Below are 92,840 nucleotides of genomic sequence, written 5' to 3' on the forward strand. Positions count from 1 at the left end.
GCTTGAGGGCGGGGGCGTCGTTCACGCCGTCGCCAGTCATGGCGACGATCGCGCCCCGGGCCTGCAGCAGGGTGACCAGGCGCAGCTTGTGCTCGGGGCTGACCCGGGCGTAGACGTCCACCTCCCCGACCCGCCGGGCCAGCGCCTCGTCGTCCATGCGCTCGAGCTGCTGCCCGGTGATCACCTCGTCGGCGTTGGCCAGCTCGAGCTGGGCGGCGATGGCCCGGGCGGTACCGGCGTGGTCGCCGGTGATCATCTTGACGCGGATCCCCGCCGCCCGGCAGTCGGCGACGGCGCGGATGGCCTCCTCCCGAGGCGGGTCGATCAGGCCCAGCAGGCCGAGCAACACCAGGTCGGATTCCACGTCGGCGAAGTCCACCTCCTGGGCATGGGACGGCATGGCCTTGCAGGCCACCGCCAGCACGCGCTGGCCGTCCGCCGCCAGGGCCTCGATCCGGCCTTCCCAGGCCTCGGGGTCCAGCGCCTCCTCGCCCTGCTCGCCCCACACGGCCCGGCAGGCGTGAAGCACCGCCTCCGGCGCGCCCTTGACGTAGACGAAGGCCTCCCCCCGGTGGTCGTGGTGCAGGGTGGCCATGAACCTGTGCTCGGCATCGAAGGGGATGAGGTCGGTGCGCGGATTGGCGGCGCGCTCGTCGTCGGCCTCCAGGCCGCCCTTCAGGGCGGCGGCGATCAGCGCCCCCTCCATGGGGTCGCCATGCACCCGCCAGTCGCCGTCCGCGCCTTCCAGGGTGGCGTCGTTGCAGAGCAGGCCCGCCCGCAGCAGCCGCGTCAGCCCGGGGTGCTCTGCCGGATCCAGGGGCGCGTCGCCGCGCCGGAAGCCGCCGCGCGGGAGATAGCCCTCGCCCTCCACCGTGCAGTGGCCCGCGGGCGTGACCAGGCTGCGAACCATCATCTCGTTGCGGGTCAGGGTGCCGGTCTTGTCGGAGCAGATCACGCCGAGCGAGCCGAGCGTCTCCACCACCGGCAGGCGGCGGATGATCGCCTGGCGGCCGGCCAGTCGCTGGACGCCGATGGCCAGGGTCACGGTGAGGATGGCCGGCAGGCCCTCGGGGATGGCCGCGACGGCCAGGCCCACCACCGTCATGAAGGTCTCGCCGGGGGCCATGCCGCGCCACAGGGTGCCGAACCCGAAGATCAGGGCGGCCAGCCCCAGGACGGCGCCGGTCAGCCAGCGGGAGAAGGTCGCCATCTGGCGCAGCAGGGGCGTGGTGAGGGTCTCGACCCGGGACACCAGGCGGCTGATGCGGCCGATCTCGGTGTCCGCCCCCGTCCCGACCACGATGCCGGTGCCCTGGCCGTGAGTCACCAGGGTGCCGGAGTAGGCCATGCCCAGGCGATCGCCGAGCACCGCCTCGCCGGCGACCGGGTCGGTCGACTTCTCCTGGGCCACCGACTCGCCGGTCAGCGCCGCCTCCTCGATCTGGAGGCCCCGGGCGTGCCACAGCCGCATGTCGGCCGGCACCCGGTCGCCGGCCTGCAGCAGCACGATGTCGCCGGGCACCAGTGCCTCCGCCGGCAGGGTGAACTGGCGGCCGTCTCGGAGCACCATGGCTCGGGCGGAGAGCATGTCGCGGATGGCGCGCAGGGCGTCCTCGGCCTTGCCCTCCTGGACGAAGCCGATGACCGCGTTGACCAGCACCACCCCCAGGATCACCACCGTGTCCACCCAGTGGCCGAGCAGGGCCGTGATCAGGGCCGCGCCGAGCAGCACGTAGATCAGCAGGTTGCGGAACTGGGCCAGGAAGCGGCTCAGCGCACTGCGGGGCTTAGCCTCGGGCAGGCGGTTGGGGCCATGGCGCTCGCGGCGGCGGGCCACCTCCGCTTCGTCCAGCCCCGTCTCCGGCGCGACGGCCCAGTGCTCCGCCACGGCCTCCGCCGGCCGGGCATGCCAGTCCGGCGTGGCCGCCCCCGTTTGCTCCCGCCATGCCTCGTTCATCGCCTCCCCTCCCGCCGGTGCCCAGGAGATCGACGCCGACCGACGGGCGGCGTCCTTGCGTCAATCTACGCCAGGGGTTGCCGGGGTTTCGCGACCTGGATCAAGGTTCGGTGGCGTCGCCCGGGCCGGGGCAGGGTGGATGCGCTAGCGCTTATCCACCCGGCCCATCGCCTGGTGACGCCGGCCGCTTCCCGGTGCAAGGCGATGCCCCCGAAATGACGGCTCGGCGTTCCCGGGCCCCCTGCGCCGCCAGAGTCGCCCGTCGATGGCGGACAGGCCCAGCGCGATCAGCGCCATGCCCAGGAAGTGGGCCGCCTCCAGGGTCTCGTCGAGGAACACCGAGCCGAGCAGTATCGCCGAGACGGGCACCAGCAAGGTGACCAGCAGCAGGTTGGTGGCGCCTGCCGATGCCAACAGCTTGAAATAGAGCACATAGGCGATGGCCGTCGAAAGCACCGCCAGCCCCAGGATGGCGCCCCATGTGCCCGTGCTGGGCGCCGACACGTCGAGCGGGCCGTCCACGGCCAGGGTGATCGGCGCCAGCACCAGGGCCGAGGCCGTGACCTGGCCGGCCGCCGTCATCATGGGATTGATCGCCATCGCCTTGAATCGTCGTCCATACACCCCCGCACAGGCATAGGACAGGGTCGCGGCAATCACCGCCGCCTGAGCGATCAGGCTGCCGTCGCCCTCCAGCGCGGGCAGCCCAATCATCACCACGACCCCGATGAAGCCCACCATGACACCCGTCAGTTTCAGCGGTGTGGCACGCTCGTCCGGCAATAGCAGGCCCGCGACGACGACGGTGAAGATGGGCGTCGCGGCGTTCAGGATCGACGCCAGCCCGGAGGCGATCTGCGTTTGCCCCCAGACGATGAGCCCGAAGGGAATCACATTGTTCAAAAGCCCCATGCCCAGGAAGGCCGCCCAGACGCCCAGGCGCCTTGGCGGGCGCTGCCCCAGTGCCAGCACGATGCCCCATAACGCCAGCGCCGCCAGCCCGACCCGGAGCGTCACGATGGTCAATGGCGGCAGCTCCGCCACGGCCACCCCGATGAAGAAGAACGACCCGCCCCACAGCACCGACAAGGCGATCAGCATGGCCCATGCCCGCGCATCCATGGAGGCATTGATTGTGGGTTTCATCATGATCACCGCTCCCGCGTCGCTAGGTGTGGAGAACACGCTAGCGGGCGATCACGACCCGGCCCATCCGATGCTTGCACTCTAATTGAAGTTTATCTTGTGAACGGGCCGCCTCAAGCGACGCTGGGGGGCACGCGACACCGGGATCGGGGGGCGAACGGCGTGGCGGGGCGTGGCAACGCATGTTTCAACCACGGATACTGGCGCTGGTGATGCCTCGGCAAGAAGCGGATGGAGGCGTCTCGCGAAGTCAGCTTTGCTAACCGGTGTCACGGTCGAAGGACGGGTCATGCCATGTCGATGCCATCCGAACGGGAAATGCGGGACGCGATAGCGACGAGGGACGCGTCCCGTGACGGGCAGTTCTTCTACGGCGTCATCACGACGGGCGTCTTCTGTCGGCCGTCCTGCTCCGCACGCCCGGCCCGGCCCGAGAACCTGCGCTTCTTCCCGACGGTGGAAAGCGCCATGTCGTCAGGCTTCCGGCCCTGCAAGCGCTGCCGGCCCACCGAAGGCGCACCACAGGTGGCGCGACTGGTGGAGATCGCGCGGCATATCGAGGCGCATGCCGATGAACGGCTGACCCTGGCCGACCTGGCCGGGATCGCCGGGCTGTCTCCTTCGAGGCTGCAACGAACCTTCAAGGCGGCGTTCGGCATCTCGCCGAAAGCCTATCAGGACGCGGTTCGCATGCGTCACTTCAAGCGATCCCTGAAGGAGAGCGACAGCGTGACCGATGCGATCTTCGCCTCGGGGTTCGGCTCCATGAGCCGGGTCTACGGCGAGGCGTCCCGCAATATCGGCATGACGCCCAAGGCCTACCGAGCGGGTGGCGCCGGCGAGGTCATCGCCTACGCCTGCCGAACCACGGCGCTTGGCCTGATGGCCATGGCCGCGACGGCCAGGGGCGTCTGCTTCGTGCAGTTCGGCGACGATGAGGCGTCGCTGCTCGAGACCCTGCAAGCGGAGTTTCCCCATGCCGAGCTGCGCGTTTCCCCGGCCCTGGACGCCCCCGAGCTCGATGCCTGGATGGCGGCGCTGGATCGGCATATCAGCCAGGGAGCTCCCAGGCCCGACTTGCCCCTCGACATGCGCGGCACGGCGTTTCAGATGCAGGTATGGCAGTTCCTGCTGAGCATCCGCGAGGGCGACGTGCTCAGCTATGGCGAGGTGGCCGCGAAAATCGACAGGCCCAGCGCCGTACGGGCCGTCGCCTCCGCCTGTGCGAACAACCGTATCGGCGTGCTGATCCCCTGCCATCGCGTCTTGCGAGGAGACGGCAGCCTCGGCGGATACCGCTGGGGATTGGAGCGTAAGCGAGCCCTGCTGGACGCGGAGAGAGAGCGTCTTCTCGATTAGTCACCGCCCGCCGGCTCGATGGGGAGCGCCCCCTTGCTTCCCTCGACGCCCGGGGTGGCAGCAGGCTCGTGCCCCGGGTGAGGGGCAGCGCCCTCGCCCGGAGGGGTCACGCCAGGGTGACCGGGGAGACGAACCCCGGCGGCTTCAGCGCCAGCACCGAGCACTGCAGCTGGTAGAGCATCGCCTCGGCGGTGTTGCCGATGATGAAGCCGGGAATCCCGGTCCGGCCCACCGTGCCCATCACCACCAGGTCCGCCTTGAGCGATTCGACCAGCCGGGGGATCTGCTTGCGCGCCTGGCCCATGGGCAGATGGATGCGTGGCGCCAGGTAGTCGTAGGCCTCCTCGCCGATCCGCTCGACCAGGCGGTGCGTCAGCCGGTCCATGCCGATCTTGTGCCGGGAATGCTCGCTCTCGACGATGTGCTGCTCGGTGGCCTCCGGGTCGTCGGCCCAGAGGCTGACGAAGCCGGCCTCCGGGGCGTCCCAGGCATGCACCAGGTGCAGCTCGGCGAGCTCGGCCAGCGCCAGGGCGCCGGCGACCTCCAGGATGTCGTCGTTGAGCGCCGCCTGCCCCGGGGCCGCGCGGTGGACATCGATATCCAGGGCGGCGACGATGCGCCGGTAGCGGGGCGTCTCCCTGGGGGTCATCAGCCAGACCGGGCATGGGCACTTGCGCATCAGGTGCATGTCGTCGCTGCCGAACAGCAGATGGCTCCACTCCGGATCCTCCGCCGTCTTGATCGCCAGGTCGTGGCCGTCGCGCAGCACGGCGCGGATGACCTCGATGAAGCGGATGCCGATGCGCACCTCGATGCGGCAGGCGACCCGCTCGGCATGCGGGCGGATCCTCGCCTCGATGTCCGCCCGGCGCCGGGCGATCGCCGCCTCCCGGACCCGCTCGGCCGGGGTGCCCGGGGGCGCCAGGGAGAGGTCCAGCATCTCCTCGGGAATGACGTCGATCAGGGTCAGGGTGGCCTGGTTGCTCTCCGCCAGGGAGACCGCCCGGACCAGCCCCGCCTCCCCGGCGGCCGCGGGATCGATGACGTACAGGATGTGCGCGAAGGCTTTCATGGGCGCTCCCCTCCTCGAGGTGCTTGCGACGATGCGGCGGCCATCAGCCGGATGGCCGCCTCCCGGGCGGCGTCCGCGTAGGGCACCAGCACCAGGTCCACGCCATCCTGCTCCAGGCGGCGGGCCTCGTGCGGGTGGGAGACGGCGATCGCCACCTTGCCCGTGAAGCCCTGCTGGCGAAGGCCGTGCCGGAGCAGGCGATTGATCGCGGGATCCCGCAGGGTGCTGACCACCCAGCGCGCCTGGTTCAGCGGCAGGGTCGCCAGGAACTCGGGATCCTCGGCATCCCCGTAGCACACCCGGTAGCGGTCGCGGGCATGCTGCTGGACGGCGGCCGGATCGAAGTCCACCGCCAGCAACCGACAGCCGCGTGCCCGCAGGTCCGCCGCCAGGGCCGCGCCGTAGCGCCCCAGCCCGATCAGCAGGACATCCACCTCATTGTGGGCCGCATCCAGGCGATCGAGTTCCCGGTGGGGCACCCGGCGCTCGAAGAGCGACAGCCGCGGTGCCAGGCGCTCGTAGATGGCATGCGAGTAGAGGATCATGTAGGTGGACACGCTGATGGTGATCAGCCCGACCAGGGTGATCAGGCCCAGCGTCTGCTCCTCCAGGTGGCCCAGCGCCAGGCCCATGGCCGCCAGGATCAGCGAGAACTCGCTGATCTGGGCCACGGTGAGGCCGGCCAGGAAGCCGGTGCGCTTGCGATAGCCCATGTAGCCCATGATCGCCATGACGATCAGCGGGTTGCCGATCAGCACGAACAGCGACAGCACCGCCGAGGCGCCGAGCTGGGCGCCCAGCATGCCGAGGTTCAGGGTCGCGCCCAGCTCGATGAAGAAGAACAGCAGCAGGAAGTCGCGCAGGCTCACCAGCCGCGAGGCCACCTGCTCGCGGTAGGGGGTCGAGGCGATGGACACTCCGGCCAGGAAGGCGCCGACCTCCTTGCTGAAGCCCAGGGCCTCGCCGCCCACGGCGCCGATGACCGCCCAGGCGATGGCGAACAGCATCAGCAGCTCCGAGGAGTGCGCCAGCCGATGCAGCAGCCTGGGCAGCACGTAGCGCATCAGCAGCGCCAGCCCCGCCAGCATGGCGCCGCCGGTCAGCAGCACCCGCAGCGCCTCGCGGCCCATGTGCACGTCGCCGTCGGCCTGGCCGTAGGCGGTCAGGCCGATCATCACCAGCACCACCACGATGTCCTGGACGATCAGGAAGCCCACCGCGATGCGCCCGTGCAGGGCGTCCACCTCGCGCTTGTCGGAGAGCAGCTTGACGATGATGATGGTGCTGGAGAAGGTCAGGGCCACGGCCACGTAGAGCGCGGTGACCGGCGACATGCCGAGCCCCAGGGCGATGACATAGCCCACCGCCGAGGTGAAGGCCACCTGGCCCAGGCCCGAGGCCAGCGCCACCGGGCCCACGGTGCGGATGATGTGCAGGTCGAGCTTGAGCCCCACCACGAACAGCAGCAGGGCGATGCCCAGCCGGGCGAACAGCTCGATCTCGGTGCGTTGCTCGACCAGGCCGAGCCCCGAGGGCCCGAGCAGGATGCCCACGGCGATGAAGGCGACGATCAGCGGCTGGCGCAGCCACTGCGCCAGCACCCCGCCCAGCACGGCGAGGCCGAGGACCATCCCGATCTGGGCGAACACGCTCTCGAGCATCCGGGTCGCCTGTGCAGTAGCAGGGGGCGGTGGGCCGATCGCGCCGGCCGCCGGGGCCAGAGCAGGATTCGAGTCCCGTCATATACTGTAGCCCGCCGGACGAGGGCTGCACGGCCCCGCCGAGCCGGGCGAGGCCCCGGGGCGCGATGCGGAAGCAGCGCCCTATCGCCCGGCGGTCGCTGCCGGGGGCGTCCCTCGGCTAGACTCGAGGCTTTGTGCCTCAGGGAAGCTCGCCATGTCCGCCGCCCTCGAACAACGCGCCTTGAAAGTCTCCATCGCCATGACGCTGGTCGTGGCGGGCCTCGGCGTGGCCTTCGGCCTGCTCGCCGGGTCGCGCTCGATCCTCTTCGACGGGGTCTTCTCCAGCATCGATGCGGCGATGGCGGGGCTCGCCCTGGTGGTATCGCGTCTGGTGGTGCGCGAGGCCAGCCGGCGTTTCCAGCATGGCTACTGGCACCTGGAGCCGCTGGTGGCGGCACTGAACGGCGCCATCCTGCTGCTGCTGTGCTTCTATGCCTTCCTGAACGCCGTCCAGGGCCTGATCGACGGCGGCCATGACTTCGCCTTCGACCTCGCCCTCCTCTACGCCCTGGTCGTCACCCTGGTCTGCACCGCCATGACGTTCCATCAGCGCCGGCTCAACCGCCGGGTGGACTCGGAGCTGGTGCGCATCGACATGCACGGCTGGCTGATGGCCGCCCTGATCACCGGCGCCCTGCTGGTCGCCTTCACCATCGCCCTGTGGCTCCAGCAGACGGCCTATGCCCATCTCACGCCCTACGTGGACTCGCTGCTGCTGGCGGTGCTGACCCTGGCCTTCATGCCGGTGCCGATCGGCATCGTGCGCCGGGCGATGAAGGAAGTCTTCCTGATCGCGCCGAGCGCCATCGATCGCCAGGTGCACGCCGCCATGGCGCCGGTGATGGCCCGGGACGGCCTGCTCGAGTACAGCAGCCACGTGGCCAAGGCCGGACGCGGCCACTTCATCGAGATCCATGTGATCACTCGCCCGGACTTCGCCGCCGAGCGCGGGGTGGCCGCCCTGGACGAGGTCCGCGAGCAGATCGCCGCCGGGCTGAGCATCCCGGCCGAGCACCGCTGGTTCACGGTGGCCTTCACCGCCGACAGGCGCTGGCAGTAAGGCCCGGGAACCCGGGTCGCGGCGCGCCTGTCGCAGCCGGTGAACATCCCGGATTCCAGGAGGCGGCATGCCGAGCTTCCACAACGACGCCACCCTGCCCCACCCCGGCTTCCCCGGCAGCCATCTCGCCGTGGACGAGGACTATGTGCACCTCTCGGGGCTGACCGCCGCGGACATCCAGGGCAGCGAGGCCGTGCTCGGCGATGTCGGCGAGGAGACCCGCTGGATCATGCGCCGCCTGGTCCACCTGCTGGCCTCGGTGGACTGCACCCTGGCCGACGCGGTGCGCGTCACCGTGCACCTCACCGACCTGGACGAGGCGGAGGCCATGGACGCCGCCTACGCCGACTTCTTCACCCCGCCGAACTTCCCGGCGCGCACCTGCGTCGAGGTGCGCCGGCTGCTGGGCGGGGCCAGCATCGAGATCACCCTCACCGCCCGGCGGCCCACCAAGGACAAGGCCCCTCGGTAGCCGGACGCCGGGAGGACGAGGACCTGGACGGGGACGCCACCGATCGCGGCCGCGACCCGGCCGATGACTGACCCTCGCGCCGCGTCGCTCGGGGCCTCGGCCGGTCACTGCAGGCGCAGCCGCATGCTGCGGAAGCGGCGACGGTACTGGCTGGGCGTCAGGCCCACCCGGCGGCCGAACAGCCGACGGAAGAAGCTCGGGTCGGCGTAGCCCACCTCCTCGGCCACTTCGTCGATGGGCGCGTCACCGCTCTCCAGCACCTGCTTGGCCTCCTCGAGGCGCAGGGTGTGCACATAGTCCATCGGCGTCATCCCCGTGGCCGCCTTGAAGCGCCGCTTGAAGGAGCGCTCGGTCAGGCCGCTGACCGCCACCATGCCGGCCACCGGCGAGTGAGTGTCGTAGTGCTCGGCCACCCACAGCTGGCAGCGGGCGATGCAGGCATCCTCTACCTGGCGCGAACTGGACAGGGCGGCATAGGGCTGCTGGCCTTCGTTGTGCCAGTCGATCAGGTTGAGCCGTGCCAGGTGCATCGCCTCGTCCACGCCCACCAGCCGCGCCACCAGGAACAGCGCCAGGTCCTGCCAGGTGGTGCCGCCGCCGGCCATGATCAGCCGCTGCGCCTCGCCGCTGACCACCAGGCTGCGATGGGCGTGCACCCGCACCCGGGGAAAGCGTTGCGCCAGGGCCTCGCAGTAGGCCCAGTGGGTGGTGGCGTCCTGGTCGTCGAGCAGCCCCGCCTCGGCGAACAGCAGCGCGCCGGTGCAGGCCGCCGCCATCAGGGCCCCGGCCGCCTGGCAGTCCTGGAGCCAGGCCATCTCGGGGGCATAGCTCGCCAGGCTGGCGCCGGGGGCGATCATCAGGTCCGGCACGCATGCCGCCAGCGGCGCGGGGCACTCGGCCAGGGCCATGTCCGGGGCGATCCAGGCGCCATTGGCGGTGCGAAAGCCCCGGCCGTCCCGGGAGACGATCACCGGCTCGAGCAGCGACTCGCCCGGGCGGCCGTGCATCAGCAGCTCCCAGTCGCGGCCCGCCGAGCCGAAGATGTCGTACATGCCGAAGAGGGTCGAGGCGGTCACGTCGGGACCGGCCAGCAGCGCGATGGTCGCCTTGTCTCGTGTCTCGGGCTCACCCATGGCACAAACCCCTCGTTTGCGGCGCGATGCGCCTGAGTGTCGGCGACTTCCCGGCCGTATCGTGAACCTGGCCCCAACGCCAACACGACAACGACCGGAGGAGCCCACTCATGTGCGATATCGACATCCCGACACGCCCGACGCCCCGGACAACTCACGCCGACGACTTCGAGTCACGGCTGGTTCAGGCGCTCAACCACGGCGGCCTGCTGCTGCTGACCTCGATCGGCTACCGCACCGGGCTGCTGGAGGCGCTGGCCGGCCAGCCGCCGCTCACCAGCGAGGCCCTGGCCGAGCGCACTGGCCTCCAGGAGCGCTACGTGCGCGAGTGGCTCGGCGGCATGGTGGCGGCCGAGGTGGTCGAGACCGACCCGGCGAACGCCACCTACTGGCTGCCGGAGGAACGCGCCGCCCTGCTCACCGACCAGGGCGAGGCGAACCTGGCCGTCTATGCCCAGTTCATTCCCTTGCTGGGCAGCGTAGAGGACGACGTCGTGCGCTGCTTCCGGGAAGGCGGCGGCGTGCCCTACTCCCGCTACCCGCGCTTCCAGGAGATCATGGCCAGCGACAGCGGCCAGACGGTGCTGCCGGCGCTGTTCGACGCCATCCTGCCGCTCGCCCCGGGGCTCACCGAGCGCCTGGAGGCCGGCATCCGGGTGCTGGACTGCGCCTGCGGTCGCGGCCGGGCCCTGCTGGCCCTGGCCGAGCGCTTCCCCGCCAGCCGCTTCACCGGCTATGACCTCTCCGAGGAGGCCATCGGCTGGGCCCGCGACCAGGCCGAGCGGGCCGGGCTGACCAACCTGAGCTTCGAGGTGCGCGACCTCGGCGACTTCGACGCCACCGCCGAGCCCGGCGCCTTCGAGCTGGTCACCAGCTTCGACGGCATCCACGACCAGGGCCAGCCGCGCCGGCTGCTGGCGGGCATCCACCGCAGCCTGACCGCGGACGGCGTCTACCTGGTGCAGGACATCCACGCCTCGAGCCACCATCACCTGGACCGCGAGCACCCGCTGGGCACGATGCTCTATGCCGTCTCGCTCAGCCACTGCATGACGGTCTCGCTGGCCCAGGGCGGCGAGGGGCTGGGCACCATGTGGGGCCGCGAGCGGGCCCTGGCCTACCTGGAAGACGCCGGCTTCCGCGACATCCGGGTCCACCAGCTCGAGCACGACATCCAGAACGACTACTTCGTCTGCCGGCCCTGAGGTCAGGCCGGGGCGGCCTCTACTGCAGGAGACCGCCCCGGCACCGTGGGAGCGATCGACCACTCGGCATCGCCATCGCGCAGCAGACGACGACCCCCAAACCCCGTGGGAGCGATCTTTAGATCGCGATAGAGGATGGCCGAAACTCGGCACCGCTGAGAGGCACCCCCATCGTGCAGTGGAGCTGCGCTCCCCCAACAGGCGACACCCCCCAAGCCCTGTGGGAGCGATCTTTAGATCGCGATAGAGGATGGCCGAAACTCGGCACCGCTGAGAGGCATCGCCATCGCGCAGTGGAGCTGCGCTCCCCCAACAGGCGACACCCCCAAGCCCTGTGAGAGCGATCTTTAGATCGCGATAGAGGATGGCCGAACCCGGCACCGCTGAGAGGCACCGCCATCGCGCAGCGGAGCTGCGCTCCCACGGCTATCCCGCATGAGACACTGGTCGTTCGGTCGACCGCCCTGCCCTCACCCGCCATCCGCGGCGCGCTCCAGGTCGGCGATGACGAGCTTTTCCATCTGCATCATCGCCTCCATGGCCCGCCGGGCCCGGGCCGGGTCGGGGTCGTTCAACAGCTCGTGCATGCGGGTGGGCACCACCTGCCAGTGGAGCCCCCAGCGGTCCTGGAGCCAGCCGCACTGGATCTTGCGGCCGCCCTCGCTCAGCATCTCCCAGTAGCGATCGACCTCGGCCTGGTCGGCGCAGTCGATGTGCAGCGACACCGCCTCGGTGAAGGGGACCCCGGGGCCGCCGTTCAGGCCCACGTAGCCTGTCCCGGCCAAGGTGAACTCCACCAGGATCACCGAACCGGCCGGCACGCTCGGCGTGTCGGCCGGCGACGGCACCACCCGGTCGATGCGCGAGTCGGGAAACAGGGAGACGTAGAAGCGGGCCGCCTCCTCCGCCTGGCCATCGAACCACAGGAAGGGCGTGATCTTCTGCATGGGAAATCCTCCCGGCAGGAGGCACCTCCTGCCGTCGAATGGAACGGCGTGGCCGACTATTCGTCGACCACCGTCTCGAAGCCGCCGTAGATCAGCCGCTGGCCGTCGAAGGGCATGGGATTGACCTCCGGCGACAGGCGCGGGTCCTCCATGATCCGCGGCATGGCCCGGTCGCGCACCTCACGGGACGGCCAGACCAGCCAGGAGAAGACCACGGTCTCTTCGGGCTGGCACTGCACCGCCAGGGGGAAGGAGGTCAGCTCGCCCTCCGGCACGTCGTCCCCCCAGCACTCGATCACCTTCAGGGCGCCGTGCTCCTTGAAGACCGCCGCCGCCTGGCGGGCGTGGTCGATGAAGGCCTGCCGATTGGCGGTGGGCACGGCGGCCACGAAGCCATCCACGTAGCTCATGACGTCTCTCCTCTATCGTCTCTGGGGGGCAGGTCCCGCACGGGGCGCACCTCGATGGTGCCGAATCGCGCGGGGGGAATGCGGCCGGCCAGCCGCAGGGCCTCGTTCAGGTCTCGGGCATCGAGCAGGTAGAAGCCGGCCAGCTGTTCCTTGGTCTCGGCGAAGGGCCCGTCCGACAGCAGGACATCGCCGTCCCGCACCTGCACGCAGGTGGCGCTCTCCACCGGCTGCAGGGCCTGGCCGGCCAGGAAGTGGCCCTGCTCGGTCAGGCGCTCCACCCCGGCGACGCACTCCTGGTTGAGGGCCTGCCAGTCCCGCTCGGTCATGGCGTCGATCAACCGCTCCTGGTAGTACACCAAGGCCACGTACTTCATGGTTTCCTCCTCCTTGTGGTTCACGGGCATTCATCGCTCGGGCAGGCGACCATCCACTGCACGCCGAAGCGGTCGGTGGCCATGCCGAAGCCCTTGGCCCAGAAGGTGGACGCGAAGGGCATGATCACCCGGCCGCCCTCGGCCAGGCGCCGGAAGGCCTCCGCCGCCTGCTCGGGGTCCGCGTAGTCCAGGAACACCTGGGCGCCCTGGGGCGCCTGGTAGCAGTCGCCCATCATGTCGGCGCCCATCACCCGGTGCCCGCGGATGTTGAGCGAGGCGTGGATGATGCGGTCGTGCCACTCGGGCGGCACCTCCTCGGCGGCGGGGGTCTCGCCGAACCGATACATGGCCTCCAGATGGCCGCCGGTGACCTCGGCGTAGAAGTCCATCGCCTCCCGGCAGGTCCCCGGGAAGGCCAGGTGCACCTGCACCGCCCGGGGCATCCGGGTCTGGGCGAGGTGCTTGTCCAGCCCGGCGCCGGGCTCGAAGTCCTCCATGGCGAAATAGCGCCGCAGCTCCAGGGTGACGTTGCCCCCGGCGTCCTCCCGCGGCCACTGCCTGGCCCACTCGATGGCCTCCTCCAGGGAATCCACCTCGAGCACGGTGTAGCCCGCCAGCAGCTCCTCGGTCGCGGGGAAGGGCCCCTCGATCACCCGGGGCTCGCCGTTGCGGAAGTCGATCCGGCAGCCCTCCCGGCTGGGCCGCAGGCCGTCGCCGGTGGCGAAGACCCCGGCCCGGATCATCCGCTCGTTGTAGTCCGCCATGGCCTGCAAGACCTCCTGGCTGGGCAGCACGCCCGCCTCGGTCTCGGCATCGGCCTTGCGCATCAGCATGTATCGCATGACGTCACTCTCCTTGGTGGGTGGGTACCCGGGAGTCGCACGACGCCGCCGCGAATCGACAGGGCGAGACGACTTTTTTCAGTCGGCGACTTCCAGCGCCGCCAGGCGGCGGGCCAGGAAGCGCCGCTCCGGCCCCTGGGCGGTCAGCGCCAGGGCCCGCTCGTAGGCCTGCCGGGCCGCCTCGAGGTGGCCGGCGCGCCGGTGCAGGTCGGCCCGGGCGGCATGGAAGAGGCGGTAGTTGACGATCTGCCTGTGCCCGGCGAGCCCCTCGAGCAGCGCCAGGCCCGCCTCGGGCGAGTCGCGCATGGCCACGGCGACCGCCCGGTTCAGGGCGATCACCGGCGAGGGCTGGCGACGGTAGAGGGCCTCGTAGAGGCGCACGATGCGCTGCCAATCCGTGGCCTCGGCGCGTTCCGCCCGGGCGTGCACGGCGGCGATGGAGGCCTGCAGGGTGTAGGGCCCCGTGGGGGTCCGCGCCAGGGCGCGCTCGAGCCAGGCGAGGCCGGCCTCGATCTGCGCCCGGTCCCAGAGGCGGCGATCCTGCTCCTCCAGGGGGATCAGTTCCCCCGCCGTGTCCTGGCGCGCCGTGCGGCGGGCGTCGTGGAGCAGCATCAGCGCCAGCAGGCCGAACGCCTCGCCCCTGGGCAGCAGGTCGGCCAGGGCCCGGGCCAGGCGGATGGCCTCGTCGGCCAGCCGGACGTCCACCACCGCCTCGCCGTCGCTGCGGGAATAGCCCTCGTTGAAGATCAGGTAGATCACCGCCAGCACCCCCGGCAGCCGTGCCGGCAGCTCGGCGTCGTCGGGCACCTCGTAGGGAATGCCCGCGTCGCGGATCCGGCGCTTGGCGCGGACGATGCGCTGGGCCAGCGACGCCGGCCTCTGCAGCAGCGCGCTGGCCACCTGCTCGGTGGTCAGGCCGGCCATCTCGCGCAGGGTCAGGGCGAGCCGGTCGGGCATGGCCAGGGCGGGATGGCAGCAGGTGAACAGCAGCCGCAGGAGATCGTCCTGGATGCCCCGCGCCTGCGAGGCGTCGCCTTCCTCGGGGACGAGCAGATAGGCGTGCTGGCGGGCGGTCTGCCGGCGGCGGATCTGGTCGATGCCACGGCGGTGGCCGACCCGGATCAGCCAGGCCACGGGCTCCTCGGGGACGCCCTCGGCGGGCCAGCGGGCCACCGCCGCGGCGAAGGCCTCGTGCATCGCCTCCTCGGCCGGGTCGAAGTCGCCGAGGCGGCGGATCAGGGTCGCCAGCACGCGGGGCGCGTGCCGGCGATAGAGCGATTCGATGTCGGTGTGGATCTGCATGGCGATGGCGCTCCCGGGCCCCTTCCCTGGCGGGGGTGCGCCCTCCAGCATAGTCGCTGCGGCGGTCCGCGTTCAGGCGGCGAAGCCGATATCGGCCACCTTGACGACGTCGTCGCTGCCCCGCACGTCCACCGGCTCCGCGGCTGCGATGACCAGGGCCAGCTCGATGCGGCTCGGCCGGCCCACGAAACGCCCCGGGGCCGCCCATCGAAGCCAGCCGGCGCGCATGGTGAAAGGCGGCCGCCCAGGGGCGGCAGGACAATGGGCCGCGGCCGCGGGGCTCCGGGCGCCGATGACCTCGCCAGGGCGCCGGCCCTTGCCACACCACGGATGCGACCGATCGGCGCAGGCGGCGGCTTTCGCTTGCCCGGCGCGACGCGGCGACGCACCATCTGGGCCCCGGCCGGAGCGCCGGGCGCGGCAATCCGGTTGAGGGAGCGACCCGACATGCAAGACATCCTCGTCTATACCCTGATCTATCTGGGCGTGGTCCTGGCCATCTATCAGGTCTACAGCATCTATTCCGAGCAGATCTTCGGCGATCGCGAGCGCCACTACGACGCCGCGCTGCGCGAGCTGGCCGCCGGGGCCGACGGTGCCCGCCCCGCATCGGCGGCCTTCCGCCAGGCCGTGGCGGAACGCTTCGGCCCCGAGCTCGATCCGCGCCTGGCCCAGGCCGCCGTCACCGGCGACCGGGCCGCGGCCACCACCGGGCCGCTGCGCCGCCGGGCGTCGCGCCTGCGGTGCCGCAACGGCCTGCGGGTCCGCCATCCGCTGGGTTGGCAGACCCGGCTGCCCTCGCGGAACCCACGGGGCGTGCTGCTGGCCGTGATCATCGTCAACTGCCTGGCGGCGATCTTCCTGGGCGGGCTCAGCGTCTACACCCTCGGCTACGAGGTCTCGGCGCCGTCGCTTGCCTGGATGAACCGGGAGGCGGTGCTGATGCTGCTGATCTACGCCATCGTCCTGATCACCCAGCTGGTCGCCCGGCTGGACGGCTACCTGCACGACCTCTACCAGATCGGCCGCCTCGCCCCCCACCTGTCGGATGCGGGCTGAGGCGCCTCGCCCTCGTCGAGACACGCCAACTCCGCCAGCCGCCGCGCCAGGTAGCGGCGCTGGTCGCCCCGATCGGCCAGCGCCAGGGCCATCGCATAGGCATGCCGCGCCTCGTCGCGCCGGCCCAGGCGCCGATAGCGCTCGGCCCGCCGAGCCTGAAAGCGGGGGTCGGCATCGAGCCGACGATAGGAGGTGTCGATGGCGGCCTGGATCCGCATGGTGTTCCGCTCCCTGCACCGTGGTTGGGCATGACGCGTCCGGCGACAGCCTCAGCATAGCCGCTCCCGGCGCAGGCGGGACTCAGCCCAGGATGAAGATTACGCAAGCCGCGGTGAGCGCGCCCATGGTGCCGTTGAACACCCGCCAGGCGCGGGGCCCCTTGATCCAGCGGCCGATGGCCGTGCCGAAGCCCGCCCACAGCGAGATGCAGGGCAGCGCCACCAGCTCGGCGAAGGCGGCCAGCAGCAGCGCATTGACCAGGGTGTTGCCGCCCTCGGGCAGGAAGCTCGCCATCAGCGTCAGCCCCATCACCCAGGCCTTGGGATTGGCGAACTGGAAGGCCGCGGCCTGCCAGAAGCTCAGCGGCCGCCCGTCGGCCCCGTCCAGCGCCGGCGGGGGCGCGGTGGCGATGCGCCAGGCCAGGTACAGCAGGTAGCCGCTGCCGATGATGCGCAGCAGGGTCTGCACCAGCGGGAAGCGCTCGAAGACCAGGCCCAGCCCCAGGGCCACGGCGGCGAACAGCAAGAAGCAGCCGCCCATGATGCCCAGCAGGTGCGGCAGGGTCCGGCGGAAGCCGTAGTTGGCCCCGGAGGCGGTAAGCATCACGTTGTTGGGGCCGGGGGTGATGGTCATGGAGATCATGAACAGGGACGCGGGTCCCAGGGTGGCCAGGGTGTCCATTGAATTGTATCCCTACAATTTTGTTGAATTGACTTCTTTTTCGCGACAATTCTGAGCATAATGGGCCCGAATATGGCGTCAAAGGTTTTATTGTCACCATGACAATCTGGACACCCGAGCTCGCCGAGGGCGGCCCGCGCTACCGCCGCATCGCCGAGGCCCTGGGCGAGGCCGTCGCCCGGGGCGAGCTGGCCCCGGGGGAGAAGCTGCCGCCCCAGCGCCGCCTCGCCGATCGCCTGGGCGTCACCGTGGGCACCGTCACCCGGGCCTACACCGAGGCCCAGCGACAGGGCTGGGTCGAGTCCCGGGTGGGCAGCGGCACCTTCGTGCGCCGCCCCGCCGCGGAGGACACCGCCACCTTCCGCGCCGCCCCGCCCCGGGAGGACGGCGTCCTCGACCTGGGCATGAGCCTGCCGCCGCCCCACCCGCTGCGCGCCCGGGGCCTGCAGCAGGCGCTGCACGGGATCGCCGCCGACCCCGAGGCCATCCAGGCCGCCACCGACTACCAGCCGGAGGGCGGCACTCCCACCCAGCGCGCGCGCATCGCCGCCTGGCAGGGCACGCTGGGGCTGCCCGACGATCCCGAACGGCTGCTGATCACCCAGGGCGGCCAGCACGGCATCCACCTGGCGCTGCGCACCCTCACCCAGCCCGGGGAACTGGTCGCCGGCGACGCCCTCACCTACCCCGGCTTCATCTGCGCCGCCCAGCACGCCCACCTGCGCCTGGCGGCGGTGCCCATGGACGCCGACGGCATGGACGTCGAGGCCCTGGCCCGGTTATGCGCCCGCCAGCCGCCCCGGCTGCTCTACCTCACCCCGGACCTGAACAACCCCACCGGGGCGCGGCTCTCCGAGGCGCGCCGGGCGCGCCTGGTGGCGCTGGCTCGGGCTCACGACATCTGGCTGGTGGAGGACGCGGTGCAGTACCTGCCGGTCGAGCGCCGCGGGACGCCGCTAGTCGAGCTGGCCCCGGAACGCACCCTTCACATCTTCAGCACCTCCAAGGTGCTGGCCGGCGGGCTGCGCATCGGCAGCCTCACGGTGCCGCCGCGCTGGCTGGAGCGCCTGGGCTCGGCGTTGCGCTCGCAGAGCTGGATGGTGCCGCCGCTGATGGTGGAGGCGGCCTGTCGCTGGATGGAGGACCCGGCCAGCCGCGAGCTGCTCGCCTGGCAGCTGGAGGAACTGGCCGCCCGGCGGACGATGGCCCTGGCGCGACTGGCGCCCCATGAGCCCCACAGCGCCGAGGGGTCGTCGCTGGTCTGGCTGCCCCTGCCCGCGGGCCGCCGGGGCAGCGAGGTCCAGGCGCGGCTCGCCCGGCGCGGCGTCCAGGTCACCACCCCCGAGCCCTTCTGCGTGGGCAGCGAGCCGGCGCCCCAGGCGTTGCGGCTTTGCCTGGGCCCGCCGGAGAGTCGCGAGGTCCTGGCGCGGGCGCTGGATATCGTCGACGAGGTGCTGGGCGCCCCGGCCGCCTCCCCCTGGCAGACGCTCTAGCCCGTTCACCTCGAACGTGCATCCCGCCGCCGATCGGCACCACATCGGTGCACGCGAGCCCGCCGCACGGCGCCTCGCCCCATGACGGTGCTCGCAAGGCCCGCTTGTGCGGGCTAGTGCGCCAAGTTGGAACGCCTCTTGCTTCTTCCTGATGCGCTGTCATCCCCTTGCCTCAGGAGAACCTGTTCCGTGGATATTCCGAGTGCCGTCGCGTCCCTGACTCAGGGCGCCAACACCCTCTTCCTGCTGCTCGGCGCCATCATGGTGCTGGCCATGCACGCCGGCTTCGCCTTCCTCGAGGTGGGCACGGTGCGCCACAAGAACCAGGTGAATGCCCTGGTCAAGATCATGACCGACTTCGGCGTCTCCGCCGTGGTCTACTTCTTCGTCGGCTACTTCATCGCCTACGACACCCACTTCCTGCAGGGGGCCGAGGCGCTGACCGCCGACCGGGGCTACGCCCTGGTCAAGTTCTTCTTCCTGATGACCTTCGCCGCGGCCATCCCGGCGATCGTCTCCGGCGGCATCGCCGAGCGCGCCCGCTTCTACCCCATGCTGATCGCCGCCGGCGCCATCGTCGGCCTGGTCTACCCCTTCTTCGAGGGCATCGTCTGGAACGGCAACTACGGCCTGCAGGCCTGGCTGGCCGCGACCTTCGGCGCCGGCTTCCACGACTTCGCCGGCTCGGTGGTGGTGCATGCCTTCGGCGGCTGGGTGGCACTGGTGGCCCTGCTGCTGCTGGGCGCCCGCCAGGGCCGCTACCGCAACGGCCGGGTCGTGGCCTTCGCGCCCTCCAACATCCCCTTCCTGTCGCTGGGCGCCTGGATCCTGACCATCGGCTGGTTCGGCTTCAACGTCATGTCCGCCCAGACCCTGGAGGCCATCAGCGGCCTGGTGGCGGTGAACAGCCTGATGGCCATGGTCGGCGGCATCCTGGTGGCCATGGTGCTGGGCAAGCAGGATCCGGGCTTCATCCACAACGGGCCGCTGGCCGGCCTGGTGGCCGTGTGCGCCGGCTCGGACCTGATGCACCCCGTCGGGGCGCTGATCACCGGCGGCGTGGCCGGCGCAATCTTCGTGGTGCTCTTCGAGTGGGCCCAGGAGCGCGTCGAGCGCCTCGACGACGTGCTGGGCGTCTGGCCCCTGCACGGGGTGTGCGGCGTCTGGGGCGGCATCGCCGCGGGGATCTTCGGCCAGCAGGGCCTGGGCGGCCTGGGCGGCGTCAGTCTGGCGTCCCAGCTGATCGGCTCGCTGGCCGGCGTGGCGATCGCGGTGATCGGCGGCCTGGTGGTCTATGGCCTGGTGGCCCGGGTCGCCGGCCTGCGCCTCGGCGAGGAGGAGGAGTTCAACGGCGCCGACCTCAGCATCCACCGCATCGGCGCCACCTCGATGGATTGAAGCGCATCGAGCCAATACGGCGCGGGGCCCCATCGGGCCCCGCACTCTACACCTGACGCCTTTCCCCTCACCCCGTTCTGCTTACACCATTCTCCTCCCCTGTTCCCTTTCCCTCGCCCCTTGTCCCTTTCACCCCGCTCCTCACTCCTCCAACGTCTCTCCCGAACCGCCAAGCTCCGCCGGAACGTCCTTCATCTTGGGCAGGCCGTCGGGAATGCGCAGCACCGATTCCTGGTAATGCACATGCAGCGCGGGCTCGAAGGTCAGGTCGGGCAGCAGCGCCGCATAGACGTCGACCAGCCCCATACCCGGGTGCTCGGTCAGCACGTGACCGCCGCAGCGCCGACACCAGCGGCGCCGGCTGGCGGATGTCTTCTGGTAGCTCTCCAACTCCTCTTGCCCCCGGGTGATCCGTACCGCGTCGGGCTTCCAGAGGGTGAAGGCATTCACCGGGCCGGCCGACCAATGCCGGCAGGATTCACAGTGGCAATAGCCCATGGCCTCCGGCTTGCCCTCGACTTCGACCTGGACGGCGCCACAGAAGCAGCCGCCGCGATAGGCGTGGCTCATCGTTCATCTCCATCGTCACCATCGTATCCCGTTCAGTGTAGCCGCCGAGGTGGACCAGCCGTCGCCCAACGCCTACACCTTGTTACATGACCAAGCCGGATACAGGGAAAGTCGAGGGCCGCGGGGCACGGGGCGTGCTGCGTTTTCTGGGACTAGTGGCGCTTGGCGGCATAACCGGTGGCCTGGCGGCGCTGGCCGCCGTGGGCTTCGTGGCGGCCGTGCTGTGGCTCAACGACCTGCTGCTGGTCTCGCCCCGGGGGCGCATGATGTTCGCCCACCCCGAGTGGCTGGCCGTGGCCACGGTGCTGGTGCCGGTCGCCGGCGGCCTGGTGGTGGGCCAGCTGCACCGCGCCATCCCCGAGCGCCGCCCCCATACCCCCGCCGACGTCATCGCCGCCGTGCAGACCCGGCGCGGCCGCCTGCCGCCCAAGGCCGGGGCGCTCTCGGCGCTCTCGGGCCTGGTGTCGCTGGGCGCCGGCGCCTCGGTGGGCCAGTACGGCCCCCTGGTGCACATGGGCGCGAGCCTGGGCTCGGCGGGGGCCCGGCTGCTGCGCCTGGGCCGCTCCGAGGACAACATCACCATCGCCTGCGGCGTCGCCGCGGCCATCGCCACCGCCTTCAACGCCCCCCTGGCCGGCATCGTCTTCGCCCACGAGGTGGTGCTGCGCCACTACGCCCTGCGCGCCTTCGCTCCGGTGGCCGCCGCCGCCCTGGTGGGCCACGTGATCGCCACCAACGTCCTGGCCCGGGGCGCGCTCTTCCACGTGGCCGACCCCGCCCTGCCCCGGCCCTGGGAGTTCGCCGCCTTCCTGGCCATCGGCGGGCTGGGCGCCCTGGTCGCGGGGGCCTACATGCGCGCCATCCTGGGCGTGGGCCGGCTGGCCAGGCGCCTGCCGGTGGCCGCCCCCTGGCGACCGGCGATCGCCGGGGCACTGCTCGGCGTGGTCGCCCTCTGGGTGCCCGACATCCTGGGCATGGGCCAGGAGACCCTGCGCTTCGCCACCATCGCCGGGGCCTTCGGCAGCGTGGAACTGGTGGTGGTGCTGGCACTCAAGCTCGCCGCCACGGCGCTGTGCCTGGGGATGGGCTTCGGCGGCGGGGTGTTCAGCCCGGCGCTGGTGATCGGCACCCTGTTCGGCGCCCTGTGCGGCACCCTGGTGGCTCACCTCAGCGGCGCCCAGGACACCTTCGTCTTCTACGCCATCTGCGGCATGGTGGCGGTCACCGCCCCGGTGATCGGCGCGCCCCTGACCAGCCTGCTGATCGTCTTCGAGCTCACCGGCAGCTACGCCCTGACCACCGCCGCCCTGGCCAGCGTCACCCTGGCGAGCCCCATCGCCGCGCAGCTGTTCGGTCGCTCGCTGTTCGACATCCAGCTCGCCGGCCGGGGACTGGACCTTTCCTCGGGCCGCGGTCGGGCGGTGCTCGAGGACGCCCGGCTGGCGGACCTGATGAGCCGGGAGGGCGTGACCCTGCGCCCCGAGACCCCGGTGGAGGAGGCCGTGATCACCCTGGGCCAGGCGGGCCACGGCGAGGCCTACGTGGTGGACGCCGATGGCCGCTACCGGGCCAGCGTGACCCTGGCTGACCTGGAGGTGCTGCGCGAGGAGGGCCAGGGCGACCACCCGGTGTCCGACTGCCCGCGCACGCCGCGCCCGGTGCTGGGGCCCAACGCCTCGGTGTGGGAGGCCATGCGCCATCTGCAGGAGGTCACAGGCGAGGCCATCGCCGTGGTGGACGAGGACGACGTCTTCCTGGGCGTGGTGTTCGAGGCCACCATCGCCCAGGCCTTCCTGCGCTACAGCGACGAGCTCAGGCGGGAGGAACATGGCACGGGGTAAGCGAGGACTGGGCCGGCTGGTCCTGGCGCTGGGCCTGGCCCTCGGCGCGGCGGGGCCTGGCGCGGCGCAACCCGAGCCGGCGGGGGACCCGCTGACGGTGCTGAGCTGGGGCGGCGCCTACGAGCGCGCCCAGATGCGGGCCCTCTTCGCGCCCTTCACCGAGGCCACCGGCATCCCCGTGCGGGTCGCGCGCTACGACGGCGGGCTCTCGGCCCTGCGCGCCGCCGTGGCCGAGCGGGAAGTGCCCTGGGACGTCATGGACATGACCCGCAGCCAGGCCATGGCGGCCTGCGACGAGGGCCTGCTCGAGCCGCTCCCGGCCGACATCGCCGCCCCGGCCCCGGACGGCACCCCGGCCGAGGAGGACTTCATCGACGAGGCCTTCGGCCCCTGCAGCCTCACCCACTCGGTGTTCGCCACCGTGGTGGCCTATCGCACCGATGCCTTCCCCGGCCGGCGACCGACCCGGATCGGCGACCTCTTCGACCAGCGGCGCTTCCCCGGGCCCCGGGCGCTGCAGCGCACGCCGTCGGTGAACCTGGAGTGGGCGCTGCTCTCCTACGGCGTACCCCGCCAGGAGCTCTACCGCCTGCTCAGCACCCGCCGCGGCCTGTCGCTGGCCCTGGAGCGCCTGGCCGGGCTCGAGGACCTGCGCTGGTGGGAGACCGGCAGCACCCCGCCGGAGCTGCTGGCCGAGGGCGAGGTGGTGATGGCTTCCGGCTACAACGGCCGCTTCTTCGACGCCATGGTCAACCGCGACGCTCCCATCGCCATCCTCTGGGACGGCCAGGTCCAGGAGCACGAGACCTGGGCCATCCCCCGCCACGCCCCCCACCCCGAGGCGGCCCGCGCCTTCATCCGCTTCGCCACCGCCACCGAACGCCAGGCGGCGCTGACCCGCTATATTCCCTACGGGCCCTCGCGGCACAGCGCGGCGCGCCGGGTCACCACCCACGCGGACACCGGCCTCGACATGCGCCTGCACATCCCCACCCACCCGCTCAATGCCGAGCGGGCGGTGACCAAGGACGAGGCCTGGTATGCCCGGACCCGGGAGCGCATCGGCGACTACTTCCGCGCGGCGCTGTTTCCCGGGGGCGCCGAGCCCCCATCCGACTGACGCGACCCGGGAGGTGCCATGCTCGATCACGCCACCCTGCAAGCGGTCGGCAACCGGCTGCACGAGCGATTGCCGATCACCCCGCTGGTGCCGGACCATGCCCTGAGCGACCGCCTCGGCCGACGGGTCTGGCTGAAGCTGGAATCCCTGCAGCGCACCGGCTCCTTCAAGGCCCGGGGCGCGCTGAACTGGCTGCTCACCGCCTCCGCCGAGGAGCTGGCCGGGGGCCTGGGCGCCGTCTCCGCCGGCAACCATGCCCTGGCGCTGGCGTGGGCGGCCGGCCGGGACGGAGTGCCGGTGACCATCGTCATGCCCGAGGATGCCAGCGCCTACAAGGTGGCGGGCTGCCGCGCCCTGGGCGCCGAGGTGATCCTCCACGGCGACATCAACGCCGCCTGGGAACTGATGCACCGCCTGGTGGAGGAGCGCGGGCTCACCCTGGTGCATCCCTACGACGACGAGCGCATCATCGCCGGCCAGGGCAGCGTCGGCCTGGAGCTGCTCGACCAGGCTCCCGAGGCGACGGCGGTGCTCTGCCCCATCGGCGGCGGCGGGCTGATCTCCGGCATCGGCCTGGCCACGGCGCCGCGCCGCGAGCGGCTCGCCCTCATCGGGGTGGAGCCGATCGGTGCGGCCAGCATGGCCCACGCCTGGGCCCAGGGCGGCCCGGCCCGGCTCGAGCGGCTCGACACCCTCGCCAAGAGCCTGGCCGCGGCGATCGTCGGCGAGCACACCTATTCGCTGTGCCGGGCCCAGGTGAGCGCGCTCGCCCAGGTCAGCGAGCACGACCTGGAGCGCGCCATGCACCACCTGCTCTATGACGCCAAGCTGATGGCCGAACCCGGCGCCGCCGTTGGCATCGCCGCCCTGCTCGCCAGGCATGGCCCCGCGCTGCCGCCGGAGGGCGATGTCGTGGTGGTGGTCAGCGGCGCCAACCTGGGGCCGGAGGAACTGCGCGACTACACCTGAGCGCCGGGGCTCGCGTATCCTGGCCGGCGTCACGCCAAGGGAGACCGTCATCATGTGGGACCAGCAGGAGATCCGCCTCGCCCCGCGCGAGCGGGGCTTTCACCTGATCACCGACGAGGTCGTACGCGCCCTGCCCCGGCTCGCCGACTGCCGGGTCGGGCTGCTGCACCTGCAGCTGCTGCACACCTCGGCCTCGCTGACCCTCAACGAGAACGCCGACCCGGACGTGCGCCACGACCTGGACGCCTTCCTGCGCGACCTGGTGCCCGGCGACCTGCCCTACTTCCGCCACACCCTGGAGGGCCCGGACGTACGGGTTATATAAGGCGCTCATTACGGATATGGACATATAGTGGTATATGGACACCATCATTTGGGTGTCACTCAATCAGTTTGTCCCATCCTTGTCTTCTTCTTGGGGAGCTTGAAAGGGATCTCTGCCATGTCCACGTTTAAGAAGCCGATTGCCATGGTAGCGGTATGCTTCCTCTAGCCACTGCTCGTCCAATTCCGGGGCATCGTCTTCGTCCCACCAAGTGCTAGCGGAATCATTATCATCTTTAGCCACAAACCCTCCTTTTTTAAACGCTTTCACCAAGATACTTTCAACTCCAGAATTCACTACACAGCAAACCGAAAATTCAAGGAAATAAGTCAAATAGCTTTTCAATAATAACTATTTAGAATCATTGTGCTTCCTAGCTTGATCTTCATTATCCCATAAAACAAAATACCCACCCTTAGGCAAATCTTCATACGACTCAGTTCCCTGCGCACCAACCAGGGCACCCATAGAATGAATCGGATAAACCTGCTGCCATAGATTGTCTAGCTTTACAAACGTCATCCCTAACGCGTCCTCGTACATTGACCGCGTTCTTTTGTGATTAGGAAAAACCCACCAAACATATGGATAACAGATCTCGCTCGAATACTTGCCTGCGAGCATTTCCTCAAGAAGATCTCGCAAACTTAAATCCTGATGCTCACTAATTATCTTTTCAGCTATTTTCAAAGCATGAGGGTTTCCCCATCCATCATGGACTGTGATGTTAGACATCATCTTGACAGGTAACACTGGGCTGGGGACGCCTTTAACCCAAGGCACAGAGCTTTTAAATCGAGATGGCAGCCTGAGCTTATGCTCATTCTTTACAAAGCCTGCTGAATTCAAAAAATCTGTCCATTTTTTCTCAGCGCCTGATAACATCTTTTTTTTCATATTCCCATCCTGCATTGGGCTATTATTCTATAGCTTTCCGAAAAACACTACGCAATAAGCTCATGGAGTGTTTTCTCAAATCCACCATCATCAGTCCCTAACACCACATTGAATATGATGCGGCTCAGGGAAGACTGAGGAAGATTATAGTTCCTGTTAAACAGCTTCACATCCCAGCCATTGGCCAAAGCCCGCTCCATGTTCCGTGAGATGTTTCCTACGACCGAGTTAGCTGCCTGCCTTTTGCTGATAGAACTTCTCATATAATAGGCGGCTGCGTCCTTAGCGGCTCGCCAAATGAAGTTGTAGACCTGGGCCACACTGAACTTCTCTAAGCACTGGCTTAGAACCTGCCGAGTTTTCTCCCCCGGCGACAGGTACAGCTGATGATCCTCAAGAATAACCTTCAAAAAACCGAGGCATTCATTCAGTTGGACCTCCTTGCATAGCGTTATGAATTCCGGCGCCTGTCGGAAGCTTTGTGCGGTTTCCTCATCAAAAAACTCATTGATCAGCGCCGTGATCTGATCAGCGTCTAAAGCAATGTTAAACGCGCACTCACCAAGATCGATACTGAACCGATCATCTTCCTGAAGTTCGACCGCTTCAAGACGCGTATCCAGGCAGATTAACAGTAGGTGGTCGTCAATCAAGTGCCGAAGGACTTTGTGGTCATAGACAAAATCTGGCGACAGGGTACAAGCGGGATAATCATCTAGCGGCTCAATGATACTGAAGTTTTCATCGCCTAGCGCCTGAATCGCAGCTAACAGATAGATTTTGCTGGTCAGGCCCAGCGTTTTTAGATCTGGCATGTTGTTTTCCGCCGACTGCCGCATTTTCAGGATCAAGTCCCTCTTCTTGTCGGCGATGGCTTGGCGCTCAGCGTCCATACATGCTTTGCAGACCCGATTCTGAAGCCAGCGACGCTCCTGGTATTGACTGCGCGTGCCAAAGCGGTACGGCTGTTTGCAACGCCCACAGCAGATGTCTTCCCGCCATACGAAGGCGTACTGCTCGACGTACTTGCTGACCACATGGGGCTTCATCCCATGAGTGGACGCAATCTCGCGTATCTTGAACGCAAACTCGCCTTCCTCAGTCTGTCGCCAGTAGTCCGCGCAAATGCGAGCGTTCTGCTCGTCATCAGTGAGAATCTCCAACTGCATCCAGGCCACTCCAAATGGGAATCATAGTCCGTGGAATTGTATGCAGTGGGCCGTGATAGTTCCATCCTTTGGATGGAGCGAAATAGATGCGGGACGAGAAGCTGGTGGCATTCGGCCAAAGAGTCCGAGAGCTTCGAAAAAACAAAGGGTTATCTCAAGAGGCCATGGCGGCACTGGCCGGGGTGGATCGTAGTTATATGGGCCACATCGAGCGCGGTGAGAAGAACATCACCCTGACCAAGATCTACCAGATCAGCGAAGCCCTCGGCATCGAGGTAGCCGACCTCTTCCCCCGCACCGTAACCCCTAGCGTGTCTTCTTCGGATTGACGAGCCCTCGTCGCTTCTTCCTGAGCTGCGCTTTCATCCAGTGGCCCGCCTCACGCATCTCATCACGGAGATCCTGAAGCTCCTGCGCGCTGAGACGCCGAAACTGACCGTGCTCCCCGGCATCCGGCTCACCCGATCCGTGCGCCATACCTGCCTCCCTCAATCGATCAATCGACTTGCCATGTCATCCAGCCTGGCCTTGATGCCCTCCCACTGCGGCATCACCTGCCCCATCAGGCGATAGAAGCGCTCGCTATGGTTATGCTCCGCAATGTGACACAGCTCATGCAGGATGACGTAATCTACGCATTCCCGCGGCGCCTTCACCAGGTGTGGATTCAGCGTCAGACGCCCTTGAGGCGAGCAGCTTCCCCAGCGCGTTTGCATGGCCTGCACCCGCATCGGTGGCCGCTCAGAGACCCAGAGCGCCTGTTCCAGCATGGCGTCGAGACGCCGCCCAAACACCTCACCCGCACGCTCCCGATACCAGCGTGCCAGTAGCTGTTTGACCTTGTCAGGCCGCTTATGGCGAATGCGCACCTCCAGCCGACCGCGTAGCAGCTTGACACCTTGCCGCTCCGTCAGCGTCTCGATCACTTTCAGAAGGTGCTGCCTGCCCAGGTAGTAATGGCTTTCGCCACTCACATAGCGGCGCGGGATCACGTATTCATTCTGAGCGCGAAACTGGCGCAGCTGTTGATAGATCCACCGCGCCCGCTGCCGGACTGCATCGAGCACCTCATCGTCACTGGCTTCCCGTGGGGCCAAGGCTTCGACCCGGGTATCTGGATGGACCTTGATCAGTACCCGATTGATGCCTTGGGACCGGGCAAGGCGCCGGATGGTGATACATTCGTCGCCATAACGTAAAAACAGCTCGCGACCATAGGGTGCGGCATTAGAGATCATCACGCTCATTACGTTGCCAACCCTACTCGGGTGATCTGAACAATGCTCTCCACGATCTGCTTAGCTTGATCCATGCCCGCGCCCACAGACTTGCACTGCCTGAATACCACCGGTAACAGTTGCTTGCGTATTGCGGCTTCGATGTTCTGCGGATTGATGGAGTGAACGGCTACCGCGTCGTCGACCACCTCACAGGCCTCGAATGCCAGGTTGATCCAGAGTTGCTGAACCTGGGAATCGTCACTGGACAGCACCTTGGGCAAGGCCTGCTTGAAGACACCATACACCGCCTGCGCATGCCGATTACCCTGAAAAGCATCAGGCAGTTCATCTAGTCGGCGCTCGCTGACCTGCTGCTCGAACTCCTTGAAAAGAAGATATTGTTTCAAGGGGTGGTCGAACAGCTTCTCAGCCTCCTCGATGGCCTGGCGCAGAAGCGCCGAGAAGGCTTCCTGGGCGTAAGGGTCATCCTTGAGGTCCTGCTCGATCATCTTGGTGACCCGAGTCTTGATGATATCCGTCTCGTTGCGGGTCTTGTCCTCGCTCCACTCTTCTGGCGCCTGCTGTGCTCCCATACGACTAACTTCGTAGGCCCCGTCCGCTTCCTGGATATCGACACCTACCACATGGCGATCCAGCAGCTTCTTGACCTGCTCCACGTAGTCGTCGTAGTCCACGGACTCGCCTGCGTCCTGCTTGACCAGCTGGCGAAGGCTGGAGAACTGCTTGAGAGTGTCCTTGTAATGACGACGATCGTCGTCGGTGAAACTCGAATCCTCGAAGAAAGTGGATGATTGCAGGGCGACCTTCAGGCAGCTGGCAAAGGCCGTCAGCGCCTCATAGAAGTCTTCACGCACCTTCTGGTGCACATCGACCAGCTCAGGCTTAGCGCCCGGCAAAGCCGACTCCAGAGTCTCCATGCGCGGTACCAGTACTTGGCGTAGCTGTTCGATGTCCTGCTTGTTCTTCACGCCATCGAAGATCGCCCATAACTGCGTATAGAGCTGCGGCAGCCGCTTGTACTCCGTACCCATGGAGTGATAAAGCCCCTCGATATCGTTGATATCGAAGCCTCCCTGAGTGCGTGAAGCCAGGTCCTGATACTGGGCGATGGTGGTATCCAACTCGGCCAGAATGCCGCGATAGTCAATCAGGAAGCCAAAACGCTTCTTGTCATGCAGGCGGTTCACACGAGCAATAGCCTGGATCAGGTTATGGGACTTAAGCGGCTTGTCGATGTAGAGCACTGCATTCTTCGGCTCATCGAAGCCAGTCAGCAGCTTGTCGACCACAATCAACAGCTTGAGGTCATCATCCTTGTTGAAACGCTCTATCAGGCTGCGGGTGTAAACCTGTTCCTCCTGGTTGCCGACATTGTCCTTCCACCACTGCTGCACCTCCGGCAAGGTGGTTTCATCCACCTCGGTGTTACCTTCACGGGTGTCCGGTGGGCTCATCACCACCGCCGACTCGAACAATCCAGCTTCGTCCAGGTACTTCTTGTACTTGATGGCTGAGCTCTTGCTGTCGCATGCCAGTTGGCCCTTGAGGCCCTCCGGCACATGCTTGACGAAGTGGTTGGCGATATCGAGTGCAATCAGACGAATACGGTCATCGGCGCTGTAGATCTGCCCCTTCCTGGCCAGCTTGCGTTTGAGGTCGGTCTTCTGAGCGTCTTCCAGCCCTTCGGTGATCCGCTCGAACCAGGCATCGATGGCCCGCTCGTTCACATCCAGATCGGGAATACGCTCCTCATAGAGCAACGGGGAAACCGTCTTATCCTCTACAGCACGCTGCATGGTGTAGGCGTGAACGATGGGGCCGAATTTGTTAGTGGTTCGGTCCTCCTTCAGCAGGGGGGTGCCCGTAAAGGCCACAAAGGCGGCATTGGGCAACGCCTGTTTCATGCGGATATGGTTCTCGCCGCCTTGGCTACGGTGCCCCTCATCGATCAAGACGATGATGTCCGAGCTTTCGTTGTGGCACTCCGGCAGCTTGGTCGCGGAGTTGAACTTCTGGATCAGCGAGAAGACGATGCGCTCGTTGCCCTTGCCAATCTGTTCGGCCAGGCGTGTGCCAGAGGTTGCCATGGCCGCAGCCTTGTCCTTCTTGGTGGCCAGCTCGCCACCGGACGTGAAGGTGGCACTCAACTGGCTCTCAAGATCGATCCGGTCGGTGACGATGACCAAGCGGCACTGCTTGAGCGACTCGTGCAGGATCAGTGCCTTGCTGAGAAACACCATGGTGAAGGACTTGCCGGAGCCTGTGGTATGCCAGATGACACCACCTTCTCGTCCACCATCCGGACGTCTGGTGTTGATTCGCTCGATCAGCCGCTTGATACCAAACACCTGCTGATAGCGAGCAACGATCTTCCCGGCCTTCTTATCGAACAGGGTGAAGAAGCGCGTCATCTCCAGCAGACGCCCCGGTGAAAGCAGACTGATAAGGAGCCTGTCCTGGCCGGTCACGGCCAGTTCGCCGCCCTGCAGGCGCTGTTCGTACCATTCGCGGTCTGCTGGTGGACGATGACTGAAGAGCGCATCAAGTTGCTGCGCCGAGAGCGGGGCATTCTTGAGCGCATGCATCTCGGCTTCCGAAATGTCTTCCTCACTCCAGGTCGCCCAGAATTTCTCTGGTGTATGGCAGGTGCCATAGCGACCCTCATGCCCATTGATCGAGAACAGAAGCTGGCTGTATGCGAAGAGTTGGGGAATCTCGTCATAGCGCTGGTTACGTAAGCACTGAGAAATGCCCTCGTGCAGAGTTGGCCCCTTGTGAGACTGGCCGTCGGGCCGTTTGGCCTCAATCACCGCCAGGGGGATACCATTTACGAAGCAGACGATATCCGGCCGGCGCGTATCCACGCCTCCCGAGCGAGCAACGCTGAACTCCTCTGTGAAGTGAAAGATGTTATTCTCTGGGTTATCCCAGTCAATTAGCGCTACAGTCGGGCTGGCCTTACGGCCATCTACGAACTCGGTTACCGAGATACCGTAAAGCAGGTGATTATAGAGTTTCTCGTTAGCGGAAAGAAGCCCCTCATTCAATGCGGGCGTACACACCTCAGCAACCAAATTGTCGACCGAATTTTGGGAAAGAGCATGCGTTGCACCGCCAAAGACAAAGCGACGTTTCCCAAGCTCTTCACGCAAAATATTTTTCAATACTACTTCATCATATTGGCCACCGCGAGCAGCCAAGGCAAATTCGGGAGAAAGAAAGCCCCACCCTTGCTGTAACAATAATGTTAGCGCGGGGAGTTTAGCGCTGAACTCTTCTTGAAACCTTGGAGAATCCATTTTCATCCCCACCCCTGCATATAAAGTTATTTAAAATGGAAGCTATAACAAGCACACGAGAAAAGCTAACGACAAACATAGCTTATAAGGTCAGAGAAATAAATCCCAGATAAAAAAATAACAACCAAGACAAATAGCAAGAATGAGAGCGGAACTTTGTCTCTAAAAAAACGGAATCTTCTCTGCTCAGCAACCCAGTCAATCTGGAGCTCCCAGAAAAACTTATAATGAGCGTACCAATTGCTGAACATTATCTGCTTGCTTATACTGAGCGAATAAAACTCCTCTTCAATTTCAGAAAGTTCCTTTTGATAACCAGAACCATCCTCTGACTCATCCATGGCTTTGACATTAAAATAGAGAGCTTTTAACCTATAGTAAAGCTTAGTTATACCAACTCCGGCTTCAGCATACTCCTTCTTCTTACTATCATTCAAAGAAACATAGAGACCCACAACGCCTAAAATTATAAAAACAGAGGAAACAAGCTTGTTTGATATATCATCAATTGCAAGAGCGATAATACCAAAGGCCAACGAAATAAAACTAATGAACCCCGGCGTCTTTTCGACTATATCATAGGTGGCAAAATGCTTTTTTGCCCCAAAACCAACATCATAACCTTTTTCTGCAATGCTTCTTAACAAATCATTTTTTTTCACCATTAACTCCTACTGGATAGGCACATCAATTTTTGATTTCGCAACAACCACTCCGTCTTTAACAGCATAGCATTCGACTAGGTGCTCTCCTTTAAAATCAGTAGATTCAGTTTTTTTCATAGAGCCGTCGTCATCTTCTATCTGCCCCCTGATGCAATCTCTTTTTTGTGCTTCTTCACCTCGATTCAAGACCTTCCATTTTAATGAAAATGGGTGTGGGACATCATGAGAAACCACTTTAAAGTTAAGTCTCTTCTGCCGCCGAAGGGGCAGCCCTTTCATAATAATATTAATTAGCGAATTCTCTCTAAAGCCATTTTGAGAAACGTCACAGTCCAAAGAAACAGTAAACTTAATGTCTTCGGGATACGTATCTTCAATAAATTCTTCAGTGTTTCGCCACCCCCTTCCTGCTTTGGCCACAGCTTCTTGAACGCCCTGCTTAGCAGGAAAGCTTCTTCCGTACACTTTCTTCCACTTATTATTTTCAGATTCAGTTCCCCTTGCATCTATCGCTTTTAAGCACAAGTTGTAGGCTTGCCTTGCTTTCTTCTGGAATTTTTTCTTTACTTTTACATTCTGATTACTACCTGGAGCCTTATAAATATCCTGACAAGGTTGCTCGGCCAAGTAGTTAAAAAAGTCTCTACTCAAATAGTCAAAATAAAGAAAACTTTTATTATCATAGAATGACGTTGACTTCATAAAGTTATAAGCAAGCGTGTCAATTAGAAGCCCTCCCATCGCTACGCCATGCTTGTTTTTCCAAGCACGACCCATCTTACACAATAAACGCAAATTCCTATTTTTTTGCTCGTTTAATTTTTTTATTTCCCGCATTTCCTGTCGGGGCTTAGTAATTTTCCAGCTTCCACCATTGTAAGTGTCTGGATACTTGAAAAAGCTGCCTCCATCATCAAAATTCTCAAAGACAGGCTGAACCTCAACGTGGAAGTCTTTATATGTGACTGTAACAACCAAGCGATCAACTCTAATATTTGTACTCGGATACCTAGCTTTAATTGCATCCTTAACATCAGTCAACAGCTGGGTCTGCTGCCCATTCTTATAGGTATCCCATGCTCCTTTTGGCATTATATAAAGCATATCAAGATCTGAGATGCCTTTGATGCCGGTATAACGCCCATATGAACCAACTCTCAGTGAGTTTGCCTCTTTGGACTCGGAGTCTCTAAACTTCTTATTTAGGCTAGCAGTGATTTCACCATAGCGACTACTAATCCGCTCGGCGTTATCAACCTTTAGATTGTCTAAAAAATCTTTAAACATATCAGAAACTGACATTCACACCTCGCCAACTTTTTCACATTGAAAATCACCAGAATCCACTCTCCGCTTACCTGTCAAAAGCTGCTGCATTAAAGCATTTCTTTCATGTTTGATGCACTCAACCTTTTTCTTGACAACTTCAATCTCTTGATTGGCGACAGAGAGCGCGGTAGCAATTTTTTCCTGTTCTTCAAGACAAGGAATCGCAAACCTGAATTCACATAAATTTCTAAAATACAGTCGAGTTCTTGTACCGCCTTGCTTTTGCTGAATCGCAAACCTTTTAAAGGCATCGCCATGATTTAATTGAGCTTCTAGAAAATCCTTATCAACCCCACTTGCGGAGAAGACAGGATACTCTTTGCTAATAGCCCCCTTTTCCCACTCTCGATTCAAGTTGAACTTAAAAATTAAATCATCACTCATATGCCTATATGTAAAATAGCCAAAAGGTATGACACCATACTTCCCTTCATTTATAACTGAGCGCTCTTGCTCATAGAGACCGTCCCTAGAAGAAGTCAGTATCGGCAATTTTGTTGAAGCAGGCACATATTCTTTATGTAATCTCAAAAAATTACCGACTTTCTCTTCCTTCCAAGCCGGAAACCCTCTTCCAGACTCAGAATTAAATCTACGCTTTCCGTTAAGCAGCTGTTGTAGTAACCCCCTCTTCTGCTGGCGACTATTAGAGAGAAGCCTTTCGCAAGTACGGACAGCTTCATCCCATGTGTAGATGACTTGAGCGATTTTCTTTTGCTCATCAAGCGGGGGAACAAGAACAACCTGCTCGGTCACATCACTTTTTTGCACATGAACAAGGGTAGACTTAAAACCATGTGCTTTCTCTTCAACACGCTTGGTAACTGATAGCATGGCAAAGTAAAGCCAAGTATGATCAACTTTTAATTTAGGCTCAACACGAAAAATGTGTTGATTAAGGACACCTTTTGGCCCTTTCCAAAGCTTGGCGCCAAATGAAACTCCTTTAGTCCCAGCCCAAGCAAAAAGTATATCACCTGGATTCACAAGCCACTGCTTTTTTATGGCACCATCATAAAAATTAAAACTCTCGGAACCGTTTAAATTTTGAATGCGAATTATCGGCAGCCCACAATCAGACCAATCTTGGGATTTAAACCCATGCCCATTGATGAAAGTGCATATGTCTCCAACGCTTTTAACATGCCACCCCTCAGGCACCATAGCCCAGCTCCTCTAAATACTGCTCCATTCTACCTTCAAGATCAGTAAGCTGAGACTGTAGCTTCTTTCGTTCGTTACGCACGGCCATCAGGTCAATTTCTTCCTCTTCCTCAAAGGTATCTACGTAGCGCGGAATATTGAGATTGTAGTCATTTTCTTGGATCTCCTCGTGGGTTGCCAGATGCGCATACGTATCTACGCTGACTCGCTCACGGTAGGTAGCAACAATCTTCTGAATATTGCTTTTCGTCAGAACATTCTGATTCTTGCCGGGTTTAAACTCACGACTAGCATCAATAAAAAGAACAGAATCATCTTTTTTATTCTTTTTAAAGATTAGAATCGCAGCTGGAATACCTGTGCCGTAAAACAATTTCTCTGGCAAGCCAATTACGGCATACAATAGATTCTCTTCGATTAACTTCTTACGGATCCTCCCTTCGCTTGAGCCACGAAAAAGTACGCCATGGGGGACTACCACTCCCATACGACCAGAGGCAGGTTGCAATGTCTCAATCATATGCTGGATGAATGCGTAATCACCCTTGGTCTTTGGGGGGACTCCACGACGGAAACGGCTGAATTTGTCGTGAACAGCCTCGTCATGACCCCACTTATCGAGACTAAACGGAGGATTAGCAGTAACTATATCGAATAACTTTAGCTCACCATTATTATCTAGCAAAAGTGGGTTCTGTATTGTATCGCCCCACTCAACCTTGTGGTTGTCTTCGCCATGCAAGAACATGTTCATCTTGCATAGCGCCCATGTGGAGTTAATCGACTCTTGACCGTAAAGGGCATATTCACGGCTTCCGTAATTTTCTACAACCTTGCGTCCACATTTCATTAGCAGCGAACCGGAGCCACAAGCAGGGTCACAGATGGTATCACCCGGTTGAGGGTTCAATAGCTCAGCAATCAAATCCGACACTTCTGGTGGCGTATAGAACTCACCAGCCTTCTGGCCACCGTAGGCAGCGAAGTTCTTGATCAGGTACTCATAAGCGTTACCGATCACATCCAAAGAGCCAACACGGCTCGGCTTCAGATTGAGCTCAGGTTTGGCAAAATCTTCAAGAAGATGGCGCAGAGTCGTATTCTTCTGCTTTTCTCCACCAAGCTTGTCGGTATTGAAGGAGATATCCTGGAATACGCTTTTGCTTGCGTCCTTGAGCTTGGTGCCATTCGCTTCCTCGATGGCGTGCAGGGCGCGGTCGATCCGCTCGCCATTGCCTGGCTCGTGTCGGTGCTCCCAAAGTGTGTAGAAACTGGCATCACGTGGCAGGACGAAACGCTCGTTCTTCATCAACTCCTCGATCAGCTCCGGCTCATCACCATAGTCGGCTTGGTAGCTATCGTAGTGGTCCTGCCATACATCCGAGATGTACTTCAGAAACAGCATCGTGAGGATGAAATCTTTATAGGTGTCCGCGCTGATGGTGCCGCGAAACGTATCGCAGGCCGCCCACAGGGCCTTGTTGATACTGTCCTGGTTGATTTGCTCGCTCATTGAGTCATGTCCTGTCATGGGTTGCGTTCATCCTGATGGCCCAGCAGATCAGCGGCCAGTGCCGACTGCAATGCCGAATTAGCGGCCAGTTGTTCATGCAGCAGCCTGCGCTCCTGCGACAGCGTATCGATCAGCCCGACCCACTGGTGCTGCCGCTTGAGCGGAGGAACGGTAATGGGCAGCGATTCCAGTACACGACGCCGGATGCTTTTGGTCAGACTGCCTTCGGCGTTCTGCTCCAGGAAGCGCTGGCAAGGGCGCTGGTTGATCAGCCAACAAAGGTATCGGGGGAGAATCCGCTCCATCTGGGCTTTCACCACGTAGAAGTGCGGCGCCGCCACGCAGTGATCCTCGGCCTGAGAGTCCACCTCGATTGCGTAGTAGTGGCTGCCTCGCGCAGCCACAAGCAGGTCGCCCGGCTTGAGCCAATTCGGCGCTCGCTTGCCGGTGAGTGCAGTGCGGGTGCAAGAGGCCCAATCGATGCCGCCATCCGCGATGTCTCGCATCTGCACCACCAGAGCCTCCCCTTCCGGCAAGTCGGCAATCTTGCCCCGGAACGGGTAGCCCGCTTGGATACTTGCTAGGTCGCCCAGCTGCATATCGATCTCGTTTCATCGTCAATGATGCAGAATACTGGTTTGCCTTCTCACTCCTGTCAAGCTATTTTCGTCTCATCGCCATTGATGCAATAAAAAGGTGCATGGTAGTGAAGGCTTCACCGACACAGGTGCGCGTTGAGGTACTGCGCAAGCTGGACTGTTACCAGCCGTCCGTCTCCCAAAGTCCCAGCCCAGAGGCATGGCGGTGCTCCCCCCGTGATGGACGGCCCTTCTGGGCGGAGCGCCTTCAGAGCCATTTCCGGGACAATTGCTACCACTACCCGGTGGTGCTGGATCCGGACGGTAGCCCCTGGCAAGAAGCCAACCGCTACCTCTTAAGCCGGCTAGCTGACATCTCGCCGATCAGCCATCGCACCCTGGAGTCTATCGCTGGCGACCTCGCTCACTTTCGCCAGTGGCAGCTCGATGACGATATCGATTTCCTCAACGTCCCCGGACGCCCTCGTGCTCGCCCGACCTATCGCTACTGCGCTTTCCTGCATGACCTCGTGGGCTTTCACACCATCAAAGCCAGCACGGCCAAACGCCGCATGAGTACAGTGCAGAATTTTTATCGCTGGCTGGAGCATGATGGTGTTCGTTTCCCCCACCCCCTATGGGTCGAGAGTGACACGCGCCTCAGCTTCAAGGATGCGAAAGGCCTCCAGCACCAGAGGCAAGTCAAGAGCACTGACTTGACCCGATCGTTCCGCACAGCGCGACAAAGTCACGATTTCAGCGAATACCTGGAAGACGGCGGCAAACTGCGGCCACTGCCGAAAGACGAGCAGATAGCCTTAGTCGAGGCACTCCAGCGCATTGGCAATACCGAGATGACGCTGGCGTTCCTGCTCGCCTTGACGACAGGTGCCCGACTACAAACCATCTTCACGCTTCGCTCGAAGCATGTGGCCTCACCACCACGTGACGGCACCGTATCGAAGCGAATCAAGGTCGGGCATGGCACATTGATCAACACCAAGTATGGCAAGCAAATGACGCTACTTGTGCCAGTCTGGCTCTACACCAGGCTCCAGATCTACAGCCAATCACCGCGCAGATTGCAACGGGTGGCGAAAAGTCAGCACACCTATCCGGAGGTTGATGAGCAGTATCTCTTTCTGACCCGAGCAGGTCAGCCTTATTACATGGCCACAAGCGACCCTTTTGCGTTTCTATATCGCTCTCCGCCACGCGGTAATGCTGTGACTCAGTTCATTCATCAACAACTGATGCCAAACCTGAATCAGCATGGACATGATTTCACCTTTCGATTCCACGACCTCCGTGCCAGTTTTGGCATGAATCTTGTGGAGAGCCTGCTTGACCAACATAGCGAAAGACACGCTACCGATGAACAGCGGCCCGAGTTCTTTCAGACATTGATGTACGTGCGGGAGCGAATGGGGCATAGCCAACTCAGCACAACTGAGGGCTATTTGAATTACCGGAAGAAATTCAAGATCGCTAGCCACCTGCAAAGCGAGTTTGAATCCTTCTTGGAACAAATTGTTAAGGAAGAGTGACTCTATGGCCTGGATGGAGCGCAAAACTACAGTATATAAACTTTCGGACCTCCCCTTCGATACGCAAGGCAAGCTTACCCTGATTGCCCCGCACTTGGTTCGTGTCTATATTCCCGGTTACAAGTTCCCTATGGACGTTGGCTCCTGGTGTTATTCAGTCCGCAGGCGCAAAAGTGGCGATAACACAAGGGAGGAAAGTGTTATCAACCTAGTGGATACGGACAGTTACCGTACGGGTCGCAAGACATTTATCACTAACTACCTTGACTATCTCAGCCAGCATATTCGACTAGGCAAATCACCAGCCAGCCTCAAAACATCAGTCGGTCAATTTCAACGCTTTGTTAACTGGTGTGACGATAGCTACGTGCAAGGCTTAGACTCCCAACAGCATTATATCGATGCAGTTGGAGAATTCACCGAATATTTAATTGACCTTGTACGAAAGAGTCAGATGAATATCAATACCGCTGCCACTCTTCAGCTAGTGCTCTTCACTGCTGGTAGAAACATCTACTCTGATCGTTATGGTGATCTTTTCAGAGGTGTTAGAAAAATCAGTCGCTCATTTAGGGCGGTTAACATCACTGAAACACCTGAGCAGGAACAAGCACGATCGGCACTAAAGTTCTACACATCGTTATTCCACCAACTGTGTGACTTTGTCATTGACTTTGAGCGCTTCCCTAAGAGACTAGACTTTGAACATGGCTACTATTGGTTTTTCCCTACTCAGATGCCATTTGCGGGTCCCTCAAATATCGAGAAAAAAACTCAGAATGGGAAAAACTATAAAGCTTACGACTATATCAATGGAACGATATTCGGTGCTGAAGAAATAGCACAAAAAATGACACAGCACCGCTCCCAAGCACAAAATGCAAAGGTTGCTCGAAATAGAGCATTAACAAGAATCGATCAAGCCAATAATGATAAATACAGTATCCATAGGATGAGGGCCGCATCAATGGCCTTTCAGGCTTTCATGATGCTATTTTCTTCCAGCACGGGTATGAGCCTCGGGCAGTTCGCCTCCTTAGAGTGGTCAGACGACTACCAGGTCGGCATCGACCGGCAGGGATTTCGATCAATCAAGTATAGGGCAGGCGGAAGACCGGTTGAATTCTACATTGAGGCTAGGTTTCTCAACCTTTTCAGGAAAGCATTAAGGTTGCGTGACCACTTAATCAAAGGAACCGGAAGGGAAAGCTTTAACTATCTTTTCTTCTCCTTCAACGGGAAAGATATCTACCCTCTATCCATGAACCTATCAACGGACTTCCATCGAAGGCTTGAAATATGCTTCGACTTCAAAACCAAAATCACAACGCGTATGTGGCGAGCCCACAAGAGCAACTGGCTACTTGAAAAATCTGACTTAAACACCACCGCCACGCTATTACAGAACACACCGGAGACGGTGATAAAGCATTATTCTGAAGGCTCTGACGATCAAGCCAGCAAGGAGCTGACGAACTTTTTCACCAAGTTTAAAAGCGATATCATAATCTCCAATGAAAAGCCTACCAACTCTATCGCCACAGGGCAGTGTGTCGAACTTCACTCACCCACCCCCTCTTCAAGCTCACATATCCAGCCAGACTGTAAAACACCGGAAGGGTGTTTATTCTGCAAAAACTTCCGCGTTCACGCAGACACTATGGATTACAGAAAAATCTTAAGCCTCAAATACATACTTGAGCAGTCAAAGCATTTAGCTTTTAATGGTCATCACTTCGAGGAAGTTGTTCAACCGGCCGTAGATGCCATCAACAGCATAGCTTCACAGATAGAGGCATCGGGTAAGCTCTCCGAAGTTGATGCAAAAAAAATACAAAGCTCAATAAAAGACGAAGAGTTGTTGTCCAAATACTGGGCCAAGAAGCTTCAACTTATGGATGACCTAGAGTTAATATAATGAAAGCACAGGCCTACTACCCAAACTTTTCATCACTGGCCCAGGACATCGCCAGTGCGCCTGCCCCATTTACTCCAAATGAAGTGGGCCAACGTCCTCTTCCTGATTTTGTTGTATCAAAGACTCTTGAGGGCAAAACACTATCTATCTATTCAGATGACGTATGGGATTTTAGACCCTATCGCCTGAGTGGAAATACTGGCAATGCCAGATTCAATTTCAAAGTCTTCAGCAACAGTACAAAAGAAGAAGTCAAATGGCTGATGTTCCTCTTGTTATTTATGGTAGATTCTGGGCGAGCATCGGGTATCAGCATCAGCACCACGATGACATATTTCAAAGCAGTCAGAAGTCTGGCCAAATACTGCGAGAACCATGGGCTAACTATTAAAGAAGTGCTTCAGGCGGAAGACGAACTAACCAAATTTGTGGGCAAGATTACGACGAGAAGCCTTCTTACTGGTCTATCTTCCGTGTTATCTCATCTAATCACGCTACCAAGCGAAGCTTCGGAGTATAAAATATTATACAATTTCAAGTTCGAGACAGTAAAAAGAAGACTACACAGCTTGGGTGAAGACAACCAACATCCGGTGGTCCCCAACAGAATTTACTCAGAACTGATACAGCAGCTGGATGATTTCTTTGAAGATCTCCATGAGATCAAAGACCAGCTGCAAAGGTTCATTGAGTCAATCCTTGACTGTGACCGTTATGCACGCTCTCCAGCTTTACAAACAAAGATTGGCTATCGCACAAAAGATTTCAAACCTTTTTTCAAGGAAGCTGCGCAGGAACACGGCATCTGGGAGTACCTAGCCAAGTACAAAGTTAACAACATGCCTTCTCTGTCAACTTTTCTTACGCGAATTCAACATGGGGCTCGCATTATTTTACATATCTACACTGGTATGCGCAGCTCTGAATCGCTGAGCCTTCTAACTAACTCGCTAAAAGTATCTAATGGCACTTACAAACTTTTAGGGACAACCAGTAAGTTTGTGGGTCAAAAAAAGGGGGTTAGCTGGATCACCAGCCAAGAAGTAGAAAGAGCTTACGAGATTGCCGGCATGCTTGCCAAACTCGTTTCACGGAAGATCAAACTACCGTATCACGAAACCCCGCTATTCATATCAACAGGATATCTTTCACTTTTCACTCGGGTTGACTATGATGCTGTCAATATAATCATGGGTGATGCTTCAAGCAAATCTCATGAAATTTACAATTTTCTGGATCAAGATGCATTTAGGGTTACAGGAGACGATCTTAATGAACTTGAAAAAATAAACCCTTTTCGTGCCTGGGAAAGTGAGAAAGCCTTTTCAGTGGGCAGCATATGGCGATTCACGATCCACCAGTTCAGACGTTCGCTTTCATTCTATGTCGCTCAATCGGCTTTAGTTTCCCTACCCTCGCTAAAAAGACAGCTAAAGCACGTCAGTCGAGAAATGACCGTCTACTACTCCCAATCCAGCAGCCAAAGCTATGACGCCACTGCCCAAGAGCACATTTCTCAGCTTATCAAACGGGATAAACCAGAAGCAGACGCCATTGCCTACATTAGTGATGTTCTGAGTTCTGGGGAGCCTCTGTATGGGGCTCATGGCACCTTTATCGATCGAAAAAAACCTAGCAGCAACAAACAACTGGTCTTTTCGGATAGCAGGGAGGAGCTAATAAAACAGTTCAAAAAGGGTGAAATCGCGTATGTTCAAACACCATTGGGTGCCTGCACTACGGTTGCTCCCTGTGACCAGAAGCTGCTTCGTTCGATGACCTCCTGCCTAACGTGCTCTAGGTCAGTAATCAAACAGAGCAAGCTTGATCGTGTCATAGCCAGGCAACAATTGTTTGTTGACGAGCTTGAAGACACCGTTCCTGATAGCGTGGAGTTTCGCACAGAAAAGGAGGAACTTCGCCATCTCCTCGAATACAAAGAGCGCGTCATGAGCAAGGCAGGTGAACAATGAGTGCATTGAATGATTATTGGGAAGCGTTAAGTAGACTGCGTTCCAATACGCCGGTCAGGGTTCCCAAGAGCAGCCCCATCAACAAAGATACTGTAGCGCTTGAGGCTGGCCGAAAGCGGGGATCCATCAAGAAATCTCGTACTTCTTTTTCTGAGCTGATCGAAGCTATTGACAATGCTGCTGCTAACATCAATCACTCATACCAATCGATTGACAATCGGCTGAAAGCTGAGCAAAGTGCAAAGAACAACTACCGGGAACTCTACCACCAAGCTCTTAACCGTGAGCTGATGCTTATGGAAAGACTTGCTCAGCTTGAGAAAGAGATTGAAAGCCTAAAGAAAGTTGTTCCACTTCGAAAATAGGAGAACAATTGTGTGGATACAGAAAGAAATTACTTTGAAGCCCCGTTCTCGTGGCTTTCACCTGATCACCGATGACGTTGCACAGGCTATCGGCGACATAAAGAATATAAAAACAGGCTTACTGAGTGTTTTTATAAAGCATACTTCAGCTTCATTGACCATCAACGAAAATGCAGACCCGACTGTACGAAACGACTTTGAAAGCTTCTTTAATCGTGCAGTGCCTGAAGATGTACCTTATTACCAACACATATTTGAAGGGAGTGACGACCTTCCCGCACACTTAAAAAGCAGCCTCCTAGGACCCAGTGTACAGATTCCTATCTCTGATGGACGAATGAACATGGGCACCTGGCAAGGTATCTATCTATGCGAGCATCGCAATCATGGCGGTCCCAGAGAATTAGTAATCACCATACAGGGAGAGTAAGGAATGAAATCAAAGAAAAACCCCATAATTTACATTGGTGGCCCAGGCTATAGTTACGAACATTTTGAGCCAATGATCGAGAGTGTGAACACACACTTCCAAGAGATTCTTTCTTCACTGCATTTTGAAAACCAAGAAGGTGTTCGCACAAACATAGACTTATCTCTGGATGTTTTTAACCCGGAAAAGATTCGAGCTTATGCATGCCCAGTAGATACGAAAAACGGTTTTTACAAGATAGAAATGACAGCGGGGCTATCTTACCATATCTGGCTAGCCTCTCGTATTTTTGAGTCCAGCTTTAATTTCTTCCCTTGGCTGAAAGAATTGAAAATCATCGACAAGGAAAAAAGAAAGTCGGGAAGAAGAAAGCTGCTCGCAGATTTTTCTTACTACACCTGCAGCTACGCGATAATCTTACACGAGATTTCACACATTGTTCTTGGCCATACAGATTATCTTGAAGAAGTTACTGGCTATGGTGAGCTACATGAATTTGGCGAGAGCGGTTCAGCCATCTCAGAAGACGACTTCGAGATACGCCATGCCTTCGAAGCTGAGGCGGACCGTCAGTCCATAGAATTCTTGATGGTCTTTCTAGATGAAGCTCTCGGGCCTGATGGATTAGGTCGCCATATTCGTTTTCCAAATCGTCTTGCTGTGTATGAATTTTTGGTCTATTCATTAACCTCGCTGTCTACTTTACTACAGCAGCTAACTGGCGGAGCCCGTTCTGTCCATCCTATGCCTAATGAGAGGCAGTATATATTCCACTCTTCAATAACCTCTTACTTGCAGAGAACCAATCTCGTATCGGCTGAAAAAATATCTGACAGGATGCCTTTTTGGGCAATGCAGGCCGGGGAAAAACTTGGCCTTCGTGACTCTTCAGATGCTTTAAAGGCCATAGAGGTGGCTTTCAGTCTCAGCAGGGTAGATGATGTATTGAAAAATATAGATATAAAACGCTTCCAACATATAGCGCGCAACTAATAACGAAAAATCTTCTCTCGCTAAAGGAATGGTCATGAGTTTTAAAAAAAATCTCCCGAATATCGAACTCCCCAAAAAGTCATCTACAGCTTGGGTGGCTATAGCATTAGAAGAAATTTCCGAAGCCATTGATTTTATAGATCTTGGAGACGACTCCATGACTCCGATTCAAAAAATAATATGGGAGCGATATAAAAGGAGCACTGTGCAGTTCGCTCATGACATGATGTTAGCTGAAAAAAATATAAATGAGATTAAAAACAGACTCGGGGTCAAACCATGATTGTTCATAATAATGGCTAACACCATAGTGAACACACCGCATTACCTTTATCCTACCGAGGTTGAAAGAAATATGGACAGAAGTCAGTTAGCTAAGTCCATACGCCAAGACATCGATGTGGACATCCAGAAAATCTGCTTTCCAAGCAACCATGGGAGGTACAGGCGTCCATATGGCGTCCATCTCAGCCGTATGCGTGACATGCCCGCCCACGTGGCGGCGAGCCTGCTCGGCACCCAGCTGACCCTGGCGGTGCGCGACGGCCGCCTGGCGCTCGGCACCTGGCAGGGCATCTGGCTCGGCGAGCATCGCGACCGGGGCGGCGGCCGGCGGATGATCGCCACCCTGAACGGGCAGTAGGCGTCAGGTCCCGCGCCCCAGGCAGGCGATGAACCGTTCCGGCGACGCCTGTCCGCGAGGGTGCGGTGCTCCCTTCCTGGGGCGCCATTTCGCCTCTCCGGCGCTCCTCTCGTCTGGCATCCCGAGAAGGCTCCATGAGCGCGACGCCCCGCGCTCGGCGGGGCGTCTTGGAGGGGGGCGGGTCGATCAGCCCTGCCAGGCGTGGCCGGCGAAGGCCTCGTCCAGTTCCGGCTGGTTGAGATGGTTGGAGTAGTTGCTGAGCGTCTTCACGGCGAGCGCCAGCACCACCTGCAGCATGTGCCGCTCCGTGAAGCCGGCGTCCAGGAAGGCCTGGGCCTCGCCTTGCGACGGGCGGCCACGGCTCTCGAACATCGCCCGGGTGAAGCGGCTCAGCGCCGCCAGGCGGGCATCGGGGATCTCGCGGTCCTCGCGCAGGGCCCGGAGGGCGGCGTCCGGCACCTCGGAGACCTGGTCGGCCAGCATGCTGTGGGCCGACATGCAGTACTCGCAGCCGTTGAGCCGGCTGATGGTCAGGAAGACCACCTCCTGCTCGGCCGGCGAGAAGCCCGAGTCCTCGCGGAACAGCTGGTAGCCGTGGAGGTAGGTGTCGAGCACCCCCGGGGCCTTGGCCATGGACTCGTACATCCTGGGCACGAAGCCCAGGGCCTGCCTGGCCTGCTCGAGCAGCGGACGGGCCTTGCCGTCGGCGTCGTCGAGGGTCTGGGGAGCCTGCTGGATGCGATACTCGGTGCTCATCGTCTTGCCTCCTCGATGGGTGCGCCATTTTTGTATCGTTCGTTCCAGAAAAGGCGCAGGAAAACGTCAATCCAGGCCCTCGAGGACCAGCGCCGCCGCCTGGCGGGCCTCCTCGGGGGCGGTGCCGCTCTTGATCAGGGTGCGCAGCCCGGCCATGCCCAGGGTCAGGTAGCGGGCCAGGGCGTCGGGCTCGCGCCCCGGGGCGATGCTGCCCTCGGCCTGCCCTCGCTCGACGGCGCGGCGGAAGACCGCGGTGATCGCCGCCACGCTATCGCGCGCCTCCCGAGCCGGGGCGTCGTCGCGGCGCCCGAGCTCGGTGGCCGAGTTGAAGATCAGGCAGCCCAGGGCGGCCTGCTCGCCGGACGCCTCCCCGGCGGTTTCGAAAAACAGCGCCTCGAGGAAATGACGCGCCGTGGGAGCGGCCGCCAGGCGCCGCTCGAGGCGCGCCATCAGCGTCTCCCGGTAGCAACGCAGCGCGGCGAGAAACAGCTGCTCCTTGTTGCCGAAGGCCTGATAGAGGCTGCTGCGGGAAAGCTGCATGGCGTCGAGCAGCCGCCGGGTCGAGGCGGCCTCGTAGCCGCTGGCCCAGAACACCCGTAAGGCGGCGGCCAGGGCGTCGTCGGGGCTGTAGGCGATGGGGCGTCCGCGTGTCATGCGCAGACTTTAGGACCAACCGTTCCATTATTCAAGCAATAGACGCGGCCAGGCTCCATTTCGGTCGCCGACGCACCAGGAATATTCACGGCATAACAGCAACCTATGGGCTGCACAGGGCTTTCAGGAACGGCCCGCCCCTTGATGCAGGTCAACGGCCTCCGGGAGAGAGTCGCATAGGCTGGAGGAAGGTGAGCCTCGCCGGTGGCAGGCTCGCGTGTCGATCCAGCGCCGCGGGCCTCGCCCGCCAGGAGAGCCTCATGAAACGCCGCAGACCTCCCCGTGCCCTCGGTCTCGTCCTCGCCACCGCCTTGCTCTCGAGCCCCGCCGTCTTCGGCCACGGCGGGGGCGGCATGGGGCATCACGGCATGATGGGCGGCTACGGGCCGGGCACGGGCCCCGGCATGATGGGTGGCTACGGGCCGGGCATGGACCCCGGCATGATGGGCGGCTACGGGCCGGGCATGGGCCCCGGCATGATGGGCGGCTACCGGCCGGGCATGGGCCCCGGCATGATGGGCGGCTACCGGCCGGGCATGGGCCCCGGCATGATGGACGGCTACCGGCCGGGCATGGGCCCCGGCATGATGGGCGGCTACGGGCCGGGCATGGGCCCCGGCATGATGGGCGGCTACGGGCCGGGCATGGCCCCCGGCATGATGGGCGGCTACCGGCCGGGCATGGGCCCCGGCATGATGGGCGGCTATGGCCCTGGCACGGACAACGGCTTCTGGTCAGTGCTGAACGACGACCAGCGCGAGCAGGCCCGCACCCTGATACAGGACTTTCATGCCGGCCAGCATGAGCGGGCTGGCGAGATGATGGTCCTTCAACAGCAACTGATGGCACTCCTCCATGCCGAGGGGGACATCGATACCGACGCGGTGACCGATACCCAGGCCCGCCTAGCCGAATTCCAGCGTCAAACTTGGCTGGAGCACCGCCGCCTCCATCGGTCCCTATTCGAGCTGCTCGATGAGGAGCAGCGTCGGCGACTCTCCCCCCAGACCGAGGAATGACGCCACGGCCGGCAGGGGCTCTCCCGGGGACTGGATCGCCTCGAGCCGGCCAAGAGCCGTCCCTGCCCGGAGCGACCGATCCGCCGCTCGCAGACGGGAGGAAGGCACCCGATACAGCGCGCCACAGTCGGACTATTCTGATAGCAGGATGAGACACATGCCACGCAGGGAGGCACGGTAACCTGTTGGTTCGGCCCCTGGGCCGAAGGAGTAAGCGTCATGGCCATGCCGATGACGATTCGGGAGTACCTCCGCGCCTGTGACGTCGACTACGAGGAACTCCCCCATCCCCACGAGGTGAGCAGCAGCCGCATCGCCCAGCAGTCGCATATCGGCGGCGACCAGCTCGCCAAGGCGATCATGCTGCACGCCGATCAGGGCTACCGCGTCGCCGTGGTGCCCAGCACCCGGGACGCAGACCTGGCGGCCCTGTCGCGGCTGTTCGAGGAACGGCTGGAGCTGGCCAGCGAGGACGAGATCCGGCAGACGTTCGGCGACTGCGACCCCGGCGCGACCACCGCCGTGGGCCAGGCCTACGGGCTGGAGGTCTACCTGGACGACCAGCTGCGCCACCAGCCGGATGTCTACTTCGACGCCGGCGATCACGAGACCCTGGTGCACATGAGCGGCCGCGAGTTCGATCGCCTGATGGCCGACAGCCGCCACGGGGCCTTCAGCCGCCCCCACTGAGCCCGCCAGGCGCCACCGCGCGGCCGCGCCCGGGGCGTGGCCGCGTCAGGCCGCAGGCGTCGCCGCGATCAACAGGTTGCGGGGGGTTAGGTCGCGCTCGCAGAAGGTGCCCAGGCGTACCCGGTGGCCGGCCTCCTCCAGCCGGCAGACCCGATCCAGGGCCAGCCAGACCTCCAGGGGCCGCCGGTACAGGTGGCGCACCAGCTCCAGCCGCGAGACCTCGGCCAGCCGTCGCCAGCCCTCGGCCTCAAGGCCCGCCCAGTCCGGCGCCGGCGGCAAGGTGACCCCCTTGCGCTCGGCCGCCCAGCGGCAGAAGCCTTCGAAGTCCTCCGGCAGCCGGCCATAGGCCAGGCTGGGCACCGGCAGGTAGTCGTCCCGGCCGCGGGCCTCGCGCTGCAGCCGATCGAAGCCCAGCCGCCAGGCGTTGGCCCGGGCCCGGTGGCGGCGCACGCCGCGGGGCGCGGTGACCGTCTCCTGCACCGCCATGGCCAGGTCCTCCCGGGACAGCGCCAGCCCGTGCTCGGCCATCAGCGCCCGGCCCCGACGGGACAGCGCCCGATAGCGCTCCGCGGCGGTACGGTGATAGCAGCACGGCGCCAGGGTCAGCGCCGCGCCGTGGGCGGCGGCGCCCTCGAGCAGCCGGGCATGCAGGTCCCCGCAGGCGTGCAGGGCCGCCACGTGGCGGCCCGGGGCGAGCCAGGCCGCGGCCCGCTCGTCCATCACGTCCTGGCGAGCCAGCCGCACCGCCAGGCCCTGCCGCTCGGCCAGGGCATGGCCGGCCTCGCACAGCGCCGGATCATGCTCCAGGCCGGTGACCGGCCCTCCGTGCAGGCGCGCCAGGGTGCGCGAGAGATGCCCCTTGCCGGCGCACCACTCCACCAGGCTGGCGTCCGGGCCGGGGCTGACGCAGCGGGCGAAGGCCTGGATCTGGCGCCACTTGCGCGCGCCGATGCCCTCGCCCCAGGCCGGAGGCAGCGCGGCGGCCGTCTCCGCCGGCTCCGGCAGGGCGACGGCCTCGGCCAGCGCCGCCACCGGAAGGCGACCGGTCAGCGGCGAGGCGTCGAAGGGGGTGGCCTGCAGGCGCTCGACCTCGGCGTCGCGCAGCGCCAGCAGGGTCTCGGCGAGCCCGGGGGCGGCGTCGCCCCAGGGAATGCCCGGGTGCCGGAACGGCAGCGGCTGCCACAGCGGCCGCCCCTCGGCCAGCAGGCGCGTCAGCGTCGCCAGCCGGTCGGCGGCCTCAGATGGCATTGCGCAGGCCCAGCTCGTAGGGGTGGGGATCCAGGTAGGACTGCTGGCGGATGTAGTCGGAGCCGTGGCGCTGCAGGTAGTGGTTGAGCAGGCGCATGGGCACCGCCAGGGGCACCTGCGCCAGGCGATATTCCTCCACCGCGGCGAGCAGGTCGCGGCGGGTCTCGCCGTCCAGGGCCTGCTTCAGGTAGCCCAGCACGTGCATCAGGGCATTGGTGTGGCTCTTGCGAGTCGCCGGCCGCGACAGCGCCTCCATGAAGGCCCGCAGGTAGTGGGCCATGGCCTCCTCGACCGGCAGCCGGTGGGCCTCGGCCAGGTAGCGCCCGAGCTCCCGGTAGGTCTCCACCCGATGCGCCATGAGCAGGAACTTCTGCCGGCTGTGGAACTGCAGCAGGGCATGCAGGCCGGGCTCGGCCTCGACGTGACGCTTCCAGTCGTCCATGGCGTAGATGCGGGTGATGAAGTTCTCGCGCAGCACCGGATCGTTCATGCGCGCCTCCTCCTCCAACGGCAGTTCGGGGAAGTGGGCGCGCAGGGTGCGCACGAAGACGCCGGCATCGGAGTGACTGGGCATGCCGTTCTCGTGGTAGACCTTGACCCTTTCCAGGCCGCAGCTCGGCGAGCCCTTCATCAGGATGAAGCCGCGCAGGTGCCGGTGGGCCTCGACGAAGCGACGCCCCACCTCCTCCAGGCGATCGGTGACGTCCATGTCGGTGGTCACCGTGCCCTTGACCCGGGGCGTCTCGCCGAGCCGCCCCACCAGGCGGATCGGCTCGCGGGGCACCCCCAGGCCGGCCGCCAGCTCCGGGCAGAAGGGCTCCAGGCGGAAGCGCTCCGCCAGTACCTGAAGGCAGTAGCGCGACCGCTTGTGGCCGCCGTTGTAGCGAACCTCCTCGCCCGTCAGGCAGGCACTGATGCCGACCGGGATACCCGCATTCGGGGGCTGCTGCATACCGCGCTCCTCGATGACTCGCTGGACTCGGACAGGATAGCGTTCCCGCCCGCCGCTCGCGAGGGCCCGCGGGACGCTTTGCGCGCCGCCGGGCGCCGGGTAGGCTGGTGGACTCGCCCCCGATTCGGAGCTCCCTCATGTCGCGTCGTCTCGCCACCTCCCTGTCCGGCCTGGCCCTGGCCGCCGCCCTCGCCCTGCCATCGACCGCCGGGGCCGACGAGTGTCCCGCCCCCGGCCAGTGGCTCGCCGGCGACGGCAGCCCGGTGGCGGCCGACCGGCTGCTGCGCGCCATGGCCGACCGCGAGGTGCTGCTGCTGGGCGAGCGCCACGATCGCGCCGACCACCACCGCTGGCAGCTGCATACCCTGGCCGGGCTGCACGCCCTGCGCCCCGAGCTGGTGATCGGCCTGGAGATGCTGCCGCGGGAGGCCCAGCCGGCGCTCGACGCCTGGGTCGCCGGGGAGCTCAGCGAGGCCGAGTTCCTGGCGGCCAGCGACTGGTACGCGCACTGGCGGCTGGACCCGGACCTCTACCTGCCCATCCTGCACTTCGCGCGCCTGCACGGGGTGCCGCTCAAGGCCCTCAACGTCACCGCCGAGCTGCGCCGGCGGCTGGCCAGCGAGGGCTGGGAGGGCTGGGAGGCGGTGCCGACGACCGAGCACTACGGCATCACCCCGCCCGCCACGCCCGCGCCGGCCTACCGCGAGACGCTGGCCGAGAGCTTCGCCGAGCATGACCTCGAGCCGGCCGCCATCGACCGCTTCGTGGCCGCCCAGCTGGTCTGGGACCGGGCCATGGCCAGCGCCCTGGCCGAGGCCGCCGGGGAGGAGGCCCTGGTGGTCGGCCTGATGGGCTGGCGACACCTGGCGCACGGCCAGGGCGTGCCCCACCAGCTAGCCGACCTGGGCATCGAGGATCAGCGCGCCCTGATGCCGCGGCCGGCGACGGAGGCCTGCACCCCGCCGGCGGCCGGGCTGGCCGACGGCTTCTTCGTGATCGACGAGACCGCCGACACCGGCGCGCCGGCGGCACCGCGGCTGGGCGTGCTGATCGGGCCGGGGGAGGACGGCGTGACCATCGAGTCGGTGGAAACCGGCTCGGTGGCGGAGGCGGCGGGACTGCGCGAGGGCGACCTGCTGCTCTCCGCCGCGGGGCGGCCGCTGGCCTCCCCCGGCGAGCTCTCGGCGCTGATCCATGACCTGCTGCCGGGCACCCTGCTCCCCCTGGAGGTGCGCCGGGACGACGCGACCCGGGAGCTGCTGGCCCGCTTTCCGCCAAGCCGGTGAGGCGCCCCCTCGGTCGAGCTCGGGCGGGAAGCCGCAGGAGGCCACCACCCGATTCCAGCCGCTGATGCCCCCCCGGCCGCGGCGACGCCGTGTCCAGCCCCTCGATGACCAGGGAGACTCCGCCGCCGGGGTACAGACGGTCGCCGGCCCGGGGCCGCCGTGCCGGGCCCTGGACGAACCAGTCGTGATCCCGCCGGGTGCACAGCGCCCTGGCCTCGCCCGTCATGTCTCTCGTGCCCTCCCCATGATGACGCCTCGCCGGCGGGTGTCGTGCCTTGCCCCTGCGCCGCGCGTCGAGCCGGCAAGGGGTCGACCGGGCGTAACGATAAGTTTACGGCCTTCGGCATCCGATGACGCGAATTCATAACTTGCACGACAAGACCAAATAGTCTTTACCCCTACCTTGGTGTAATATTTAGCGCGCTTTCAAACCCCTCCCCTCTCTGCTTTTCAGGATGCTCACGCCATGCTGACTCGTCGCTCGCAACCCTGGCGCCGGCAATGCGACCGGTGGCCGGGCATTCTCGTGTTCGCCGCTCTGCTGCTGTTCAGCCCCCAGGTCCTCGCCGCCGCCGCCGGCGAGCTGGACCTGACCTACACCTTGAGCGGCTTCACCGCCGTGACGCTGTTCCTGGCCGCCTACGGCCTGGTGATGGCCGAGGAACAGCTGCACATGCGCAAGTCGAAGCCCGTGCTCGTCGCGGCGGGCCTTATCTGGACGTTGATCGGCTGGGTCTACGTCCAGGAAGGCCTGCCGGACGCCGCCGAGCACGCCTTCAAGGAAACCCTGCTGGAATACACCGAGCTGCTGCTCTTCCTGCTGGTGGCCATGACCTACGTGAACGCCATGGAGGAACGCCGCGTCTTCGACAAGCTGCGCGCCTGGATGGTGGAAAAGGGCTTCAGCTACCGCTCGCTGTTCTGGATCACCGGGATCCTGGCCTTCTGGATCTCGACCGTCGCCAACAACCTGACCACCGCCATGCTGATGTGTGCCGTGGTGCTCAAGGTGGCCGAGGGCGACAAGCGCTTCATCAACCTGGCCTGCGTCAATATCGTGATCGCCTCCAACGCCGGGGGCGCCTTCAGCCCCTTCGGCGATATCACCACCCTGATGGTCTGGCAGGCCAAGCTGGTGGAATTCCAGGAGTTCTTCGTGCTGCTGGGGCCGTCGCTGGTCAACTACCTGCTGCCGGCCATCGTCATGAGCCTGTTCATCAAGAACCGCAAGCCCGGCTCCCTGGAGGAGCACATCTGGCTCAAGCGCGGGGCGCGGCGCATCGTGGCGCTGTTCCTGCTGACCGTGGTGATCTCGGTGCTGTGCCACACCGTGCTGCACCTGCCGCCGGCGCTGGGCATGATGACCGGGCTCGGCTTCCTGCAGTTCTTCGGCTATTACCTGCGCCGCAGCCTGCCCCGCTCCCTGGAGCGCAAGCGCACCCGCTACAGCCAGCGCGGCGACTGGCGCAAGCTCGAGGCGCTGGGCAGCGTGGTGCCCTTCGACGTCTTCACCCGGATCGCGCGCTCGGAGTGGGACACCCTGCTGTTCTTCTATGGCGTGGTGGTGTGCGTCGGCGGGCTGGGCTTCATGGGCTACCTGAGCCTGCTCTCCGAGACCCTCTACGCCGGCTGGGATCCCACCTGGGCCAACGTGGTGCTGGGCATGATCTCGGCGGTGGTCGACAACATCCCGGTGATGTTCGCGGTGATCTCCATGGACCCGGACATGTCGCTGGGCAACTGGCTGCTGATCACCCTCACCGCGGGCGTCGGCGGCAGCCTGCTGTCGGTGGGCTCCGCCGCCGGGGTGGCGCTGATGGGCCAGGCCCGCGGCATCTACACCTTCGTCGGGCACATGCGCTGGGCGCCGCTGATCGCGCTGGGCTACGTGGCCAGCGTGCTGACCCACCTGTGGCTCAACCAGGCGTCCTTCGCCGTCTTCCACTGAGCCGCCGGCCCTTCGATGCAACGCAAGCGGCGGGCCCTCGGGCCCGCCGCTTGCGTTGGGAGACGACGCCCGCCGCGGCTAGAAGGCCTCCCACTCCTCCTCGAGCGCCTGCCGCGCGTCCCCGGCCACCGGGACCGGCGGGGCGGCATGCGCCGGCGCCGCCGACGGCTCGCCCAGCGAGAAGGCGCCGATCAGGCCGTTGAGCCGCTCGGCCTGGCGGCGCATCTGGGCCGCCGTGCCGGCGCTCTGCTCGACCATGGCGGCATTCTCCTGGGTCATGGTGTCGAGCTGGTTGACGGCCGCGTTGACCTCGCCGACGCCCGCGCTCTGCTCCCGGGAACCGGCGGTGATCTCGGCGATCACGGCGGTGACCTGCCCCACGCTGTCGTAGATGCCACGCATGGTCTCGCCGGCCCGCTGGACGATCTCGGTGCCGTGGCGCGAGTGCTCGGTGGAGGTCGCGATCAGCCCGGTGATCTCCTTGGCGGCATCCGCGGAGTCCTGGGCCAGGCGGCGCACCTCCTGGGCCACCACGGCGAAGCCTCGCCCGTGCTCGCCCGCCCGGGCCGCCTCCACCGAGGCGTTCAGCGCCAGGATGTTGGTCTGGAAGGCGATGGAGTCGATCATGGTGACGATCTGGCCGATGCGCTCCGAGGAGTCGTTGATGTCCTGCATCGTCTTCTCCACCTGCCCCATGGCCGCCTGCCCCTCCTGGGCGACCTCGGCGGTGGCCTTCACCAGCCGGTCGGCCTGCTGGGTGTGCTCGGCGTTGTGCTCCACGGTGGCGGTGATCTCCTCCATGGCTGAGGAGGTCTGCTGCAGGTTGGCCGCGGCCTGATCGGTGCGGGTCGCCAGCGCCTCGCTGCCCTGGGCGATATCCTCGGCGGCGACGTGCACCTCCCGGGCGCCGCGCTGGACATCGAGCAGGGTCGCCTGCATGCGCTCGAGGAAGCCGTTGAACTGCCGGCCCAGCTCGCTGACCTCGTCGTGGCCCGCCACCTCGAGGCGCCGCGTCAGGTCGCCCCGGCCGGCGGCGATGTCGCTGGCGATGTCGCCGATGGCGGTGGCGGTGCCGCGCAGCCGGCGGATGGTGCGACGCGCCAGCCATATCGCCACGCCGGTGATGGACAGGTTGATCACCGAGCCGATCAGGAACAGCCGCAGCAGGGTGGCGAGCAGCGCCTCCCGGGCGGCCGCCTCGATATCGGCCATGGCGGCCTCGATGTCCTCGACGTAGACGCCGCTGCCGATGACCCAGCCCCACTCGGGGACGGCCGCGGCGTAGGAGTACTTGGGCGCGGGCTCGCCGGTCTCGGGGTGGGGCCACTGGTAGCGATAGAAGCCGCCCCCTTCCCGGGCCAGCTCGGCCATGTCGTGGATCATCCGATTGCCGTCGGCATCGGTGGCGTCGAGCATGTTGCGGCCCACGCTCTCGGGGGCCGCGGGCTGGACCAGCATGGTGCCGTCGTAGCGGTAGGCGAAGACATAGTTGTCGCCGTCGAAGCGCATGCTCTCGAGGCGCGCGATGGCGCGGCGCTTGGCCGCGGCCGGGTCGGTGGCGTCCTCGGCGAGCGACTGGACCATCGAGCGCGCCAGCTCGACGTGGCCGCGCACCGCCTCCTGGCGGGAAGCCAGCAGTTGCTCGCGCTGCTGGGCGATCTGGGCGCGATTGGAGGCCAGCTGCTCGTAGGCCTCCAGGCCCAGCATGGCCGCGGACGAGATGACCAGCGGCGTCAGCACCAGCAGCAGGATCTTGATCTGCAGGCTGTCGGTCACCAGGGACAGCCACCGCCGCCGGCGCGGGGGGGCGTCATCGTGGGGCGTCGTCATGGGGTCCTCCTTGATGGGCGTGCGATGAGCGCCGAACCGCGTGGCCGCTTCCATGGCGTGCCATCACGCTCGGCAGGGGCTCATATCACCACAAGCCGATGCAAGGAGACCTTGTCCCATATCAAGGGAATGGCCATATGGCGATGCCCCGTCATCGCCCCTACCGCGTCAGGCCGAGCCGCCGGTGCCACTCGGCGAGACTCTCATCGGGATAGCCGGCAAAGCAGCGATCGCCCTCCCGGGCCTCGAGCTCCACCCAGGCGGGCTTGCCGTCCAGCATCAGGTGCACCCGTTCCGGGGGCACCGGCAGCTCGGTGTCGATGGCCGAGGCGAAGGGATGCACCAGCGCCGGCCAACGCGGGTCATGGACCCAGAGCGCACTACCGCAGCGCGAGCAGAAGTGGCGCTCGCCCGGGCTGGTCTGGCCATCGATCACGGCATGGTAGACCGTCGTATGCTCTTCGCCCTCGACCGTCAGGGACTCGGCCAGGGCGCCCAGGTTGATCGCATAGCCGCCTCCGCCGGCGGTCTTGCGGCAGATCGAGCAATAGCAGCGATTGAAGGGAAAGGGGTGCGGCGCCTCGACCCGGAAGCGCACGGCCCCGCAGTGACAGGAACCGTCGAGTCGCATGGGAAGGTCTCCATCGAGGATCACGCCTGCAGCCTGGCTCAACGATGTCGAGGACGCCAACGTCTGCATCTATACCGACGAGCCGGCCGACGTCGACGCCCCCAGCGGAAAAAGCCCGGCCGACCCCGCAGGCCGCCGCCTCCGCGCCGGGCGGCGGCCCTATGATCGATGGTCCACTCGGGTCACCCTCGCAGGTCCGGGCATTCAGTGCGCCAGCATGTCCCGCACGATGCCCTCGCCCTCCAGGTGGGCGGGATAGTAGGTCGGCCAGTTCGTGACCTCCTCCAGCAACGCCTCCCGATCGTCCCCCCAGTAGAGGTGGAAGTGGTCCGCGTCGGTCGGATGGATGGCATGGTCGCTGAACTGGATGTAGCGCGGCAGCGCCTCGCCGCCGTCTTCGCGCTCGAAGACGTAGCGCACGCCGCGGTTGCCGGCCTCGTACGTCAGGATCTCGTAGCCATCGTAGACGTACTCCCCCGAGCGCTTGTCGCCATTCTCATAGAAGGCGACGGTTCGATCCTCGATCTCGATGCGCTCGACGTCCGTCCGATAGCCCGTGTCGTAGTACTGCTCGATCTCTTCGGCCGATCTCTCGGCGTCCTGCGCTGCCTTGTGGGCAAACACCTCATCGAGGGTCCCGTCCTGAAGGTAGGGGTAGACCGACTGCCAGTCGCCCGCCCAGTCGGAAAGCGACCGATCCTCGACCTGGCGGTCCTCGAAATCCCCGGCGTAGATGTCCTCATCATGGTCGTGAGCGTGGCCATGGTCGTGGCTGTGATCACCGCTGTGGTCGCTGGGCGCTGCCTCGTTGGCGGCGCAGCGCGTCACGCCCTCGGCCAGCCCACGCAGCAGCTGCGGATAGAGGTCGGCCCCGAGCGGCAGGTCGACCCCCAGGGGGTCGATGACGATCGAGGTCTCGACGCCGGTGCCCTCGAACACGCTCTCGATCAGCGCCGGGTTGAACTGCGGCTCGCGGAACACGCATTGAATGCTCAGCTCGGCGACGCGTTCCCGGATCTCGCGGATGCGTGCCGGGCTCGGTTCCGAGGCATCGCCCAGGGAGATCGCTCCGGCCGCCGGCACGTCGAAGCGGTTCTCGAAGTACTGGTAGGCATCGTGGAAGACGATGAAACGCGTTCCGCGGGCATCCGCCAGGCGCGCCTCCAGTTCCTCGACCAGGGCCGCCAGCTCGGCCTGTCCCTCGGCCGCATTCCGGCGATAGACGTCGGCGTTGTCGGGATCGAGGTCGGCCAGCGACTCGGCGATGGCCTCGAGCCAGGCCTGGGCATTCACCGGATCGAGCCAGCCATGGGGGTCCCCGCCGGCATGGGCATGATCGTGCCCGTGGTCGTCGTGGTCGCCGTGGCCGTGGCCATCGTGCCCATGGTCGTGAGCCTCGAACGTGGCGCCTTGGCGGTACGCTAGGCGACGAGTGTCCGGCGTCTGCATCAGCTCCACCTTCAGCGCCTCGTCGGCCAACGAGTCTTGCGCCCGAGCCAGCCAGGGCGTCAGGTCGTCGCTGATCCAGAAGACGACATCGGCACTCGCCAGCGCCTCGGCCTCCGAGGGCCGCATGGAGTAGCCGTGCGGGGAGGCGCCCGGCTGGATCACCAGGTCCGGCGAGCCCAGTTCCCCCATCACCCGGTCGACCAGCGAGTGGACCGGGGGGATGTCCACGGCCACATCGGGCACCTCGGCGGCCGCGACCGCGGGCGCCAGCAGCCAGGGCAGGCAAAGGGGACGTAGCGGCTTGTTCATCATCATTGCTCTCCAGGGGTTGTGCAGCCCATTAGCGGGGCAATTGCGGAATGAAATGTTATATTATAACATTTGCGGCCGCATCAACTTCGCCCGGCCTCAATGACGTCGAACACCGGGACGACCATACCGGAGGGGCATCATGCCGCTGCTATCGATCGACGACCTTCACGTCGCCCTCGGCGGGCGCACCGTTCTCGAGGGCATCGAGCTGCATCTCGACCGCGGCGAAATCGTCACCCTGGTCGGTCCCAACGGCTCCGGCAAGTCGACCCTGCTGCGCGCCATCATCGGTGCCGTGCGGCCCGCCGGCGGCCGGCTCGTGCGCCAGCCGGGCCTCACCATCGGCTACGTGCCCCAGCGGCTGGCCATCGACCCCACCCTGCCGATGACGGTCACCCGCTTCCTGAATCTGCCGCGTCGCCACCCGGTTCAGACGTTGCGCCAGGCCCTGGAGCGGGCCGGTGTTCCCGGGCTGGGCCGACAGCAGGTGACGGCCCTCTCCGGCGGGCAGTTCCAGCGCATCCTGCTCGCTCGTGCCCTGCTGGAGCAGCCCGACCTGCTGCTGCTCGACGAGGCCACCCAGGGCCTCGACCACCGCGGCACGGCCGACTTCTATCGCCAGATCGCAAACGTGCGACGCGAACTGGGCTGCGCGGTGCTGATGGTCAGCCATGAGCTGCACGTAGTGATGCGCGCCTCGGACCGCGTGGTGTGCCTGAACCGCCATGTCTGCTGCCAGGGCACGCCCGAGCGGGTGCTGGCGTCGCCGGCCTATCGGGCGCTGTTCGGCCCCGATACCGTGGATGCCCTGGCGTTCTATCGCCATGCCCACGATCACGCCCATCACGACCACCCTGCCGGCACGCCCGCGCCGGCGCCGACCGCCACCGCTCCCCTGGAGGCCAGCCGCTGATGCTCGACGACTTCCTGGTGCGCGCCGCCCTGGCCGGCCTCGGCGTGGCGCTTGCCGCCGCGCCGCTGGGCTGCTTCGTGGTGTGGCGACGCATGGCCTACTTCGGCGATGCCACCGCCCATGCCGCCATCCTCGGCGTGGCGCTGTCGCTGCTGCTCTCCACCTCCATCTTCGCCGGCGTGCTGGTGGTGTCGCTGATGATGGCCACCCTGGTCTCGCTGCTCAGCGGGCGGGGCTACGCCATGGATACCCTGCTCGGCGTCATGGCGCACTCGGCGCTGGCATTCGGGTTGGTGGCCGTGTCCTTCCTCTCCGGGGTGCGCATCGACCTGATGGCCTACCTGTTCGGCGACATCCTGGCCGTCGGCAAGGGCGACCTGGCGCTCATCGGGGGCGGGGCGCTGCTGGTGGTATGCCTGGTCGGATGGCGCTGGTCGGCGCTGCTCACCGCCACTTTGGACGGCGACCTCGCCCGGGCCAGCGGCATCGACCCCGGGCGCGAGCAGCTGGTGCTGACGCTCTCCCTGGCGGTGGTCGTCGCCGTGGCGCTGAAGGTGGTGGGGGTGCTGCTGATCGCCGCCCTGCTGATCATTCCTGCCGCCGCGGCCCGGCCCTTCTGCCGCACCCCGGAAATCATGGCGCTGCTGGCCGCGGTGATCGGGGCCGCCTCGACCACCGGCGGCCTGCAGGCCGCCTACTGGCTCGACACCCCCACCGGCCCCACCATCGTCAGCCTGGCCGCGATCCTGTTTGCCCTGTCGAGCCTGGCCGGCCAGCTCAAGCGCCGGATGTCGCGCGCCGAGCCGTCTTCCGCCGCGCCCCCCTTGAGCGCGGCGGGAACAGAGCAACCTACCCCAGGTCGTTGCCGAGCGCCTTGAGCTGCTCGGGGCTCAGGGCCAGGTCGTCGTTACGGTTGACGCCGATACCCTGCTCGATGATGCCCCGGGCGATCTCCTGCGCCTCCTCCAGAGAGTGCATCTGGTAGGTGCCGCACTGATGCTCGTTGAGCTCCGGAATCTCCTCCATGCGCTGGACGTTCAGCACATCGTGCATGGCGGCCTCCCAGGCGGCGGCGACGCTCTGCTCGCTCGGGCTGCCCAGCAGGCTCATGTAGAAGCCGGTGCGACAGCCCATGGGGGAGATATCGATGATCTCGACGCCGTCGCCGTTCAGGTGCTGGCGCATGAAGCCGGCAAACAGGTGCTCGAGAGTATGAACGCCCTTTTCGCCCATCATGTCCTCGTTGGGCTTGTTGAAGCGCAGGTCGAAGACGGTGATGGTGTCGCCCGAGGGGGAGCGCATGGTCTTGGCGACGCGCACCGCGGGGGCGCTCATGATGGTGTGGTCCACGGTAAAGCTGTCGAGTAGCGGCATGTCGGCTCCTGCAGATGAATGGGGAAAGGGCGCGGCAACACGGGCCGCCCCGCTGCGAGCATGGTATCTCGCCGCGCCGTCGGTTCGCCAACGCCAGGCGCTTGATGAACGCCCGGTGGGGATTCACCTATTAACCTGGCAATCAAATAGATCATCCTGATCTCTTTGATTGTCGCCCGCGCCATACTGGCGCAGAGGCGTGGATCTGCTGGTGTGGCGCGGGCTCGCGCCGGCCTGACCGCCGGCGGCGACACATCCCTGTGCCGCGATTAACCCGACATAAAACCTTGCCGGGTTAATAACGTGGACTCGTGCTCCCTGGCGTTGGGGGCAGGTCCGTCAGGGGCTCGGCGGCGCGGTGATGACCTCCACCGTATCGTCGCGGATGGCGTTGTAGAAGCAGTTGGGTCGTCCCGTATGGCAGGCCGGCCCCTGCTGGTCGACCCGCAGCAGCACGGCATCGCCGTCGCAATCCAGCCTGGCCTCGATGAGTCGCTGCCGATGGCCCGAGCTCTCGCCCTTGCGCCACAGGGCCTGCCGGGAGCGCGACCAGTAACAGACTCGCCCGGTGTCCAGGGTCTCCCGCAGCGCCTGGCGATTCATCCAGGCGAGCATCAGCACCTCGCCGCTGTCGTGCTGCTGGGCGATGGCGGTGATCAGGCCGTCGGCGTTCCAGGGGATGGCCTCGAGCACCGTCGCGAGCGGCCGGCGTTCGCCGCGCTCGGCATTTTCCAGCTGCATCCAGATGTCCATCAGCCCTCCTGCCAGTTCCACTGGCTGCGCGCCACGGCGTCATGGGCATGCAGGCTCTCGGCGTGGACCACCCGCAGGGAGAAGCCCTCGATCCCGGGCTGATCGCGCAGGGCGCGATCCAGCCGGCGGGCGGCGTCCTCGCAGAACATCAGGTTCTGGCCGTTGGCCAGGGCGAAGGCCTGCTCGTCGACCCGCTTGACCGCGGTCTGCAGGGCGGTGCCCAGGGCCGTCTCCACCCGGTCGACGACCTCGACCAGGGGCAGGGTCTCGGCCTCGGGCGCCAGGCGCAGCGCCAGATGCGCCTGGCTGCGCTGGCTGTGCGGCGTGGCGACGATGCCCTGCTCGCCGCCCAGCCAGTCGCGCATGGCCCGGGAATCGACGGTGTCTTGCTCGGCGAAATCGCGGTCGAAGCGCTCCTGGATGAGCTGGCGGGCCAGGGCCGCGGAACAGGGACAGGTCGAGGAGTAGCCGATGGACAGCTCCAGCCGCGCCTCGAAGCCCGCGGGGGTGAGGCGGCTACGGATGGCCATCGGATAGGCCTTCCAGCCCGCCAGGGGGCTGATCAGGGCGGGCCGGCGCAGCAGGGCCTCGCCCTGCAGATCGAGGAAGGCGCCCTGCGAGAGCCCGTGGTGACTGTCCAGGAAATGCGCCAGCACCTCCCGCAGCCGCGCCGGGGTCAGGTCCTGGTCGGCCAGCCGCTCGAGGGCCAGGTAGAGCCGCGACATGTGGATGCCCCGCGCCTCGGGATCGTCCAGGCTGACGCCCGCGTCGGCCTTTCCGGCCATGGGCTGCCCCGCCAGCCGCAGCGGCAGGTCGATGCCTTCCATGCCGACCCAGGCCAGGCGCGGGACACTGCCGGCGGCCTCGCTCACGATATCGACCAGCCTGTCTTCGTTCATCGCTCGATCACCTCGTCCGGAAGGTAAGGGACGCAGCGGATGGCGCTCCCTCGCAAGGTGCGTTACGTTATAACATCTCAATTCTGCACGCCACCCTCGGGTGGCGCATCGGGAGACCACGACCATGCCGATCACCGCCGGTTCCTCGGCCGACCGCCCTGCCCCCGAGCCCCTGCCGCATTGGGTGGCAGGCGGCGATATCGAGGTGCTGCCGCGCATCTTCGAGGACGCCATCACCCTCGCCGTGCTGCGCCGCCCCCTGTCCCACGACCTGCTGGCCGGGGCCCTGGCGCAGGCAAGGGCCGAGCGCCCGCTGGCCTTCAGCTGGCGCGGTGCGCCGGGCGACGACCTGCGCACCGCCCTGCTGGAAACCCTGCACTGCCCCGGGGCGTCCGGCCCCCTGGTGGAGGACGTCGTGACCCTGGCCGAGGCCATGGCTTGCCTGTTCGACACCGACGAGGTGGGCCTGCGGTTGCGTCGACTGGACGCGCCCATGTGCCCGCGCTTCCATTGCGACAACCTGCCGGTGCGACTGGTGACGACCTACCTGGGGCCGGGCAGCGAGTGGCTGCCCGAGGAGGCGGTGAATCGCGCCGGGCTGGGGGCGCCGACGCCCGGCAAGCCGGACATCGTGCGCGAGGAAGGCGCCATCCGCCGGCTGGAGGCCGGCGACGTGGCCCTGCTCAAGGGCAGCGGCTGGGTGGGCAACGAGGCCCGGGGGCTGGTGCATCGCAGCCCGGCGGTGGGGGCCGGCCAGCAGCGGCTGCTGCTGACCCTCGACCCCGCCTGAGGCCGGACGGCAGGCCTACTCGAACATCCAGTGCGCCACCAGGCGCACCACCCGGGGCATGACCACATAGACCACCAGGGCCACCACGGTGGCGGCGATGAGGCCGTGGCGCAGGCCCCAGGTGTCGAGCAGCGGGAAGAGGGAGAAGAGCGGCTGCCAGAGCAGCGGCACCAGCAAGGTGAGCGGCCAGATGACCGCCGTGGTGACCAGCCATTGCTTCCAGCGCACGGGCTGCTTGCTGGTGGCGGTCGGCGGCGTGAACCAGTAGTCGATGCCGGAGAGGATCTCGACCGCCTCGTCCTGCTCAAGGGCGTCGCGGATGTCGTCCATCAGTTCGCGGCGGTCGTCGGAGGAACGCCAGCGCTCCGCGTCGGCCTCGGAGGCGAAGCGCACCGCGATCTCGTAGTCCTGGCCGCCCGCCTGGGGCCTCAGGATATGCACGCCCTGGTGGCCGGCGTAGCGGCCGGCGGCCTCGATGATCTGGCGCAACCAGGTCTCGTAGCGATCCCGGGCCTCGGGGCGGACCCGGTGATGGATGCGGATGGTCACGCCCCCCTCTTGCGAGTGGCGTGACGCGGCTTGGGGCTGGGTCATGTGCTGTCCTTTGCCTTAGGGGTCCCGGGAGTATCGCTATGCCTGCCAGGGCAGCGGCGGCGGCGTCAGGGGCTCGCCGTCGTAGTCGGGAATGCGGCCGAAGCGCTCGCTGCCGGCCTCCCAGTCGCGCTGGGCCTCGGCGATCTCGGCCTTGCTGTGGCCGACGAAGTTCCACCAGATGAGGATCTCCTCGTCCAGCGGCTCGCCGCCGACCAGGATGACCCGGGCGCCTGCCGGCAGGCTCAGGGTGACGCTCTCGCGCCCACGACCCAGGTAGGCCAGCTCGTTGGGCGGGAAGGTCTCGCCCTCGATGTCCAGCTCGCCCTCCAGGGGCAGCAGGCCGTACTCGAAGTCCTCGCGCAGCGCCAGCTCGACGGTGCTCGCTTCCCGGGCGACGAGCTCCAGGCCCACCAGCGGCGAGAAGGCCAGGGTCGGTGCCCGGCGACCGGCGAACTCGCCGATGAGCAGCGTGAAGGCGACGTCCTGTTCTTCCCATGACGGCAGGTCGGGGTAGTGGTCGAAGCGCGGGTCGGTGCGCCGATCGGCCTCGGGCAGGGCGATCCACAGCTGGGCGGCATGCAGGTGGCGCTCGCCGGGCACCGACTCCTCGGTGTGGCTGATGCCGCGGCCAGCGGTCATCAGGTTGACCTGGCCGGGACGGATCACCTGCTCGTTGCCCAGGCTGTCGCGGTGCAGCACCTCGCCGGCGATCATCCAGGTGAAGGTCTGCAGGCCGATGTGCGGGTGGGGGCCCACGCGCAGGCCGCGGGAGTCGCCCTTGAAGACGGCCGGCCCGGCATGGTCGAGGAAGCACCAGGCGCCCACCAGGCGGCGGTGGCGGGAGGGCAGCACCCGGTTGACGGGGATGCCGCCGACATCGGCGGTGCGCGGCGCCACGTGCTGGACCTGGCGCTTGCCCTCGACGACCGGGCAGTCCCGGGACGAGGCCAGGTCGCGATCATCGACGAGAGTACTCATGGGCTCACTCCTTGCGAATCGTGTCGGACAGGGGCTCGGCCCCGGGGCATTGCCTGTCACCTGACATTCCCCGGGGCCGGGCCGATCGCGCCTAGCCTTGAGCTTGCTGGCTATAGCTCTGCATCAGGTTGGCGTAGGCGGGCAGGTGGCCGGCCAGCAGGCCGCCGAAGCCCTCGATGTCGTTGCGCCAGTCACGGTGCAGTTCGCAGCCGACGCCGAACCAGGTCATCAGCTGGGCGCCGGCCTGGGACATGCGATCCCAGGCGGCGTCCCGGGTGGTCTGGTTGAAGGTGCCGGAGGCGTCGGTGACCACGAAGACCTCATAGCCTTCCTCCAGGGCAGACAGCACCGGGAAGGCCACGCAGACCTCGGTGACCACGCCGGCGATCAGCAGCTGCTTCTTGCCGGTGGCCTTGACGGCGGCGACGAAGTCCTCGTTGTCCCAGGCGTTGATCTGGCCCGGACGGGCGAAGTACGGCGCCTGGGGGAAGGTCTCCTTGAGCTCCGGCACGATGGGCCCGTTGGGTCCGGTCTCGAAGCTGGTGGTGAGGATGGTGGGGATGTCGAAGAACTTGGCGATGTCCGCCAGCGCCAGGACATTGTTCTTGAAGTCGTCCGGGCTGTAGTCGCGCACCAGGGACAGCAGGCCGGCCTGATGGTCGACCATCAGCAGGGCCACGTCGTCCTTGTCCAGGCGGTTGTAAGTGAAGGACATGATCGCTCTCCTATTGCATCAGGGAAAAACCCGGCGGCCGTGCCGCCGGGGACAAACGCCAGCGGATTCCCCCCGCTAGCCGTTCAGGGCACCGTACTTCCCGCGCTGGAAGTCGGCGAAGGCTTGGTGGATCTCCTCCACGCTGTTCATCACGAAGGGCCCGTGGCCGACGACCGGCTCCTCGATGGGCTCGCCGCTGAGCAGCAGCAGCTTGGCATCGTTGTTGGCCTCCAGGTACAGCTCCTCGCCACGACGCTCGAAGCTCACCACGGCCTCGTCACGCACCACGGTGTCGCCGTTGACCTGGACGGTGCCCTCCAGCACCACCAGCAGGGTGTTGTGGTCCTCCGGCACCGGCAGGGTGGCATGCCGCCCCGCGGCCAGCCGCAGGTCCCACATGTTGATCGGCGTGAAGGTACTGGCCGGGCCCTCATGTCCAAGATAGCTGCCCGCCACCACGCGTACCCGGCCGGCCTCGTCGTCCAGCGGCACGCTGGGAATGTCGGCGTCGAGCAGCGTCTGGTAGGCTGCCGGGGTGTCCTTGTCCCGGGCCGGCAGGTTGACCCACAGCTGCACCATCTCCAGCCGGCCGCCACGCTCGGTGAAGGCCCGGGAATGGAACTCCTCGTGGACGATGCCGGCACCGGCGGTCATCCACTGCACGTCCCCCTCGCCGATCTTGCCGCCGCTGCCGGTGGAATCGCGGTGCTCCAGTTCCCCTTCGTAGACCAGGGTCACCGTCTCGAAACCGCGGTGGGGGTGCTGCCCCACGCCGCGAGGCCGCCTGGCCGGCTTGAAGGTGTGGGGGCCGGCATGGTCCAGCATCAGGAAGGGGCTGATGTGCTCGGCGCCCATGCGGTCATAGGTGAACAGGGAACGCACGGGGAAGCCGTCGCCGACCCAGTGGCCGTGGGGGGCGCCGTATACCGCTTGGATCTTCTTCATCGTCGGGCTCCAGAGTGTGGTGAGGAGGCATGTGGCCTCGATGACAAGAAGCCTATTAAATGAACGATGAACCCACTAGACGGCACATACGGCACTGACCGTTGCAATAATAGGACAATCGAATGCAGGACCTCAACGACCTCTTTTACTTCGTGCAGGTCGTGGATCACGGGGGGTTCGCGCCCGCCGGTCGCGCCCTGGGCATCCCCAAATCGAAGCTGAGCCGGCGCATCGCCCAGCTGGAGGAGCGCCTGGAGACCCGGCTGGTGAATCGCTCGACGCGCCATTTCTCGGTGACCGACCTCGGCCAGGCCTACTATCGGCATTGCGTGGCGATGCTGGTGGAGGCCGAGGCGGCGGACGAGCTGATCCTGCGCAATCGCGCCGAGCCCCGGGGCATGGTGCGGCTGAGCTGCTCGCCGAGCGTGCTGCATTACCTGATCACCCCGCTGCTGGTCCGCTTCATGACGGAGTTCCCCAAGGTCGATGTCCAGGTGGAGGCCACCAGCCGGCGGGTGGACGTGGTCAAGGAGGGCTTCGACCTGGCCCTTCGCGTGCGCTTTCCGCCGCTGGAGGACAGCGACCTGACCATGAAGGTGCTCGCCCAGAGTCCCCAGCGGCTGATGGCCGCCCCCGCGCTGTTCGAGCGCCATCCGCGGCCGAGCGTGCCTGCCGACCTGCCCCGCCTGCCGAGCCTGGACTTCGAACAGCACGCGGGGCAACACTGCTGGGACCTGGTCGGGCCGGACGGCGCGACCGCCCGAATCCAGCATCGGCCGCGCCTGGTCACCGACAGCGCCGAGACGCTGCACGAGGCGGCCCTGGCCGGGATGGGCGTGGTCAAGCTGGCGCTGCTGGTCGGCGGGTGCGATCTGGCCGCCGGGCGGCTCATCGACGTGCTACCGGGCTGGGCGCCGCGGGGCGGCATCCTGCATGCGGTCTTCCCCTCGCGGCGCGGGCTGCTGCCGTCGGTGAGGGCCCTGCTGGACTTCCTCGACGCCAATATCGCGGCGGAGGACGTGGCGAATCGATTCCCCGAGCTGAACGATGAGCGGCAGGGCCGAGCGCGCTGACCCGAACGTCATCGGCTCAGTGAAAGGAACGAATGTGCGCGGCCAGTTCGGCCAGCGCGGCATCGTCGGCGCGGCGGTAGTCGTGGGAGGAGAGATACCCCTCGTAGCGGTCGAAGTACTTGTCGACCCGGGACTCCACGGGCTGGAACGCCGAATCGCTGCCGGTGCCGTGCATGGGGAACAGCTTGGCGTGGAGGTGATCGACGCCGTAGCCCTCGAAGAACATGCCGGTGCGGGCGACGCCCTCGAGGGAGGCATCCAGCAGGCGCGCCACCCGCTTGGTGGCGAGCACCAGCCCGGTCAGCACCGCGTCGGGCTGGTCGAAGGCGTAGCTGGCATGGTGGGCCTTGGGGATGACCACCGAGAACCCCGGCGTATTGGGTAAGATGGACAGGAACGCCAGGTGCGCCTCGTCCTCCCAGATGACATGGCTCGGCACCCGGCCGGCGACGATCTCACAGAAGATACAGCTCACGCGCGACTCCTCCCTGTCGGTTCCGGCGCCGGAGAGGACGCCGACCACGGCGGGTTCCTCGGCGTCGGCGGCGTGCTATTCTCCCGGCTCATCCAGAGCCTACCCCATCCATGAAGGAGAGTCCCATGACCCAGGCCACCGCCCGCCATATCCTGGTCGGCAGCGAAGAACAGTGTCAGGCCCTCAAGGCCGAGATCGAGAACGGCCGCGACTTCGCCGAGGTCGCCCGCGAGCACTCCCAGTGCCCCTCCGGCCAGCAGGGCGGCGAGCTGGGCAGCTTCGGCCCCGGCCAGATGGTGCCCGAGTTCGACAAGGTCGTGTTCTCCGGCGAGCTGAACAAGGTGCACGGCCCGGTGAAGACCCAGTTCGGCTATCACCTGCTGGAGATCACCAGCCGCGGCTGATCCTCCCCGCCGTCGAACCGCGAAAGCCGCGCGTGGGCCACCACCGCGGCTTTCTTGCATGGCGGCGGTGTGTCAGGGGCGGCATCGCGCTAGGATGGGGGAGGCCCCTCTCTATCAGGAGATGCCGATACATTCCGCCACCGCCCCGTACCGCTCGCCTGCCGAGGCCGGGCGGGGAAGCTGCGAGGAGACCGCGAGTGTGAGCGAGGACAGCGTGATTCGCGTGGAGGGCCTGTCGAAGACCTACGACAGCGGCTTCCAGGCGCTCAGGGACGTGAACCTGGAGATCCGCCGCGGCGAGATCTTCGCCCTGCTCGGCCCCAACGGCGCCGGCAAGACCACCCTGATCAGCGTGATCTGCGGGCTGGTCAACGCCAGCGCCGGCCGCGTCCTGGTCGCCGGCCACGACAACGTCCACGACTATCGCCGGGCCCGTGAACTCATCGGCCTGGTGCCCCAGGAGCTGACCAGCGAAGCCTTCTCCACGGTCTGGGACACGGTGAGCTTCAGCCGCGGCCTGTTCGGCAGGCCCCGGGATCCCGCCCACATCGAGCGGGTACTGAAGTCGCTGTCGCTGTGGGACAAGCGCCGCAACCGCCTGATCACCCTGTCCGGCGGCATGAAGCGCCGGGTGCTGATCGCCAAGGCGCTGGCCCACGAGCCGCAGGTGCTGTTCCTCGACGAGCCCACCGCCGGGGTCGACGTGGAGCTGCGCCGCGACATGTGGGAGGTGGTGCGGGGCCTGCGCGAGCGCGGCGTGACCATCATCCTGACCACCCACTACATCGAGGAGGCCGAGGAGATGGCCGACCGCATCGGCGTGATCCGCGCCGGCGAGCTGGTGCTGGTGGAAGGCAAGCGCGAGCTGATGCGCCAGCTCGGCCGCAAGGAGCTGACCCTGCAGCTGCGCGAGCCGCTGGACCGCCTGCCCTCGGGCTTGAACGGCCATCGCCTGAGCCTGGCCGAGGACGGCCATGCGCTGATCTACACCTACGACGGCCGCCGCGACGGCGGCGACGACCAGGCCGGCATCGCCGAGCTGCTCGCCGACCTGGACGCCGCCGGCATCCGCTTCAAGGACCTCCACACCCGACAGAGCTCGCTGGAGGAGATCTTCGTCCGCCTGGTCCGGGAGGAAGCATGAACCTGCAGTCCGTGAAGACCATCTACGCCGCCGAGATGGCCCGCAGCCTGCGCACCGTGCTGCAGAGCATCGTCTCGCCGGTGATCTCCACCTCGCTGTACTTCGTGGTGTTCGGCGCGGCCATCGGCACCCGCATCAGCGAGGTGGAGGGCGTCAGCTACGGCGCCTTCATCGTGCCCGGCCTGATCATGCTGATGCTGCTCACCCAGAGCGTGTCCAACGCCTCCTTCGGCATCTTCTTCCCGCGCTTCTCGGGCTCGATCTACGAGATCCTCTCGGCGCCGATCTCCTACTTCGAGGTGGTGCTCGGCTTCGTCGGCGCCGCGGCCACCAAGTCGGTGATCCTGGGGCTGATCGTGCTGGGCACGGCCAGCCTCTTCGTGCCCTTCTCCATCGCCCACCCGCTGGTGATGCTGCTGTTCCTGGTGCTCACCGCCCTGACCTTCAGCCTGCTGGGCTTCATCATCGGCATCTGGGCCGACGGCTTCGAGAAGCTACAGCTGGTGCCGCTGCTGGTGATCACCCCGCTGACCTTCCTCGGCGGCACCTTCTACTCCATCGACATGCTGCCGCCGCTCTGGCAGGCGGTGACGCTCGCCAACCCGGTGGTCTACCTGGTCAGCGGCTTCCGCTGGAGCTTCTATGGCATGGGCGACGTCAGCATCTGGGCGAGCCTGGTGATGATCGGGCTCTTCCTGGGCGTGGCGCTCGCCGTGGTGAGCTGGATCTTCCGCACCGGCTATCGGCTCAAACCTTGATGTGGGGCAAGTCGGGAAGGGCAAGCCCCGGCTAGGCTGGCGGCATGCCGCCGCGAGAGGACGCGACCATGCCGACCCGCATCCTGATCCTGCAGGGCCATCCCGATGGCCGGACCGACCACCTCTGCCATGCCCTGGCCGCGCACTATCGGCGGGGCGCCGAGGACGCCGGCCACAGGGTGGAGGTCCTCGATATCGCCTCCCTGGACGTGCCGCTGCTGCGCAGCCAGCGCGACTGGCAGGAGGGGGCGCCTCCCGAAGCCCTGGCCCGGGCGCAGCGGGCCATCGCCGCCTGCGATCACCTGGTGCTGGTGTTCCCGCTGTGGCTCGGCGACATGCCGGCGCTGGTCAAGGCCTTCCTCGAGCAGGTGCTGCGCCCGGGCTTCGCCTTCGCGTACGTCGAGGGCAATCCCCTGGGGCGCAAGGGCCTCGCGGGGCGCTCGGCCCGGGTGATCGTCACCATGGGCATGCCGGCGGCCGTCTACCGCCACCTCTACCGGGCTCACAGCGTCAAGTCGCTGGAGCGTAACATCCTCGGCTTCGTGGGCTTCGCGCCGGTGCGCGAGACCCTGATCGGCTCGGTGGAAGGCCTCGACGGGGCCGCCCGGGACAGGTGGTTCGCGCGCCTGGCGCGGCTCGGCGCCGCCGCCCGATGACGCCGCCTTCCTCGCTATCGGAACCCCGGGGCGACGGGTATCATCGCCCCTCGAGCGTTCACCGAGGGAGGCCCCATGCCGATTCTGCACAGCATCATTCATCGCCTCGACAAGCCCGACGGCGAGACGCCGGCACGCCTGGTCCCGTCGCGGGAGGCCCTGCCCCCGTCCGGGGCCCTGGACGACCTTCTGGCCGGCCTCAACGATGCCTACCATGGCAAGACCAAGACCTGGGGACGCTTCGGCGAGGACGCGGACGCCGCCTTCCCCGAGGCCCTGGCCCGCTACCTGGACGACGCCCTCGATTTCGCCACCCTGACCCGGGAGCTCGCCGAGCGGCTTGTCCCGCTGGTCGATGACCACCTGCCCCTGGGCGGGCACCTGCTGATGGTCGACCATCGCCAGGGGGAGGCGCGCTACCTGATCCTGGCGCTGCTGCATCACCGCCAGGGCTTCGGCATCGGCGACGACCTCAGCGTGGTGCCGAGCCGCCAGCTCAACCTGGCCCAGATGCCGCTGGCCGCCCGGCTCGACATCGGCCAGTGGCAGGGCGGCAGCCCCTCCCACCCCTACCTGTCCTGGACCCGGGATCGCGGCGGCAAGAAGCTCGCCGAGGCCTTCGCCGAGGTGCTCGGCGCCCGGGAGCAGGTGGATGCCCCCCAGGAGACGCGCACCCTGCTCAAGGCGTTCAGCGACTACGTGGAAGCGGAGGACCTGCCCGAGGAGGCCAGCCGCGAGAAGACCGAGACGCTGATCGACTACGCCAGCGACCAGGCCAGCCGCGGCGAGCCGATCACCCTGGAGGAGCTCTCCGAGCTGGTCGACGAGCAGCAGCCCAGGGCCTTCTACGAGCACATTCGCAACAGCGACTACGGCCTGGCCCCGGAGATCCCCCCGGACAAGCGCACCCTCAACCAGTTCAAGCGCTTCACCGGACGCGCCGGAGGCGTCTCCATCAGCTTCGACTCCCACCTGCTGGGCGCCGCGGTGGAATACGACGCGGACCAGGATCGGCTGATCATCAAGAAGGTGCCCAGGGCGCTGCGCGACCAGCTCACCGGCGGTCGGGACTGATCGGGCCGGACGCCCCGAGGGAGCGCCACGATGCCGTGCGTCATCCGCTCCCCGCCGGGTCGGCGATCTCGTAAAATGCTCGTCTCATACCCCGGTAACAGGTTTTCCCTCTCGCCATGCGCCGGCCGCGAGGCTAGCTTGTTCAGGTAGCAGGGAGGGCAGAGCCGTGACAGCGACGCGACACGCCTTGACCCCTTGGGGCGGCGAATTCAGGGACGCAGGACTCGAGGCGGGGTTCCGCGACGCCATCCGCGACGATGCCGCGGATCTGCTGCGCACGGCGATGCTGGTGGCGGCCGCGCTCTTCGTGCTGCTGGGCATCGCCGACCTCGCCCTGCTGGGCGCGACGCCGTCCTTCATGATGCTGCTGGGGCTGCGCCTGCTGGTGGCCGCGGCCTGCCTGCTCACCTGGTGGACGATCCGCCGCCGGCCCGGGTGCGTCTTCGCCTTCTCGCCCCTGAATCCGGTGATCTGGCTGGGCTGCACGGTCATCATCCTGATGGTCCCGCTGCGGCCCGACACCAGCGGCCTGCATGCCCCGGCCGCGGCGGTCACGGTGATGGCCCTCTACCTCTTCGTGCCCAACCGCATCCCCTGGATGATCGCCGCCAACCTCTATCTCACCCTCGGCTTCCTGGCCGCCCTCGCTCTCTGGGCCCGGGTGCCGGGCAGCGTGATCCTGTCCCAGCTAGTGATCCTGGGCTTCGTCAACCTGGTGGGCCTGCTGACCGCCCGACGCCTGGCGCGCCTGCAGCGCCAGCAGTATGCCTCGCTGCTCGACGAGCGCGCCTTCAATCGCCAGCTCCAGGCCGAGATTCGCGAACGCCGACGCCTCGAGCAGCGGCTGCGCCACCTGGCCGGCACCGATGAACTGACCGGCCTGGACAACCGGCGGCGCTTCTTCGAGCGGGCCGACCGGGCCCTGCGGCGCTCGCGACGCAGCGGCGGGCCCCTGACCCTGTGCATGATCGACCTGGATCACTTCAAGCGGCTCAACGACCGCCACGGCCACGACGCCGGCGACAGCATCCTGGCCCTGGTCGCCCAGCGCTGTCGGGACCATCTCCGCGAGATCGACATCATCGGCCGCTTCGGCGGTGAGGAGTTCGTGCTCGCCCTGCCCGACACCGACCTCGACCAGGCCCGCGAGATCGCCGAACGCCTGCGCGGGTGCATCGCGGGGCTGCCCCACCCGGCCCGCCGGGACGGCGAGCGCCTGACCGCCACCCTGGGCCTCGCCCGGGTCCGCCCGGGCGAGGAGACCCTGGCCCCGGCCCTCAAGCGAGCCGATACCGCCCTCTACCGGGGCAAGGCCGACGGCCGCAACCGGGTGACCATCGACGCCGAGGCAACCGCGGCCGACTCGGAGGCCCCGGCGGCGCCGCGCGACGACGCCGGCCCGGCCATCCCCCAGGCCCCCGGGCCGGCGGAAGCGCTGCCCGCCGGCGGGCCGCTAGGCGATCCGCCCTGACCGCCTCTGGACCACGGGCCACCGCCCCGCCGGGGCCCGCCTCGGCTCAGCCGCGCTCGGTCAGCGCCAGGCGCGTGCCCAGGCCGACGAACAGCGCCCCCAGCCCCCGCTCCATCCAGCCGCCCAGGCGGCCATGGCCGCGCAGCCTCCCCGCCAGGCGAGCGCCGGCCAGCACCATGGGCGGCTCGATCACGGCGGCCACGGCGATGATCAGCAGGCCGTGCACCGCCAGCTGCAGGCTCGCCGGACCGGCCCCGGGCACCACGAACTGCGGCAGGAAGGCGAGGAAGAAGACCGCCACCTTGGGGTTGAGCAACGAGATCAGCACGCCCTGGCGGAAGAGCGAACGCGCCCGCGGATCGGGCGCCGGCGGCGCCGCCGGGTCGGCCTCCCGGCGCGCCAGCAGCGTCCGCAGCCCCAGCCAGACCAGGTAGGCGGCCCCGAGCCACTTGACCACCGAGAAGGCCAGCGCCGAGGTGGCCAGGATCGCCGAGAGCCCCAGCGCCGCCATCGCCACGTGCAGCCCGGTGCCGCTCCATGCGCCGAGCATGGCGGCGATCCCGGCGCGCCGGCCGTGCCGGGCGGCCTGGCCGAGGATGAAGGCCATGTCGGGCCCCGGCGAGAGGTTCAGCAGCAGCGCCGCCGAGAGGAAGGCCATCCAGTGGGCCGGGGCATAGTCCAGCATCGACGCGTCTCCTTGGGGGATCGAAGGATCGACGCTAGCCAGCCTCGGCCGCCATGTCCAGGCCGCCGTCCCGAGGGACACGGCATAAAAAAGGCCTCTTCGCACCTTGGCGTGAATACCATTGTGGGGGCACTCGGTTCGGCGCTTCAGAGCCCCTCAAGGCCGGGCGGGCAACATAGAATCTCCCGCGAAGCGCCCTATCAGCGGGACAGAGCCATCGCGCAGGTCATCGTGGGAGCCCAATTCATTGGGCGAAAGGCGCCGATAGGCGCCCGGGGGAGATCCTACCGCGGTGCCTCTATCGCCGCCGCTGCGCGGCGGATCGCGATCTGAAGATCGCTCCCACGAAGAGCACACCCACCATGCCAGGCTGAACCGTGCAGCGACTTCACGCTGATTTGCGAAGAACCTAAAAAAGGCCTCCCCGAAGGGAGGCCAGTTGGAGCACGCCAGCTCACTCGTCGCGCCGATGCACCGGGCATCCGGGCGCCGACGTCCTGACATGAGCACAATACGCGCCAACTCAGAAAAACGGTCAATAAAACCAGACAGTTGAAGACGCGCACCTGTCTTGCGCCTGCCTCCGGCACCGGCGGCAGCGCGGACGCATGCACCCTCGACCGGCGTCGCCGGGGCGGGATGCACCGGCAGGGCGCGGGCCGACCACTTGATGGAAATCCTTTCCATGACGCATTCTGGAGCTTTTCCCCTCGGAGACCCTCCCATGACGCAACCCCGCCTCGGCTTCATCGGCATCGGCCTGATGGGCGATCCCATGACCCGTCGCCTGCTCGACGCCGGCTTCGACGTGACCGTCTGGAACCGTTCCCCCGACAAGGCCGCCGGGGTGACCGATGCCGGCGCCCGGCTGGCCGGCACCCTCGCCGAACTGGTCGACGGCGTGGACATCATCCTGCTGTGCCTGGCCAACACCGCGGTGGTCGAATCGGTGGTGTTCGGCGACGACGGCGTGGCCGCCCGGGCCCGGGCCGGCCAGCGCCTGGTGGACTTCTCGAGCAGCGACCCCGAGGCGACCCGAGCCTTCGCCGCCCGGCTCGAGGCCGAGTGCGGCGTGCCCTGGGTGGATGCCCCGGTCTCCGGCGGCGTGGCCGGGGCCGAGGCCGGCAGCCTGGCCATCATGTGCGGCGGCGAAGCGGCCGACGTCGAGGCACTGGCGCCGATCTTCGCCCCGCTGGCCGCCCGGGTGACCCGCATGGGGCCGGTGGGCAGCGGCCAGGTCACCAAGGTCTGCAACCAGATGATCGTCGGCTGCCAGGCGGCGGTGCTCGCCGAGACGGTGGCCCTGGCCGAGGCCAGCGGCGTCGATGCCACCCGCCTCACCGAGGCCCTCGGCGGCGGCTTCGCCGACTCCAAGCCGTTCCGCATCCTCGCGCCGCGCATGGCGGCGAGCGACTTCGCCGCCCCGCCCTGGCACCTGCGCACCCTGCTCAAGGACCTGGACATGGCCGTGGCCCAGAGCGGCCGGGCGACCAGCGCCACGCCGATGAGCGCCCTGGCCGCGCAGCTGATGCGCGGGCATGCCGCCCGGGGACACGCCGATCGGGATCCGGCGACCCTGATCGAGGCCTATCGCGCCCGGGACACCGACTGATTCCGGCCGCGCGGGGACGTTTGTCCGATCGGCCGCCCTTACGTACACTCGTTTGAATTTCGACGACGATCGACGAGGGGTTTCATGGCGTTCGACAGCACCTCCACCTACGTGGCCACCGAGGGCCTCAAGCAGGCGGTCAATGCCGCCGTCACCCTGCAGCGCCCGCTGCTGGTCAAGGGCGAGCCGGGCACCGGCAAGACCCGGCTGGCCGAGGAGCTAGCCGCGTCCCTGGACACCCGGCTGATCACCTGGCACGTCAAGTCCACCACCAAGGCCGCCCAGGGGCTCTACGAGTACGATGCGGTGAGCCGGCTGCGCGACTCCCAGCTCGGCATCGAGGGCGTCGAGGACGTGGCCAACTACATCCGCCCCGGCAAGCTGTGGGAGGCCTTCACGGCGGACGAGCGAGTGGTGCTGCTGATCGACGAGATCGACAAGGCCGATATCGAGTTCCCCAACGACCTGCTCCAGGAACTCGACCGCATGGAGTTCCATGTCTACGAGACCGACGAGACGATCCGTGCCCGCCATCGCCCGGTGGTGGTGATCACCTCCAACAACGAGAAGGAGCTGCCCGACGCCTTCCTGCGCCGCTGCTTCTTCCACTACATCGACTTCCCGGACCGCGAGACCCTGCAGGCCATCGTCGACGTGCACTTCCCCGACATCGCCCCGCGGCTGGTCGCCGAGGCCCTGGAGGTGTTCTTCGAGCTGCGCGAGGCCCCGGGCCTCAAGAAGAAGCCCTCCACCTCGGAGCTGGTGGACTGGCTGAAGCTGCTGATGGCCGACGACCTGGCCCGGGAGGCGCTCCATGATCGCGACCCGGCACAGGCGATTCCGCCGCTGGCCGGGGCCCTGGTCAAGAACGAGCAGGATACCCAGCTGCTGGAGCGGCTGGCCTTCATGCTGCGTCGCAAGAGTCGCTGAGCCATGTTCATCGGCCTGTTCGAGACCCTCAAGCGCGCCGGGGTGCCGGTATCGCTGCGCGAGCTGCTCGACCTGCACGCCGTGGTCGAGCAAGGCGTGGTGGTCGCCGACCCCGAGGCCTTCTACCGGGTCGCGCGCACCGTGCTGGTCAAGGATGAACGCCACTTCGACCGCTTCGACCGGGCCTTCGCCGCCTGGTTCGAGGGCATCGAGAGCCTCGACGCCGCCATCGAGGCGCTGATTCCCGACGATTGGCTGCGCCGGGAGTTCGAGAAGCAGCTGTCCGAGGAGGAGAAGGCACGGATCGACTCCCTGGGCGGCCTCGAGCAGCTGATCGAGACCTTCAAGCGACGCCTGGAGGAGCAGACCGAGCGCCACGCCGGCGGCAACAAGTGGATCGGCACCGGCGGCACCAGCCCCTTCGGCGCCCATGGCTACCACCCCGAGGGCATCCGCATCGGCCAGGACGGCTCGCGCCATCGCCGGGCGGCCAAGGTCTGGGACGAGCGCCGCTTCCGCGACTACGACGACGACCGCCAGCTGGGCACGCGCAACCTCAAGATGGCCCTGCGCCGGCTGCGGCGCTTCGCCCGGGAGGGTGCCGCCGAGGAGTTCGACGTCGACGCCACCATCCGCGCCACCGCCCGCAACGCCGGGCTGCTCGAGGTGCGGCGGCGGCCGGAGCGCCACAACGCGGTCAAGGTGCTGCTGCTGCTCGACGTGGGCGGCTCCATGGACGACCACATCCGCACCTGCGAGGCGCTGTTCTCCGCCGCCCGGGCCGAGTTCAAGCACCTCGAGTACTACTACTTCCACAACTGCCCCTACGAGGGCCTGTGGCGGGACAACGCCCGGCGCCACGCCGAGCGCATCCCCACCCTGGATGTCCTGCGCACCTACGGCGACGACTACCGGGTGGTGATCGTCGGCGACGCCGCCATGTCGCCCTACGAGGTGACCCACCCCGGGGGCAGCGTCGAGCACTTCAACGACGAGCCCGGCGCGGCCTGGCTGTCGCGCCTGGCGGAGGCCTTTCCCCGCCTGGCCTGGCTCAACCCCATGCCGCAACGGGCCTGGGAGTTCACGCCCTCCACCCGGCTGATCCGCGAGCTGATCGACGACCGCATGTACCCGCTGACCCCGGCCGGGCTGGAGGCGGCGATGCGCGAACTGGCCCGGCAGGGCTGACGGCCCCGGGCCTCAGCCCCCGCCCCCGAGGTAGTGGATGACGTCGTGGAAGCGCAGCGGCGCCGCGCCGAGGTTGCGCATCCGGTGGTGGCAGTCGGCCCGGAAGCGCAGGCCCTCGCCCGGCGCCAGGCGCCGCTCCTCGGCGGCGTGGTCGCCCTCCCCCGCCAGGGTCAGGCCGAGCTCGCCCTCCAGCACCACGATATGCTCCACCACGCCGGGAGCATGGGGCGCCGAGGCGCTCTCCGCCCGCGGCGCCAGCTCGATCTCGAACATCTCGAAGCCCAGCACCGGGTCGTAGGGGAACAGCACCCGGGCCTGCATGCCCGCGGCGTCTCGCCCCCAGCGGGTCGCGCCGGCCGTCATCGGGCCGGCGCCGCCGCCGGGCGGGGCGAACAGCGACGAGAAGGAGACCCCGAAGCCGCTGGCGAGCTTCCACAGCGTCGCCACCGTGGGGCTCGACTCGCCCCGCTCGACCTGGCCCAGCATCGCCTTGCTGACGCCGGTCGCGGCCGCCGTGCGATCCAGGCTCCAGCCCCGCGCCTGGCGCAGGTCCCGCAGCCGTCCGGCCAGGTGCCGTGCTATGTCCTGCATGGTCGCTCCATTGTGCGTTATAACGCACGATGCTAGGGTGCCCGCCATTGTACGTGATAACGCACAGCGTGGGAGACGCGAATGCACCAGCACATGCCGAGTCTGGGACGGGCCCAGCCGCGCCGCTCGCCATGGCGCGACCTGAGCCTGTCCACCCTGGTGGCCGGCCTGGTGGCAGTGCTGATCGGCTACGGCAGCTCGGCGGTGATCATCTTCCAGGCCGCCGAGGCCGCCGGCGCCACCCGGGCCCAGACCGGCTCCTGGATGTGGGCCCTGGGCATCGGCGCGGGCCTGACCTCGCTGAGCCTGTCCTGGCGCTATCGCGTGCCGGTGCTCACCGCCTGGTCGACGCCGGGCGCCGCGCTGCTGGCCACCAGCCTGCCCGGCATTCCCATGGACGAGGCCATCGGCGCCTTCCTGTTCTCCTCGGCGCTGATCACCCTGTGCGGGATCACCGGCCTGTTCGAGGCCCTGGTCCGGCGCATTCCCGCCGCGCTGTCGGCGGCGCTGCTGGCCGGGGTGCTGCTGCGCTTCGGCCTGGAGACCTTCGCCGCCGTGGAGCGGGACTGGCGCCTGCCGCTGGCCATGCTGCTCGCCTATGGCCTGGGCCGGCGCCTGGCGCCGCGCTATGCCATCGTGCTGGTGCTGCTCACGGGGGTCGGCTTGGCCGCCGCCCTGGGGCAGCTTGACCTGGCCGGGATCGGCCTGACGCCGACTTGGCCGGTGTTCACCGCCCCCAGCTTCGCGCCGGCGACGCTGGTCGGGGTGGGCCTGCCGCTGTTCGTGGTGACCATGACCACCCAGAACCTGCCCGGCACCGCGGTCCTCCAGGCCGCCGGCTACCGGCCGCCGAGCTCACCGCTGATCGGCTGGACCGGCGCCGCCTCCCTGGCGCTGGCACCCTTCGGCGGCTTCGCCCTCAACCTGGCGGCGATCAGCGCCGCGGTATGCCTGGGGCGCGAGGCCCACGAGGATCCGGCACGCCGCTATACCGCCGGCATGACAGCAGGCATCGGCTACCTGCTGCTCGGCGTGTTCGGCACCACGGTCACGGCGCTGTTCGCGGCCTTCCCCGCGGCGCTGATCACGGCCCTGGCCGGTCTGGCGCTGCTGGGTACCATCGGCAACGGCCTGGCCGGCGCCATGGCCGACGCGCGACAGCGCGACGCCGCGGTGGTGACCTTCCTGTGCACCGCCTCGGGCGTCTCCCTGCTGGGCATCGGTGCCGCCTTCTGGGGCCTGGTGGCGGGCCTGGCCATGCTGGGGTTGACCATCCGCCGCGCCTCCGGCGCCTGAGGGTCGCCCCCGGCGAGGCGAGGGTCGCGGGGACGATGGGCGATGCCGGAGCGACCTGCTAGGGTGCCGGCGACCAGCCACCAGCCAAGAGCGACGATCATGGCGGCCATCATCCCGACCACTTGCCAGGGGCGCGATATCGCCCCCCACCTGGAGGCCCTGGCGCGGCTGCGCATCCGGGTCTTCCGCGACTATCCTTACCTCTACGACGGCGACCCGGCCTACGAGGCCGACTACCTGGACCGCTACGCCCGCAATCCACGCAGCCTCTTCGTGCTGGCCTTCGACGGCGACACCCTGGTGGGCGCGGCCACCGGCCAGCCGCTGGCCGACGAGGTGGACGAGTTCCGCGGCCCCTTCGAGGCCGCCGGCTACCGCCCCGAGGCGGTCTTCTACTACGGCGAGTCGGTGCTGCTGCCGGAGTACCGCGGCCGGGGCATCGGCAAGGCCTTCATGGAGGCGAGGGAGACACACGCCGCGAGTGAAGGGTTCGAGTTCGCGGCTTTCTGCGCCGTGGAGCGCCCCGACGACCATCCCCGCAAGCCGGCCGACTACCGGCCGCTGCACGGCTTCTGGAACGCCCGGGGCTACCGGCGCACGCCGTCGCTTGTCACCGCCTTCGCCTGGAAGGACCTGGACGAGGCCGAGGAGACCGCCAAGCCGATGGTCTTCTGGCTCAAGGCGCTGCGCCCATGACCAGGGGGAGTGAACGCCCGGTGACCGTGGCGACCGCCCAGTACCCCATCGAGGCCTTCGCCGACCTCGCCGGCTTCGCGGCCAAGGCGGCACGCTGGGTCCGGGAGGCGACGAGCCGCGGCGCCGAGCTGCTGGTCTTCCCCGAGTATGGGGCCATGGAACTGGCCTCGCTGCTGCCCGAGGCCGAGCGCGGCGACCTCCAGGCTCAGCTCCACGGTCTGCAGCCTCTGCGAGAGGCCTACCTGGAGACCTGGCGCGAGCTGGCGGTCCGCCATGGCACGACGATCCTCGCCCCCTCCCTGCCCTGGCGCCTGGACGACGGCCGCTTCGTCAACCGGGCCTGGCTGTGCACCCCCGACGGCCGGGTGGGCCACCAGGACAAGCAGGTGATGACCCGCTTCGAGAACGACGACTGGGGCGTGGCCGAGGGCGACGGCCTCAAGGTCTTCGACACCCCCGCCGGGCGGCTGGGAGTGCTGATCTGCTACGACAGCGAGTTCCCCCTGCTGGCGCGAGCCCTGGTCGAGGCCGGCGCCGAGCTGCTGCTGGTGCCGAGCTGCACCGACACCGAGGCCGGCTACCAGCGGGTGCGCCTCAGTGCCCAGGCCCGGGCCATCGAGCAGCAGGTGGCGGTGATCCACTCGCCCACGGTGGGCGAGGCGCCATGGTCGCCGGCGGTGGACATCAACATCGGCCGGGCCGGCGTCTTCACGCCCTGCGACCATGGCTTCCCGCCCGACGGGGTGCTGACCCTGGCCGCGGACGCCACCCCCGGCTGGCAGCTGGCGCGCCTGGACCCGGCGCGGATCCGCGCCCTGCGCGAGCACGGCCAGGTCAACAACCACGCCGACTGGACGCTGCAACACCGCCGCCTGGCGCCGGGCATCGCGACGCACCCTTTGGGGTAAGCCCTGCGGCCCCGGACTATCGCAGACAGCGGATCGATCGGGGCTGATCCGGCGACAAGCCCCGGGGTGCCGGACCATCGAGGAGGCGCTGTGAACCCTTCCATGGGCGCTACCGACGCCCTGCGGCGCTCTCGCATCCTGCTCCGCTTGCAGGACCGGTGCTGGCCATCCCTGGCCAGCCCGTTCGGAGCAGTGCTCCTCACCCATGGCGTAGGACCTCCTCTTCGGCTTGTCCCCGGCGCCCCTCGTCAGATCCAACTGCGATAGCGCTGCCCGGCCCCCGCGGGCTTTTGCCGCCACTCACGCTTGGCCGTACAATGCCCGCATGATCCCGCCATCCGGCGCCCGCTCGACGGGCCCCAGGCGGCCCACCGTTTCCCCAGGAATCTTGCTCGAGGACACCCCGGACCCATGCGCGCCACGCAACTCTTGATCTCCACCCTCAAGGAAACTCCCGCCGACGCCGAGGTGGTCAGCCACCAGCTGATGCTGCGCGCCGGCATGATCCGACGCCTGACCTCGGGGCTCTATACCTGGCTGCCGCTGGGCCTGCGGACCCTGCGCAAGGTGGAGCGCATCGTCCGCGAGGAGATGGATCGCGCCGGCGCCCAGGAGGTGCTGATGCCCGCCGTGCAGCCCGCCGAGCTGTGGCAGGAATCCGGCCGCTGGGAGCAGTACGGCCCCGAGCTGCTGCGCCTCAAGGATCGCCACGAGCGCGACTACTGCGTCGGGCCGACCCACGAGGAGGTGATCACCGACCTGGTGCGCAAGGAAATCGCCAGCTACAAGCAGCTGCCGTCGAACTTCTACCAGATCCAGACCAAGTTCCGCGACGAGATCCGTCCGCGCTTTGGGGTGATGCGCTCCCGCGAGTTCATCATGAAGGACGCCTACTCCTTCCACATCGACGAGGCCTCGCTCAAGGACACCTACCAGGCCATGTACGATGCCTACATGCGCATCTTCACGCGCCTGGGCCTGGACTTCCGCCCGGTGATCGCCGACAACGGCGCCATCGGCGGCACCGGCTCCCACGAGTTCCACGTGCTGGCCGACTCCGGCGAGGACGACATCGTCTTCTCCACAGAGTCCGACTATGCCGCCAACATCGAGAAGGCCGAGGCGCTGCCTCCCCAGGGCGAGCGCGCCGCCCCCGCCGAGGCGCTGCGCCTGGTCGATACCCCGGACGCCAAGACCATCGCCGCCCTGGTGGAACGGCACGGCCTGCCCATCGAGAAGACCCTCAAGACCCTGATGGTGCACGGCGCCGAGGGCGGGCTGATCGCCCTGCTGGTGCGCGGCGACCACGAGCTCAACGAGGTCAAGGCCGAGAACTTGCCCGAGGTGGCCACCCCCCTGACCATGGCCAGCGAGGAAGAGATCCGTGCCGCCGTGGGCGCGGGCCCCGGCTCGCTGGGCCCGGTGAACCTCGAGATGCCGATCGTCGTCGACCGCAGCGTGGCGCTGATGAGCGACTTCGGCGCCGGCGCCAACGTCGACGGCAAGCACTACTTCGGCATCAACTGGGAGCGCGACGTAGCGTTGCCCAAGGTGGCCGACCTGCGCAACGTGGTCGAGGGCGACCCCTCGCCGGACGGCCGCGGCACCCTGGCGATCAAGCGCGGCATCGAGGTGGGCCACGTCTTCCAGCTGGGCCGCAAGTACAGCGAGGCGATGAACGCCACCGTGCTGGACGCCAACGGCAAGGCGGCGCATCCCTGGATGGGCTGCTATGGTATCGGCGTGACCCGGGTGGTCGCCGCCGCCATCGAGCAGAACCATGACGACGGCGGGATCATCTGGCCCGACGCCATCGCCCCCTTCCAGGTGACGGTGGTGCCGATGAACGCCCACAAGTCGCAGCGGGTGCGCGAGGAAAGCGAGCGCCTCTACCAGGAACTCACCGCCGCCGGCCTCGACGTGCTGCTCGACGACCGAGACCTGCGCCCGGGCGTGCGCTTCGCCGACCAGGAGCTGATGGGCATCCCCCACCGCCTGGTGGTCGGCGACCGCGGCCTGGACAAGGGCGAACTGGAGTACAAGGGACGCCGTGACAGCGACGCCACCATGGTCCCGGCCGGGGACATCCTCGCCTTCCTGCGCGAGCGCATCGACGCCTGACCGCCGCCGGGCCCTGGCCCGGCTGCTGGCCGTCGTCGCCCTCGCCGGGCCGCCGGCGCTGGGCGCCGACGGCGACTTCCTCGACGCCCTGGCGATCCCCCCGGACGACGGCGCGCCGCCCGTGGTCCGGGTGCTGCCCGCGACCCTGCGCCCCACCCTCGAGGGCCTTCGCCAGGCGCCCCGCCCGCCCGCCGAGATCTGGGCGGCGCGCCAGTGGGTGTCCGCCATGTCCCCCCGCCTGGCCCGCTACGTGCCGCAGGCCGAGCGCCGCCAGCGGCTGCTGGCGCGCATCCACCAGGAGGCGCGCATCGCCGGCCTGGCCCCGGAGCTGGTGCTGGCGGTGATCCAGGTGGAAAGCGCCTTCCGCGCCGAGGCCGTGTCCTCCGCCGGGGCCGTGGGGCTGATGCAGATCATGCCGTTCTGGATCCGCGAACTCGGCCTGCCGGCCGACGACCTCAAGGATCCCTGGCGCAACCTGCGCTACGGCTGCACCATCCTCGCCCACTACCTGGCGGTGGAGGGCGGCGACCTGACCCGGGCCCTGGCCCGCTACAACGGCAGCCTGGGCAAGACCTGGTACCCCGAGCGGGTGATGCGTGCGCTGTCGCGGCGCTGGCAGCCGCCCGTGGCGCCGGCGGAACGGGCCACCGCCGGACGCTGACGCCCGGCGGGATCCGGCCCCGGACCGGCCAGGCAAAAAAATGGCCGATCCGGATGGATCGGCCTAGTGGGGGGAAACTCCCCCCTCCCCTGACGACTGGAAGGAGCGGCTGGCTCAGTGCTTCTTCTTGCGATGGTGGTCGCGAACGACGAACGCGATCCAGCCCCCCATGAAAGCGATCATCATCCCGACGGTGGCCAGTCCGAAGATTACGGCGTCATCCCAGTACATGGTGTGGTCCTCCCGTCTCGATGTGTTGAGTGCACTCTAGCCCCTTGCGGCGGGAGAAATGCTGACCTGCATCAAGTTCGCCACCGCCACCGGGCGGCGGGCCCTCGCGGCTTGATCCAGGTCAGTTTCGCGGGGTATCGGACGGGGCGGGAGGGGGCGAGCGCCGCCCCGGAGGCAGGGCGGCGATACGGCGGCGGCCGCGGCGGGCGGGGCCCCGGGCCGGCGCCCGACGGCGAGGCTCAGACCATCTTCTTGTCCTCGACATCCCCGGCGGCGGTCCCGGGGGGCAGCGGATGCCCCTTGGCGAGCTCGGCGCGGGTGGCGTCGCGGACCTCGAGCACCTCGACCCGGTAGCGCAGGGTCCGGCCGGCCAGGGGATGGTTGGTGTCGATCAGCACGCCGTCGTCGCGAACCTCGACCACGGTGACGATCTCGGGGCCGTCGTCGCCCGGGGTCTGGAAGCGCATGCCCGGCGACAGCTCGGGCACCGGGAAGGCGTCGCGGCCGACCTCGCGCACCAGGGCCTCGTCGCGCAGCCCGTAGGCCTCGGCGGGCATCAGGGTGACGCTGAGCTCGGCGCCGGCCTCGCGGCCGACCAGGGCCCGCTCCAGGCCGGCCAGGATATTGTCGTGGCCGTGGAGATACTCGAGCGGCGCCTGGCGGGCGCGGGAGTCGTCGAGGACCTGGCCGTCCTCGTCGCTGAGCACGTAGTGCAGGGTCACGACCCGCTGGGGGGCTATGGTCATGGGACCTCCGGTAATGGGGAGAGGAAGATCAGTCGCGGCGGCGCAGCTGGGCGACCGGCATCTCGAGGCGCTGCTGCTGGTGCAGCATGTTGAGCAGCACGATGGCGCGTTCCTCGCCCTTGTGGTTGGCGAAGACCGCCTGCAGGTCCTTGAAGGGCCCGTCGGTGATCTCCACCGCCTCGCCGGCGCGGAAGTAGACGTTGGCGTCGTCGTCGGCCGCCGGGCCACCGTGGCGCCGCAGGGTGTCCACCAGGGCGTCGCTGACCGGCACCGGCAGGTCGACGCCGAAGGTCACCAGGCGCAGCACCCCGCGGGTGGAACGGATCGGCCGCCAGTTGCTGGCCAGCCGGTCGAGGCGGATGAACAAGTAATGGGGGAAGAGCGGCTCGCTCACCCAGGTCAGCCGGCCGCGACGCTTCTTCTGGACCTGCAGCACCGGGTGGAAGACCTCGAAGCCCTGGTTGCCCAGGTGCTCGGCGGCGCGGAAGGATTCCCCGCCCTTGCACTGGATGACGTACCAGCGGGGGATGGCCGGATCGTCGCCGTCCGGGCGGATGTCGTCGTCACTCATGTCGTCGTCGATCGCGTCTGGCTGGTGTCGGCGCCGGGGCTCTGCAACAATCGGCGGCGCGCGCCGCCCGTGTCGCCGCTCCCGGTCGAGGCCGCCATCTTATCACCGATGGCCCGGCGCGTGGTCCGACCGCCCCCGCAAGGAGAGCTTCGCCATGCCGACCCCTTCCGCGCACCGCAGCTGGCGCGACGCCCTGGCGATCTACCTGCGCGCCCCGGTGCTGACCATGCTGTTCCTGGGCTTCTCGGCGGGCCTGCCCTTCCTGCTGGTGTTCTCCACCCTCTCGGCCTGGCTGCGCAGCGACGGCGTCGAGGTGGCGGCGATCGGCTTCTTCGCCTGGATCGGCATCCTCTATTCGATCAAGTTCTTCTGGGCGCCGGTGGTGGATCGCCTGGCGCTGCCCGGCCTGACCCGCGCCTTCGGCCAGCGGCGCGGCTGGATGCTGCTGGCCCAGGGGATGGTCGCCGGCGGCCTGGTGGGGCTGGCCAGCCTGGAGCCGGCGACCCAGCTGCCGCTGGTCGCCGCCTTCGCCCTGCTGGTGGCCTTCGGCTCGGCGACCCAGGACATCGCCATCGACGCCTTCCGCATCGAGTCGGCGCCGGAGGACCTGCAGGCGGCCATGGCCTCCACCTACATCATCGGCTACCGGGGCGGGCTGATCGCCGCCGGGGCGGGCGCCCTCTACGTGGCCTCGCTGGTGTCGTGGCACGCCGCCTACCTGGCCATGGCCGCCCTGGTGGGCATCGGCGTGGTGACGGTGCTGCTGCGCCCGGAACCCGCCCGGCCGGCGCTGACCACCCAGTTGATCCACGAGCCGCGGGTGCGCGCCTTCCTGCGCGCCAGCCGCGGCCGACCGGCCTGGCAACGGCGGCTGGGCGCCTGGGCGATCGGCGCGGTGGTCTGCCCCTTCACCGACTTCTTCGCCCGCCACGGGCTCAAGGCGCTGTGGCTGCTGGCGTTCGTCGCGGTGTTCCGGATCAGCGACCTGGCCATGGCCTCCATGGCCAACCCGCTGTACATCGACCTGGGCTTCAGCCTGGCCGCCATCGCCAACGTCACCAACGTCTTCGGCATCGCCATGAGCATCGCCGGGGGGCTGCTGGGGGGACTGCTGGTGGCGCGCTACGGGGTGGGGCCCATGCTGGTTCTGGGGGCCGCGGCCACGGCCCTGACCAACCTGCTGTTCGTGGGCCTGGCCCTGGTCGGCGACCACCTGCCGATGCTGGTGGTGACCATCGTCGGCGACAACCTGTCCAACGGCCTGGCCAGCGCGGTCTTTATCGCCTTCCTGTCGGGCCTGACCTCGCGGGCCTATACCGCCACCCAGTATGCGCTGTTCTCGTCGCTGATGACCCTGCCGGGCAAGTTCCTCAGCGGCTTCGGCGGCCTGATGGTGGAGGCCCAGGGCTACCCGGGCTTCTTCCTGCTGGCCTCGGCCCTGGGCCTGCCGGCCATCGCCCTGGCCGTGTGGGTCAGCCGCGACCGCCGCCTGGTGCCGGCGCCGACCACCGCCTGAGGCTCACTCCGCCTGGGCGGCGAGCCACTCCAGGGCCCCCGGGGTGGCGCGCCACTGGTCACGCATCAGGGTGCGGTACTGCCAGGCCTCGGCCCGGGAGCCGGGAGCCGCGGCGCCGTCCTGACCCGGCGCGGCGGGCCGGGGGTTGTCGGCGCACAGCAGGACCGGGGCATGGGGGTTGTGCCGGCGCGCCCTGCCCAGGGCCTCGGCGGCCTCCTCGACGCGTTCCAGCCGGTACAGCGCCAGGGCCCGCCCCATCCACAGGCCCAGCACCGCCTGGTCCTCGGCCGGCGCGGCCAGGGCCGCCTCGCTCAGCGCCAGCGCCTCGCGGTCGCGGCCCTCGCGCAGCAGCTGGTCGAGGACCAGCTCGCGCAACCCCAGGCTATCCTGGTCGTCGAGCTCGAGCAGCTGCTCGGCCAGGTGTCGCGAACGCTGCCGGGCGCCCCGCTCCATGCCCACCACCAGCGCCAGGCCGGTGCGCAGCAGCACGGCGTTGTCGGCGACCTCCCAGGTCAGCGACGCGCGGCCGGCCTGGCGGGCCTGCTCCAGCCAGCGCTCCAGGCGGCCGGCCAGGGGCTCGAAGAGGCTCGGCGCCATCCACGGCAGGCTGCCGAAGCGGCTGGTCAGCGCCAGCGCCAGGGACTGCATCACCGCCGGGGCATCCAGCCACTCGGGATGGGCGCACAGGGCCGGCAGCCACTCCCCGGCCGCCGGCCAGGGATCGGCATCGAAGCCCAGCGGCGCCTCGTGTTCGACCTCGGCGGGGAAGACCGCGCGGAAGCCGGCATAGAGGGTTTCCTCCCTGGCGCTGCGATGGTAGGCCAGCTCGCCGTCGGCCTCGCGCAGGTCCAGGGTGGGGGCCGTGGGCAGCGAGGCCAGCAGCGACTGCAGGGCGACCAGCGGCTCGGCGAGGTCCTCCTCGGCGTTGAGCAGCTGCTCGGCCAGGGTGGCGCCGGGGTTGTCGGCCAGGTCGGCCAGGAACTGCAGCTGGTCGGCGTCCAGGTCGCCCTGGCGGGACAGCCGCCGGAACCAGAAGCGGGAGCGCTCGCGGGCCTCCTCCTCGTGCCCCTCGTGGAGCAGCAGCATGGCCTCGATATAGGCCAGGGTCGGCGAGTCGGGCAGGGCCTGCTGGGCGCGCACGAAGGCCGCCCGGGCGCTGTCCAGATCGTCGTTGTCCAGGTGCAGCAGGCACAGCCGCTCCAGGGCCACGCCGCGCAGGAACAGCGGGCCGCGGTCGAGGACGGCGTCGAGCAGGGCCTCGCGCTTGCGGTGGAAGCCGCGCTCCTGATAGAGGTCGACGAGGATTTCGAAGGCCGGCTCGGCCTGCTCGGGCAGTCGGGACCAGTCGGCGGTCTCGAACAGCGATTCCAGAATCTGCTGAGCCCGGCCGCGCTGGCCCGACTCGGCGGCGATCAGGCCGGCCTCGAGCAGGGCCTGGGCGGGAGCCCGGCCGCAGGCCAGGGCCGCCTTGAGGGTGTCGCCCTTCCATTCCCGCAGCGACAGCATCCACATCAGGTGCCCGGGCACATGCCCGGGCAGGGTGACGGCGCCGCAGCAGTGCTTGGTCTTGCGCCCGGAATCGCACCAGCAGGGCTCGTTGCGCCCCGGCCGGGCCAGCGGCTCGCAGGCGAAGTCGAGCCGTTCCAGCGGCGTCTGGGACCAGAGCTCCGGGGCCAGGGCCTGCGCCAGCGCCGCATCGCCCACCAGGGCGGGGCCTTCCTCCCGCGCCCAGGCCATCAGGGTCGGATAGCGCTCGTCCTGTCGAATCGCCTTCAGGGCCCCCGAGGCGAACCCCAGCAGCTGTTCCACCCATACCGCCAGCATTGCCGTCTCCACTGCCGAAAAATCGTACAGTCTACCAGCCCGCCGCCGGCCTGGGCAGCCGCGTCAGGCGCCGACCCGGGCCAGCAGGGGCCGGACGCGGGCGTGCATGTCGAGCCGCGCGCCGAGCCGCACCAGGTTCCAGTAGTGGCCGTTGAGGGTCCGCGACAGCAGCAGGGTATCCGCCGGCGGCTGCAGGCGATCCATGGCCGCCCACACCCGGGGGCTCAGGTCGCGCAGCCGGCGATGCACCCGCACGTCGCCGAAGTCCTGGGGGCCGGGCGCGAACAGCGGGGCCACCGCCTCGGCGGACTCGCGATACAGGGCCAGCGGCGCGCCCTCTCCCTGGCGGCCGCCGAGCTCGCGCAGCGCGGCGTCCATGGCCATGGCGTCGGCATCCAGGGTGGCGCGCAGCAGGCGCATCATCGCCGCCAGCCGCTCCCGGGGCACCGGGATCACCGCTCCCAGGTCGTAGATCACCAGGCGGCCGGCCTCGTCGGCGGCGAAGTTGCCGGCATGGGGATCGGCATGCAGCTCGCCGTGGGTGAACAGCTCCTCGGTGAGCCAGTCGGCGAGGGTGGTGGCGAGGCGCTGGCGGACCGCGTCCTCGGCGCCCTCCAGCTCACGCAGCGGGGTGCCGGCCACGTAGCGCATGGCCAGGATCCGCGCCCCGCACAGCGCCGGCAGGGGCTCGGGGATCACCAGGTCGTCGAGATGGGCGTAGCGTGCCCGGTAGCGGGCCAGCGACTCGGCCTCGGCGCGGTAGTCGAGCTCGCCGCGCAGGCTCGCCGCCAGCTCCTCGAACAGGGCATCCAGGCGCGCCTGGGGCACGCGCAGCCAGCGCCCCAGGCGCATCAGCCGGCGCAGCTGCACCAGGTCGTCCTCCAGCACCCGGTCGAGCCCGGGATACTGCACCTTGAGCACCACCGTCTCGCCGTCGCGGGTCACCGCCCGGTGCACCTGCCCCATGGAGGCGCTGGCGAAGGGCGTGGTCTCGACGCGCTCGAAGACGCGTTCGAGATCGCCGTACTCGGCATCCAGGGTCCGCCGGATGCCCTCCCAGGGCATGGGCGTCGCCTGGCGCTGCAGCCGCGAGAGCTCCTCGGCGAGCTCCGGCGGCAGCAGATCGTCCCACTGGGCCATGATCTGAGCGAGCTTCATGGCCGGACCCTTGAGCTCGGAGAGCCCCTCGAACAGCGCCTCGCCCAGGGCCCGCCAGTCGCTCTGTCCGCCCAGCCGCGTCCGCAGCAGGGCGCTCCCGGTGCGGGTGCCCAGTCCCAGCAGCCGCCGTGTCCTGCCGCGTTCGCGCATGGCTCGCTCCTCCCGACATAGCGATACAATAATTGTACAACACATTTTAGATGTTACACCTGGTCAGGCCGGGCGAATACTGTAAGAATTCCCATGCCTTCATCGCTCGACGAGGCTGCCTTGCGCCTGATCATCGCCGAAAAGCCCAGCCTGGCGCGCGCCATCGCCGAGGCCCTGCCCGCCCCCGCCCGCCGCGAGGACGGCGCCCTGGTCGCCGGCGACAGCGTGGTGACCTGGTGCCTGGGCCACCTGCTGGAGCAGGCCCCCCCGGATGCCTACGACCCGGCCCACAAGGCCTGGCGGCTGGATACCCTGCCGATCCTGCCCTCGCCCTGGCGGCTGGCCCCCCGCCCCAAGGCCCGCGCCCAGCTGGCCGTGATCCGCCGCCTGCTGAAGCGAGCCGACACGGTGGTGCATGCCGGCGACCCGGACCGCGAGGGCCAGCTGCTGGTGCAGGAGGTGATCGAGCACCTGGGCTGGCGAGGCCCGGTGGCCCGGCTGCTGGTCAGCGACCTCAACGCCCCGGCGGTCAGGCGCGCCCTCTCGCGGCTCGAGGACAACGCCCGCTACGCGCCGCTCTACCGGGCCGCCCAGGCCCGCGCCCGGGCCGACTGGCTGTACGGCATCAACCTGACCCGCGCCTGGACCCTGGTCGGCCGCCAGGCGGGCCACGGCGGCGTGCTCTCGGTGGGCCGGGTCCAGACCCCGGTGCTGGGGCTGGTGGTGCGCCGGGACGCCGAGATCCGCGACTTCGAGCCGCGCCCCTTCTTCGTGCTCTGGGCCGACCTGGCCGTGGCCGGGGGCCAGCTGCGCGCCTGGTGGGCCCCCGGCGAGGGACACCGCCTCGACGACCAGGGCCGGCTGCTCGAACGCGCCCCGGCCGAGGCCCTGGCCGCCAGGCTGCCCGGCGCCGAGGGCCGCCTGACCGGGCTGGAGAGCCGCGACCGGCGCCAGGCCGCCCCCCTGCCCTATTCGCTGTCGGCGCTCCAGGTGGACGCCGCCCGCCGCCACGGGCTCTCGGCCCAGGCGGTGCTGGACACCTGCCAGCGGCTCTACGAGCGCCACCAGCTGATCACCTACCCGCGCTCCGACTGCCGCTACCTGCCGGAGGAGCACCTGGCCGGAGCCCGCCGCACCCTCGAAGGCGCCTGCGGCGGCGACGCCACCCTGCGCGGCTGGCTCGCCGGCGCCGACTTCGGCAAGCGCTCCAAGGCCTGGAACGACAACAAGGTCGGCGCCCACCACGCCCTGGCTCCCACCGGCAAGACCGCCGACACCAGCCGGCTGTCGCGCCAGGAGGCCGATATCTTCCGGCTGATCGTGCGCAACGTGCTGGCCCAGTTCTACCCCGCCCTGTCGACCCGGGAGGTGAAGGCCGAGTTCAGCATCGCCGGCGAGGCCTTCCGCGCCCGGGGCCAGGAAGTCCTCGAGGCCGGCTGGAAGCCATTGTTCACCACCCGCGACGAGGCGCCGCCGCTGCCGCCGCTGACCGAGGGCGAGGCCTGCCGGGTGGCGGACGCCGGGGTCGAGGATCGCGAGACCCGGCCGCCGGAGCCGTTCACCGACGCCAGCCTGATCAAGGCGATGATGAACATCGCCCGCTACGTGGACGACCCGGCGATCCGCCGCACCCTGCGCGACTCCGACGGCCTGGGCACCGAGGCCACCCGGGCCGGCATCCTCGAGACCCTGGTGACCCGCGGCTACCTGGCGCGCCAGGGCAAGGCCCTGCGCGCCACCCGCCTGGGGGACGCGCTGATCGCCTCGCTGCCGGAGGCCGTGGGCCGCCCCGAGCGCACCGCCCAATGGGAGCAGCGGCTATCGGCCATCGCCGAGGACGCCGACGCTCCCGACGCCTTCCTCGACGCCCTGGTCGGCGACCTGAGGACGCTGCTCGGCCAGGCCGACGCCGGACGCATGCGCCGAGCCCTGGCCGAGGCCCGGGGCGTCGAGGCCGGCGGCGATTCGGCCCGAAAGGCGGGCAAGGCCAAGCGCAGGCCTGGCGGCGGGCGTCGCGGCGGCGCCGGCCAGGCCGCCGGCAAGCGTCGCCAGCGGAGCCGCTCGTGAGCCTGTCGCTGATCCTCGGCCCCGGCGCCCTGGGCCGGCTGCTGGCCCTGCGCCTGGCCGCCGCCCGGCCGGTGGCCCTGATCGGGCGCCGGCCGCTGCCCGGCCGCCAGACCCTGACCACGCCGGAGGGCGAGCGCCGCCAGGCGACGCTGCGCTGCTGGACGCCGACCTCCCTGCCGGCCGCCACCGCCCGGGAGGCGACGACCCTGCACCTGACCACCAAGGCCTATGCCGCCGAGGCCGCCCTGGCGGCCGTCGCCGATCGGCTACGCCCCGACACCCCGCTGGTGCTCTGGCAGAACGGCTACGCGACGCAGCCCCGCCTCACCGAGCGCTGGCCGGGCCCGGTGCTCTGCGCGACCACCACCGAGGGCGCCTACCTCGACGGCGACCACGGCGTCGTCCATGCCGGCCACGGCCGGACCCTGATCGGCGACCTGGATGGGCGGCACGGCTCCCTCGCCGAACGGCTGGCCGACCGACTGACGGCCGCGGGCCTGCCGGCCACGCCGGTCGCCGACATCCGCGTGCGACTGTGGCACAAGCTGGCGGTCAACGCCGCCATCAACCCGCTGGTGGCGCGCTTCGGGATCCGCAACGGCCAGTTGCGCGACCGCCCCTTCCGGCCCATGGTCGAGGACATCGTCGCCGAGGTCGCGGCGGTGATGGCCGCGGAGGGGATCCCGCCCCCCGAGGACGGCTGGGCGGCGCTGGTCTGGTCGGTGGTGTCGGCCACCGCCAACAACCGCGCCTCGATGCTCCAGGACGTGCGCGCCGGCCGCCCCACCGAGCACGACGCCATCCTCGGCCCGCTGATCGCGGCCGGCCGACGCCACGGCCTGGCCACGCCGGCGCTGGCGGCCCTCTACCGCCGGCTGGAAAGCGCGCCCTGAGCCGACGCGCGGCCCCCTGCGATCTGGCATCTTGCGGTGTCGCCTGCTAGCCTCAGGTCGATAACGACACCGGACGGGATGACCGCTCCAAGGCCTGGCCCACCATGACCCAGTTCCCCGGATGGCGCCCCCTGCTGGCCGCCGCCGCCCTGCTCACCGCCCTGCCCGCCCTCGCGGACGCCGAGGCGCCCGCCTTCACCGGCGAGGCCACCGACATCGCACGACTCGACAACGGCCTGCGGCTGCTGGGCGACGAGGTGGCGTCCCCCGACGGCATGACCTCCGGCTTCCGCCTCACCGCCGGCTTCTCGCCCCGCGGCCTGCCGAGCTTCGATCTCGGCGCGGAGGTGCGCTATCGCGAGAGCGACGACGTGCCGGTCGCCGGCGACACCCGGGACACCCTGCTGGACACCACCAGCCTGGGCGGCAGCCTGCTGGCCGGGGTGCGGCTGGGGCGGCTCGGGCTCTACGCCAAGTCCGGACTCGCCGGCTGGCAGGGCCAGGCGCCCCACGCTCGGGAGGCGGGGATTCCCGAGGGCGGCACCACCCGCATCAACGGCTTCGGCGCCCGGCTGAGCTTCGACCGCTGGATCAGCCGCCTGGAGTTCGAGGAGGTCGACGACCCCGCCCTGTCGCACCTCAACCTGATCACCGCCTCGGTGCATCTGCCCTTCTAGGCGCGAGGCGCGAGGCGCGAGGCGCGAGGCGCGAGGCGCGAGGCGCGAGGCGCGAGGCGCGAGGCGCGAGGCGCGAGGCGCGAGGCGCGAGGCGCGAGGCGCGAGGCG

Annotated in this window: 88 protein-coding genes and 2 pseudogenes (1 of these 90 cut by a window edge); 46 read left to right on the forward strand and 44 right to left on the reverse strand. The window is 66.5% G+C overall.

The features are described 5' to 3' along the window. Together QC818_RS05415 and QC818_RS05420 are read right to left on the reverse strand one after the other, a co-directional pair. Window positions 1-1,957, reverse strand: the 5' portion of a protein-coding gene (locus QC818_RS05415; RefSeq protein ID WP_309651822.1) for a cation-translocating P-type ATPase. It extends 776 nt beyond the left edge of the window; only the first 1,957 of its 2,733 coding nucleotides appear in the window; the start codon lies at window positions 1,955-1,957; its stop codon lies off the left edge, out of view. 144 nt (window positions 1,958-2,101) lie between these two features. Then, window positions 2,102-3,106 carry a DMT family transporter gene (locus tag QC818_RS05420; protein WP_309651823.1) on the reverse strand — a complete coding sequence of 335 codons (1,005 nt, stop codon included), beginning with the start codon at window positions 3,104-3,106 and terminating at the stop codon, window positions 2,102-2,104. Window positions 3,107-3,397: 291 nt separating this feature from the next. Here QC818_RS05420 and ada point away from each other — a divergent pair, with 291 nt between their 5' ends. Continuing rightward, window positions 3,398-4,462 (forward strand): bifunctional DNA-binding transcriptional regulator/O6-methylguanine-DNA methyltransferase Ada, encoded by a 1,065-nt coding sequence (ada, locus tag QC818_RS05425; RefSeq protein ID WP_309651824.1) that lies wholly within the window; start codon window positions 3,398-3,400, stop codon window positions 4,460-4,462. A gap of 106 nt (window positions 4,463-4,568) precedes the next feature. Here ada and QC818_RS05430 read toward each other — a convergent pair whose 3' ends face one another. Together QC818_RS05430 and QC818_RS05435 are read right to left on the reverse strand one after the other, a co-directional pair. After that, window positions 4,569-5,534 (reverse strand): universal stress protein, encoded by a 966-nt coding sequence (locus tag QC818_RS05430; protein ID WP_309651825.1) that lies wholly within the window; start codon window positions 5,532-5,534, stop codon window positions 4,569-4,571. Beyond that, window positions 5,531-7,195: a cation:proton antiporter gene (locus tag QC818_RS05435; RefSeq protein ID WP_309651826.1), complete on the reverse strand. Its 1,665-nt coding sequence runs from the start codon at window positions 7,193-7,195 to the stop codon at window positions 5,531-5,533. The genes QC818_RS05430 and QC818_RS05435 overlap by 4 nt, the downstream gene beginning before the upstream one ends. Before the next feature lie 235 nt (window positions 7,196-7,430). On the opposite strand from QC818_RS05435, the gene QC818_RS05440 reads away from it, so the two are divergent. Further along, window positions 7,431-8,336 carry a cation diffusion facilitator family transporter gene (locus tag QC818_RS05440; RefSeq protein ID WP_309651827.1) on the forward strand — a complete coding sequence of 302 codons (906 nt, stop codon included), beginning with the start codon at window positions 7,431-7,433 and terminating at the stop codon, window positions 8,334-8,336. A 67-nt stretch (window positions 8,337-8,403) separates the two neighbouring features. Next, window positions 8,404-8,808 (forward strand): RidA family protein, encoded by a 405-nt coding sequence (locus QC818_RS05445; protein ID WP_309651828.1) that lies wholly within the window; start codon window positions 8,404-8,406, stop codon window positions 8,806-8,808. A 104-nt stretch (window positions 8,809-8,912) separates the two neighbouring features. Here QC818_RS05445 and QC818_RS05450 read toward each other — a convergent pair whose 3' ends face one another. Next, window positions 8,913-9,941 carry a GlxA family transcriptional regulator gene (locus QC818_RS05450; RefSeq protein ID WP_309651829.1) on the reverse strand — a complete coding sequence of 343 codons (1,029 nt, stop codon included), beginning with the start codon at window positions 9,939-9,941 and terminating at the stop codon, window positions 8,913-8,915. 110 nt (window positions 9,942-10,051) lie between these two features. Between QC818_RS05450 and QC818_RS05455 the strand changes: the two genes are divergently transcribed. Beyond that, on the forward strand, window positions 10,052-11,146 hold the full coding sequence (locus QC818_RS05455; protein WP_309651830.1) for a methyltransferase domain-containing protein: 1,095 nt from the start codon (window positions 10,052-10,054) through the stop codon (window positions 11,144-11,146). A 470-nt stretch (window positions 11,147-11,616) separates the two neighbouring features. On the opposite strand, the gene QC818_RS05460 is transcribed toward QC818_RS05455, so the two are convergent. The 5 genes from QC818_RS05460 to QC818_RS05480 all read right to left on the reverse strand — a co-directional run bounded on the left by QC818_RS05460 (window position 11,617) and on the right by QC818_RS05480 (window position 15,021). Beyond that, window positions 11,617-12,093 carry a VOC family protein gene (locus QC818_RS05460; RefSeq protein ID WP_309651831.1) on the reverse strand — a complete coding sequence of 159 codons (477 nt, stop codon included), beginning with the start codon at window positions 12,091-12,093 and terminating at the stop codon, window positions 11,617-11,619. Between the two features lie 56 nt (window positions 12,094-12,149). Next, entirely contained in the window at window positions 12,150-12,503 is a 354-nt protein-coding gene (locus tag QC818_RS05465; protein ID WP_309651832.1) for a DUF1428 domain-containing protein, read from the reverse strand. Further along, entirely contained in the window at window positions 12,500-12,877 is a 378-nt protein-coding gene (locus QC818_RS05470; protein ID WP_309651911.1) for a YciI family protein, read from the reverse strand. The genes QC818_RS05465 and QC818_RS05470 overlap by 4 nt, the downstream gene beginning before the upstream one ends. Before the next feature lie 20 nt (window positions 12,878-12,897). Next, on the reverse strand, window positions 12,898-13,719 hold the full coding sequence (locus QC818_RS05475; RefSeq protein ID WP_309651833.1) for a YciI family protein: 822 nt from the start codon (window positions 13,717-13,719) through the stop codon (window positions 12,898-12,900). A gap of 78 nt (window positions 13,720-13,797) precedes the next feature. After that, on the reverse strand, window positions 13,798-15,021 hold the full coding sequence (locus QC818_RS05480) for an RNA polymerase sigma factor (RefSeq protein ID WP_309651834.1): 1,224 nt from the start codon (window positions 15,019-15,021) through the stop codon (window positions 13,798-13,800). Between the two features lie 447 nt (window positions 15,022-15,468). Between QC818_RS05480 and QC818_RS05485 the strand changes: the two genes are divergently transcribed. Next, the gene (locus QC818_RS05485; protein ID WP_309651835.1) at window positions 15,469-16,080 is read left to right on the forward strand and encodes a hypothetical protein; all 612 of its coding nucleotides are present in this window, start codon (window positions 15,469-15,471) and stop codon (window positions 16,078-16,080) included. Here the strand turns inward: QC818_RS05485 and QC818_RS05490 are convergent. Both QC818_RS05490 and QC818_RS05495 read right to left on the reverse strand, forming a co-directional pair. Continuing rightward, window positions 16,035-16,298, reverse strand: coding sequence for a hypothetical protein (locus QC818_RS05490; RefSeq protein WP_309651836.1), 264 nt, complete (start codon window positions 16,296-16,298; stop codon window positions 16,035-16,037). The two genes, QC818_RS05485 and QC818_RS05490, sit on opposite strands and share 46 nt — an antisense overlap. A gap of 82 nt (window positions 16,299-16,380) precedes the next feature. Next, window positions 16,381-16,980, reverse strand: a complete 600-nt coding sequence (locus QC818_RS05495) for a LysE family translocator (RefSeq protein ID WP_309651837.1) — start codon at window positions 16,978-16,980, stop codon at window positions 16,381-16,383. 98 nt (window positions 16,981-17,078) lie between these two features. Here QC818_RS05495 and QC818_RS05500 point away from each other — a divergent pair, with 98 nt between their 5' ends. Continuing rightward, a complete protein-coding gene (locus tag QC818_RS05500; protein WP_309651838.1) occupies window positions 17,079-18,473 on the forward strand; it encodes an aminotransferase-like domain-containing protein in 1,395 nt (464 codons plus the stop codon). Window positions 18,474-18,662: 189 nt separating this feature from the next. Further along, on the forward strand, window positions 18,663-19,871 hold the full coding sequence (locus QC818_RS05505) for an ammonium transporter (protein ID WP_309651839.1): 1,209 nt from the start codon (window positions 18,663-18,665) through the stop codon (window positions 19,869-19,871). A 141-nt stretch (window positions 19,872-20,012) separates the two neighbouring features. On the opposite strand, the gene QC818_RS05510 is transcribed toward QC818_RS05505, so the two are convergent. After that, the gene (locus QC818_RS05510; RefSeq protein WP_309651840.1) at window positions 20,013-20,441 is read right to left on the reverse strand and encodes a GFA family protein; all 429 of its coding nucleotides are present in this window, start codon (window positions 20,439-20,441) and stop codon (window positions 20,013-20,015) included. Between the two features lie 134 nt (window positions 20,442-20,575). On the opposite strand from QC818_RS05510, the gene QC818_RS05515 reads away from it, so the two are divergent. The 4 genes and pseudogenes from QC818_RS05515 to QC818_RS05530 all read left to right on the forward strand — a co-directional run. Further along, window positions 20,576-22,282, forward strand: a complete 1,707-nt coding sequence (locus tag QC818_RS05515) for a chloride channel protein (protein WP_309651841.1) — start codon at window positions 20,576-20,578, stop codon at window positions 22,280-22,282. Then, window positions 22,269-23,402, forward strand: coding sequence for an extracellular solute-binding protein (locus QC818_RS05520; protein WP_309651842.1), 1,134 nt, complete (start codon window positions 22,269-22,271; stop codon window positions 23,400-23,402). The genes QC818_RS05515 and QC818_RS05520 overlap by 14 nt, the downstream gene beginning before the upstream one ends. Before the next feature lie 18 nt (window positions 23,403-23,420). Further along, a complete protein-coding gene (locus tag QC818_RS05525; RefSeq protein WP_309651843.1) occupies window positions 23,421-24,371 on the forward strand; it encodes a threonine ammonia-lyase in 951 nt (316 codons plus the stop codon). Between the two features lie 52 nt (window positions 24,372-24,423). Next, window positions 24,424-24,681, forward strand: a pseudogene (locus QC818_RS05530) (YjbQ family protein); the annotation flags it as partial. A 366-nt stretch (window positions 24,682-25,047) separates the two neighbouring features. Here QC818_RS05530 and QC818_RS05535 read toward each other — a convergent pair. Beyond that, on the reverse strand, window positions 25,048-25,593 hold the full coding sequence (locus QC818_RS05535) for a hypothetical protein (RefSeq protein WP_309651844.1): 546 nt from the start codon (window positions 25,591-25,593) through the stop codon (window positions 25,048-25,050). A 47-nt stretch (window positions 25,594-25,640) separates the two neighbouring features. Beyond that, entirely contained in the window at window positions 25,641-26,762 is a 1,122-nt protein-coding gene (locus QC818_RS05540; RefSeq protein WP_309651845.1) for a hypothetical protein, read from the reverse strand. An 86-nt stretch (window positions 26,763-26,848) separates the two neighbouring features. Here QC818_RS05540 and QC818_RS05545 point away from each other — a divergent pair, with 86 nt between their 5' ends. Then, window positions 26,849-27,091: a helix-turn-helix domain-containing protein gene (locus tag QC818_RS05545; protein WP_309651846.1), complete on the forward strand. Its 243-nt coding sequence runs from the start codon at window positions 26,849-26,851 to the stop codon at window positions 27,089-27,091. Between the two features lie 159 nt (window positions 27,092-27,250). Here the strand turns inward: QC818_RS05545 and QC818_RS05550 are convergent, their stop codons facing one another. Genes QC818_RS05550 through QC818_RS05580 form a run of 7 tightly spaced genes read right to left on the reverse strand, consistent with a single transcriptional unit; the run spans window position 27,251 to window position 36,572 of the window. Continuing rightward, window positions 27,251-28,009: a M48 family metallopeptidase gene (locus tag QC818_RS05550; protein ID WP_309651847.1), complete on the reverse strand. Its 759-nt coding sequence runs from the start codon at window positions 28,007-28,009 to the stop codon at window positions 27,251-27,253. Further along, window positions 28,009-31,308, reverse strand: coding sequence for a type I restriction endonuclease subunit R (locus QC818_RS05555; protein ID WP_309651848.1), 3,300 nt, complete (start codon window positions 31,306-31,308; stop codon window positions 28,009-28,011). The genes QC818_RS05550 and QC818_RS05555 overlap by 1 nt, the downstream gene beginning before the upstream one ends. A 59-nt stretch (window positions 31,309-31,367) precedes the next feature. Continuing rightward, window positions 31,368-31,964, reverse strand: coding sequence for an SLATT domain-containing protein (locus QC818_RS05560; protein ID WP_309651849.1), 597 nt, complete (start codon window positions 31,962-31,964; stop codon window positions 31,368-31,370). A gap of 9 nt (window positions 31,965-31,973) precedes the next feature. Beyond that, window positions 31,974-33,269, reverse strand: coding sequence for a nucleotide-binding domain-containing protein (locus tag QC818_RS05565; protein WP_309651850.1), 1,296 nt, complete (start codon window positions 33,267-33,269; stop codon window positions 31,974-31,976). Beyond that, complete coding sequence (locus tag QC818_RS05570; protein WP_309651851.1) at window positions 33,270-34,460, reverse strand: restriction endonuclease subunit S; 1,191 nt, start codon at window positions 34,458-34,460, stop codon at window positions 33,270-33,272. After that, on the reverse strand, window positions 34,450-35,973 hold the full coding sequence (locus QC818_RS05575; protein ID WP_275288338.1) for a type I restriction-modification system subunit M: 1,524 nt from the start codon (window positions 35,971-35,973) through the stop codon (window positions 34,450-34,452). The genes QC818_RS05570 and QC818_RS05575 overlap by 11 nt, the downstream gene beginning before the upstream one ends. A gap of 14 nt (window positions 35,974-35,987) precedes the next feature. Further along, window positions 35,988-36,572, reverse strand: a complete 585-nt coding sequence (locus tag QC818_RS05580) for a restriction endonuclease subunit S (RefSeq protein WP_309651852.1) — start codon at window positions 36,570-36,572, stop codon at window positions 35,988-35,990. 107 nt (window positions 36,573-36,679) lie between these two features. On the opposite strand from QC818_RS05580, the gene QC818_RS05585 reads away from it, so the two are divergent. The 8 genes and pseudogenes from QC818_RS05585 to QC818_RS05620 form a co-directional block, all read left to right on the forward strand. Then, window positions 36,680-38,098: a hypothetical protein gene (locus QC818_RS05585; RefSeq protein WP_309651853.1), complete on the forward strand. Its 1,419-nt coding sequence runs from the start codon at window positions 36,680-36,682 to the stop codon at window positions 38,096-38,098. 4 nt (window positions 38,099-38,102) lie between these two features. Beyond that, entirely contained in the window at window positions 38,103-40,016 is a 1,914-nt protein-coding gene (locus QC818_RS05590; protein WP_309651854.1) for a hypothetical protein, read from the forward strand. Next, entirely contained in the window at window positions 40,016-41,989 is a 1,974-nt protein-coding gene (locus QC818_RS05595; RefSeq protein WP_309651855.1) for a hypothetical protein, read from the forward strand. Before QC818_RS05590 ends, QC818_RS05595 begins: the two co-directional genes overlap by 1 nt. Further along, the gene (locus tag QC818_RS05600; RefSeq protein WP_309651856.1) at window positions 41,986-42,354 is read left to right on the forward strand and encodes a hypothetical protein; all 369 of its coding nucleotides are present in this window, start codon (window positions 41,986-41,988) and stop codon (window positions 42,352-42,354) included. Before QC818_RS05595 ends, QC818_RS05600 begins: the two co-directional genes overlap by 4 nt. Window positions 42,355-42,364: 10 nt before the next feature. Beyond that, the gene (locus QC818_RS05605) at window positions 42,365-42,784 is read left to right on the forward strand and encodes a secondary thiamine-phosphate synthase enzyme YjbQ (RefSeq protein WP_309651857.1); all 420 of its coding nucleotides are present in this window, start codon (window positions 42,365-42,367) and stop codon (window positions 42,782-42,784) included. A gap of 3 nt (window positions 42,785-42,787) precedes the next feature. Beyond that, window positions 42,788-43,777: a hypothetical protein gene (locus QC818_RS05610; protein WP_309651858.1), complete on the forward strand. Its 990-nt coding sequence runs from the start codon at window positions 42,788-42,790 to the stop codon at window positions 43,775-43,777. 34 nt (window positions 43,778-43,811) lie between these two features. Next, window positions 43,812-44,060 (forward strand): hypothetical protein, encoded by a 249-nt coding sequence (locus tag QC818_RS05615; RefSeq protein WP_309651859.1) that lies wholly within the window; start codon window positions 43,812-43,814, stop codon window positions 44,058-44,060. A gap of 99 nt (window positions 44,061-44,159) precedes the next feature. Then, window positions 44,160-44,420 (forward strand): annotated as a pseudogene (locus tag QC818_RS05620) (YjbQ family protein); the annotation flags it as partial. A 186-nt stretch (window positions 44,421-44,606) separates the two neighbouring features. Here QC818_RS05620 and QC818_RS05625 read toward each other — a convergent pair. After that, on the reverse strand, window positions 44,607-45,176 hold the full coding sequence (locus QC818_RS05625; RefSeq protein WP_309651861.1) for a carboxymuconolactone decarboxylase family protein: 570 nt from the start codon (window positions 45,174-45,176) through the stop codon (window positions 44,607-44,609). Between the two features lie 66 nt (window positions 45,177-45,242). Beyond that, a complete protein-coding gene (locus tag QC818_RS05630; RefSeq protein ID WP_309651862.1) occupies window positions 45,243-45,830 on the reverse strand; it encodes a TetR/AcrR family transcriptional regulator in 588 nt (195 codons plus the stop codon). Between the two features lie 260 nt (window positions 45,831-46,090). Here QC818_RS05630 and QC818_RS05635 point away from each other — a divergent pair, with 260 nt between their 5' ends. Next, window positions 46,091-46,849 (forward strand): hypothetical protein, encoded by a 759-nt coding sequence (locus tag QC818_RS05635; RefSeq protein ID WP_309651863.1) that lies wholly within the window; start codon window positions 46,091-46,093, stop codon window positions 46,847-46,849. Between the two features lie 225 nt (window positions 46,850-47,074). Continuing rightward, complete coding sequence (locus QC818_RS05640; RefSeq protein ID WP_309651864.1) at window positions 47,075-47,539, forward strand: aminoacyl-tRNA deacylase; 465 nt, start codon at window positions 47,075-47,077, stop codon at window positions 47,537-47,539. A 45-nt stretch (window positions 47,540-47,584) separates the two neighbouring features. On the opposite strand, the gene QC818_RS05645 is transcribed toward QC818_RS05640, so the two are convergent. Together QC818_RS05645 and QC818_RS05650 are read right to left on the reverse strand one after the other, a co-directional pair. After that, the gene (locus QC818_RS05645; protein ID WP_309651865.1) at window positions 47,585-48,787 is read right to left on the reverse strand and encodes a methyltransferase; all 1,203 of its coding nucleotides are present in this window, start codon (window positions 48,785-48,787) and stop codon (window positions 47,585-47,587) included. Next, window positions 48,777-49,739 (reverse strand): YbgA family protein, encoded by a 963-nt coding sequence (locus tag QC818_RS05650; protein ID WP_309651866.1) that lies wholly within the window; start codon window positions 49,737-49,739, stop codon window positions 48,777-48,779. The genes QC818_RS05645 and QC818_RS05650 overlap by 11 nt, the downstream gene beginning before the upstream one ends. Window positions 49,740-49,876: 137 nt before the next feature. On the opposite strand from QC818_RS05650, the gene QC818_RS05655 reads away from it, so the two are divergent. Together QC818_RS05655 and nhaD are read left to right on the forward strand one after the other, a co-directional pair. Further along, window positions 49,877-51,025, forward strand: a complete 1,149-nt coding sequence (locus tag QC818_RS05655; protein ID WP_309651867.1) for a ChaN family lipoprotein — start codon at window positions 49,877-49,879, stop codon at window positions 51,023-51,025. 466 nt (window positions 51,026-51,491) lie between these two features. Further along, window positions 51,492-52,973: a sodium:proton antiporter NhaD gene (gene nhaD / locus QC818_RS05660; RefSeq protein WP_309651868.1), complete on the forward strand. Its 1,482-nt coding sequence runs from the start codon at window positions 51,492-51,494 to the stop codon at window positions 52,971-52,973. A 78-nt stretch (window positions 52,974-53,051) separates the two neighbouring features. Here the strand turns inward: nhaD and QC818_RS05665 are convergent, their stop codons facing one another. The 3 genes from QC818_RS05665 to QC818_RS05675 form a co-directional block, all read right to left on the reverse strand. Next, the gene (locus QC818_RS05665) at window positions 53,052-54,803 is read right to left on the reverse strand and encodes a methyl-accepting chemotaxis protein (protein ID WP_309651869.1); all 1,752 of its coding nucleotides are present in this window, start codon (window positions 54,801-54,803) and stop codon (window positions 53,052-53,054) included. Window positions 54,804-54,963: 160 nt separating this feature from the next. After that, the gene (locus QC818_RS05670; RefSeq protein ID WP_309651870.1) at window positions 54,964-55,434 is read right to left on the reverse strand and encodes a GFA family protein; all 471 of its coding nucleotides are present in this window, start codon (window positions 55,432-55,434) and stop codon (window positions 54,964-54,966) included. Window positions 55,435-55,638: 204 nt separating this feature from the next. Further along, entirely contained in the window at window positions 55,639-57,192 is a 1,554-nt protein-coding gene (locus QC818_RS05675) for a metal ABC transporter solute-binding protein, Zn/Mn family (protein ID WP_309651871.1), read from the reverse strand. Between the two features lie 142 nt (window positions 57,193-57,334). Here QC818_RS05675 and QC818_RS05680 point away from each other — a divergent pair, with 142 nt between their 5' ends. Beyond that, window positions 57,335-58,108, forward strand: a complete 774-nt coding sequence (locus QC818_RS05680) for a metal ABC transporter ATP-binding protein (RefSeq protein WP_309651872.1) — start codon at window positions 57,335-57,337, stop codon at window positions 58,106-58,108. Continuing rightward, window positions 58,108-58,986 carry a metal ABC transporter permease gene (locus QC818_RS05685; RefSeq protein ID WP_309651873.1) on the forward strand — a complete coding sequence of 293 codons (879 nt, stop codon included), beginning with the start codon at window positions 58,108-58,110 and terminating at the stop codon, window positions 58,984-58,986. The genes QC818_RS05680 and QC818_RS05685 overlap by 1 nt, the downstream gene beginning before the upstream one ends. Here the strand turns inward: QC818_RS05685 and luxS are convergent. The 3 genes from luxS to folE2 all read right to left on the reverse strand — a co-directional run bounded on the left by luxS (window position 58,958) and on the right by folE2 (window position 61,134). Next, window positions 58,958-59,482 carry an S-ribosylhomocysteine lyase gene (gene luxS / locus QC818_RS05690; protein WP_309651874.1) on the reverse strand — a complete coding sequence of 175 codons (525 nt, stop codon included), beginning with the start codon at window positions 59,480-59,482 and terminating at the stop codon, window positions 58,958-58,960. The two genes, QC818_RS05685 and luxS, sit on opposite strands and share 29 nt — an antisense overlap. A 339-nt stretch (window positions 59,483-59,821) precedes the next feature. Next, the gene (gene hisI / locus QC818_RS05695) at window positions 59,822-60,235 is read right to left on the reverse strand and encodes a phosphoribosyl-AMP cyclohydrolase (RefSeq protein ID WP_309651875.1); all 414 of its coding nucleotides are present in this window, start codon (window positions 60,233-60,235) and stop codon (window positions 59,822-59,824) included. Then, window positions 60,235-61,134 carry a GTP cyclohydrolase FolE2 gene (gene folE2, locus QC818_RS05700; protein WP_309651876.1) on the reverse strand — a complete coding sequence of 300 codons (900 nt, stop codon included), beginning with the start codon at window positions 61,132-61,134 and terminating at the stop codon, window positions 60,235-60,237. The genes hisI and folE2 overlap by 1 nt, the downstream gene beginning before the upstream one ends. 124 nt (window positions 61,135-61,258) lie before the next feature. Between folE2 and QC818_RS05705 the strand changes: the two genes are divergently transcribed. Beyond that, window positions 61,259-61,924: a DUF1826 domain-containing protein gene (locus QC818_RS05705; protein WP_309651877.1), complete on the forward strand. Its 666-nt coding sequence runs from the start codon at window positions 61,259-61,261 to the stop codon at window positions 61,922-61,924. Between the two features lie 15 nt (window positions 61,925-61,939). On the opposite strand, the gene QC818_RS05710 is transcribed toward QC818_RS05705, so the two are convergent. From QC818_RS05710 to QC818_RS05725, 4 genes are all read right to left on the reverse strand, one after another. Continuing rightward, the gene (locus QC818_RS05710) at window positions 61,940-62,518 is read right to left on the reverse strand and encodes an antibiotic biosynthesis monooxygenase (RefSeq protein ID WP_309651878.1); all 579 of its coding nucleotides are present in this window, start codon (window positions 62,516-62,518) and stop codon (window positions 61,940-61,942) included. Window positions 62,519-62,554: 36 nt separating this feature from the next. Continuing rightward, a complete protein-coding gene (locus QC818_RS05715; protein ID WP_309651879.1) occupies window positions 62,555-63,496 on the reverse strand; it encodes a pirin family protein in 942 nt (313 codons plus the stop codon). Window positions 63,497-63,587: 91 nt separating this feature from the next. Continuing rightward, a complete protein-coding gene (gene ycaC, locus QC818_RS05720) occupies window positions 63,588-64,211 on the reverse strand; it encodes an isochorismate family cysteine hydrolase YcaC (RefSeq protein ID WP_309651880.1) in 624 nt (207 codons plus the stop codon). Between the two features lie 75 nt (window positions 64,212-64,286). Further along, the gene (locus tag QC818_RS05725; RefSeq protein ID WP_309651881.1) at window positions 64,287-65,156 is read right to left on the reverse strand and encodes a pirin family protein; all 870 of its coding nucleotides are present in this window, start codon (window positions 65,154-65,156) and stop codon (window positions 64,287-64,289) included. Between the two features lie 122 nt (window positions 65,157-65,278). On the opposite strand from QC818_RS05725, the gene QC818_RS05730 reads away from it, so the two are divergent. Then, complete coding sequence (locus QC818_RS05730) at window positions 65,279-66,229, forward strand: LysR substrate-binding domain-containing protein (RefSeq protein ID WP_309651882.1); 951 nt, start codon at window positions 65,279-65,281, stop codon at window positions 66,227-66,229. A gap of 16 nt (window positions 66,230-66,245) precedes the next feature. Here QC818_RS05730 and QC818_RS05735 read toward each other — a convergent pair whose 3' ends face one another. Next, window positions 66,246-66,704 (reverse strand): HIT family protein, encoded by a 459-nt coding sequence (locus QC818_RS05735; RefSeq protein ID WP_309651883.1) that lies wholly within the window; start codon window positions 66,702-66,704, stop codon window positions 66,246-66,248. A gap of 125 nt (window positions 66,705-66,829) precedes the next feature. On the opposite strand from QC818_RS05735, the gene QC818_RS05740 reads away from it, so the two are divergent. From QC818_RS05740 to QC818_RS05765, 6 genes are all read left to right on the forward strand, one after another. After that, window positions 66,830-67,108, forward strand: coding sequence for a peptidylprolyl isomerase (locus QC818_RS05740; RefSeq protein ID WP_309651884.1), 279 nt, complete (start codon window positions 66,830-66,832; stop codon window positions 67,106-67,108). A gap of 199 nt (window positions 67,109-67,307) precedes the next feature. Then, window positions 67,308-68,252, forward strand: coding sequence for an ABC transporter ATP-binding protein (locus QC818_RS05745; protein ID WP_309651885.1), 945 nt, complete (start codon window positions 67,308-67,310; stop codon window positions 68,250-68,252). After that, window positions 68,249-69,010 (forward strand): ABC transporter permease, encoded by a 762-nt coding sequence (locus QC818_RS05750; protein WP_309651886.1) that lies wholly within the window; start codon window positions 68,249-68,251, stop codon window positions 69,008-69,010. The genes QC818_RS05745 and QC818_RS05750 overlap by 4 nt, the downstream gene beginning before the upstream one ends. A gap of 68 nt (window positions 69,011-69,078) precedes the next feature. Beyond that, a complete protein-coding gene (locus QC818_RS05755; protein WP_309651887.1) occupies window positions 69,079-69,666 on the forward strand; it encodes an NAD(P)H-dependent oxidoreductase in 588 nt (195 codons plus the stop codon). Window positions 69,667-69,741: 75 nt separating this feature from the next. Continuing rightward, entirely contained in the window at window positions 69,742-70,740 is a 999-nt protein-coding gene (locus tag QC818_RS05760; protein ID WP_309651888.1) for a nucleoid-associated protein, read from the forward strand. A gap of 166 nt (window positions 70,741-70,906) precedes the next feature. Continuing rightward, on the forward strand, window positions 70,907-72,211 hold the full coding sequence (locus QC818_RS05765; RefSeq protein ID WP_309651889.1) for a GGDEF domain-containing protein: 1,305 nt from the start codon (window positions 70,907-70,909) through the stop codon (window positions 72,209-72,211). Between the two features lie 46 nt (window positions 72,212-72,257). Here the strand turns inward: QC818_RS05765 and QC818_RS05770 are convergent, their stop codons facing one another. Then, window positions 72,258-72,896: a LysE family translocator gene (locus QC818_RS05770; RefSeq protein WP_309651890.1), complete on the reverse strand. Its 639-nt coding sequence runs from the start codon at window positions 72,894-72,896 to the stop codon at window positions 72,258-72,260. 724 nt (window positions 72,897-73,620) lie between these two features. On the opposite strand from QC818_RS05770, the gene QC818_RS05775 reads away from it, so the two are divergent. The 3 genes from QC818_RS05775 (at window position 73,621) to QC818_RS05785 (ending at window position 76,626) form a co-directional block, all read left to right on the forward strand. Continuing rightward, the gene (locus QC818_RS05775; protein ID WP_309651891.1) at window positions 73,621-74,508 is read left to right on the forward strand and encodes an NAD(P)-dependent oxidoreductase; all 888 of its coding nucleotides are present in this window, start codon (window positions 73,621-73,623) and stop codon (window positions 74,506-74,508) included. A gap of 84 nt (window positions 74,509-74,592) precedes the next feature. Continuing rightward, window positions 74,593-75,438: an AAA family ATPase gene (locus tag QC818_RS05780; RefSeq protein ID WP_309651892.1), complete on the forward strand. Its 846-nt coding sequence runs from the start codon at window positions 74,593-74,595 to the stop codon at window positions 75,436-75,438. Window positions 75,439-75,441: 3 nt separating this feature from the next. Further along, window positions 75,442-76,626 carry a vWA domain-containing protein gene (locus QC818_RS05785; RefSeq protein ID WP_309651893.1) on the forward strand — a complete coding sequence of 395 codons (1,185 nt, stop codon included), beginning with the start codon at window positions 75,442-75,444 and terminating at the stop codon, window positions 76,624-76,626. Window positions 76,627-76,638: 12 nt separating this feature from the next. On the opposite strand, the gene QC818_RS05790 is transcribed toward QC818_RS05785, so the two are convergent. Continuing rightward, a complete protein-coding gene (locus QC818_RS05790; RefSeq protein WP_309651894.1) occupies window positions 76,639-77,217 on the reverse strand; it encodes a helix-turn-helix domain-containing protein in 579 nt (192 codons plus the stop codon). A gap of 81 nt (window positions 77,218-77,298) precedes the next feature. Here QC818_RS05790 and QC818_RS05795 point away from each other — a divergent pair, with 81 nt between their 5' ends. From QC818_RS05795 to QC818_RS05815, 5 genes are all read left to right on the forward strand, one after another. Beyond that, window positions 77,299-78,513: a benzoate/H(+) symporter BenE family transporter gene (locus QC818_RS05795; protein WP_309651895.1), complete on the forward strand. Its 1,215-nt coding sequence runs from the start codon at window positions 77,299-77,301 to the stop codon at window positions 78,511-78,513. A 99-nt stretch (window positions 78,514-78,612) separates the two neighbouring features. After that, entirely contained in the window at window positions 78,613-79,209 is a 597-nt protein-coding gene (locus QC818_RS05800; RefSeq protein ID WP_309651896.1) for a GNAT family N-acetyltransferase, read from the forward strand. Continuing rightward, complete coding sequence (locus tag QC818_RS05805) at window positions 79,206-80,117, forward strand: carbon-nitrogen hydrolase family protein (protein WP_309651897.1); 912 nt, start codon at window positions 79,206-79,208, stop codon at window positions 80,115-80,117. The genes QC818_RS05800 and QC818_RS05805 overlap by 4 nt, the downstream gene beginning before the upstream one ends. 411 nt (window positions 80,118-80,528) lie before the next feature. Continuing rightward, window positions 80,529-82,238, forward strand: coding sequence for a proline--tRNA ligase (locus QC818_RS05810; RefSeq protein WP_309651898.1), 1,710 nt, complete (start codon window positions 80,529-80,531; stop codon window positions 82,236-82,238). Continuing rightward, on the forward strand, window positions 82,168-82,899 hold the full coding sequence (locus QC818_RS05815) for a lytic transglycosylase domain-containing protein (protein ID WP_309651899.1): 732 nt from the start codon (window positions 82,168-82,170) through the stop codon (window positions 82,897-82,899). Before QC818_RS05810 ends, QC818_RS05815 begins: the two co-directional genes overlap by 71 nt. 114 nt (window positions 82,900-83,013) lie before the next feature. Here QC818_RS05815 and ccoM read toward each other — a convergent pair whose 3' ends face one another. From ccoM to rfaH, 3 genes are all read right to left on the reverse strand, one after another. After that, on the reverse strand, window positions 83,014-83,130 hold the full coding sequence (gene ccoM / locus QC818_RS05820) for a cytochrome c oxidase subunit CcoM (protein ID WP_309651900.1): 117 nt from the start codon (window positions 83,128-83,130) through the stop codon (window positions 83,014-83,016). Window positions 83,131-83,369: 239 nt separating this feature from the next. Further along, window positions 83,370-83,876 (reverse strand): FKBP-type peptidyl-prolyl cis-trans isomerase, encoded by a 507-nt coding sequence (locus QC818_RS05825; protein WP_309651901.1) that lies wholly within the window; start codon window positions 83,874-83,876, stop codon window positions 83,370-83,372. A 28-nt stretch (window positions 83,877-83,904) separates the two neighbouring features. Further along, window positions 83,905-84,447, reverse strand: a complete 543-nt coding sequence (rfaH, locus tag QC818_RS05830; protein WP_309651902.1) for a transcription/translation regulatory transformer protein RfaH — start codon at window positions 84,445-84,447, stop codon at window positions 83,905-83,907. 154 nt (window positions 84,448-84,601) lie between these two features. On the opposite strand from rfaH, the gene QC818_RS05835 reads away from it, so the two are divergent. Continuing rightward, complete coding sequence (locus QC818_RS05835) at window positions 84,602-85,963, forward strand: AmpG family muropeptide MFS transporter (protein ID WP_309651903.1); 1,362 nt, start codon at window positions 84,602-84,604, stop codon at window positions 85,961-85,963. A gap of 3 nt (window positions 85,964-85,966) precedes the next feature. Here the strand turns inward: QC818_RS05835 and QC818_RS05840 are convergent, their stop codons facing one another. Both QC818_RS05840 and QC818_RS05845 read right to left on the reverse strand, forming a co-directional pair. Beyond that, a complete protein-coding gene (locus QC818_RS05840; RefSeq protein ID WP_309651904.1) occupies window positions 85,967-87,787 on the reverse strand; it encodes an SEC-C domain-containing protein in 1,821 nt (606 codons plus the stop codon). A 63-nt stretch (window positions 87,788-87,850) separates the two neighbouring features. Then, on the reverse strand, window positions 87,851-89,095 hold the full coding sequence (locus tag QC818_RS05845) for an ABC1 kinase family protein (RefSeq protein WP_309651905.1): 1,245 nt from the start codon (window positions 89,093-89,095) through the stop codon (window positions 87,851-87,853). 120 nt (window positions 89,096-89,215) lie between these two features. Here QC818_RS05845 and QC818_RS05850 point away from each other — a divergent pair, with 120 nt between their 5' ends. The 3 genes from QC818_RS05850 (at window position 89,216) to QC818_RS05860 (ending at window position 92,732) form a co-directional block, all read left to right on the forward strand. After that, a complete protein-coding gene (locus QC818_RS05850) occupies window positions 89,216-91,162 on the forward strand; it encodes a DNA topoisomerase III (protein WP_309651912.1) in 1,947 nt (648 codons plus the stop codon). Further along, entirely contained in the window at window positions 91,159-92,055 is an 897-nt protein-coding gene (locus QC818_RS05855; RefSeq protein ID WP_309651906.1) for a ketopantoate reductase family protein, read from the forward strand. Before QC818_RS05850 ends, QC818_RS05855 begins: the two co-directional genes overlap by 4 nt. A 104-nt stretch (window positions 92,056-92,159) precedes the next feature. After that, window positions 92,160-92,732 (forward strand): hypothetical protein, encoded by a 573-nt coding sequence (locus QC818_RS05860; protein ID WP_309651907.1) that lies wholly within the window; start codon window positions 92,160-92,162, stop codon window positions 92,730-92,732. Window positions 92,733-92,840: the final 108 nt, after the last annotated feature.

The organism is Halomonas koreensis, from assembly GCF_031451675.1.
GTDB classification, from domain to species: domain Bacteria; phylum Pseudomonadota; class Gammaproteobacteria; order Pseudomonadales; family Halomonadaceae; genus Halomonas; species Halomonas koreensis.

What these genes read in the sequence shown, in the direction of transcription:
- QC818_RS05420 (WP_309651823.1), bottom strand. Translation starts at nt 3,106, where the DNA reads ATGATGAAACCCACAATCAATGCCTCCATGGATGCGCGGGCATGGGCC.
- ada (WP_309651824.1), top strand. Translation starts at nt 3,398, where the DNA reads ATGTCGATGCCATCCGAACGGGAAATGCGGGACGCGATAGCGACGAGG.
- QC818_RS05430 (WP_309651825.1), bottom strand. Translation starts at nt 5,534, where the DNA reads ATGAAAGCCTTCGCGCACATCCTGTACGTCATCGATCCCGCGGCCGCC.
- QC818_RS05435 (WP_309651826.1), bottom strand. Translation starts at nt 7,195, where the DNA reads ATGCTCGAGAGCGTGTTCGCCCAGATCGGGATGGTCCTCGGCCTCGCC.
- QC818_RS05440 (WP_309651827.1), top strand. Translation starts at nt 7,431, where the DNA reads ATGTCCGCCGCCCTCGAACAACGCGCCTTGAAAGTCTCCATCGCCATG.
- QC818_RS05445 (WP_309651828.1), top strand. Translation starts at nt 8,404, where the DNA reads ATGCCGAGCTTCCACAACGACGCCACCCTGCCCCACCCCGGCTTCCCC.
- QC818_RS05450 (WP_309651829.1), bottom strand. Translation starts at nt 9,941, where the DNA reads ATGGGTGAGCCCGAGACACGAGACAAGGCGACCATCGCGCTGCTGGCC.
- QC818_RS05455 (WP_309651830.1), top strand. Translation starts at nt 10,052, where the DNA reads ATGTGCGATATCGACATCCCGACACGCCCGACGCCCCGGACAACTCAC.
- QC818_RS05460 (WP_309651831.1), bottom strand. Translation starts at nt 12,093, where the DNA reads ATGCAGAAGATCACGCCCTTCCTGTGGTTCGATGGCCAGGCGGAGGAG.
- QC818_RS05465 (WP_309651832.1), bottom strand. Translation starts at nt 12,503, where the DNA reads ATGAGCTACGTGGATGGCTTCGTGGCCGCCGTGCCCACCGCCAATCGG.
- QC818_RS05470 (WP_309651911.1), bottom strand. Translation starts at nt 12,877, where the DNA reads ATGAAGTACGTGGCCTTGGTGTACTACCAGGAGCGGTTGATCGACGCC.
- QC818_RS05475 (WP_309651833.1), bottom strand. Translation starts at nt 13,719, where the DNA reads ATGCGATACATGCTGATGCGCAAGGCCGATGCCGAGACCGAGGCGGGC.
- QC818_RS05480 (WP_309651834.1), bottom strand. Translation starts at nt 15,021, where the DNA reads ATGCAGATCCACACCGACATCGAATCGCTCTATCGCCGGCACGCGCCC.
- QC818_RS05485 (WP_309651835.1), top strand. Translation starts at nt 15,469, where the DNA reads ATGCAAGACATCCTCGTCTATACCCTGATCTATCTGGGCGTGGTCCTG.
- QC818_RS05490 (WP_309651836.1), bottom strand. Translation starts at nt 16,298, where the DNA reads ATGCGGATCCAGGCCGCCATCGACACCTCCTATCGTCGGCTCGATGCC.
- QC818_RS05495 (WP_309651837.1), bottom strand. Translation starts at nt 16,980, where the DNA reads ATGGACACCCTGGCCACCCTGGGACCCGCGTCCCTGTTCATGATCTCC.
- QC818_RS05500 (WP_309651838.1), top strand. Translation starts at nt 17,079, where the DNA reads ATGACAATCTGGACACCCGAGCTCGCCGAGGGCGGCCCGCGCTACCGC.
- QC818_RS05510 (WP_309651840.1), bottom strand. Translation starts at nt 20,441, where the DNA reads ATGAGCCACGCCTATCGCGGCGGCTGCTTCTGTGGCGCCGTCCAGGTC.
- QC818_RS05520 (WP_309651842.1), top strand. Translation starts at nt 22,269, where the DNA reads ATGGCACGGGGTAAGCGAGGACTGGGCCGGCTGGTCCTGGCGCTGGGC.
- QC818_RS05525 (WP_309651843.1), top strand. Translation starts at nt 23,421, where the DNA reads ATGCTCGATCACGCCACCCTGCAAGCGGTCGGCAACCGGCTGCACGAG.
- QC818_RS05535 (WP_309651844.1), bottom strand. Translation starts at nt 25,593, where the DNA reads ATGAAAAAAAAGATGTTATCAGGCGCTGAGAAAAAATGGACAGATTTT.
- QC818_RS05540 (WP_309651845.1), bottom strand. Translation starts at nt 26,762, where the DNA reads ATGCAGTTGGAGATTCTCACTGATGACGAGCAGAACGCTCGCATTTGC.
- QC818_RS05545 (WP_309651846.1), top strand. Translation starts at nt 26,849, where the DNA reads ATGCGGGACGAGAAGCTGGTGGCATTCGGCCAAAGAGTCCGAGAGCTT.
- QC818_RS05550 (WP_309651847.1), bottom strand. Translation starts at nt 28,009, where the DNA reads ATGAGCGTGATGATCTCTAATGCCGCACCCTATGGTCGCGAGCTGTTT.
- QC818_RS05555 (WP_309651848.1), bottom strand. Translation starts at nt 31,308, where the DNA reads ATGAAAATGGATTCTCCAAGGTTTCAAGAAGAGTTCAGCGCTAAACTC.
- QC818_RS05565 (WP_309651850.1), bottom strand. Translation starts at nt 33,269, where the DNA reads ATGTCAGTTTCTGATATGTTTAAAGATTTTTTAGACAATCTAAAGGTT.
- QC818_RS05570 (WP_309651851.1), bottom strand. Translation starts at nt 34,460, where the DNA reads ATGGTGCCTGAGGGGTGGCATGTTAAAAGCGTTGGAGACATATGCACT.
- QC818_RS05575 (WP_275288338.1), bottom strand. Translation starts at nt 35,973, where the DNA reads ATGAGCGAGCAAATCAACCAGGACAGTATCAACAAGGCCCTGTGGGCG.
- QC818_RS05580 (WP_309651852.1), bottom strand. Translation starts at nt 36,572, where the DNA reads ATGCAGCTGGGCGACCTAGCAAGTATCCAAGCGGGCTACCCGTTCCGG.
- QC818_RS05590 (WP_309651854.1), top strand. Translation starts at nt 38,103, where the DNA reads ATGGCCTGGATGGAGCGCAAAACTACAGTATATAAACTTTCGGACCTC.
- QC818_RS05595 (WP_309651855.1), top strand. Translation starts at nt 40,016, where the DNA reads ATGAAAGCACAGGCCTACTACCCAAACTTTTCATCACTGGCCCAGGAC.
- QC818_RS05600 (WP_309651856.1), top strand. Translation starts at nt 41,986, where the DNA reads ATGAGTGCATTGAATGATTATTGGGAAGCGTTAAGTAGACTGCGTTCC.
- QC818_RS05610 (WP_309651858.1), top strand. Translation starts at nt 42,788, where the DNA reads ATGAAATCAAAGAAAAACCCCATAATTTACATTGGTGGCCCAGGCTAT.
- QC818_RS05615 (WP_309651859.1), top strand. Translation starts at nt 43,812, where the DNA reads ATGAGTTTTAAAAAAAATCTCCCGAATATCGAACTCCCCAAAAAGTCA.
- QC818_RS05625 (WP_309651861.1), bottom strand. Translation starts at nt 45,176, where the DNA reads ATGAGCACCGAGTATCGCATCCAGCAGGCTCCCCAGACCCTCGACGAC.
- QC818_RS05630 (WP_309651862.1), bottom strand. Translation starts at nt 45,830, where the DNA reads ATGACACGCGGACGCCCCATCGCCTACAGCCCCGACGACGCCCTGGCC.
- QC818_RS05635 (WP_309651863.1), top strand. Translation starts at nt 46,091, where the DNA reads ATGAAACGCCGCAGACCTCCCCGTGCCCTCGGTCTCGTCCTCGCCACC.
- QC818_RS05640 (WP_309651864.1), top strand. Translation starts at nt 47,075, where the DNA reads ATGCCGATGACGATTCGGGAGTACCTCCGCGCCTGTGACGTCGACTAC.
- QC818_RS05645 (WP_309651865.1), bottom strand. Translation starts at nt 48,787, where the DNA reads ATGCCATCTGAGGCCGCCGACCGGCTGGCGACGCTGACGCGCCTGCTG.
- QC818_RS05650 (WP_309651866.1), bottom strand. Translation starts at nt 49,739, where the DNA reads ATGCAGCAGCCCCCGAATGCGGGTATCCCGGTCGGCATCAGTGCCTGC.
- QC818_RS05655 (WP_309651867.1), top strand. Translation starts at nt 49,877, where the DNA reads ATGTCGCGTCGTCTCGCCACCTCCCTGTCCGGCCTGGCCCTGGCCGCC.
- nhaD (WP_309651868.1), top strand. Translation starts at nt 51,492, where the DNA reads ATGCTGACTCGTCGCTCGCAACCCTGGCGCCGGCAATGCGACCGGTGG.
- QC818_RS05665 (WP_309651869.1), bottom strand. Translation starts at nt 54,803, where the DNA reads ATGACGACGCCCCACGATGACGCCCCCCCGCGCCGGCGGCGGTGGCTG.
- QC818_RS05670 (WP_309651870.1), bottom strand. Translation starts at nt 55,434, where the DNA reads ATGCGACTCGACGGTTCCTGTCACTGCGGGGCCGTGCGCTTCCGGGTC.
- QC818_RS05675 (WP_309651871.1), bottom strand. Translation starts at nt 57,192, where the DNA reads ATGAACAAGCCGCTACGTCCCCTTTGCCTGCCCTGGCTGCTGGCGCCC.
- QC818_RS05680 (WP_309651872.1), top strand. Translation starts at nt 57,335, where the DNA reads ATGCCGCTGCTATCGATCGACGACCTTCACGTCGCCCTCGGCGGGCGC.
- QC818_RS05685 (WP_309651873.1), top strand. Translation starts at nt 58,108, where the DNA reads ATGCTCGACGACTTCCTGGTGCGCGCCGCCCTGGCCGGCCTCGGCGTG.
- luxS (WP_309651874.1), bottom strand. Translation starts at nt 59,482, where the DNA reads ATGCCGCTACTCGACAGCTTTACCGTGGACCACACCATCATGAGCGCC.
- hisI (WP_309651875.1), bottom strand. Translation starts at nt 60,235, where the DNA reads ATGGACATCTGGATGCAGCTGGAAAATGCCGAGCGCGGCGAACGCCGG.
- folE2 (WP_309651876.1), bottom strand. Translation starts at nt 61,134, where the DNA reads ATGAACGAAGACAGGCTGGTCGATATCGTGAGCGAGGCCGCCGGCAGT.
- QC818_RS05705 (WP_309651877.1), top strand. Translation starts at nt 61,259, where the DNA reads ATGCCGATCACCGCCGGTTCCTCGGCCGACCGCCCTGCCCCCGAGCCC.
- QC818_RS05710 (WP_309651878.1), bottom strand. Translation starts at nt 62,518, where the DNA reads ATGACCCAGCCCCAAGCCGCGTCACGCCACTCGCAAGAGGGGGGCGTG.
- QC818_RS05715 (WP_309651879.1), bottom strand. Translation starts at nt 63,496, where the DNA reads ATGAGTACTCTCGTCGATGATCGCGACCTGGCCTCGTCCCGGGACTGC.
- ycaC (WP_309651880.1), bottom strand. Translation starts at nt 64,211, where the DNA reads ATGTCCTTCACTTACAACCGCCTGGACAAGGACGACGTGGCCCTGCTG.
- QC818_RS05725 (WP_309651881.1), bottom strand. Translation starts at nt 65,156, where the DNA reads ATGAAGAAGATCCAAGCGGTATACGGCGCCCCCCACGGCCACTGGGTC.
- QC818_RS05730 (WP_309651882.1), top strand. Translation starts at nt 65,279, where the DNA reads ATGCAGGACCTCAACGACCTCTTTTACTTCGTGCAGGTCGTGGATCAC.
- QC818_RS05740 (WP_309651884.1), top strand. Translation starts at nt 66,830, where the DNA reads ATGACCCAGGCCACCGCCCGCCATATCCTGGTCGGCAGCGAAGAACAG.
- QC818_RS05750 (WP_309651886.1), top strand. Translation starts at nt 68,249, where the DNA reads ATGAACCTGCAGTCCGTGAAGACCATCTACGCCGCCGAGATGGCCCGC.
- QC818_RS05755 (WP_309651887.1), top strand. Translation starts at nt 69,079, where the DNA reads ATGCCGACCCGCATCCTGATCCTGCAGGGCCATCCCGATGGCCGGACC.
- QC818_RS05760 (WP_309651888.1), top strand. Translation starts at nt 69,742, where the DNA reads ATGCCGATTCTGCACAGCATCATTCATCGCCTCGACAAGCCCGACGGC.
- QC818_RS05770 (WP_309651890.1), bottom strand. Translation starts at nt 72,896, where the DNA reads ATGCTGGACTATGCCCCGGCCCACTGGATGGCCTTCCTCTCGGCGGCG.
- QC818_RS05775 (WP_309651891.1), top strand. Translation starts at nt 73,621, where the DNA reads ATGACGCAACCCCGCCTCGGCTTCATCGGCATCGGCCTGATGGGCGAT.
- QC818_RS05780 (WP_309651892.1), top strand. Translation starts at nt 74,593, where the DNA reads ATGGCGTTCGACAGCACCTCCACCTACGTGGCCACCGAGGGCCTCAAG.
- QC818_RS05785 (WP_309651893.1), top strand. Translation starts at nt 75,442, where the DNA reads ATGTTCATCGGCCTGTTCGAGACCCTCAAGCGCGCCGGGGTGCCGGTA.
- QC818_RS05790 (WP_309651894.1), bottom strand. Translation starts at nt 77,217, where the DNA reads ATGCAGGACATAGCACGGCACCTGGCCGGACGGCTGCGGGACCTGCGC.
- QC818_RS05795 (WP_309651895.1), top strand. Translation starts at nt 77,299, where the DNA reads ATGCACCAGCACATGCCGAGTCTGGGACGGGCCCAGCCGCGCCGCTCG.
- QC818_RS05800 (WP_309651896.1), top strand. Translation starts at nt 78,613, where the DNA reads ATGGCGGCCATCATCCCGACCACTTGCCAGGGGCGCGATATCGCCCCC.
- QC818_RS05805 (WP_309651897.1), top strand. Translation starts at nt 79,206, where the DNA reads ATGACCAGGGGGAGTGAACGCCCGGTGACCGTGGCGACCGCCCAGTAC.
- QC818_RS05810 (WP_309651898.1), top strand. Translation starts at nt 80,529, where the DNA reads ATGCGCGCCACGCAACTCTTGATCTCCACCCTCAAGGAAACTCCCGCC.
- ccoM (WP_309651900.1), bottom strand. Translation starts at nt 83,130, where the DNA reads ATGTACTGGGATGACGCCGTAATCTTCGGACTGGCCACCGTCGGGATG.
- QC818_RS05825 (WP_309651901.1), bottom strand. Translation starts at nt 83,876, where the DNA reads ATGACCATAGCCCCCCAGCGGGTCGTGACCCTGCACTACGTGCTCAGC.
- rfaH (WP_309651902.1), bottom strand. Translation starts at nt 84,447, where the DNA reads ATGAGTGACGACGACATCCGCCCGGACGGCGACGATCCGGCCATCCCC.
- QC818_RS05835 (WP_309651903.1), top strand. Translation starts at nt 84,602, where the DNA reads ATGCCGACCCCTTCCGCGCACCGCAGCTGGCGCGACGCCCTGGCGATC.
- QC818_RS05840 (WP_309651904.1), bottom strand. Translation starts at nt 87,787, where the DNA reads ATGCTGGCGGTATGGGTGGAACAGCTGCTGGGGTTCGCCTCGGGGGCC.
- QC818_RS05845 (WP_309651905.1), bottom strand. Translation starts at nt 89,095, where the DNA reads ATGCGCGAACGCGGCAGGACACGGCGGCTGCTGGGACTGGGCACCCGC.
- QC818_RS05860 (WP_309651907.1), top strand. Translation starts at nt 92,160, where the DNA reads ATGACCCAGTTCCCCGGATGGCGCCCCCTGCTGGCCGCCGCCGCCCTG.